This is a genomic window from Cupriavidus pauculus (assembly GCF_022179805.1).
In the GTDB taxonomy this organism is placed as follows: Bacteria; Pseudomonadota; Gammaproteobacteria; order Burkholderiales; family Burkholderiaceae; genus Cupriavidus; species Cupriavidus pauculus_E.
This window is the reverse complement of sequence record NZ_BPUO01000002.1, coordinates 109579-223442: the sequence shown is the minus strand read 5'-3', so window position 1 is coordinate 223442 and position 113864 is coordinate 109579. Positions and strand designations below refer to the sequence as shown.

The window sequence follows — 113864 nt, the reverse complement described above, 5'->3', positions numbered from 1 at the left end:
GCGCAGTGCCGCGCATGAATTTCGTATTTGCACTATGCTCCCCGGGTTCGCCGGGTGGGCAGGGACTTTTGGCGCCAATCGCCCGGCGGACATGCGAATAAACCGACTGGGCCAAGCACCCAAGGAGTCCCCCCAAAATGACGACCCTCACCCTCAACGGCAAGACCGTGGAGGTGGACGCCGATCCGTCCACGCCACTGCTGTGGGCCTTGCGCGACAACCTCGGCATGACCGGTACCAAGTTCGGCTGCGGCATGGCCGCATGCGGCGCGTGCACGGTCCATATCAACGGCCAGGCCACGCGTAGCTGCGTGATGCCGATCTCGGCCACGGCCGGCAGCAAGATCAACACCATCGAAAGCATGCCCGACGACAAGGTCGGCAAGGCTGTGCTCGCAGCCTGGCTCAAGCACGACGTGGCGCAGTGCGGCTACTGCCAGAACGGCCAGGTCATGAGCGCCGTGGGCCTGCTGCGCAGCAAGCCGCGTCCCACCGACGCCGACATCGACCAGGCCATGGCCGGCAACGTCTGCCGCTGTGGCACCTATCAACGGATTCGCGCGGCAATCAAGGACGCTGCGCGCGCCATCGCCGTCAAGGCCTGAGGGAGCCACACATGCGTATTCGAGGCATTGAAGCCCTGGCGGGCGGCAGCGGCGCGCCCGTGGCCGGGCAGGACACACCGGCCGCGCTGACGCGGCGTGGTTTCCTGAAGTTGTCGGGTCTGGCGGGCGGCGGGTTTGCGCTGGGCATCGTCGGCATGGAGGCCGCACAGGCGCAGCAGGGCGCGGCCAAGCCGGCCACGCCGCCGCAGGCGTTCCTGATGATCGCGCCGGACAACACCGTGACCATCGCCGTGAACCGGCTGGAATTTGGCCAGGGCGTGCATACGGCATTGCCGATGGCGCTGGCCGAGGAACTGGACGTCGACTGGAAGAACGTGCGCGCCGTGCTGGCACCGGCTGGCGACGCGTACAAGGACCCGATGTTCGGCATCCAGATGACCGGCGGCTCCACCGCGCTGAACCACTCGTTCGAGCAGTACCGCGAACTCGGGGCACGTGCGCGCGCCATGCTGGTAGAGGCGGCTGCACGCAAGTGGGAAGTCAATGCGGCAGCCTGCACGGCATCGATGGGTGTGGTGACGTCGGGCAACAACCGCGCCACCTACGGTGAGCTGGCCGAGGCGGCCATGCGCCTGCCGGTGCCGGCGCAGGTCAAGCTCAAGGACCCGGCCCAGTTCCGTATCGTCGGCAAGCCCACGCCGCGTCTGGACTCCGCGTCGAAGCTGCACGGCGATGCCGTGTTCGGCATGGACGTCCGGCTCAAGGACATGATGGTGGCCGTGGTGGCCCACCCGCCGCGCTTTGGCGGCAAGGTCAAGACCTTCAACGCCGACCGCGCGCGCAAGATCAAGGGCGTGGCCGACGTGATGATCGTCAACGTGGATCGTGGGGGCACGGGCGTGGCGGTGGTGGCCGATGGCTACTGGCCAGCCAAGACCGCGCGCGAGGCGCTGGAGATCGTCTGGGAAGACGCGGGCTCGACGGTCAGCACCGCCGCGCTGTTCGACCAGTTCAGCAAGCTGGCCACGCAGCCCGGCATCATGGCCCGCCCGCTTGAAGGCGCCAGCATCGACGCCGCGCTCTCCGGTGCGGCCAAGGTGATCGACGCCGAATACCGGGTGCCGTACCTGGCGCACGCGCCGATGGAGCCGCTCAACTGCACGCTGCAGCCCGAAGTGGCCGGCAAGAAGGTGACGTCGGTGAAGGTGTGGGTCGGTTCGCAGTTCCAGACCATCGACCAGGCCGCCATCGCGCGCACGCTGCAACTGACGCCCGAGAAGGTCACGCTGAACACGATGATGGCCGGTGGCGGCTTTGGCCGCCGCGCGGTGCCCACGTCGGACTACCTGGTGGAAGCGGCCAGCGTGCTGAACGCCTGGGTGGCCAGCGGCCACACGGCACCGCTGAAGATCATGTGGAGCCGCGAGGACGACATCAAGGGCGGCTACTACCGTCCGCTGCACGTGCATCGCGCGCGCATCGGCGTGGACGCCCAGGGCAAGGTGGTGGGCTGGCAGCACACCATCGTCGGCCAGTCGATCATCACCGGCACGCCGTTCGAACCGATGATGGTCAAGAACGGCGTCGACGCCACGATGACCGAAGGCATCGTCGAGAACGACTACGACCTGCCGCTGCAGGTGCAGGTACACCACCCCAAGGTGGACGTGCCCGTGCTGTGGTGGCGTTCGGTGGGCAACACGCACACCGCGTTCGTCAAGGAAACGCTGGCTGACGAAATGGCCACGGTCGCCAAGCAGGACCCGGTGGCCTGGCGCCTGTCTCGTCTGGACGAGAAGAAGCACGCACGGCACCGCGCCGCGCTGCAACTGGCCGTGGACAAATCAGGCTACGGCAAGAAGAAGCTGCCGAAGGGGCATGCCTGGGGCGTGGCCGTGCACGAGTCGTTTGGCTCGGTGGTGGCCTACGTGGTGGACGTATCGGTGGAAAAGGGCGAGCCGCGCGTGCATCGCGTGACGGCTGGCGTGCATGCGAACCGCGTGGTCAATCCGCTGACCGCCGAGGCGCAGATCCAGGGCGGCTGCGTGTTTGGGCTGGCGATGATCAAGCCGGGCTTTGCCATCGAGATGGAAAACGGCATGGTCAAGAACAGCAACTTCCCCGACTATCCGCCGCCGCGCATGCCCGATGCACCGGTAGTGGACGTGTTCTTCGTGCCGTCGAACGACAACCCGACCGGGCTCGGCGAGCCGGGCACGCCGGGTATTGCACCGGCCGTGGCCAATGCGCTGTTCCGCCTGACCGGCAAGCGTCAAAGGCAGTTGCCGTTCGTGGTGGCGTAAGGCTCGAAGCTACGCTCTGTTCTGGCTCCCCTCTCCCTCTGGGGGAGAGGGGCTGGGGGTGAGGGCAAGCGGTTCGACTACGAGATGCTCGTTTAGTACGCGACCGCAGACCCTCACCCCCAACCCCTCTCCGGCACGGCGGGAGAGGGGAGCGAAATCGTGGCAAGTTTTGGCGGGCAAGTTTCTACCGCTGTCCCCCATCCTCCGCATTCCTCCACGCCTGCACGAACTTGCGCAGGTCGCCGGCTGACGCGTCGGTGATGGCGTAGTAGCGCATGCTGCCGGCCGTCCAGCTTTCCAGCTGATATCCCTGCCGGATCCGCTCGCCCGTCCCGGGCCCTTCGCCGGGCATCACGAATACATCGATCGGGTGCTGGTTGCGGCGATATACGAGCACCGCCACGCGCCGGCCATCGACATAGTCGACACGGCCACCGATCAATGGAAAGCCCGCCGATGCCAGGTCGCGCACGTCGGGTGCGTAGTCGATGCGGCCGTTGAACCATGGCTTCACCGTGTGCTGGTCGGTGGACGCCACATCGGCGGCATGGTTCGAGATCAGCCCGCGCACGTGGCTGGCCACGATGGCGCCGGCCAGTACGTCGGCGGGCGCGGGCCGGACGCTGTACTGGAACATCCCCAGCCCCACGGCCGCCACCGTGACGGCGGCCAGCGCGGCATTGACCGGCGGCGACCACGCGAACCAGCGGCGCCAGCCTGACTGGGTGTCTGGCACGGGCGCCTCCGCAACGTCTGGCTCATCCGTCGCGGCGCCGGGCAGCGCGTCGAGAATACGGGCGCGCAACGCGGCCGGCGCGCGCTGGTAGGCGGCGCCTTGCCGCGTGGCGCGGCGCAATGCCTGCAGGTTGTTCAGCGCGTCCACGCACCCGTCGCAGTCTTCCAGATGCCGCTCCAGCCGGACGCTGTCGGCCGCGCCGACTTCGCCGTCGGCGGTAGCCTGCAGCAGGTGGCGAGCTTCATTGCAATCCATGGCGCGGGTCTCCTGCTGGTGGGATGGGATCGCTCGATGCCGGCACGCTGCCGGCGGCCGCTTGCTGCGCGCCGGCACGCAGCGCCACCACGGCGGCGGCCAGCATGCGGCGCCCACGCGCCAGCCGCGACATCACCGTGCCGACCGGAATGTCGGCAATCCGCGCAATGTCGCGATAGTGCAGCTCTTCGAGTTCACGCAGCACCAATACCTCCCGAAATGCCACCGGCAGCCGCTCCAGCGCGGCATGCACCAGCCGGATGTCTTCCTCGCGCAGCAGCCATTGCTCGGGGTCGCCCGGTGCGCCGTGCCAGTCCGGCAGGTCGGCATCGAGCAGGGATTCGTCATAGCCGGTTTCCGCCGCCGCCTTGCGCTTCTGCCACGTGGTGAACCATGTATTGCGCACGATGGCCAGCAGCCAGGGGCGCGGCTGGTCGCCCCGAAAACTGCCGAAGAGCCGGAATGCGCGCAGAAAGGCCTCCTGCACCACGTCGTCGGCGTCGCCGGGATTGCCGCATAGCCAGCGGGCAAGGTTGTAGGCGGCATCCAGGTGCGGCAGCACCAGGGCTTCGAATCGGCGGCGCGGATTGGCGGCGTCCAAGTCAGTCCTTCGGAGTCGGATCGGCAGGGCACTGCGGCATGGGGCGTCTTCCTTGTATTACCGGTGCTGCGCCGATTCTATTCCCGGCATCGGACGAAATCCAATGGTGTTATCCCGGGCGCACGGCCACGCGCTTCGGGGTATCCATCCGGCGGGAATAAACACGATGCCGCGCCGGTATGACAGGCACCCCCAACCCTGGAGACGGTCATGCATCGAAACTGGAACCGGCGCGACATCCTGCGCCTGGCGGGCGCCGCGGGCGGCGCCGTGTTTGCGTCGGCATTGCCTGGCTGGGCAGCCGGGCGCGACGAGGATTTTGTCTTTGTGCAGTTGTCCGACGCGCATTGGGGGTTCGAAGGCCCGCCCAATCCCGATGCGCGCGGCACCTTGCCCAAGGCCGTGGCGGCCGTCAATGCCTTGCCCAAGCCGCCCGACTTCGTGATGTTCACGGGCGACCTCACCCACACCACCGACGATGCGGAAGAGCGCCGCCGCCGCATGCGCGAATTCCGCGACATCATCGCTCCGCTGCGCGCGGGCGCCGTGCACCTGATGCCGGGCGAGCACGACGCCAGCCTGGACAATGGCGCGGCCTTCCAGGAGCTGTTCGGGCCGACGCACTACACGTTCGATCACAAGGGCCTGCATGCGATCGTGATCGACAACGTGTCGGACCCCGCCGGGCAGGTAGGCGAGGCCCAGCTCGCGTGGCTGGCCGCCGACCTGGCAAAACAACCGCGTGACGCCCGCATCGTCGTGTTCACGCACCGGCCGTTGTTCGATCTCTATCCACAGTGGGACTGGGCCACGCGCGACGGCGCCAAGGTAATCGACCAACTGATGCCCTATCGGAATGTCACGGTGTTCTACGGGCATATCCACCAGGAGCATCACCGCATGACCGGCCACATCGCCCACCACGCGGCGCGTTCGCTGATGTTTCCGCTGCCGGCGGCGGGGTCCCAGCCGCGCCGCCTGCCGGTGCCGTGGGACGCCGCGCACCCTTACCAGGGACTGGGTTGGCGCGAGGTGAAGGCCACCGCGCAGCCAGGCAAGGATGCCTTCGATCTGGCCGAGCAGCCGGTCATAGGGAGGGCCTGACCATGGCGCGCATCATGAACCGGCGCACGATGCTGGGGATGCTGATGGCCGCCGCGCTGGGGCCGGTGATCGGCGATGCCGCCACCCCGCGTGTCATATCGATGCGCGCGAGGCGCTTTGTGTTCATACCGGACCGCATCGCGCTCAAGCCCGGCGAAACGGTTGTGCTGGCGATCACGGCGGAGGACGTGATCATGGGCTTCTCGGCTCCGGACTTCGCCGTGCGCGCTGACCTGCCGCCCGGCAAGGCGGTGGAGGTGCGGCTGACGGCCCCGAAGCGGCAGGGCAGCTACGGCTTTCTGTGCGATATCTTCTGCGGCTCGGGGCACGAGAGCATGGGGGGCACCATCGACGTGGCGTAGGCTCACGCATCGTCGGCATACTCGGGCGGCCGCGTCTCCGAATGCGCGCGCGCGTCGCCCGCGTTCCCGGCGCGCGCCGCCTTGCGCCGCACATACCAATGGTGCGCCCGGTCCAGGTAGAGATAGACCACGGGCGTGCTGAACAGCGTGAGCATCTGCGACACCACCAGGCCGCCGACCATCGCCCAGCCCAGCGGCCGGCGCAGCTCCGAACCGGCGCCGTGTCCAAGCATCAGCGGCAGGCCGGCCAGCAGCGCGCACATCGTGGTCATCATGATCGGACGAAAGCGCAGCAGGCACGCCTCGTAGATGGCGTCGCGCGGCGCCATGCCGCGTTCGCGTTCGGCCACCAGCGCAAAGTCCACCATCATGATGCCGTTCTTCTTGACGATGCCGATCAGCAGGATGATGCCGATCAGCGCGATCACCGTGAAGTCGTAGCCGCCCAGCATCAGCACCGCCAGCGCGCCCACGCCGGCCGACGGCAGCGTCGACAGGATCGTCAGCGGGTGCACGTAGCTCTCGTAGAGCAGCCCCAGCACGATGTACACGGCAATCAGCGCGGCCGCGATCAGGTACGGCTGCGACGCCAGCGATGCGCCAAACGCCTGTGCCGTGCCCTGGAATGCGCCGGTCAACGTGCGTGGCTTGCCCATCTCGGCCAGCGCGCGGTCGATGGCGTTCACGGCTTCGCCCAGCGACGCATTCTGGGCCAGGTTGAACGAGATCGTGACGGCCGGAAACTGCCCCTGGTGGCCAATCGACAGATACGCGGTGCGGCTGGTGTCGATGCTGACGAACGACGACAGCGGCACCTGCTGCCCGGTGATGGGCGATGTAAGGTACAGCTTGTCGAACAGCCTCGGGTCCTGCTGCATGGCGGGCGTGACTTCCAGGATCACGTGATAGCTGTTGATCTGCGTGAAGTACTGCGCCACCTGACGCTGGCCCACGGCATCGTAGAGCGTGGCGTCGATTTGCGAGGGCGTGATGCCGAAGCTCGACGCGCGCGCCCGGTCGATGGTCAGCACCGCGGCCGCCGCCGCGTTCTGCTGGTCCGATGCCACGTCGGCCAGTTGCGGCAGTTGCCGGAACCGCTCCACGATGCGCGGCGCCCAGCGGTTCAGCTCGTCCAGGTTGGCATCGGTCAGCGTGAACTGGTATTGCGTGCGCGACAGGCGGCCGCCCACGTTGATGTCCTGCCCGGCCTGCAGGAACAGGTTGGCGCCCTGCACCTGCTGCAGCTTCGGGCGCAGCCGTGCGATGACCTGGTCAGCCGATGCAGTGCGTCCATCCTCCTTCGGACGCAGGCTGATAAAGAAGTTGCCGGTGTTGACCGTGTTCTGGCCACCCGTCATGCCCACTGCGGCCACGTCGGGGTCGTGGCGCACCACATCGGCCAGCGCCACCATGCGCGCGTTCATCGATTTGAACGACGCGTCCTGCGCCGACTCGGCGGTGCCAAACAGGAAGCCTGTGTCCTGCTGCGGAAAGAAGCCCTTGGGGATGATCACGAACAGCGCCACGGTGGTGGCTACCGTCAGCAGGAACACGCACAGCGTCAGGAACTGGTGGTCCAGCACGTGGTCGAGTCCGCGCCGGTACGCGCCCAGCATCGCGTCGAAGCCGCGTTCGAACAACTGGTAGAGCCGGCCATGTTGCTCGCCGTGGGCTGGATCGTGCGGCTTCAGGAAACGCGAACACAGCATCGGCGTGAGCGTCAGCGACACCATGACCGATACGGCGATGGTCAGCGTGACGGTCACCGCGAACTCGCGGAACAGCCGGCCCACGATGCCGCCCATCAGCAGCAGCGGGATGAACACGGCCACCAGCGACACCGAGATCGACACGATGGTGAACGCGATCTCGCCCGCGCCCTTCAGCGCGGCCTCCATTGGCGTCATGCCGGCTTCCACATGACGATAGATGTTCTCCAACATCACGATGGCGTCGTCCACCACGAAGCCCACCGCGATGGTCAGCGCCATCAGCGACAGGTTGTCGCGGCTGTAGCCCAGCAGGTACATGCCGCCGGCCGTGCCCAGCAGCGCAAGCGGCACGGTCACGCTCGGGATCAGCGTGGCCGGTACGTTGCGCAGGAACACGAAGATGATGCCCACCACGAGCACGATAGTCAGCACCAGCGTGAATTCCACGTCGGCCTCGGACGCGCGGATGTTCTGCGTGCGGTCGGCCAGCACGTTGACGCTGACCGACGCCGGAATCGACAGTTGCAGGCGGGGCAGGGCGGCCTTGATGCGGTCCACCGTGGCAATCACGTTGGCGCCGGGCTGCTTGGTCACGGCCAGGATGATCCCGCGGCCGTTGTGGAAGGTGCTGCCCGCCGGCGCCGCGGCGCCCCCGTAAGCCCAGCCGGCCAGCTTGGCGTTCTCGGGGCCGTCCACGGCCTGGCCCACGTCGCGCACGCGCACCGGCGCCCCGTTGCGGTAGGCCAGCACGATGTCGTTCCAGGCGCTGGCCTTGGTGATCTGGTCGTTGGTGTAGACGTTGAACGCCTTGTTGGCGCCGTCGGTGGCGCCGGTGGGCTGGTTGACCGTGGTCGACGCGATCACGCCCCGGATGTCTTCCAGGCTCATGCCCATCGCGGCCAGCTTGCCGGGGTCTACCTGGATGCGCACGGCCGGCTTCTGCTGGCCGCCGATGTTGACGAGCCCCACGCCCTCGATCTGCGAGATCTGCTGGGCCAGGATGTTGTCGGCAAAGTCGTTCACGGCGGTCAGCGGCAGCGCGTCGGACTGCACCGCCAGTACCAGGATCGGCGCGTCGGCCGGATTGATCTTGCGGAACGACGGCGGGCTGGGCAGGTTGGTCGGCAACTGGCCGCCGGCGGCGTTGATGGCAGCCTGCACGTCCACGGCAGCGGCGTCGATGCTGCGGTTCAGGTCGAACTGCAGCGTGATCTGCGTGGACCCCTGCGCGCTGGTCGACGTCATCTGCGTCAGGCCGGCAATCAGCGAGAACTGCCGCTCCAGCGGCTGCGCCACGTTCGACGCCATGGTCTCCGGATTGGCGCCGGGCAGGTTCACCGTGACCTGGATGGTCGGGAAATCGACTTGCGGCAGCGGTGCGATCGGCAGCAGCGGCCAGGCGGCCAGCCCGACCAGGAACAGCGCCAGGGCCAGCAGCGACGTACCGATGGGCCGCTTGATGAAGTTGGCGGAAACGCTCATGGGTGCGCGCCGGAAGACCTGGCAGCCCCGGCAGTCGCCACGGCGGGGGCGCTGGCCGGTGTCTCGGCTATCCGCACGCCGGGCTTGAGCTTGTACTGGCCATCGGCCACCACGCGGTCACCCGCCGCCACGCCGCCCGCCATCACGGCACGCGCGCCCTGGAGTTCGGCCACCTGCACCGGTTGCATCCTGACGGTCTGGTCCGCCTGCACCACATAGACATAGGTGCCCGCGTCGTTGCGCTGGATGGCCGACGCCGGTACCACCACGGCGTGGTCGCGCCGGCCCAGCACCAGCCGGGCGTTGACGTACTGGCCGGGCCACAGCGTGTGGCGCGGATTCGCAAAGCGGGCCTTGAGCTGGATGGTGCCGCTGGTCGTGTCGATCGTGTTGTTCAGCAGGATCAGCTTGCCCTGGCCCAGCGCGATGTCCGAGCCGCGCTCGTTGGCAAACACGGCCAGCGGCGTGGCGCTGGCGTCCATGGCGCGGTGGATGTTGCCAAAGGCGTCGTCGGGCAGCGTGAAGACCACGTCGATGGGGTCGATCTGCCGGATCACCACCAGTCCCGTGGTGTCGGTGGCGTGGACGATATTGCCGGGATCGATCAGCCGCGCGCCGACGCGCCCCGACAACGGCGCGGTAATGGTCGTGAAGTCGAGCTGCACCTGGGCCAGCGCGATCTGCGCCTCGTCGTTGCGAACCGTTGCCGCGAGCTGGTTCACCAGGGCGCGCTGCGTGTCGACCGTCTGCCGTGTGGTGGAATCGGACCGGATCAGGTCCTCGAAACGCTGCAGGTCCAGCCGGGCGTTGACCAGTTGCGCCTCGTCGCGCGCCTTGGTGGCCTGGGCCTGCTGTAGCGCGGCCTGGAACGTGCGCGGGTCGATCCGCGCCAGCACCTGGCCCGCCTTGACGTCCTGGCCCTCGACAAAGCCTACGCTTTCGAGCTGCCCGTCAATACGTGCCTTGACCGTCACGGTGGCCATGGCCTGCACGGTTCCCACGCCGGTCAGGCCGATGTCGACGTCCTCGGCGCGTGCCGTGGCGGTACTGACCATGACCGGCGGCACCGGGGCGGGGCCGGCATGCGGGCGTAGCAGCCGGTACGCCGCCCATGCGGCCAGCAGCACGGCAACGGCAACAATCAGCGCAATGGCCAATGGCCGCCGGCGAGACAGTAAAGTAGCGGACATGGCTTCGACATCCATCGCTTGACTCGACAAGGATAGGACGCGCACCGTAGCCGCGATACGACAGGAGTATTACTGTCTATTACGATGCGCTTGCAGTCGGGGCATCATCGGGCTTGCGGCCAACTCTTCATCAGGCGGACCACCATGGAAACCCAGGAAAGCACCCTGACCCTTGCATTGCTGACGGAGCCGGCCCGCGCGGCCATCTGCCGCGCGCTGCTGGAGGCGGGCGAGGATGGCCTGCCGGCCATCGCGCTGGCCCAGGTGGCTGGCGTGACGCTGCGCCGCGCGGCCCACCATTTCCAGGAAATGGTCCAGGCGGACGTGCTGGCACTGGTGATCCGCGATCACCAGGTCTGCTACCTGCTCAAGGCGCGCCGTGCCGTGCGCGAGGCACTCGGGTACGTGGACAGCAGCGGCCTGAACTAGACGCGCTGGCGGTTTTTCGTCACCCTCTGTATTTGTGGCGTTTAAGACGCCCGTCTGAACGCGCCAGTTGACGCATCCCGTCAACTGGCCGGCGCGGTCATTCGTTCATCCGGGGCGGCCCTGCGAAACGCATACGCCGCCTCGCATCAGGAATCCACTGTGAAACTCTCGAACCGGATCATGGCCCTGCCGCTATGGGCGATCCTGTACTTCATCTGCGGCTACGCCTCGCACAAGATCAACGGGCCGTTTGCCGCCACCGGCTATATCTGGCTGCCTGCCGGCGTGACCGTGGCCGCGTTCATGCTGGCCCCGGCCCGCCGCTGGGCGGGGCTGGCGCTGGCGTTCGTGGCCGCGCAGATGCTGCTGGGCGAGGTGGAAGGGCGCGACGCGTTTCGCATGCTGCTGTTCTCGGTCGACGAGATCGGCTTTGCGGCGCTGGCCGTGGCGCTGGTGCAGATGCGGCGTTTTTCGCTCGAAGGGCTGGCGTTCCTGCGCGGCGTGCTGCTGGCTGCAGTGGTCAGCAGCGTCGGCGGCGCGGTGCTTGGCGCCGGCTGGTTCTGGCTGTTCCTTGACGTGCCGTTCTGGGCCACGGCCAAGGTGTGGGCGACGGCCGATTTCGTGGGCGTGCTGATTGTCACGCCGGTGCTGGCCGGATGGGGCCGCTTCAGCGCGGCGCGGTCCGGCGGGCGGCGCCGCATTGAATTCCTGGCCGGCCTGGCCGCGCTGCTGGCCGTGCTGGTGACCTCGGCGGTCGTGTTCGACGGCACGCGGCTCGTGCAACTGTCGCTGGGCGTGGCGTATGCGCTGACCTATATCCCGCTGTTCTTCGTGGCCATCGTGGCGCTGTTGCTGGGCGGGCGGGGCGGCTCGGTGGCGGTGGCCGCGCTGTCGGCGCTGGTGCTGCTGAACACCGCGCAGGGCGATGGCCCGTTTGCCGATACCGCCGTGCACCACGGCTATTCGCTGCTGGTGGCGCAGCTCTACCTGGCGGTGGCGGCCCTGCTGACGCTGCTGATCAGCACGCTGCGCACCGCGCGCGAGCAATTGCACGAGGCCGCCGCACGCCGCCAGAACGACGTGGACCTGGCGCTGGCTGCCAGCGGGCAACTGGTCTACAACCTCGACCCGCATAGCGGCCGGCTGCGCTGGAGCGGCAGTGTCGAACAGGTGTTCGGCTTGTCCGAGGCGGCATTCGCCACGCTGGACGACGTGCTGGCCAGCGTGCATCCCGACGATCGGGCCGCCGTGCGCCGTCGCTGGCTGCGCGAAAGCGCGGGTGAGGTGGGTGGCGATTTGACCTTCCGGGTGCTGCTGCCGGCTGGCAGCAGCACGACCGTGGTCGACATGAGTGGCCCGCTAATGGACGGCGACGACTCCGTGGCACTGGTGGCCGGCGCCTGGCGCATCGTGGCGCGGCACGACACCGAGGGACGGCGCGCGGCATGACGACGGAACAGGCGCCACGCACTGGCGCCTTGCTGATCCACGGCCTGGGCGGTACCCAGTACGACCTCGGGCCGATGCACAAGGTGCTGCGGCGCGGCGGCGTGGAAACGCACGCCGTTACGCTGCCGGGCCACGGCGGCACGCCCGAGGACCTGCTGTCTGTACGCGCCGAGCAATGGATCGACGCGGTGACCGAGGCGTACGACGCGCTGGTGGACCAGTACGAAACCTTCCACGTGATCGGCATGTGCATGGGCGCGCTGCTGACCACCGTGCTGTGCGAGCGACGCCAGCATCGCAAGGGCCGCCTCGTGGTGCTGTCGGCGCCGGTCTTCATCGATGGCTGGTCGACGCCGCCCTACCGGTGGCTGCGCCATGTCGTCTACCGGCTGCCCGTGCTGCCCGCGCGGATCAAGGTGGAAGAAAACGAACCGTTCGGCATCAAGAACGACCTGGTGCGCGCCATCGTCAAGGCCAAGTTCGAACGTGGCGACAACTTCCACTATCGCTGGGTGCCGCTGACCTGCGTGCGCCAGGTGGACCGCCTGCGGCGCTGGGTGCTGGACGGCGCGCGGCGCGTGCCATGCGAGACGCTGGTGGTGCATGCGCGCGAGGACGAGCTGACGTCGGTGCGCTCGGCGGACTTCCTGCTGGCGAACGTGCCGAAGTCGCGCGGCGTGGTGGTCGAGAACAGCTACCACATGATCTGCGTGGACAACGACCGCGAACAGGTCATGGCCAGCGTGGTCGAGTTCCTGGGGCTCGAAGCCAGCGCCGGGCGGCTGCGCGCGCGCCGGGCCGTGGACGCGCCGGCGCTGCCTGGCACCCCGGTCATTCCCACCAGCCCGGACAGCCCGTCAGAACACGCGCCCCAGCTGTAGGTAGATGTTCCACACGCCGGCCGGCGCGGCTGCAAAGCCGAAGTAGAGCGGCCCGATCACGCTGTTGCCCCCGATGAACACGCTGGCGCTGGACTTGTACGGGCCGCTGCCGAAGTTGCGCCGCCTGAGCCAGACATCGCCCACTTCCAGACTGCTGCCGAACACCGTCGTGCGCAGGCCCGGCAGCGTGAATTCGCGCAATTCGTTCAGGTAGGTGAGCCGGCCGTATAGCAGGTAGTTGCCCGAGAACTGGTCCGGCGCATAGGCGGACAGCCGCTGGAATCCGCCCAGCGTGAAGCCCAGCCCGCCGCTGACGCTGTTGTCGGAGCGGTGGTCGTTGTAGGTCATGGCGCCCTCGGCTGCCAGGTTCAGCGTATGGCGGCCATGGCTGACCGCCCACAGGGCCTTGGCGTGCACGTCGTCGAAACTGTTGTCGACGCCGCCGAACGAAAGCTGGTTCACCGCATTGAAGTAGTAGCCCTTGCGCGGATACAGCGGATCGTCGAGTTGGTCGATGGTCAGCTCGGCGCGCACCACGGGTTGCCGCACCGACGCGCTGAAGCGGCCAACCAGCGGGCCGCCCACCAGATAGTCGGAGTAGTAGCGCACCTGCTGGTAGTTGGCGCCAAGCCGGAACTCGCCCAGACGGCCGATCGGCAGGCCGAAGTCCAGCCCCGCGATGGCCGTATCGACGCGCACGGCGGTCAGCGGCGTGGCGTTGCGGCTGGGCCCGTTGTCGGGATAGATATCCACGTGCTTGCGCCCGTACTCCAGGTACGGCGCGATATAGAAGCCCAGGCGGTCGAACACGGGCTGCCGCAGCTCGGTATGCCATTTGGCCTGGCTGCTGCCCAGCACCACGTCGTTGCGCCATTCGAGCCCGCCTTGGGTGAGCCACGGATAGCGGTGGCCGAGCTGCAGGTTGAACGCGCCCTTGCCGTCGAAGGTGGTGGACAGGCCAAAGCCAAACAGCAGGAACTGCGGACCCCACGATTTTTCCTGCGCATCGACCTTGAGCACCGAACGGCCATTCTCGGTGACCAGCTCCTGCGTGACGGTCTCGAAATCGCCGGTGGTCGACAGCTGGTTCAGGTCGTGGTTGATGGCGGCGGCGTCATAGCGCTCGCCTTCGCGCGTGCGCAGGTACTGGCGCACATACGAAGGCGGGATGCGGCCCGAGGTATGCACCTCGATCGCATCGACCCGGCGCGTCGCCACGGTGGCCACGCGCGCGGCACGGGCGGCCACGTAGTCGTCCCATGCATCACGGGGCAGGGCCAGCGCGGCCAGCCGGGGCGCGCTGGCCTGGGCGGCGGCTTCGCCGCGCTGCACGCCGTCGTGCGCGTGCGAGAAGTCCGAGAATGTCAGCGTGCCCAGGTCGGGCTCCAGCAGCACGTCGCGCGGGCCGAGCAGCGCTTTCTGCGCCACCACGTTCTGGTTGGTGAGGATGGTCACCATCTGCTGCGTGACGGCCGCCGGGGAATCGAGGTTCGAGGGATCGTCGAGCGGCGTGGCCACGTTGACCGCGATCACGATATCGGCGCCCATGTCGCGCGCCATCTGTACCGGCAGGTTGCTGACCAGCCCGCCGTCGACCAGCGTGCGGCCATCCACCGGAAACGGCGCGAACAGCCCCGGCACGGCGGCGCTGGCGCGGATCGCGCGCGGCAGCGACCCGTGGTCGAGCACCACGGGCGCGCCGGTGCCCAGGTCGGTGGCGATGGTGCGGAAGGGCACCGGCAGGCTGTTGAAATCCACATCGCCAGGCCAGGCGGCCGTCCAGTCCTGCAGCAGCGACAGCAGCCGGTTGCCCTGCACCAGCCCGACCGGCAGCTTGACGCCGTCCTTGCCCAGTCCGGCGGAAATGCCGATCGGATACCGGAAATCGTCCTCGCGTAGCGTCTGCGGCAGTTGCGCGCGTTCATTGCGGTCGAACACGATGTCGGCCAGGTTGACCTTGGCCAGCCGGGCGTCCAGCTCGTCAGCCCCCAGGCCGCTGGCGTACAGGCCACCCACCACCGCGCCCATGCTGGTGGCCGCAATGCAGTCCACCGGCACCCGCATCCGCTCCAACGCCTTGAGCACGCCAATGTGGGCATAGCCGCGCGCGCCACCGCCGGACAGCACCAGGCCGATGCGGGGGCGGGCGCCGGCGCTGTCACCGGGGCCGGCGGCCGGCTGGCGGGGCTGGCATTGCGCCAGGGCGGCCTGGCATGACAGCAGGCCGGTCAGGAACAGTCCGATCAGGACGATCCAGCCCGGCAGGGCGGTAGCAAGGGGTTGGCGAGACATGGCTGGTCTGGGCAAGGCGGAATACAGGGGTTGCATCAGGCAACGCGGCAGCGCGGCTTTTCGGGGACACGACCGGGCGGCGGGCAGCGGCTTTCCGGGCCTTTCCGGGCACATGTTGACGCGGCGCCAGGGGTTTCCGGGAGGATCCTGCCATGTGTACGGGTAAACACCCATTCAGGTCTCGTCTTGAAAACGAAATACCCCGTCCCTATAATTAGCACTCGCTGGGGGAGAGTGCTAACAGCCAGTTGGCCACTTCCCTGCGGTATCCCGAAAACCAGATGGCCGCGCCGAAACGATTCGGAAGCCGGCCATCTTGTGAACTGAAACTCACTTTTTTGTATTTAGGAGTCCGTATGAACCTGCGTCCTCTGCACGACCGTGTGATCGTGAAGCGTCTGGACAACGAAACCAAGACCGCGTCCGGCATCGTGATTCCCGACAATGCAGCCGAGAAGCCGGATCAAGGCGAAGTGCTCGCCATTGGCCCGGGCAAGAAGGATGACAAGGGCAACAACATCGCCCTCGACGTGAAGGTGGGTGACCGCGTGCTGTTCGGCAAGTATGCCGGCCAGGGCGTGAAGGTGGATGGCCAGGAACTGCTGGTCATGCGCGAAGAAGACATCATGGCTGTCGTCAACAAGTAAGACGACACCCGTCTCTCACCAGACATACACCAGATTCCGACCGTTCCGCTTTTTTAGCCTGGAACGGTCATTCCAGATTCGGAGATTCAGAACATGGCAGCAAAAGACGTAGTGTTCGGCGACGCCGCACGTGCCAAGATGGTTGAAGGCGTGAACATTCTCGCCAACGCAGTGAAGGTGACGCTGGGCCCGAAGGGTCGCAACGTTGTGCTGGAGCGCAGCTTCGGCGGCCCGACCGTGACCAAGGACGGCGTGTCCGTGGCCAAGGAAATCGAACTGAAGGACAAGCTGCAGAACATGGGCGCGCAGATGGTCAAGGAAGTGGCTTCCAAGACCAGCGACAACGCCGGTGACGGTACCACCACCGCAACCGTGCTGGCCCAGTCGATCGTTCGCGAAGGCATGAAGTTCGTGGCCGCCGGCATGAACCCGATGGACCTGAAGCGCGGCATCGACAAGGCCGTGGCCTCGGCCGTGGAAGAGCTGAAGAAGCTGAGCAAGCCGACCACCACCAGCAAGGAAATCGCCCAGGTTGGCGCGATCTCGGCCAACAGCGACGCCTCGATCGGCGAGCGCATTGCCGAAGCCATGGACAAGGTTGGCAAGGAAGGCGTGATCACCGTGGAAGACGGCAAGTCGCTGGCCGACGAGCTGGAAGTCGTGGAAGGCATGCAGTTCGACCGCGGCTACCTGTCGCCGTACTTCATCAACAACCCGGAAAAGCAGGTTGTTCAACTGGACAGCCCGTTCGTTCTGCTGTTCGACAAGAAGGTTTCGAACATTCGTGACCTGCTGCCGGTGCTGGAGCAAGTGGCCAAGGCTGGCCGCCCGCTGCTGATCATCGCTGAAGACGTGGAAGGCGAAGCCCTGGCCACGCTGGTGGTGAACAACATCCGTGGCATCCTGAAGACCGCCGCCGTCAAGGCTCCGGGCTTCGGCGACCGCCGCAAGGCCATGCTGGAAGACATCGCCATCCTGACGGGCGGCACGGTGATCGCCGAGGAAATCGGTCTGACGCTGGAAAAGGCCACGCTGCAGGACCTGGGCCAAGCCAAGCGCATCGAAATCGGCAAGGAAAACACCATCATCATCGACGGCGCTGGTGACGCATCGGCGATCGAAGGCCGCGTGAAGCAAATCCGCGCCCAGATCGAAGAAGCCACCTCGGACTACGACCGTGAAAAGCTGCAAGAGCGCGTGGCCAAGCTGGCCGGCGGTGTTGCCGTGATCAAGGTTGGCGCTGCCACCGAAGTCGAAATGAAGGAAAAGAAGGCCCGCGTGGAAGATGCACTGCACGCTACCCGCGCTGCCGTTGAAGAAGGCATCGTCCCCGGCGGTGGTGTGGCCCTGCTGCGCGCCCGCGCTGCCATCTCGGCCCTGACCGGCGAGAACCCCGACCAGAACGCCGGCATCAAGATCGTGCTGCGCGCCATGGAAGAGCCGCTGCGCCAGATCGTGCTGAACGCCGGTGAAGAGGCTTCGGTCGTGGTGGCCAAGGTCATCGAAGGCAAGGGTAACTACGGTTACAACGCGGCTTCGGGCGAGTACGGCGACCTGGTGGAAATGGGCGTGCTGGATCCGACCAAGGTGACCCGCACCGCGCTGCAGAACGCCGCTTCGGTGGCTTCGCTGATGCTGACGACCGACTGCGCCGTTGCCGAAACGCCGAAGGAAGAATCGGCTCCGGCAATGCCGGGCGGCATGGGTGGCATGGGCGGCATGGACGGCATGATGTAAATCACGCCTGACAGCCGGGCCATCGAGCCTGTCTGAAAAAACCCCCAAGGGTGAAAGCCCTTGGGGGTTTTTGTTTTTTGGGGTGGTGGCTTGGCAGAAATCACCTGGTGTTTTCTCCCCTCTCCCTCCGGGAGAGGGGCGGGGGAGAGGGCCAGCGGGTCAATTGCTGACGTGATTGGCAAGCAGAACCGCTTTGCCCTCACCCCCAACCCCTCTCCCGCCTTGCGGGAGAGGGGAGCAAACCGGACGCGGCGGCGGGTCAAGCTAAACCTCCACCACCTTCCCCCAATCGAACACCGGGTTCTCTGGCGTGCCATGGCGCCTTGAGATATAGCCGCGCGGGTTGCAGACCACGCGCGTGTCGTCGATCCAGTAGTCGAAGCTCGTGTGGGTATGGCCGTGAATCCACAGGTCGGCCTGGGCCACGAGGTCGGGGCGGCGCGAGATGAAGCCGGCGGACACGATGTCGTGTGCGTAGCGGGCGTCGAGGCTGCCCAGGTCGGGGCCGTGGTGGGTGACCACCACGGTCTTGCCGTCGAAGGGCTGGGCGAGCGTATCGGTCAGCCACGCCGTGGCGGCACGGTGGCGCGCCAGCGCGTCGGCGGGGGTGAACGGGCGCGGCTGGCCGTCGTCGCCGGCCGTAGCGATCAGCCGATGGTCCACCACCACCTTGGCGCAGGCGGCCATGGCCTCGTCGATGCGGTTCTCGCCATAGAGCGCGTAGTCGGTCCACCACGTGGCGCCGATCACACGCACCGGGCCGCCGTCGGCGTCCGGAAACTCCGCGACCGATCCGTTCAGCAGCGTCACGTTGGCGGTGTCGGCTGCGCCGTCGGCCATCAGGCGGTCCACCGGATCGAAGGCGCTCTCGTAGTACTCGTGGTTGCCCGGCACGTAGAGCACGCGCTGGCGGAAGGTGCGGGCGGCCCAGTCGATGCCGTCGCGGCCGTTGGCGATGTCGCCGGCCAGGATGACCACGTCGGCGGCGCAGTCGGGTATGGCGTCCGGCGTGTTGTGTTCCAGGTGGATGTCGCTGAGGATGCGTAGTTTCATGGGGACTCCCGCTGGCGGCAACGCTGGCCGCGATGCGCCGATTGTCCCATGATTGCCGCCCGTGCGACCCCTCCCCGGGAACAACCCGGAGAGGGCGCACGGTCCCCCGTCGGCAATCGCTGCCTGCGTGCTCGCGCCCCTTGGGCTATTGCGAGATGCGCAGGATCTCAGAGGCCAGCTTCGAGAAGCATGGCCGCAGGTCGTTGATGGTGGCCGCGTAGCAGTAGATGCCGGTCGGCTGGTTCTTGTTGTAGCCGGTGGCGTCGGCCGTGTTGGCCATCCGCTTTAGCAGGTCCGCATCGAGGGAGCCATTGCCGCCCAGCCCCAGCGTGAAGATATAGACCCCCTGCGTGCGCAGCGACGACGCCATGGCCAGCGGCACGTTGTACGACGCGTTGAAGATGTTCTGTGCAATCGATTTGCTATCCGCCGCCGCCGTCACGGTCTTGGGCTGGCTGCCTACCATCAGGAATTCGGTATCGGCCGGGTCGTGGGCGTTGTAGTACTGGGGAATCTGCTTGGGCAGTTCGTTGCTGGTCAGCGTGCCGTCGTCGCAACTGCTGTTGACCTCCGAGTCCTGCTTGTCGAAGGCAAAGTAGCCGTTGACGTCATCGTTGTTCTTGATGCCTTCGGACATGATGCCGCCCGTGCAGTTGGTGCCCCCCACTGTCTTGTAGGCCGCGGCAATCGTGTTCGGATTGCCGTCGGAGAAAAACACAATCACGCGCAGGCTGGAGCGGTTGGTGCTGGTAATGCTGTTGAGCTGGCTGCGTGCCTGCCACATGCCTTCGGCGTAGTTCGTGTAGCCGCCGTTCGACAGGTTCGTGATCTTTGTCTGCATCGCGGGCCGGTCAAAGCCGCGCGTGGTGGTGCGGATGGCCACGTCGGAGACAGCCCCCGACGAGAAATGCACCAGCCCGACCCGGTCCGTCGACGGACTGAACTGGTTCAGGAAGCTGTTGGCGTTGCTGCGCACGGTGCTCCATACGTCTTTCATCGATCCTGACGAATCGATCACGAAGACCATGTCCAGGTCCTTGCGGATGGTCGTGGACGTGGCCGCCACCGCCACGTTCTGGAAGCCCAGCACCTTCATCAGCGACAGCGGCATGGTGGCCGTGGCGGACACCGCGATCGTGACCTTGCCCTGGTCGAACGTGACGCTGGGCGTGTTCAGCTTCGGCGTGCCACGCAGGTAGCCGGCCGGGAAGTTGGCGTTGAAGAAGTCGGTGGCGGCCTGGCGTGCGGCGGCGGTCTGCTCGGACTGCGTGGTGCCGTTGGTGACGGCGCGCGCGGCGGCCACGGCCGCAGAGTCCACGGCGGCGTTCAGGCGTGCCTTGGTCATGTAGGCCATGCCGCCGTCGATGCCCAGGCCCGCCGCGCCCACCAGTCCAATCATCAGCACGGCGGCGATCAGCGTGATCTGGCCACGTTGCCGTGGCTTCTGTGCGTGCGGCCGTGCCGGAATGCGTCGAGCTGTCATGATGGTCTCCTTCGCGCGGCTCAGAACGTGGTGGACGAATAGAGATTGGGGCCCAGCGTCGGCATCTGCAGCACGCCCATGGTCAGGCCCTGGAAGAACATGTTGAAGCGGTACCAGCTTTCCACTACGTAGATGACTTGTCCGTCGGTCAGCTTGCCGGTCATGGCGTTGGCCGTGGGCGATCCGGTGCCCGCCGAGGGCAGGTTCTTGCACGAGCCGTCGCTGCTGTTGTAGCTGCCGCAGCCGTAGACCTTGCTGCCCGGCGCGCCGCCGCCGATGCCCCAGCCGTCCGTCCAGCGATATTGTTCCAGCACGATATTGCGCACGGTGCAGTTGGTGCCGCTCTTGTTGCAGTTCTCGGCATTGCCCATGACCTTGGTGATGTAGATCGTGCCGCGCTGCGCCATGTTCAGTGGTGGCGTGGTCTGGGCCAGCGAATCCATGATGGTCTGCGGCAACTGCGAACTGCGCGACGCCAGGCTGGCGCCTTCGCGTGTCAGGTTGGTCAGGATCAGGTTGGCCTGGATGGCGCGCGCGAAGTCGATCACGGGCAGCGTCAGGAAGATGAAGATCGGCAGCAGGATGCCGAACTCGATGGCCGCGATGCCGCGCATCTTCCCGCGCCGGGTCTGGCGCAGCGGGCGGCGCGCGCGTGGCTGCTGCGGTTGACGATGGAGCCTGGTGGTCATGGCGGTACTCCCTGAGGCCGGATGTCCGGTCAGAACGCTTCGTTGCGCATGGTGGCGGCCACGCTGAAGTGATACTTGCCGCCGTTGGCCTTGAAGTAGGCGGCCACCAGCGGCGTCATCAGCGGCCAGTCGCATGTCACCTGGATCACGATGATGTCGCCAGCGTTGCCGAACATGCCCGCGCCGTTCGGCGTCGACGAGCCGTTGACCCAGGTGGTGACCTTGGCCTGCGACATGTCGTAGACGCCCAGCGAGCTGTCCTGGATCTTCTCCAGCACGGCGCGGTAGCGCGCCGGACTCTGGCTGGCATCGAGGCCCGTCTGTCCGGTGACCGCGTAGCGGGCGCCTTCGCGCACCGCGTGCTGCATGGTCAGGTTGGCCCACATCATCGCGCCGAAGTCGACGATCGAGAACAGCAGCAGGAAGAACACTGGCGCCACCAGCGCAAACTCCACCGCGCTGGCGCCGCGCTGGCTGCGGGCACCGCGCAAGATCCTCAGGCGTCCTGGCATGATCAGTCTCCCTGTCCCATCATGAACGGCATCAGCGAGCGGTAGAACTGCAGCGCGGGCGGCCCAAGCAGCACTACCATCAGCGACGGCAGGATGAAGAAGATCAGCGGGAACAGCAGCTTGACCGCGATCTTGGCCGCGCGCTCCTCGGCGCGCTGCCGGCGCCGCGTGCGCAGCGTGTCGGCCTGCACGCGCAGCGACTCGCCGATGCTGGTGCCGAAGCGGTCGGCCTGGATCAGCATGCTGGCCAGCATGTCGACGTCTTCCACCGCCGTGCGCAGCGCCAGGTTGCGCAGCGCCTTCTCGCGCGACAACCCGGCGCGCAGTTCCAGCACCAGCAGCTCCAGCTCGTCGCACAGCGCCGTGCCGCTGCTGCGCAGTTCTTCCACTACCTTGAGCAGTGCGGCGTCCAGCGCCAGGCCCGCTTCCACGCACACCGTAATCAGGTCCAGCACATCGGGGAACGATTCGAAGATCTCCTGGCGGCGGCGCGCGATGCGGCGGCGCAGGACCAGGTCGGGCAGGTAGAAGCCGGCAATCGCTATCGCCAGCATGGCCGTGGGCAGCATGCGCGGGTTGTCCTCGACCAGCACCCCGCCCGTGGCGATGAACAGCACCGCCGGAAACACCAGGGCCAGCAGCGTCTTGGCGGCGAAGTAGACCGGAATCGCCGACGGATTGCGCCACCCCGCGTTCATGAAGCGGGTGCGCAGCGTGGAGTTGTCCCAGCCTTCCTTCGGCACCGCCAGCTTGGCCAGCGGGCGCGACACGCGCACCATGCGCTGCAGCCATTCTTCCTGCAGGTCCGGGGTGATGGCGTCTTCGGCCGGCGCCTGGGTGGCTTGCGTGATGCGCCGGCGGATGGTGTTGGGCTGCGCCAGCAGCATGGCGACCAGCACCGCGCCGAAGGTGAGCACGAAGGTCAGCACGAGTATCAGGATCTGTCCGGCTTTCATGGTCGGCTCCTTGGCTTCAGACGTGAATCCGTACGATGCGGCGCATCCAGACCAGCCCCATCGCCATCAGCGACAGCGCGTAGCCGACCACCCACGGGCCCGCAGGATCGTCGGCCAGCGGGTCCAGGAATTCCGGGTTCAGCACGTACATGGCGCCCGCCACCGCGAACGGCAGCAGCGCCAGGATGATCCCGGACAGCCGGCCTTCGGCCGACAGCACGCGCACCTGGCCCATCAGCTTCATGCGCTCGCGGATGATGTGGCTGACGTTGCCGAGGATCTCGGCCAGGTTGCCGCCCGATTCGCGCTGGATCAGCACGGCAATCACCAGGTAGCGCAAGTCGGGCAGCGGCACGCGGTCGGCCAGCGCGCTGAGCGCGTCGTGCATCGACGTGCCGAAGTTGATCTCGTCGAACGTGGCGCGGAACTCGGCGCCGATCGGATCCGGCAGTTCGTCGCCGGCCATGTCCAGTGCGCTGGAAAACGAATGGCCGGCACGCAGCGCGCGGCTGATCATGTCGGCGGCCTCGGGCAGTTGCTGCTCGATGCGCATCAGGCGCTTGTTGCGCGCGTGGCGCACGTAGGCGGCCGGCAGGCCCAGCCAGACCACCGCGCAGACCGCCACGGGCGCCTCGGGCACATCCAGCACGCGTCCGACGATCCACAGCGCAATCGGCGGCAGCAGCGTCATGGTGACCAGTGACGACACCGTCCAGTGCAGGCCCGACTGCATCAGCCAGCGGTCCAGTGCGTCGCTGTGCGGCAGCCGGCGCAGCAGTGCGGTCATGAACGGCGTCTGCGCCAGCGCGCGTGCCTTCATGATCGATGCGGTGGCCTCGTCCTGCCAGGGTGTGGCGGCCACGGCGCGCAGGCGGCGGCCAAAGCGGCGTGCCGCCTCGCTGTGCCGGCGCTGCCACCACTGGTACCCGACCGTGATCGCCACCACGATGGCCACGAACAGGCAGGCGCCAAAGGCGATGAGAGTGTTATCCATGGCGGGTCTCCGCGTGGCGGTGGACGATGGTCAGACGTCGAAGCGCACCGATGGCTCGTAGAGCCGGTCCGGTACCGACAGGCCAAACGATTGCAGCCGGTCAGAGAAATGCGGCCGCACGCCGGTAGCGCAGAAGTAGCCCTTGACGCGGCCTTCGGCATCCACGCCGGTGCGCTTGAACGTGAAGATCTCCTGCATGTTCACCACATCGCTTTCCATGCCGGTGACTTCCTGGATGCTCATCAGCTTGCGCCGGCCGTCGGTCAGGCGCGACACCTGCAGGATCACCGTGATGGCCGACGTGATCTGCTGGCGCATCGTGCGCGGCGGCAGCGACAGCCCGGCCATGCTGACCATGTTCTCCAGCCGCGTCAGCGCGTCGCGCGGGCTGTTGGCGTGGATGGTGGCCAGCGAACCTTCATGGCCCGTGTTCATCGCATGCAGCATGTCCAGCGCCTCGGCGCCGCGCACTTCGCCCAGGATGATCCGGTCGGGCCGCATCCGCAGTGCGTTGCGTACCAGCGAGCGCTGCGTGATCTCGCCCCGGCTCTCGATGTTGGGCGGGCGCGTTTCCAGCCGCAGCACGTGGTCCTGCCGCAATTGCAGTTCGGCCGCGTCCTCGATGGTCACGATGCGCTCGGTGTCGGGGATGAAGCCCGACAGGATGTTCAGCATCGTGGTCTTGCCGCTGCCGGTACCGCCCGAGATCAGGATGTTCAGCTTGGCCTTGACCATGGCCTCGATCAGCTGCGCCATCGGCGGCGTCAGCGTCTGCAGTTCCACCAGGTCCTTGACCATCAGCGGATTCACGGCAAAGCGGCGAATCGACAGCAGCGGGCCGTCCACGGCCGACGGCGGGATGATCGCGTTGATCCGCGAGCCATCGGGCAGGCGCGCATCGACCATCGGGCTCGATTCATCCACGCGCCGTCCCACGCGCGACACCATCTTGTCGATCACCTTCATCAGGTGGGCGTCGTCGTGGAACGTCACGTCGGTCAGTTCCAGCTTGCCGCGCCGTTCCACGTAGACCTTGCTGGCCGTGTTGACCAGGATGTCCGAGATGGTGGGGTCGGCCAGCAGCGGCTCCAGCGGGCCGTAGCCCAGCATCTCGTCGCGCACGTCGGACACCAGGCGGCGGCGCTCGGCCTCGTTGATCGGGATATTGCGTTCCTCGATGATCCGCTCCACCAGCATGGCCAGCTCGCGCTTGACCTGCTCGGGCGACAGGCGTTGCAGCTTTTCCAGTTCCACGCGCTCGATGATGGTGGCGTGGATGTCGAGCTTCAGTTGCTGGTAGGCCGCCGTGGCGGCGCTGCCGTTGGCGGGGCGATCGGCGGTGCGGTCGGGTCCGCGGTCCACCGTGCGCTCGTTGACGCGTTCGGGCACGGTTTCGCCGGCTTTCTCGAAGAGTTGGGCGCGCAGTGACATGTCGGTTCTCCTGATCTGTTATGCGTGCCGTCCCACGGGCAGCGGCTGGGTGGTGTCGCCGCGATGGCGAAGCCAGCGCGCGAGCAGCCCTTCGTCCTTCTTCGCCGTGGCAGGGAAGGCGGTGTCGACCATCTGCTGCAGCGCGCGGGACACCGCGCTGGTCGGCGCGAGCTGCGGCACCGGCACGCCCTGGTTGGCGGCTTCGCGGGCGGTCTTGGCGTCGGTAGGCAGCGTGTGCATGATGCGCGCGCCAAGCGTGTCTTCCATGGTGCGGATGGTGATGGCCGAGTGCTTCTCGAACTGGTTGGCCAGCACCTGCATGCGGTCCATCGGATAGCCGAGCGAATGGAAGATTTCCATCATGTGCCGGCCGGCGCGCACGTAGGGCAGCGTGAGCTGCACCACCGGATGGATCGTGTCGCTGTGGTCCAGCGCCATGATCGACGCCGGGTTGATGGCCTGGCCCAGGTCGAACACCAGCACGTCGTAGGCCGGGCGCGCCAGGTCGAGAATGCGTTCCAGGTGCGCGGCCTTGACGTCGGCCGACTTGACCGGATCGCCGGCGCCGGCAATCACGTCGAGGTTCGGATGCGCGTGCGTGACGCAGGCGTCCAGCAACGCGGCATCGAGGCGGTCGATCTGGTGGCAGATGTCGTGCAGCGTGGCCGGAGGCGTCTTGTCGGTGACCACGAAGGCCGCATCGCCGAACTGCTGGTCAAGGTCCACCAGCAGCACGCGCTTGCCGCGCTGGGCGGCCACGGCGAAGGCAAAGTTCGCGGCCGCGAACGTGGTGCCGCTGCCGCCCTTGCACGATGCGAACGCGAACGTGCGGGCCTGGGTAGTGGCCTCGGCCTGATCGCGGGTGTCCAGGCGCGCCAGTTCCTCGTTGAACTCGCGCGGGTCCAGCGGCCAGCGCAGCACGCTGCGCACGCCCATGCGCATTGCGCGCATCAGCAGTTCGGCCGACGGCTGGGGCGTCACCAGGATGCACGGCACGTCGCCGGGTTCCGGAAAGCGCTGGCGCAGGTGCTGCAGCACTTCCATATCGAACTCGTCGGCCTGCAGCACCACGAAGTCGGTGGAGTGCACCAGGCCCGGCATGCCCAGCGCCTTGGCGGGGTCCACGCAGACCAGCTGCGGCTGGCGCCGGGTGTCGGCCTGCTGGGCCAGTGCCAGCATCTGCCGCGCGCGCGTATCGTCGGCGGAGACCAGTATCAGCTTTGCCATGTCGGCTCTCCTCGGGTGGTCGTTGTGGTTGGCGCCGCGTAGGGCGGGGCAGCGTTAGTGAGTTCTGTCAGTGCAGTCGGTCAGTGCGATCCGTTGCCGTTGCCGATGCCGATCACGAACGTGTTGCCGTCCGTGGGCGGGTTGCTGAACGACTGGCCGTAGCGGTCCATCGCGAACGTGGCTGCGCGGCCATCGACGCCGGTGACCGGGTCGGTGTTGGTGTAGCTCGCGTTCGGGTTCAGCGTCTGCATCATGCGCACGGTGCGCACCGATTCGCCGAAGTGCGCGTCCCAGACGGGCGAGGTGCTCATGCAGCCGGTCAGGCCGGCACCGAGCAGGGCGCCGGCGGCAAGGGCAAGCAGTCGAGTGGTCGAGATCATGATGTTCCCCTGTCGAAGTCGGTTCACTGGGTGCTGCCCGAGGCCGCGATAGACGGCGACGCGGGCGGCAGCGCGGCGGTGGGCATGAAGCCACCGGTGGCGGGCGGCGCATCGGCGGGACGCGGGTCGAGCGGCCGTGCCTGGATGGGCTGCACGTTCACGGGCTGGGCGCTGGCCGTCGGCGCCGGGCCGATGTTCGTGGTCGGCGTGGCGGGGCTGGCGGGCGGCGTCGGTGCGGCGGGACCGGCCGGCATCGCGGGCGGCTGGCGGTTGTCGGGCAGGCGCTGCGGATGGCCTTCCATGTTGCCGTTGATGTAGACCTCGCCATTGATCGGAGGGCCGAACGAATCGGTCGGCAACGGGTAGTTCGGCGGCAGCGGCTTCACCAGGCGCGGCGTGACCACGAACAGCAGTTCGCTGCGGTCCTGCTGGAAGCTGGTGCTGCGGAACAGGTTGCCAAGCACCGGCAGCTCGCCGGCGCCGGGCAGGCCCTTGAGGCTGCCCGTGACGTTGCTCTTGATCAGGCCGCCGATGGCAAAGCTCTGGCCGTCCATCACCTGCAGCGTGGTGGCCGCACGCCGCGTGTTGATCAGCGGCAGGATGGTGGACCCCGAGGTGTTCGGCGCCGTCACGGCCACGCCCGTGGGCGACAGCTCGGACACTTCAGGCGCCACCTTGAGGTTGATGCGGCCGTTGGCCAGCACCGTGGGCGTGAACTTGAGCCCCACGCCGAACGTTTCTTCCTGCAGCACGATCGTGGTGACGCCGCCGAAGTTCGACTGCGGCACCGGGATGAACACCTTGCCGCCCGCCAGGAAACTGGCTTCCTGGCCGCTGATCGCCATCAGGTTCGGTTCGGCCAGGATCTTGACCAGGCTGTCACCCTTCTGTGCGTCGAGCTGCAGCGCCAGCGGCAGGTTGTTGTTCTTGATGGCGGTCAGCGCCGACGGGGCGCCGGACAGGAAGTTCGCCAGCAGGCCGAACTGCCAGCTGCCAAACGCGCCCTGGATGTTGGCGGCCGCGCCAAGCTGGTCGATCAGCGTCTTGGACACCTCGGCCACCTTGACTTCGAGCATCACCTGCTGCGGCGCGTCCACCGTCATCATGTTGATGAGCTTGTTGCTGCGCACCGGCATGCCGTTGTTGTTCTGCGTGGCGGTGATCGGCATCATGACGCCGCCCATCGGCATCATCATGTTCGGGTTGCCCGCCGCATTGGCCGGCGCGCCCAGCGCTTGCGGCGGCGCCTGCAGCGGGCTGCGGCTCTGGCGCATCACGAAGGCGTTGGCGATGTCCATCACCTGCTGCGCGGTGGACGAATCGGGCACGTTGCCGCTCAGCACCAGGCTGTCGGCGGCCGATGCCACCTGCACGTTGCGCGCGCCGGGCAGCAGCGAGCGCAGCGTGGACTGCAGGCCCGCCGGGTCGGCGCCCACCGTCACGTCGATCACGGTGCAGCGGCCGCTGCGGCCCTGCACGATCATGTTCGTGGTGCCGACATCCAGCCCCAGCAGGTACATGGTCTGCGGCGATACCAGCATGGCCTGCACCACGCTCGGGTTGCCCAGCGTGCGGGTCTTCACCGGCTCGGGCAGCGGCAGCATGCGCGACTTGCCCACCGGCACCGTCACCTGCTCGGGCTCGGCGGCCGCGCCCACGCAGCTCGGGCCGCGTCCGCCGCCGGTATCCGCGGCGGCGGGCGGGGGCGTGGTGGCGCCGATGGTGAGCTGGATGGGCCCGTTGGCGGCGATGCGCGTCGGTTGCGCGGCGGCGGCCTCTTCGGCGGCCTGCACCTGGGCGCTGGCCAGCCAGACGCTGGCGATGGCCAGTGCCGAGACTGCGCTCAGTTTCGCGGCGCCGCGTGCGTGCGGCTTGCGCGGGCGGCCTGACGATGTGTGGCTGGTCTTCATGATTTCCCCCGATTGGTGACTTCCGGCGTGCTGGCTCGCACGTTCAGAAGCACTCCTTGTCCTGGTTCATGCCGCTGATGACGCCTACGCAATTGGTATTGACCTTGCGTTCGGCAATGCGCTGGACCACCTGGATCACCTTGGCGATCGGCGTGGCCGGTGCCGCGGCCTGGACCACCGGTTCGTTGAGCAGGCTGCGCTTGGTGGCGCCGGCGGTGGCCACGGGCCGGGCCTCGATCTGGTTGCGCAGCACCAGCGAGAGCGACCCCACGCTGCGTGCCAGGTCGAGCTTCTCGGCTTCTTCGGGCGAGACTTCGAGCGTCACGGCGTTCACCACCTTCGGCTTGGTCTCGTCGCGGTTCACTTCCTGCGCCACGGCCAGCACCAGGATCTTCTCCAGCACGATCTTCGAGATCGACTGCTCGGTCTCGGAGCCGCCGCTGGGCTTGTTGTCCTTCTGGGTGTTGACGATGATGTCGACGAAGCTGCCCGGCAGTGCAAAGCCGGCCACGCCCACCACGTCGTTCACACGCACGGTGATGGCACGCTTGCCGTCGGCGATCACGGCGGAGAGTCCGCCCTTGGTGCCGGCCGGCGTGAGCTTGGATTCGATGATCGGCTCGCCGCGCATTACGCTGGCCTTGGTGACGCGGCCATCCACCGCCTTCAGTTCGTTGAGCGCGCCGGGCGGCAGGCTTTCACGCGGCCAGTCGACCAGCTTGACGAACTCGGGCGCCAGGCGCTGGCCGAGGTTGATGTCGGTGTTGGCCACGGCCACCTTGACCGTGGTGCCGGCGCTTTGCTCCACCATCCAGCGCGAGGCCAGCACAACGGCCGCCAGGCCAGCGAGGGCCGCGACCAGCAACATCAACAGGGTGCGTACGTTTCTCATTTGATGGTCCTCCCTCTTTCATGCGATGCCTGGTGGCCCGGCGCGGGCATGCAGGCGCCCCTGGCGGCACCGCGTGGGCGGTGCGCCATCCAGATCTGGTAGCAATGCGGCGATGCGGTGCTGCTGGCTGCTGCGGGTTGCTGGTGAGCGGCGGCTAGTGGTGGAACACCCAGCCGATGTGCTGGCGCACGGTGCGCGCGGCCTGCGCGGGCACCTCGGTGCGCGGCGCGCGGTTGTACTGGCGTGACGGGCAGCGACGCGGGTGCGCGGGGCCGACTGTGTTGCGAAGCTTCCTGGCCATGATGTTTCTCCCGTTCCTCGGCCCGTTGTGCCGGGCCTCTATCGTTCTGCCGGTGATGCGCGGGCCGCTAGAGCACGCCCGTCATCGCCAGTACCACACCCGCCGAGATGGCCACCGCGTAGGGCAGGCGTCTGACGGTTCGAATCCTCTGGGCACCGCTGTCGGTACTCGTTTGGGCGCCTGGTTCTGCTGACGGCGCGGCCGTGGCCGGTGCGTGGCCCGCGAATGGCATCCACAGCAGCGTGCCGAGCACCGAGTGCAGCGTGCGGCGAGCTTCGCGCCGGTACACCATCACGCCCAGCGCCAGCGCGCCGCCGGCCAGCAACGTGCCCACCACGATCTCGGGCACGGCGCCGGGGCCGGTCATCGCGCCGATGCAGGCCATCAGCTTGGCATCGCCCGCGCCCACGGCACGCACGAAGTACAAGACGACGAATGGCGCGAGCCCGGCGGCAAGTCCGGTGGCCCACTGCCAGGCGCCGTTACCGGCGCTGTGCAACCCCATCTGCAGTGCAAGCGCGGCAAGGGTGCCAGTCACGGTCAACCGGTTTGGAATCTTGTGGCTGCGCAGGTCGGTCACCACCGCCACGCCAAGCACGGCCAGCAAGCAGGCGGTGGTCAGCGGGTGGAAGACGGTGACGATGTCCATGTTGGGCATGGCAGCCTCTCATGCAAAAGAGAAAAAAAGCGCCAGGGCGTGGCCGCGGTCCGGTGCGTGGCGCGTCGCACCGGACCGCTCGGGGCTCACCCGGCGGCCGTCGTGAGCTTGGTCGAGATATCCGTCCAGATCTTGGTCACGGCGTCCTTCATCGCAGGGCCGGCAGCGACCATGCAAAGGGCCACGAAAGCCAGCAGCAGGGCGTACTCGATGCCTGCGGCGCCGTCTTCCTCCCGGGCGAAACGCTTGACGCCTTCGAACATGGCTTTCATGGCCTGTTCAGCCGGCGGCCGTCGTGAGCTTGGTCGAGATATCCGTCCAGATCTTGGTCACGGCGGTCTTCACGGCCGGGCCTGCGGCGACCATGCAGAGGGCCACGAAAGCCAGCAGCAGGGCGTATTCAATGCCTGCGGCGCCGTCTTCCTCCTGGGCGAAACGCTTGATGCCTTCGAACATGGTTTTCATGTCCTTCTCCTTGACGTCATGGTTAGTGGAAAAAAGCGCCCGCTGGAGGTCGGGCACAAGGTTCCGGCCGGAAACCGACCGAGGCCAAACCAGACAGCTGCCACTGTCCGTGGCGTCTGTGCCGGTCCCACCTGGCTCAGGGGAAAAGCCCCGCAGGCAATGCCTGACGACGCCTCGCCGATGCCCGATGCCGTGCGCCACTCCCGGTGGCATCTGGCACCCTGTTGGGCACTGCAGACCTGATCCAGAACTTCTCCAGGGATCAGACCCGCACCTGAATTTGCTGCAACCTGCTGACCCCTGCGACCTGGGTTCGCCTGGGGTCCGGTCGGCACTGCAGCGTGCCTGCCGCTTTTTGCTCCCTTCGGGTTCCGGCTGGTAGGCCATCGCCCGTTTTTCCCCGTCCTTCCTGCGCTGTGCTCTGTTTTCCTGGCCCTTGCAGCGGTGCCGTCTGTTGCGGTGTTCGCCGGTGACCCTGTGCCGGACATACAGCGACGATCGTGCCACTGACCCTAAGTGTTTGATTTATATGGAGGCGGGTTTTGGTACGTGCGTCGTTTGCGAGACTGTGTAACCAGATGTATCTGGATCTGTACGGGGACGAAGGCGCACTTCGAGAAATTCGTGTGTATCTATTGCAAGACTTTGTGATGCATTGTGCTCTTATAAAGTGTCGAATACGCCTTTTTCGATGTGGCGCATCCGGGTGGACACTCATCGGGCGTATCCGGTCAAAATCGTTGCATTTGTGAAGCGCCTGAACAGGCATTTGCTGCGGCGTACCTCGTGGGAGGGGCCTCGCGTGGCGGTTCGGCTCAGCCGATTGGATGTACGCGCGGCGACGCCTGGCGGCGTTGCGGTGTCCCCAATGCGCCCCGCAGAGCCGAGGGCGGGCTCATCCTTTTGTCCGGTGCAAAATTTGGCGGTGGCGTATCGGACATGAGGCCTCGTCCAGATGGTGGAGGCCAGGCCGAAAACCCTTCAGTTTCGGGTCATTGGCGAAATGGTTGCAGAGATGAAACCTCCGGCAATTTGTGATCCATCCTGTTACGGTCATGAAGCGTGCGTTGGGCCACATAGGGCCGCGCTAGCGCAGCGGTGTTTCAGTGCTGTGACGGAGGCAGTGAAGATTCTTCCACCTGGGCCCGCAGCCAGGCATGAAAGTGCTGGATGGCCTTTTCGCGCGGATTGCCTTCGCGCCAGGTTACCCAGTAAGGCAGGCTCGACGGGATACGCGTGGTGCCGATCTGCACAAGCTGGCCGCTGGCCAGGTAGTCGCGCGCCAGCTGCGTGCGCGCCGTGGCCACGCCCAGGCCGGCCACTGCCGATTGCAGCATCAGCCCGGCGTCCTGGAAGATCGGGCCGCGCACGGGTTCCTCGGGCGGCAGACCGGCCTGCAGCAGCCAGTCGCGCCACGGGCGCAGCGCGAACCGCAGCATCGGCAGCTTCGGCAGGTCTGCCTCGGTGAAGCCCGGGTATTTGGCCAGCAACGCCGGGCTGGCCACCGCGATCACGTAGTCGTCGATCAGGTTGTGGCATTCAAAGCCGGGCAGGTCCACGCGCTGGTGCCAGATGCCGACGTCGACCGAATAGGGGTCGGGCGGCGAGATCTCGGCGTGCAGGCGCAGATGCAGATCCAGTTCGGGCGCCAGCGCATGCAGGCTGGGCAGCCGCTGGATCAGCCAGGCATTGGCCAGGTCGGCCATCACGCTGACCTGCAGCCGCACCACGGGCGGACCGGCCACGTCGCTGGCCTCGCGTAGCGCCACTTCCAGCTGGTCCAGCGCGCCGCGTACCTGTTCGGCCAGCCGTGCGCCGGCGCTGGTGGGCGTCATGGTCAGGCCGGTACGCTGGAACAGCTTGGTGCCGAGGTTGTCCTCCAGGGCCCGGATGTGGTGGCTGATGGCGCTATGGGTAAGCGCCAGCTCTTCGGCGGCGCGCGAGAAACTGCGATGCCGCGCGGCGGCTTCAAGCGCACGCAGGGCCTGGAGAGGGGGCAGGTGGGGGCGGCTGTTGACCATGTCGGGGGGCGAGAAAGTCGTCAAATTCTACTCACAATTGCCGCAGGTATCTTTCGCTGGTCTTGCACCACGGTGGTGATCACAATGCAGGACATGACTGCTTCCGCTGCCAATTCCGCCCAGCCGGCCGCCCCGGCCGCATCCCCGAACCACGCCTCGCCGGCACGCTGGCGTGTGTTGGCGTTCTTCTCGCTCGGCTTCCTGGTGTCGTACATCTTCCGTGGCGTGAACCTGGGCTTCGCGCCGTATCTGACGCGCGAACTGGGCCTGACCGCCGGCGACCTGGGCCTGCTCACCAGCTTCTATTTCCTGGGATTCGCCTGCGCGCAGCTACCAGCCGGCATCCTGCTGGACCGCTTCGGCCCGCGCCGTACCGAGGCCGCGCTGCTGATGCTGGCCGTGGCCGGGTCGCTGGTGTTTGCCTGGGCGCCGGGCATGGTGGGCCTGGCCGTGGGCCGGGCGCTGATTGGCGTAGGCGTGTCGGTGTGCCTGGGCGCGGCCATTCAGGCGTTGTCGATGTGGTTTGCGCTGTCGCGCATGCCGCTGCTGAATGGACTGGTCATGGCCATCGGCGGCCTGGGTGCCGTGGTGGTGGGCGCGCCGCTGTCGTGGCTGCTGTCGTGGACCGACTGGCGCACGCTCAGTGCCGGGCTCGCCGCCATCTCGTTCGGCATGGCCGTGCTGCTGTGGTTCGGCGTGCCCGACGTGCCGCGCGAGGGCAAGGAAAGCTTTGCCGAGCAGATGCGTGGCACGCGGCTGATCCTGAGCAGCGAACGGTTCTGGCGCGTGGTGCCGCTGACGCTGCTGAACCAGGGCATCTTCCTGGCGGTGCAGACGCTGTGGGTCAGCGCGTTCATGCGCGATGTGCAGGGCCTGGATGCAGCCGAGGGCGCGCGCCTGGTGTCGGTGATCGGCGTGGCGATGATGGCGGGCTGCGTCGGCGCCGGCTGGGCCGCGCGGCATCTGGAACGGCGCGGCATCAGCCTGTACGCGTTTGCCGGCTTCGGCATGATGTCGTTCATCGTCGTCCAGGGGCTGCTGATGGCGCACCTGCCGTTTATCCCGCTGGGACTGCTGTGGGGTGCCTACGGCGTGTTCGGCTCCAGCGGCATCCTGACCTACGCGCTGCTGGCGCGGCGCTTTCCCGATGCGCTGATCGGCCGTGCCACCACGGCCATGACGCTGACCGTGTTCCTGGCCACGTTCGTGTTCCAGGTGGGTATCGGCTTCGTGCTCGATTTCTTCCCGGTGACCAACGGCCACTATCCGCTGACCGCGCACCTGTGGGTGTGGGGCGGACTGGTAGCCGTGCAGGTGCTGGCCGCGATCTGGTACCTGCTGGAGAAAAAGCCGTAACGGCGCGGCCGGTCAGAGAATGATCGGCCGGTCGTCGAGTTCGTTGGGATTGTGGCCGTTGCTGGTTGGAAAGTGCTGCGTCAGCAGCGCGTGGATCTTGCCGATGGCGTCGAGCACGGGTTTGACGGACAGGTCGTGCGCCAGGCCCTGCGTCAGTTCCACGCAGATCTGCTGCCACGCCTCGGGGCGCACGCGGGCGTCGATGCCGCGATCGGCCAGCAGCTCCACGGCGTGATCGGCCAGGTTGATATAGAGCAGCACGCCGGAATGGTCCTCGGTATTCCAGACCTCCAGCGCGCCGAACAGCGCGCGGGCGCGGTCGCGCGGTGAGGTGCCGCGCCACGCCAGCCCCACCGGCAGGCTGGCTTCGATCACCACGCGCACTTCGCCTCGATGATGCTGTTCGCCCTTGTGCACGGCCACCTGCAACTGGTGCCGCGCCTCGTCGGGAAACGCCTTGCGTGCCGTGCCCCGTCCGGTGCCCAGATGGCGCAGCGCGCGCTTGAGCGACTGGTTGAATGGCGGGCGCGCAGCCTTGTGCTTTTGCATCGGCGTCTCCTTTACCAGTTGCCCGACGCGCCGCCGCCGTCGAAGCCACCACCGCCTCCGCCGCCGAATCCGCCGCCACCACCACCGCCACCAAATCCGCCGCCGCCTGATCCCCAGTGGCGGCCGACCTCATAGCCGGTCATGCCGCCCAGCCCGCCGGCAGCACCGGTGGGCCAGCCGCGGCGGCCGGTCACCACGTGCGGCTGGCCGCCGCGCCGCAGCATGGCCGACAGGAAGAAGAACACGATGATCGCCAGCGGAAACAGCACGGGCAGCCAGTCGGCCATGTCGACATTGCCTTGCCGCGCACGGCGGTCTGGCGCGGCCAGCCCTTCCTTGTCGATGGTGGCCTGGATGGCCGAGATGCCGGCGGCGAGCCCGCCGTAGAAATCGTTCTGCCGGAAGTGCGGCGCCATGACATCGCGCAGGATGCGCCCCGACATGGCATCGGTCAGCGACCCCTGCACGCCGCGCCCCACCTCAATACGCATCTTGCGCAGGCCGACCGGGTTGTCCTTGGCCACGATCACGATCACGCCATCGTCCACGCCCTTGCGTCCCGCGCGCCAGGCATCGGCCACGCGGATGCTGTAGGCGTCGATGGTCTCCGGCTCGGTGGTCGGCAGCATCAGCACGAATATCTGGCTGCCGCGCTGCTGCTCGTACTCGGTCAGCACGTTTTCCAGCGCGCTGCGCTGCGCGTCGCTCAGCGTGCCGGTCAGGTCGGTCACGCGCGCATTGAGCGGCGGCACGGGCACGAAGCCGTCGGCGGCCCAGGCCGGCAGGGCCAGCACGATGGCCAGGAACCACAGCGTGACCAGCTTGCGCATGATGGCGATCCGTTCGACGGCGCTCAGAACTTCACGGCCGGCGGTGTGGAAATGGCTTTCTCGTTTTCCACTGTGAACGAGGGCTTGACCGGGTACTTGAAGACCATCGCCGTCAGGTTGGTCGGGAAGCTGCGGGCCAGCACGTTGTAGTCCTGCACGGCGGCAATGTAGCGCTGGCGCGCCACGGTGATGCGGTTCTCGGTGCCTTCGAGCTGCGACTGCAGGTCGCGGAACGCGGCATCGGCCTTCAGGTTCGGATAGTTCTCGGCCACCGCCAGCAGCCGCGACAGCGCGCCGGTCAACTGGCCCTGCGCCTGCTGGAATTTAGCGAATGCCTCGGGATCGTTCAGCGTCTCGGGCGTGACCTGGATGCTGGTGGCCTGCGCCCGGGCCTTGGTCACGGCCTCCAGCGTCTCGCGCTCGTGGCTGGCGTAACCCTTCACGGTAGCCACCAGGTTCGGAATCAGGTCCGCGCGGCGCTGGTACTGGTTGACCACCTCGCCCCACGCGGCTTTCACCGACTCATCTTTCTTCTGGAAATCGTTATAGCCGCAGGCGGAAAGCAGGCTGGCCAGCAGGCCAAGCACGAGCCAGCGGAACAGGGCAGGGGTGGAAGCAGTGCGCATCGGGGCTCCTTCGGTGTACCGGGACGGGCAATTCTGGAGTGTAGCGCAGCGTGGACTTTTTTCTGACCGGTGGACTTTCTCCCCTCTCCCTCCGGGAGAGGGGCGGGGGTGAGGGCCGGCGAGTCAAATTGCGACGGGGGTCGGCCAGCAGAGCCGCTTGCCCTCACCCCCAACCCCTCTCCCGCAATGCGGGAGAGGGGAGCCGGGTTTTCGTCGGCCGTGGCGCTTGACGGGTATCGAGCCAGCCCGGTAGATTCATGCCCATGCCGCGCCACGCCATTCAGTTCGTTGTCCCGTCCGTTCCCGTCCTGGGCACGTCGGGCCTGGTCGCGCGCGCCAAAGCCAAAAAACAGTCGCTCGTCTGACCGGAGCGCGCTGTTCCGTCAGATGGGCGACGGAACAGCACCTTGGCTGGAGGGGCGGTCCCGCCTCTTTCTATCTTCCCAGTGTGTCCTGCAACGTTGCGCATCGACGGTTTCCTGAACCGGTCGATCTGGAGACGTATCGATGCATGCTTCACGAATTGGTATCCACGGCATCTGGCTGCCGCTGGTCACGCCCTTCCTGGATAACGGCGCGTTCGACCATGCCGCGCTTCGGCGCCTGGTTGCGCGCTACTGCGTCAGCGGGCTGGCCGGGTTTGTGGTGTGTGGCAGCACGGGCGAAGCCGCGGCCCTGGAAGACACCGAGCAACTGGCGGTGCTGGCCGGCAATCATCTCGGCCATGTCATGACCCGGCTGGATTGGCTTGGCAACCGGCCGCTTGCCGGCGTGCTGGCCCCCGCGCCGTATTACATCCGTCCGGTTTGCGCGACTGGTTCGAGCGTCTGGCCGATGCCTCGCGCGCACCGCTCGTGCTCTATGACATTCCGTATCGCACGGGTGCCACGTTGACGCTGGAAACGTTGCTGGCATTGGCCGGGCACGGCAATGTCGTCGCCATCAAGGATTGCGGCGGCAACAGCCAGACCACGCAGGCGCTGATTGCAGATGGCAGGTTGTCAGTGCTGGCCGGGGAGGATCACCAGCTGCTGGGCACGCTGGCGTTGGGCGGGCAGGGCGCGATCATCGCCTCGGCGCATTTCCGGCCTGAGTTGTTCGTGGCCATCTGGCGGGCCGTGAGCGATGGGCGGATGGACGAGGCAAGACGCCAGTTTCATGCGCTGATACCGCTGATCCAGAAGCTGTTCGCGGAGCCGAACCCGGCGCCGGTCAAGGCGCTGCTGGCGCGGATGGGGGCTCTGCGTGAGGTATTGCGCGCGCCGATGACGCAGGCGTCTGCCGAACTGGGGGACCAGCTCGTGGCGCTGCATCAGGCGTTGGAGATTTTCTCAGAGGGGCGGGGGTGAGGGCTGGCGTGTCAAATTTCGACGACGTCGGCAAGTAGAGCCTCGTTGCCCTCACCCCCAACCCCTCTCCCGCGCTGCGGGAGAGGGGAGCGAAACACTGCTAGACGCAATTAACCGGCCTTGAACGCCTTTTCCGCTGCCTCGATCGTCCGCGCGATGATCGCGTCGTCGTGCTTTGCCGACACGAAGCCGGCTTCGAATGCCGACGGGGCCAGATAGACGCCTTCGTTCAGCATGGCGTGGAAGAAGCGGTTGAAGCGGCCGACGTCGGCCTTGGTTACTTCGGCGAAGCTGGCCGGCACGTCGTTGGTGAAGTACAGGCCGAACATGCCGCCGATGGCGTCGGCCGAGAACGGCACGCCGGCGGCGCGGGCGGCGGCGGTCAGGCCGTCGGCCAGCTTGCGGGTCTGGGTGGCCAGGCGGTCGTAGAAGCCCGGGGCCTGGATCAGCTTCAGCGTGGCCAGGCCGGCCGCCACGGCCAGCGGGTTGCCGGACAGCGTGCCGGCCTGGTAGACGCCGCCCAGCGGGGCCAGCTTGGCCATGATGTCGCGCCGGCCGCCGAACGCCGCCGCCGGCATGCCGCCGCCGATCACCTTGCCCAGGCAGGTCATGTCGGGGGTGATGCCGTAGTGCGCCTGCGCGCCGCCCAGCGCCACGCGGAAGCCAGTCATTACTTCGTCAAAGATCAGGACGCTGCCATGTTCGCTGCACAGGTTGCGCATGGCCTTCTGGAAGGCGTCGGTGGCGCGCACCAGGTTCATGTTGCCGGCCACGGGCTCGACGATCACGGCCGCGATCTCGCCCTTGTGGCGCGCGAACGCTTCTTCCAACTGCGCCACGTTGTTGTATTCCAGCACCATCGTGTGGCGCGTCACGTCGGCGGGTACGCCGGCCGACGACGGCGCGTTCTGCGTGGTGTCGGCAAACGTCAGCAGGCCCGATCCGGCCTTGACCAGCAGGCTGTCGGCATGGCCGTGGTAGCAGCCCTCGAACTTGATGATCAGGTCACGGCCCGTGAAGCCGCGCGCCAGACGCAGCGCGCTCATGGTGGCCTCGGTGCCCGACGACACCAGCCGCACCTGCTCGATCGACGGCACCAGCTTGCAGATTTCCTCGGCCATCACGATCTCGGCCTCGGTGGGGGCGCCGAACGAAAAGCTCTGTGCGGCGATATCCGTCACGGCGCGCACCACGTCCGGGTGGGCGTGGCCGACGATCATCGGTCCCCAGGAGCCGATGTAGTCGATGTACTGCTGGCCGTCGGCGTCCCACATGTGCGCGCCTTCGGCCCGGGTAATGAAGCGCGGCGTGCCGCCGACGGAACGGAAGGCGCGGACGGGCGAATTGACGCCGCCAGGAATGGTCTGCTGGGCGCGGTCGAAGAGCTGCTGGTTACGGGACATGAGAATCTGGCCAAAAGTGAGACTGGAATAGACAGGCGTCCGGCCGGGGGGCGGGCGGTTTGGGTGCCTTGCGGCCGGTTACCCCGAAATACGGGCAACCGTGTCCGAAAGGGTGCCGTTCAGACGGCATCTGCACGCCAAATTGCACGAACGCGGCGATATTGGGCCGTTTGCATCAGCCCATGGGTGGCGTCGTCGGCGCCGATTGGGTACCATCATGCGCTGGATTTTAATGGAGACTGGCAAGAGCCTGCATATGGAATACAAGACTTGGATGTGCCTGATTTGTGGCTGGATCTACGACGAGGCCACCGGCGCGCCGGAAGACGGCATCGCTCCGGGTACCAAATGGGAAGACGTGCCCATCAACTGGACCTGCCCGGAATGCGGAGCACGCAAGGAAGATTTCGAGATGGTGGCCATCTGAGGCCAGCGTCGGGAAATGGCCGCGCGTCGCGCCAAAGCGACAGAACGGCCGGTGGCGCCGGGGTGTCCGGATTGACGGCCCCCCCACGAGTTGTCACACTCTGCGGCAAAACTGAACATCCGTCCGGCCGCGCCGCCTTCTAGGCGAGCGGATCGAAGGCGGAGTGCCGCGGCACAAGAACATGCAGTAACCAGGCAGGCGCGGACAAGAATCGCGCCGCCACCGGCAGGGTAGCCGGGCTTTTTTGACTGGGAATTCGGAAATCGGGGGCCGCCGGCCAGCCATGCTTGGCGCCGTGCGGAAGTTCTCAAGTGAATGCCTACGCCTGTGTGTCATGCAGGACGTGGGTCGCGGGAACATGATGCGGGTCACTCAAACAGAACAAGACACGTCTGTCGATGGGGTCAACGCCGGCGGCAATGCCGGTGCCAGCGAGGCACCCACAGCGCGCAAGCCGGCTGTGAAGGTGCTCGTCATCGACGACTCCAGCACTATCCGCCGGACGGCGGAAATCTTCCTGACGCAGGCAGGCTTCCAGGTCATGCTCGCCGAGGATGGCTTCGAGGCGCTCGCCAAGGTTGGCGACCTGCATCCGGACGTCATCTTCTGCGACATCCTTATGCCGCGCCTCGACGGCTACCAGACCTGCTCCCTGATCAAGAAAAGCCCGCGCTTCCACGCCATTCCCGTGATCATGCTGTCGTCGCGCGACGGCGTGTTCGACCGGTCGCGCGGCAAGCTCGTCGGCGCCCATAACCATCTGGCCAAGCCGTTTTCGCGCGAAGCCCTGCTGGAGGCCGTGCAGGCTTGCCTGGCGGGCTGCGTGCCGGAAGAGGGCACGGCCGTGGCGGCATGACCGTTGCCGCCCGAAAGTATCCAGGAACAACACAATGACCATCAGCAAAATCCTTATCGTCGACGATTCGCCCACCGAAGCCCTGTTCATGTCCGACCTGCTCGGCAAGAAGGGTTTCAAGGTGTCCGTGGCCGGCAACAGCGAACAGGCCATGACGCGCCTGGAGGCGGAAGCCTTCGACCTGATCCTGATGGATGTGGTGATGCCGGGCCAGAACGGCTACCAGGCCACCCGCGCGATCAAGCGCGACGACCGCTTCAAGGACATCCCCGTGATCATGTGCACCAGCAAGGGCCTGGAGACGGACCGGATCTGGGGCATTCGCCAGGGCGCGTCCGACTACATCGTCAAGCCGGTGGACGGCGACGAACTGCTGAACAAGATCGCCGCGCTGGCGCACTGAGCGCCGCGGCAGCCCAGGGGGCGATGCGTGGGGCGCGGGCGTGCCATGAGGGCGCCGGCGATGCCCGCGCGCGGCCCTGCCACTGGTTACATCACCGGTTTCACGGTTTCACTGGTATCCGCCCATGAATGCCCCGCGCCAAGACATCCGCACCCGCCAGACCCGCCTGCATGACTATCAGGCCATGCTGGCCCGACGCCTGCGCGAGGCCCGCAACCTGCCCGCCGTAGACAGCTACCTGGGCGTGCTGGTGGGCCAGCGCAACTGGCTGCTGCCGCTGATGGACACCGGCGAGGTACTGGAAATGCGTGCACCAGCCCCGGTGCCGCTGACGCAGCCGTGGTATCGCGGCCTGGTCAACGCGCGGGGCAACCTGGTCGGCGTGGTGGATTTCGGCATGTTCTGCGGCGAAGCGCCGACGCCGGTGCAGCCGGGCAGCAAGATCGTGGTGCTGTCGCGCCATGTGGAACGGGCCTGCGGGATCATCGCTACGCGCGTGGTGGGCCTGCGCCATGCGGTGGACCTGACGCCGGCCGGCGGCGCCGAGCCGGAAGGCTGGCGCGGCGCGGCCTTTGCCGACCGGGACGGACGCGACTGGCAGGTGCTGGACATCCGCCAGTTGCTGGAAGCGCCGGCATTCCTGCAAGCCGGCCGCGGCGTGGCCTGATTGCCGCCGAGCACCAACGAGCCAAACAAAAAACAAACGAACAGAGGGTTGCTATGGGAATCAAGAAGATCAGCCTGGGCCGCCGTACGGCTGCTGCCGAGGCCGCTTCACCGCGCGCATCGGTGTTCGCTCGCGGCGGCGCGGGCAAGGGTGGTGCGGGTCAGACCCCCGGGGGGCTGATGTCGGGCTGGCTCTCGGGCATCCCGTTTGCTTCCCAGCAACGTGCGCTGACGGGCGGCGTGGTGGTGTCGCTGCTGGCACTGCTGGCGTCGGTCTATCTTGATAACCGCCAGGCCAACAACGGCGCGGCACAGATCGAGATCGCGGGTGACATGCTGATGCACTCGCAGCGTCTGGGCAAGGCGGTGCCGGTGGCGCTGCTGGGCAACGCGCAGGCGTTCACGCAGCTGCGCCAGTCCAAGGAACAGCTGACGGCCGACTTGCTGGCGCTGCAGAACGGCAGCGACGAGAAGCACGTGAGCGCCACGTCGGGCCCGGCCGAGCCGCTGCTCGAAAAGGCCTTTGGCTCGTGGAAGCGTTCGGAAAAGAGCGCGGCCGACGTGCTGGCCCAGCAGCCCATTCTGACCACCATCGGCCAGACGCTGCAGATCTTCAACGCCTCGAACCCCGAATTGCTCGAAGCGGCCGAACAGGTGGCCGCGATCAAGCTGCAGGCCGGCTCGAATACCCGCGAGGTGGCTGCCTCCGCGCAGCTGGTGATGCTGACGCAGCGCCTGGGCAAGAACCTGAACGAGTTCCTGTCTGGCGAAGGCGTCAACCCGGAAACCGCGTTCCTGCTGGGCAAGGACACGAATACGTTCCGCGAAACGCTGGACGGCCTGACCAACGGATCGGAAGCGCTGCGCCTGTCGCCGGCCAACGATGCCGAGACGCGCAACTACCTGCAGCAGCTCTCGCAGCGTTTCGAGGCGGTGCAGAAGACCACGCAGACCATTCTGCAGAACCTGCCTGGCCTGATTGCCGCCAAGCGCGCGCAGCAGCAGATCTTCAACGACAACGAGGCACTGCGCGGCGAGCTGGGCGAGCTGCAGAAGTCCTACGTGGATGGCGCACGCTTCCGCCCGTGGACGTTCGGTGCCATGGTGATCTCGGCAGTGGCCACGCTGCTGTGCCTGGCCGGCCTGGCTGCGCTGTACCTGCGCGATTCGCGCGTGCGTACGCTGGAAGCCGAAGCGCGCGAGCGTGAGGCCGAATCGCGCCGCCTGGACGAAAAGCGCAACAACGACGCCACGCAGAAGGCCATTCTGCAGCTGATGAACGAGCTGCAGGACATCGCTGACGGCGACCTGACGCGTCAGGCTACCGTGACCGAAGACATCACCGGCGCCATCGCCGACTCGGTGAACTACACGGTGGAAGAACTGAAGGAACTGGTGGGCCGCGTGCAGCAGACCGCCGGACAGGTGCAGAACGCTTCGTCGCAGGTGCAGGACACCTCGGTGCAGCTTGCTGCCACGACCGAGGAACAGTCGCGCCAGATTCGCCAGACCGGCGAGTCGGTGGTGGAGATGGCGGATCGCATCACGCAGGTGTCGCGCGGCGCCGCCGAATCGGCCAACGTGGCGCGTGCGTCGCTGTCGGCGGCCGAGCAGGGCCAGCAGGCGGTGCAGAACGCCATCGCGGGCATGAACGACATTCGCGACCAGATTCAGGAAACGTCCAAGCGGATCAAGCGCCTGGGCGAGTCGTCGCAGGAGATCGGTGAAATCGTCGAGCTGATCTCGGACATTACCGAGCAGACCAACGTGCTGGCACTGAACGCCGCCATCCAGGCGGCATCGGCCGGCGAGGCAGGCCGCGGCTTCTCGGTGGTGGCGGAAGAAGTGCAGCGCCTGGCCGAACGCTCGGGCGAGGCAACCAAGCAGATCGGCGCGCTGATCCGCACGATTCAGACCGATACCCAGGACGCGGTGCACGCCATGGAGCAGAGCACGGCGGGCGTGGTGGAAGGGGCGCGGCTGTCGGACAACGCCGGTTCCGCACTGGTGGAGATTGGCCGCGTGTCGCGCCAACTGGCCGAGCTGATCGAACAGATCGCACAGACCACGTCGCACGAGGCGGGCCTGGCCACCAACGTGGCACACCACATCGAAGGCATCCTGCAGGTGACCGCGCAGACCACCGCCGGTACGCGTCATACGGCCACGTCGGTGCGCCAGCTGACCGCGCTGACCGAGGAACTGCGTAACTCCGTGTCGCGATTCAAGATCGCCTGACGCCTGCCTGTACGTTGACGGCCGCACCGGAACTGGTCATGTCCCTGAATTCGATCCTCACCAGCGACGAGGCCGGCCCGGCCGCGTCGCAAACGCATGCCACGCCGGAGGCGCCCGCAATCGCGGCGCCGGCCGCCCCGCAGCGCGACCTGTCGGTACTGGCCTGGCTGGCGCCAAGCCTGCGTACCGCGCTGGACGACGCCGCCACGGAACTTGGCCACTATGTCGACGAGATCCGGCAGACGCCGGAAGCGCTGGGCGCGCGCGACACCACGTCGCTGCGGCTGGCGGGCCAGCACCTGCACCAAGCCGCCGGCGCGGTGCATATCGTGGGCCTGCGCGGCGTGGATGCCTATTGCCAGAGCCTGCGCCGGCTGCTCGAAGCCATCGATGCCGGCACCGTCGCCGCCGATACCGCCGTGCTGGCGGTGTTCCGCACCGGCGTGCAGGCGCTGGCCGAGTACGTCGATGACCTGATGACCGGCGACGCGGAAGATCCGCTGCGCCTGTTCCAGCCCTACGCCGCCACGCTCACGCTGATGAAGGAAGAGCGCGTGCATCCGGCGGACCTGTGGCTGGAGGAATTGCAACTGCTGCCCGGCATCGTGCTGCCTACGCGTTCGACGTCGGCCGTCACGCGGGCGCGCCAGCGTTTCGAGGCCGCGCTGCTGAAGGCGCTGCGCCTGCCCACGCCCTGCACCGAGACTTCGCTGCTGCGCGAGGCGTGGCTGCCGCTGCAGTCGGCGCTGGACGACGTGCGCAATCACGAGCAGGATGCGCGCCGCACTACCGACACACCCGATCGCGGCATCTGGCACACGCTGGCCATGGTGTTCCGCGCGCAGGCCCACGGCCTGCTGCCGTCCGATTTGCTGGCCAAGCGCTTTGCCGCGCGTACCCACCTGCTGGTGCGCCAGTACCTGCAGGGGCAGGTGCGCGTGCCGCAGGCGCTGCTGAACGACGCCATCTTCCTGCTGGTCAGTACCGGCCTGACGCCGGATGGCCCCGAGGACACCACGCCGCCGGTGGTCCAGGCTGCCGTGCAGGTGCTGCGCATGGATATCGCGCGCAGCCTGCAGGCATACCGCGTGGACGCCGCGCATATCGTGGCGCGCGCCGATTACCGGCAGCGCTACTACGGCTGGCTCGATCCGATCGACACGCGCAATCTGCAGCACGCGGCCACCGCCATCGAGCGTGCGGCCACCGACGACCAGTCGGGCTGGGAACTGGCGCTGGCGTCGCTGGCCGAGGCCGCGATGCCGCTGGCGCAGCCGGCGCTGCAGCAATGCCTGACGGCCGTGGCGGCCTATGCCGGCCAGCGGCCGGTCGGCGATGCGCTGGGCCGTGGCGGCGTGGCGCTGTTCCTGTCGCGCGCGCTGGCCATGCCGTGGCGCGTGCACGGCAAGTCGGGCCATGCATCGGCGGCGGAATTCGCCGCGCGCTGCGAGACCCTGGCCGCTTGCATTGCAGACCCCAACGCCGAAGCGCCGGCCTGGCTGGCCGAGATGGTGCAGACCGCCGGCGCCCAGGCGCAGCGTGCTGAAGCCGTTGCCCAGGTGCGCGCGCAACTGGACAGCGGGGAGTCGTGGCTCGATACCTATGACCGCAATGCCGCGCGTCCCGACGCCGGCAACGCGCTGGACGATGCCGCGCAGGCATTCGGTGGGCTGCTGGCCACGATCGAACGCATCCACGGCAGCGCCGCGCTGCCCGAGGGCATCGACGCAGAGAGCGAAGCGGCCCTGGCGGCCGTGCGCTCGGTGCTGGAACGGCTGGGCGTGCTGCGCGAGACGGCCGATCACACGGCCCGTATCGACCAGCTTTCCGATATCGCCGCCGAGCTTGGCGCGGTGCATGCGTTTGCCGACCTGCTCGAATTCGGCCGCAAGCAGAACGATGCCGCTGGCGATGATCCGTTCGCCCCGCATGCGCAAAAGCGGGACTCCGCGCCGCAAGGCGTGCTGGGCGCGGCGCGCGTAGCTGCGATGGATGCCATTCGCGTGGCGGCGCATGCCGACTCGCCCGAGATCCAGCGCCTGCGTACCGCGCTGCAGGCCGTGTCCGACCAGGCCGCCATCGACGACGATGCCGCGCTGCGCCGCCAGGCCAGCGAGGCCACCACGCAACTGCACGCCTGGCTGGCCGGCAGCGAATCGGCCGCCGAGCGCATGGTCGTGGCCCTGGCCGACCCGCTGCCGGCGGTTGCCGCGCCGGCTGCCACCGCGCCGTCGGCTGCGCCGATGCCGTCGGACGCTGCCGCGATCGACGCCGAACTGCTTGAGATCTTCCTGTCCGAAGCCGAAGAGGTGCTGGGCAATATCGCCGCCGACGTGTCCGGCGGGCTGGACACCTTGCGCGATGCCGACGTGCTGAGCCGCATGCGTCGCGGCTTCCATACGCTCAAGGGATCGAGCCGCATGGTCGGCCTGAATCGCTACGGCGAGGCCGCGTGGGCTATCGAACAGGTGATGAACCTGTGGATTGCCGAGGCGCGCGAGCCGGTGCCCGAATTGCCGGCACTGCTGCTGCAAGCGCACGACCTGCTGCGTGAATGGGCGCTGGCCCTGCGCGACGATCCGCTGACGCTGCGCGAGATCGCGCCGCTGGTCGAGGCCGCGCATGCGCTGCGCGAACCGGGCGGCGTGTCGACTGCCGGCGAGCCGGATTCGCTCGACGCGCTGCTGGCGCAGATGTCGGCGCCGCGGGCGCCGGTGGACACCATCAGCACCACGTCGGTCGAACCGGTCTCGCTGCCGGAAGCGGCCGATACCGATGCCGAGGTGGCCGCCGAGGGCAACGTGCTGCCGTTCCGCCTGTCCGGCGGGCTGGCCGACGAGGACGAGGGCTACAAGGTCATTGGCCCGGTCCGTATCGGGCTGGCGCTGTACAACGTCTACCTGCAGGAAGCCGACGACCTGCTGCGGCAGTTCGCCACGGACCTGTCGGAGTGGAAGCACGAGAATCACCCGTGCCCGAGCGAGCTGGCGCTGCGCGTGGCCCATACGCTGCAGGGCAGTGCGTCGACGGTGGGCCTGGAGCCCGTGCGCGACATCGCCGAGGCGCTGGAGCACCTGCTGCTGTTGCTGGGGCGCCATCCCGTGGTCATGCATCCGGCGGATTTCCGCCTGCTGGACATGGCTGTCGAGCGCCTGCGCGGCATGTTGCACCAGTTCGCGGCCGGTATCTGGCCGGATGCCGATCCGTCGCTGTGCCGCGACCTGAACGACTTTGGCGAACGCGCGCTGGTACGTCCGCGCGCCGCGCTTCCGGCTGCGCAGTCGACCGGCCAGGAAGGCTCGGTCTCGCAACTGTTCGGCCAGACCCAGCCGCTGCCGGAGATCGACGCGGACGCCCAGGCGCCGCAGGCGGAACTGCCGCCGGTGAAGCTCACGCCGATCACGTCGCTGCCGCCGGTATCGGTGCCGACCACGCCAGTGCTGACGCCGGTCACACCGATGCACGACGCGGTGGTGATCTCGCTGCCGACGGCATCGCGCCACGATTCGATCGCGGTGGCGCACGTCACGCCCGATTCGCCTGACACGCTGTCGCAGGAAGAGACGTCGACCGACGCGTCGTCGCTGGACCCGGCACTGGTCGAGATCTTCCTGGAAGAAGCCCATGGCGCGTTGCCCGATCTTGGCAAGCAGCTTCGCACCTGGGAATCCGCGCCCGACGATGCGCAGCATGGCGGCCTGATCCTGCGCGGCCTGCACACGCTGAAGGGTAGCGCACGCATGGCCGGCGCGATGGCGCTGGGCCAAGCGGCGCACGAAATGGAAACGCTGCTGGAAGCCAGCGTGCGCGGCCAGCGCGTATCGCCGGACCTGTTCGGCAAGCTGTACGCGTGGTACGACCGCATCCTGGCGCACGTGGACGCGCTGCAGAACGGCCGCCTGCTGCCAGTGGACGATGCCGACGTGGTGAACGGCCGCGTGGCGGCGCCCGCTGCGCAGGAAGTAGCAGTAGTGGTGCCGACGACGGCCGTGGCGGCTGTGGCGCCGGTCACGCCGGTGGCGCTGCCGACCGACGCCGAACGCCAGCGCGCACTGGTGCGCGTGCAGGCGCGTACGCTGGACACGCTGATCAACGACGCGGGCGAAGTCAGTGCCACGCGCGCGCGGCTGGACAGCGAGCTTGAGGCGCTACGCAGCTACCTGGGCGAACTGAACGACAACGTCGCGCGTCTGCGCATGCAGCTGCGCGAGATCGAAATCCAGGCCGAAACGCAGATGGCGTCGCGTATCGCCGATCAGCAGCACAACCAGGAATTCGATCCGCTGGAATTCGACCGCTTCACGCGATTCCAGGAACTGACGCGCATGATGGCCGAGTCGGTGAACGACGTGGCCACCGTGGAGCAGAACCTGCAGCGCGGCTTCGACCGCGCGTCGGGTGACCTGGCGGCGCAGGCGCGGCTGACGCGTGGCCTGCAGCGCGGCCTGATGCAGGCGCGCATGGTGCAGTTCGATGCGTTGGCCGAGCGGCTGTATCGCGTGGCACGCCAGTCGGCCACGGAGACCGGCAAGGAAGTGCGCCTGCTGATCAAGGGCGGTACCGTGGAAATCGACCGCTCGGTGCTGGACCGCATGGCCGGCCCGATCGAGCACTTGATCCGCAATGCCGTGGTGCACGGCATCGAATCGGCCGACGCACGCCGTGCGGCCGGCAAGTCGACGACCGGCGCGCTGACGCTGGAAGTGCAGCAGGAAGGCAACGAGGTAGTGCTGACGTTCTTCGACGACGGCGGCGGCCTGAACCTGCAGCGCATCCGCGAACGCGCGGTGGCGCGCCAGCTCATGGCGCCCGACGAGGATGCCAACGAGGCACGCCTGACCGAGATGATCTTCGCGCCGGGCTTCTCGACGGCCGATGCAGTGTCCGAACTGGCGGGCCGTGGCGTGGGCATGGACGTGGTGCGCGCAGAGACGGTGGCGCTGGGCGGCCGCATCACGCTGTCGACAGAAACGGGCCGGGGCACCAGCTTCACGGTGCACCTGCCGCTGACCACGGCCATCACGCAGGTGCTGCTGGTATCGCTGGGCGGCCGCCTGTTCGCCATGCCGAGTGGCATGATCGACCAGGTGCACCAGCTCCGCGAGAAGCCCCTGCTGGAGACCTACAACACCGGACGCTTCAGCGCGGCCGGCCTGGAGGTGCCGTTCTACTACTTCGGCGCGCTGCTGGAAGAGAGCGCCGCCATGGCATCGGGACGCAAGTATTCGCCGGTGGTGGTGGTGCGCTCGGGTGCCGAGCGCGTGGCCGTGCACGTCGACGACGTGCTGGGCAACCGCGAAGTGGTGGTGAAGCACATCGGTCCGCACCTGGCCCGTATGGAAGGCATTGCCGGCGCGACCACGCTGGGCGATGGCGAGATCGTGCTGATCTACAACCCCGTGGTGCTGGCACAGCGCTGGGTCCGCGAACGCGGCGCTCATGCGCCGGCGCTGCCCGCGCCTGGGCAGGCGGCTGGCGCGGTGGCGGAGTTCATCGATGCCGGCGCGACCGTGCCGGTGCCGGGCCTGATGACCCAGCCGACCGTGATGGTGGTGGACGACTCGCTGACCGTACGCAAGGCCAGCCAGCGCCTGCTGACGCGTGCCGGCTACCAGGTCGTACTGGCGCGCGACGGCGTGGACGCGCTGCGGCAACTGCAGGAAGTGATGCCCGATGCGATGCTCGTCGACATCGAAATGCCGAACATGGACGGCTTCGACCTGACGCGCAACGTACGCGCCGATTCGCGCACCAACCACATGCCGGTGGTCATGATCACGTCGCGCACGGCGGAAAAGCATCGCCGCTACGCAGCCGAGATCGGCGTGAACGTCTACCTGGGCAAGCCCTTCAACGAAGACGAACTGCTGCGCACGCTGCAGCAACTGGTCGGGGAAAAGGCGGCTGGCACGGCGGGGTCGGTTGCGCAGATGCTGGGTGAGGCTTGATGCCTTAACGCACCCTCGGTTTGCTCCCCTCTCCCGCATGGCGGGAGAGGGGTTGGGGGTGAGGGCGCGGCATGTCAATTCGCGACGCGTCGCAATTTGAACCTCCGGCCCTCACCCCCCGCCCCTCTCCCATTTCATGGGAGAGGGGAGCCAAACCCCCCAACACCTAAAACTCAATCCCCCCGCTGATTCACCATCCGCGCTGGCACCGACAGCGCCAGCACTGCCCCCAGCACCATGCACACGGCCAGCAGATACATGCCCGAGTCCGTGCTCTTGGTCAGGTCCTTGAGCCAACCCACCGCATAGGGGCTGATAAAGCCAGCGAGATTCCCCAGCGAGTTGATCAGCGCGATGCCGGCGGCGGCGCCCGTGCCGGCCAGGAAGGCGGTCGGCAGGCTCCAGAACAGCGGCAGCGTGGTCAGGATGCCGATCGTGGCCAGCGTCAGGGCCACCATGGCCATGGTGGTGTCGCTGTGCCACTGCACCGACAGCACCAATCCGACGGCGCCCAGCAGCGCGGGGATGGCGATGTGCCAGCGGCGTTCGCCCCGGCGGTCGGCGCTATGGGCAAACAGGATCATGCCGACTACCGCGCAGCCATACGGAATGGCGGTCAGCAGGCCCACGTCGAATGCGCCCTTGACGCCGGTCTGCTTGATGATCGTCGGCAGCCAGAAGCTCACGCCATACAGGCCCATCACGAAGCAGAAATAGATCGCGCTCATCAGCCAGACGCGCGGGCTGGAGAGCACCTGGCTGATCGGCGGGTCCTCCTTGTGCTGGTCCTCGGCCGCGATATTGCGTTCGAGCAGCGCGCGTTCGTCGGCGGTGAGCCACTTGGCGTGCGCGATGCGGTCGTCCAGGTACAGCAGCACCCAGATGCCCACCAGGATCGATGGGATGCCTTCCACCAGGAACATCCACTGCCAGCCGGCCCAGCCGTTGTGGCCGTCGAACGACTGCATGATCCAGCCGGACAGCGGCCCGCCGATCACGCCCGACAGCGCGATGGCCGTCATGAAGAACGTGGTGGTGCGCCCACGGCGGCTGGCCGGGTACCAGTAGGTCAGGTAGAGGATGATGCCCGGAAAGAAGCCGGCCTCGGCGATACCAAGCAGGAAGCGCAGCACGTAGAACATCGTCGGCGTGGTGACGAACATCATCGCCCCCGAGATCAGCCCCCACGTGATCATGATCCGCGCGATCCAGATCCGCGCACCTACCTTATGCAGGATCACGTTGCTGGGCACCTCGAACATGAAGTAGCCGATGAAGAAGATGCCGGCACCCAGGCCGTAGATGGTCTCGCTGAACTGCAGGTCGTTGAGCATCTGCAGCTTGGCAAAGCCCACGTTGACGCGGTCCAGGTAGGCCACGACGTAGCAGAGCAGCAGGAACGGGACCAGGCGCCAGGTGACCTTGCGATACGTGGCGTCTTCGAAGCCGGCGTCGTGCGCGCCGGTATTGACCGCGGTTGTCATGCGTGTCTCCTCATTGGGATGTGTTTCTTATTGTTTTGGCAAAAAAATCCAGGGGTCAGACGCAGCGCCCGCCATCCACCTCGATGCAGGTGCCGGTAATGAAGTTGGCCTCGTCCGATGCCAGGTACAGGCAGGCATTGGCCACGTCTTGCGGCGTGGACATGCGGCCCAGCGGAATCGTGGCCAGGAATTTGGCGCGGTTCTCGGGCGTGTCGGGCAGGCCCATGAACTGCTCCAGCAGGCCGGTGGCCCCGATCACCGGGTTCACGCAGTTCACGCGGATCTTGTCGGGGCCCAGTTCGGCGGCCATGGCCTTGCTGGCCACGATGACCGCGCCCTTGCTGCCGTTGTACCAGACCAGGCCGGGGCGTGGGCGGATGCCCGCCGTGGAGGCCACGTTGACGAAGTTGCCGCCGCCGCGCTGGCGGAAGTGCGGAATGAAGTGATGGGCCGACCAGTAGATGCTCTTGACGTTGACCGCGTAGACGCGGTCGAACTCTTCCTCGGTGACTTCGAGGATCGGCTTGTTGCGGTGGGTGGTACCGGCGTTGTTGACCACGCAGTGGACGTCGCCGAACGCGGCCAGCGTGGCGTCGCGCATCGCGGCCACATCGTCGCCTTGCGACACGTCGGCACGTACCGCGCCCGCCTTGCCGCCGGCGTCACGGATGGCCGAGGCCACGCGCTCGGCCGCGTCGAGGTTCAGGTCGGCCACCATCACGCTGGCGCCTTCGCGCGCAAACGTGTGTGCGATGCCTTCACCGAACCCCGAGCCGCCGCCCGTGACAACCGCTACCTTGCCAGCCAGTCTGGTCATTGCCTGTCTCCTTGGTGGAAGCCCGGCGCGGTCGCGTGCCGCACTACGGGCGGAACATCGGAAAGCTGCTTAGTGGAAGGGGCCCCTGCCGCGCAGCGCGTTGGCCACCATCATGATCGCCAGCAGGAAGGGCAGGGCGACGTAGAGGCACCAGTGGATGCGGTCGCCCAGCGTATCGCCCCATTTGCGCTTGAACACCTGCAGGCGGGGCATGCCGGACGGGTTGGTGGCGCGCTTGTGCCTGACGTGCCACGACATCCAGAAGAAGAAGATCGCGAACGCGACTGAAAGAAAGTTGATGCTACCCATGTTGAATCGCGATGGTTTTCAGAGTGGTAAATCCGTACAGGGCCTCGAAGCCCTTCTCGCGGCCATAGCCCGACTGGCCAGTGCCGCCGAATGGCAGCTCCACGCCGCCGCCGGCGCCGTAGTTGTTGATAAAGACCTGGCCCGCGCGCAGCTTGCGCGCCAGGCGCATCTGCCGGCCGCCGTCGCGCGTCCAGACGCCGGCCACCAGGCCGTACGCCGTGCCGTTGGCCAGCCGGATCGCTTCGTCCTCGCTGTCGAACGGCATCGCGGCCAGCAGCGGGCCGAATACTTCCTCCTGGGCCAGCCGGTGCGTGGGCGGCACGTCGCGGAACAGCATCGGCACCTGGTAGAAGCCTGATTCAGGCGCCTCGCCCACGATCTGGCCCTGGGCCATGACCGAGATGCCGGCGTGCTGCGCATCGGACACGAAGTCCCACACGCGCTGCTGCTGCTTGCGGCTGATCAGCGGGCCGCATTCGAGATCGAGTTCCGACGGGCCCACGCGCAGCGCCTCGAACACGCCGGACAGGCGGTCGAGCAGGGCCTCGTAGACCGGCCGCTCCACCAGCAGGCGGCTGCCCGCCGAGCAGGTCTGGCCCGCATTCTGCACGATGCCGTTGACCACCACGGGCAGCAGCGCGTCCAGGTCGGCATCGGCAAACACCACCTGGGGCGATTTGCCGCCCAGTTCCAGCGTCACCGGCACGTGGTTTTCAGAGGCCAGTTGCGACACGAGCTTGCCGGTCTGCGGCGACCCGGTGAACGAGATGTGGTTGATGCCCGGATGGCGCGCCAGCGCGGCGCCGGCCTCGTGGCCATAACCGGTGACGATGTTCAGCGCGCCTTCGGGCAGACCGGCCTCGGCCGCCAGTTCGGCCACGCGCAGGATCGACAGGCAGGCGTCCTCGGCCGGCTTGACCACGCAGGCGTTGCCGGTGGCCAGCGCCGCGCCGACGCTGCGGCCGAAGATCTGCAGCGGGTAGTTCCACGGGATGATGTGACCGGTCACGCCATGCGGCTCGCGCACGGTCAGGACCGTGTAGCCAGCCTGGTAGGGAATGGTCTCGCCGTGCAGCTTGTCGGCGGCGCCGGCGTAGAACTCGAAGTAGCGGGCCACGGCGCGCGCGTCGGCACGGGCCTGGCGCAGCGGCTTGCCGGTGTCGCGGGCTTCCAGCGCGGCCAGTTCGTCCTCGTGGTCGATCAGCTTCACGGCCAGCCGGTTCAGCAGGCGCACGCGGTCGGCCGGGTTCATCGCGCCCCATTCGCCCTCGAACGCCTGGCGGGCGGCGCGCACGGCCACGCTGATATCGGTGGTGTTGCCGCGTGCGATCTCGGCAAACGGCTGGCCGTTGGACGGGTCGAAGACCTTGATGCGCAGGCCGGAATCCGGGGCGATCAGGCGGTTGGCAACGAAATGCTGGGCATGCATGCAGGTCTCCACGGCTCCGGTTATGGAGCAAATGCTGAAATCGGGAATGCCGCATTATCGCGCACCGGGCCGGGCGCGCAAGGCATTGCGCGCCACATGGCGGTGCGGAAGTTGTCAGGCAGCGGTCAGGGCCGACCCGCTATAATGCCGGCCATCCCATTCCACAGGTATTCGGAGAACTCGCATGAGCTTCAACCTCGTCTCCCCGGGCAAGGACCTTCCCAACGATTTCAACGTCATCATCGAGATCTCCGCCCAGAGCGATCCGGTGAAGTACGAGGCCGACAAGGAAACCGGCCTGCTGTTCGTGGACCGTTTCATTGGTACCGGCATGCGCTATCCGGCCAACTACGGCTTCATTCCGCAGACGCTGTCGGGCGACGGCGACCCCGTGGACGTGCTGGTGATCACGCCGTTCCCGATCCTGGCCGGTGCCGTGGTGCGCTGCCGTGCACTGGGCATGCTGAAGATGACCGACGAGTCGGGCGTGGACGCCAAGCTCGTGGCCGTGCCGATGGACAAGCTGAGCCCCGCCACCGCCCACATCAAGGGCCTATCGGACGTGCCGCAAAACACGCTCGACCAGATCAAGCACTTCTTTGAGAACTACAAGGCACTCGAAGCAGGCAAGTGGGTCAAGGTGGAAGGCTGGGCTGGTATCGAAGAAGCCCACAAGGAAATCACCGACGGCGTGGCGAACTTCAACAAGTAAGCACGCCCCTGCCTCTGGCAGCGCGCAAGGCCCCGCCACCCCGGCGGGGTTTTTTGTTGGTGGCTTTCCAAAAATGAGTTCTGGAGGACCGATGCCTGTTCAGCAAGGCAGAGCCGTTATTCGGCCGGCCGCGTCCGCGCGCTACGACGCGCTGGCCATCGCATTTCACTGGCTGATGTTCGTGCTGGTGGCCGTGGCGTACGCGTCGATCGAACTGCGCGGTTTCGCCGACAAGGGCACGGCGGCGCGCATGGTCGTCATGGAACTGCACAAGTGGTCTGGCGCGCTGGTGCTGGTGCTGGCCGTGCCATGGCTGCTGTGGCGCCTGATGCGAGGCGCGCCGGCGCAGCAGGGGTATTCGAGGCTGGGCCGGCTGCCCGGCGCCATCATGAACGGGCTGCTCTACGTGTTCCTGTTCGCGCAGCCGATCCTCGGCATCCTGATGATGAACGCGGACGGACGGCTGCTGGAGGTGCCCGGGCTTGGCGTGAGCCTGCCGGCCTTGATCGCGCCCGACGCGGCGCTCAAGGACCTGCTGGGCGGCATCCATGAAACGGTGGGCAAGGCGTTTTACCTGATCATCGGCCTGCACGCGATGGCCGCGCTGTTCCACCACTACATGCTCAGCGACGACTCGCTGCGGCGCATCCTGCCGCGTAAGTAATCGCGCAAGCAGGTAGGCGGGTAGGTCGGGCTGCTCAGTCCGCCGTCCGCGCGAACGGGTTGCGTTCGTTCAGTTCGTCGAGATAGGCATCCATGCCCTGGCGCTCGCGCGCCAGAAAGCGCTCCACGGCATCGGCGAACGACGGATGGGCCAGCCAGTGCGCGGAGCGGGTGGCCACCGGCAGGAAGCCGCGCGCCATCTTGTGCTCGCCCTGGGCACCGCCTTCGAAGGTGCCGATGCCCTCGGCGATGCAGAATTCCAGCGGCTGGTAGTAGGCCGTCTCGAAATGCAGGCACGCGTGGTGCTCCAGTGCACCCCAGTAGCGGCCATAGAGCGTACTGACCGCCGGATCGGCATCGTAGACCAGCAGCGAGCTGGCGATGTCGCGGCCATCGCGCGTGGCAATCACGAGCATCAGGTTTTCCGGCATCGCTGCGCCAATCCGCTGGAAGAAATCCAGGTTCAGGTAGGGCGTGGAATGATGCTCGCGGTAGGTCTGCCGATAGCAGCGATTGAAAAACTTCCACGCCGCGTCGTCGATCTCCGCGCATTTGAGGCGGCGGAACGTGATGCCGGCATCGGCCACCCGCCGGCGCTCGGCGCGGATGTTCTTGCGCTTCTTCTGCGACAGCGTGGCCAGGAACGCTTCGAAGTGTTCGTAACCCGGGTTGGTCCAGTGAAACTGCACGCCGTGGCGCATCATCATGCCCGCTTCCTGCATCAGGTCGGCTTCGTGGTCCGACGGAAACAGGATGTGCAGCGACGACAACTGGCTTTCCTCGGCCAGCGCCAGCGCAAATCGCAGCAGCACCCGGCGGGCCAGTTCGTCCTCGGCCAGCAGCCGCGCGCCGCGCACGGGCGTGAACGGCACGGCAGAGAGCCACTTTGGGTAGTACTCGAGATTGTGCTGGCGATAGGCGTCGGCCCAGGCCCAGTCGAACACGTACTCGCCATACGAGTGCGACTTGGCATAGAGCGGCATGGCGGCCGCCAGGCGGTCGCGGCCCGGCCCGTTGCCGTCGGGCACCCAGAGCGTCAGGAAGCGCGGCGACCAGCCGGTGTCGTCGGTGGCGCTGCCGCTGGCATGCATGGCGTGCAGGAAGGCGTGGCGCAGGAACGGCGTGGGTTCGGCCTGCGCGGCCAGTAACGCGTCCCAGTCGGCGGCGTCGATCTCGGCGAGGTCCAGCACGATGTCCGTGCGGTAGTTGGGGCGCGATTCACTCATGGAACGGGTTGGCGTGGGTGCGGGGCGAGTCTACCGGAATTGAAATTGTGCCGCAGGCGCTGTCGCGAGGGTGGGCGCCAGTCTGCGGCAGGGCGTCGTAGAATGCGCATATCCGTTTCCCGATGCCCCTCCGTCCTCGCGGGTCCAGACATGACGCACCCTTTCCACAACCTGTATTCCCACGGCTTTGCGCGCGTGGCCGTTGGCGTGCCCGAGTGCCGCGTGGCCGATCCCGCCCACAATGCCGAACAGACCATTGCCCTGGCGCGCCAGGCCGCCGACGGCGGCGCGGTGTTGGTGGCATTTCCGGAGCTTGGCCTGCCGGCCTATACCTGCGATGACCTGTTCCACCAGCGCGCGCTGCTGCGCGAATGCGAACTGGCGCTGCAGTCCATCGTCGAGGCTTCGGCCGGCATTCGCGCCGCGCTGATTGTCGGCATGCCGGTGCTGGTGGAACACCAGTTGTTCAACTGCGCGGTGGTGGTGGCCAATGGCGTGGTACAGGGCGTGGTGCCCAAGACCTACCTGCCGAACTACTGGGAGTTCTACGAAGCACGCCAGTTCAGCGGCGGCGATTGCGCGGTGGTGGACACGGTGTCGCTGCTGGGCGCCGAGGTGCCGTTTGGCGCCAACCTGCTGTTCGAAATCGAGAACATCCCGTTCTTCCGCTTCCATGCCGAAATCTGCGAGGACGTGTGGGTGCCCATTCCGCCGTCGTCGTTCGCGGCGCTGGCCGGCGCCACGGTGCTGGTGAACCTGTCGGCATCGAATATCGTGGTCGGCAAGTCGGGCTACCGGCACCAGCTGGTGTCGCAGCAGTCGGCGCGCTGCCTGGCAGCCTACCTGTACACCTCGGCCGGCAAGGGCGAATCGACGACCGACCTGGCCTGGGACGGCCAGGCGCTGATCTATGAAAACGGCGAACTGCTGGGGGAATCGGAGCGGTTTGCCGATACCTCGCACCTGCTGTTCGCCGATGTCGACCTGGAGCGCCTGTCGCGGGAACGCATGCACCAGACGTCGTTCGGCCAGTCGGTGAGCCGCCATCGTGACGAAGTGGAGAAATTCGACGTGGTCTCGTTCCGCATGGAACTGCCCACGTCGCAGGCGCTGCCGCTGGACCGCAAGGTCGAGCGCTTTCCGTACGTGCCGGCCGACCCGCGCCGCCGCGACGAACGCTGCATGGAGGTCTACAACATCCAGGTGCAGGCGCTGGTGCAGCGGCTGTCGTCGAGCCGGATCCAGAAGGTGGTGATCGGCGTGTCGGGCGGGCTCGATTCCACCCACGCGCTGCTGGTGTGCGCCAAGGCCATGGATCGCCTGGGCCTGCCGCGCGCGAATATCCTGGCCTACACCATGCCGGGCTTTGCCACCAGCGACCGCACGCTGAAGCAGGCGCGCGAGCTGATGCAGTCCGTGGGTTGCACGGCGCGCGAGATCGACATCCGGCCGAGCTGCATGGCGATGCTCAAGGACCTGGATCACCCGTACTCGCGCGGCGAGCCGGTCTATGACGTGACTTTCGAGAACGTGCAGGCCGGCGAGCGCACCAACCACCTGTTCCGGCTGGCCAACCACAACGCCGCGATCGTGATTGGCACCGGCGATCTGAGCGAACTGGCGCTGGGCTGGTGCACCTACGGGGTGGGCGACCACATGTCGCACTACAACGTCAACGCCAGCGTGCCCAAGACACTGATCAGCCACCTGGTGCGCTGGGTGGCCGAAACTTCCCAGATCGGCCAGGGCGGCGAGGATGTGCTGATGGCGGTGCTGGATACCGATATCAGCCCCGAACTGGTGCCAAGCGGCGGCGCCGGCGACGCCCAGGACCAGGCGCCGGGCCAGAAGACCGAGCAGGTCATCGGGCCGTACGAACTGCAGGATTTCAATCTGTACTACACGCTGCGGTATGGCTACGCGCCGTCCAAGGTGGCATTCCTGGCGCTGCACGCCTGGGGCGACGTGGCGCGTGGCGCCTGGCCGAACGGCCCGCATGTGGCCCGCAACAGCTATCAACTGCCGGAAATCAAGCGGATCCTCGGCATATTCGTCGACCGGTTCTTCCGCACGAGCCAGTTCAAGCGGTCGTGCGTGCCGAATGCGCCAAAGGTGGGCTCGGGCGGGTCGCTGTCGCCGCGTGGCGACTGGCGCGCGCCCAGCGATGGGGAGTCGGCAGTCTGGGTGCGCGACTTGGCCCGGATTCCCGACGAAGCGGGCTGATTGGCACGCCGATTGCTGGCAATGTGGGCATTGCCGCAATCGGCATGTGGTGTTTCGGGCTAGAATCTGTCATCTTCCGACACCTTTAGAGACAGAGGCCAACCATGAAGCAGATTACCGCCATCATCAAACCGTTCAAGCTCGACGAAGTGCGCGAAGCACTGGCCGACGTAGGCGTGACCGGTCTGACGGTGACCGAGGTGAAGGGGTTTGGCCGCCAGAAGGGTCATACCGAGCTGTACCGCGGCGCCGAGTATGTGGTCGACTTCCTGCCGAAGATCAAGATCGAGGTGGTAGTGGCCGAGAACCAACTGGACACCGTGCTTGATTCCATCGTCAAGGCCGCCCACACGGGCAAGATCGGCGATGGCAAGATCTTCGTGACCGAGATCGAACGCGTGATCCGCATTCGTACCGGCGAGCAGGACGAAGCGGCGGTTTGATTGAATTTGCAGAAACAAGAAAGGCCGGCATTTGCCGGCCTTTCTTGTTTCTGGCGGGGGGGCTCCCGCTCTCGGTTTGCACCCCTCTCCCGCACGGCGGGAGAGGGGTGCGCATAACCAACGATTTCGCTTCGGGTTTCGCTTGGTTTTTCTAACTCGGCAACTTCCACCCATACCGCACCGACAGCAACCGCATCGCAATCGTCACCAGCGCGCCCGACAATAATGCCACCTCCTGGTCCGCGCGCAGCCACGTCAGCCCCACGTACACCCAGCAGCCCACGAACGAGCACGTCGCATAGGGCGACCTGTCCCGCAGGATCATCGGCACTTCATTGCAGAGCACGTCGCGCAGCACGCCGCCGAACACGGCGGAGATGATGCCCATCATCACGGCCACGGTCGGGGTCATCTGGGCCACCAGGGCCAGCGAGGTGCCGGTGACCGAGAACAGGCCAAGGCCAATGGCGTCGGCCACCAGCATGGTGCGGTTCGAGGCCACGGAGCTGACCACGCGGAACACGATGGCCGCGCCAATCGACATCGCAAAGATCAGCAGCACGTAGTACTCGTGCTCGACCCAGTAGAACGGCCGGCGGTCCAGCAGCACGTCGCGCACAGTGCCGCCGCCGAACGCGGTGGCGAAGGCGACGACGAACGTGCCCACGGCGTCCAGGCGCTGCTTGCGGGCATCGACCACGCCCGACACGGCAAACGCCAGTACCCCGGTGATCTCCATGACATGGAGGATCAGGGGCAGCCGCCCCATCAGCAGATCGAACGGCAGGTGAATGTGCATAGGGGGCGTCAGGGGCGGGGCTGGCGCAACAGGACCATCAGGGCGCCCGCGCCGCCTTGCGACTCGCGGGCCTGGACGAAAGCGATCACTTCCTCTTTCTGCACGAGCCAGCTGCGGACCTTGCCCTTGAGGACGGGCAGCTTGTCCGGCGAGCCGATGCCCTTGCCGTGGATCACGCGCACGCAGCGCACGCCGTTGCGCACCGAGCGGCGCAGGAAGTTGGCCAGTGCCTCGCGCGCTTCGTCGCTGCGCAAGCCGTGCAGGTCCACCTTGTCCTGCGGCACCCATTCGCCCCGGCGCAGTTTCTTGATCACATCCTCGCCAATGCCAGGCCGCCGGAACGACATGGTTTCGTCGATGTCGAGCAGGTTTTCCACGTCGAACTCGTCGGACAGGGATGCCTCAAGCACCGCCTTGTCGTTGAGCTGGGATTGCACCGGGATCGGCTCGGGTGTCTTGACGGGATGCTGCACGCGGTTGCGGTCGCGCAGGGAACTGACCGTGCCGATACTGGACCGGAAGACATTGGCTTCTTCCTCGGCGCGCTTTGCGGCGGCCTCGGCGGCCACACGCTCGGCTTCGCGCCGTTCGGCATCGGCTTTCAGGTCGTTGCGCAGCCCGGCCAGATCGTGCAGGCCGAATCGCTTGGGTGGGGTTTTGGCGCCGTCCGGCATGGCAGAAGTCTCAAATAACACTCGGCACCGATTATAAGGAAATCGGGGACGGCCGCTGCAAGGCGGGCGTCCCCGAAGGTCTGGTGCCAGTGCCGGCCCTTGGCCGGCTCAAGGTGCGATTACTTCAGCGCCTCGACGTAGCGCTGCGCGTCGAGCGCGGCCATGCAGCCCGTGCCGGCGCTGGTGATGGCCTGGCGGTAGACGTGGTCCTGCACGTCGCCGGCGGCGAACACGCCCGGGATGTTGGTGGCCGTGGCGTCGCCCGACAGGCCGCTCTTGGTGACGATATAGCCGTTCTTCATCTCGAGCTGGTCGACGAACAGGTCGGTGTTCGGCTTGTGGCCGATAGCCACGAACAGGCCGGAAACCTTCAGGTCCTCGGTCTTCGACGTATCCTTGGTGCTACGCACGCGCAGGCCGGTCACGCCGGACTGGTCGCCCAGCACTTCATCGAGCGTATGGTCGTAGCGCAGTTCGATGCGGCCTTCCTTGACGCGCTGGAGCAGGCGGTCCACCAGGATCGGCTCGGCGCGGAACTTGTCGCGGCGATGGATCACGGTCACCTTGCTGGCGATATGCGAAAGGTACAGCGCTTCTTCCACGGCCGTGTTGCCGCCGCCGATCACGGCCACTTCCTGGTTCTTGTAGAAGAAGCCGTCGCACGTGGCGCAGGCCGATACGCCGCGGCCCATGAAGCTTTCTTCCGACGGCAGGCCCAGGTACTGGGCCGAGGCGCCGGTGGCGATGATCAGCGCGTCGCAGGTGTACTCGCCGCTGTCGCCGATCAGGCGGATCGGCTTTTCGGTCAGCTTGGCCGTATGGATGTGATCGAAGATGATTTCGGTGTTGAAACGCTCGGCGTGCGCCAGGAAACGCTGCATCAAGTCCGGGCCCTGGACGCCGTTAGCGTCAGCGGGCCAGTTTTCCACGTCGGTCGTGGTCATCAGCTGGCCGCCCTGGGCCAGGCCGGTGATCAGCACCGGGTTCAGGTTGGCGCGGGCCGCGTAGACGGCGGCGGTGTAGCCGGCCGGGCCGGAACCGAGAATCAGCACTTTTGCGTGTTTTGCGGACATGATGCGTTCCTGTAGACAGCAAGTGAGCCGGTGCGGCAGTCGCCCCGGTGTCACTCGAAACCAGCATTATATGTGGCACGGCGTTTGCCGACTGTTGCAAATTCCAATGGAGGCGATAGGGCCGGCCAAGGTTAAAATGGCCGCCATCGTCCACTTCGCACGATCGAACAGACCCTGACGCATGGCTCGCGCAACCACGACTACCCGGACCGACCCGTCGGCACTTCCATCGCGCATCGGCAAGCTGCTTGGCGAGGTGCGCTGGTTCCTGCTGCTTGCCGTGACGCTCGGCTTCCTGTGCGTGCTGGCCAGCTACAGCAAGGCCGACCCCGGCTGGTCGCATGCCAGCCAGGTGTCCGATATCCGCAACCTCGGGGGCCGCGTGGGCGCCTGGGTGGCGGACATCCTGTTCTTCATCTTCGGTTTCTCGGCCTACTGGTGGAGCGTGCTGCTGCTGCGCCGCTGCTGGCGCGGCTGGCGGGTGCTGACCGCCGAACTGCCCGAGCGCTTGCCCGAGGCCCAGCACGGCACCGTGGTGAGCTGGATCGGCTTTGCGCTGACGCTGGTGTCGAGCATGGGCCTGGAGGCCATCCGCATGTACCCGCTGCGCGCCGCGTTGCCGCGCGCCCCCGGCGGGGTGCTGGGCGACCTGCTGGGCGGCTGGCTGCAACTGGCGCTGGGTTTCTCGGGCGCCACGCTGCTGCTGTTGCTGATGTTCGCCATCGGCCTTTCGCTGTTCTTCCATTTCTCGTGGCTGTCCGTGGCCGAGCACGTGGGCGGCTTCGTCGAGACGCTGTTCGCCGGGTTCAAGGCGCGCCGCGAAAAGAAGCAGGACCGCATCATCGGCGCGGCCGCCAAGGTGGAGCGCACCGAAACCGTCGAAGTGCAGCGCGTGAAGCAGGAAGAGGCGGCGCCGGTACAGATCGTGCGCCCGCAGGCCGTGCCCAAGCATGAGCGCGTGGAGCGCGAGAAGCAGCAGCCGCTGTTTGCCGATATCCAGGATTCAGACCTCCCGCCGCTGTCGCTGCTCGACGCCGTGCCGGCCCACCAGGAAACCGTCAGCGCCGAAACGCTGGAATACACGTCGCGCCTGATCGAGAAGAAGCTCAAGGACTTTGGCGTGGAGGTCAAGGTGGTGGCCGCCTATCCGGGCCCCGTGATCACGCGCTACGAGATCGAGCCGGCCACGGGCGTGAAGGGCAGCCAGGTGGTGAACCTGGCACGCGACCTGGCGCGCAGCCTGTCGCTGGTGTCGATCCGCGTGGTGGAGACGATTCCGGGCAAGAACTACATGGGCTTGGAACTGCCGAATCCGAAGCGCCAGACCGTGCGTCTGGCCGAGATCCTGGGTTCGCACGTCTACAACGAGAGCGCGTCGAGCCTGACCATGGCGCTGGGCAAGGACATTGCCGGCAAGCCGATGGTGGCCGACCTGGCCAAGATGCCGCACTGCATGGTGGCCGGTACCACGGGTTCGGGCAAGTCGGTGGGCATCAACGCGATGATCCTGTCGCTGCTGTACAAGGCCAAGGCAGACCAGGTACGCCTGATCCTGATCGATCCGAAGATGCTGGAAATGAGCGTCTACGAGGGCATTCCGCACCTGCTGTGCCCCGTGGTGACCGACATGCGCCAGGCCGGCAACGCGCTGAACTGGGCCGTGGGCGAGATGGAACGCCGCTACAAGCTCATGAGCAAGGTGGGCGTGCGTAACCTGGCCGGCTACAACAAGAAGATCGACGAGGCGGCGGCCAGGGAAGAGAAGATTCCGAACCCGTTCAGCCTGACGCCCGACGCGCCCGAGCCGCTGGAAAGGCTGCCGGTGATCGTGATCGTGATCGACGAACTGGCCGACCTGATGATGGTGGTGGGCAAGAAGGTCGAGGAACTGATAGCCCGGATCGCCCAGAAGGCGCGCGCCGCCGGCCTGCACCTGGTGCTGGCCACGCAGCGGCCGTCGGTCGACGTGATCACCGGGCTGATCAAGGCCAACGTGCCCACGCGCATCGCGTTCCAGGTCAGCAGCAAGATCGATTCGCGGACCATCCTGGACCAGCAGGGTGCCGAGGCGCTGCTGGGCATGGGCGACATGCTCTACCTGGCGCCCGGTACCGGCATGCCGGTGCGGGTGCACGGCGCCTTCGTCTCTGACGACGAAGTGCATCGCGTAGTCGAAAAGCTCAAGGAAAGCGGCGGGGCCAACTACATCGAGGGCATTCTCGAAGGTGGCCTGGTCGATGGCGATGGCGCGGGCGACAGCCTGGGCGGTGGCGCGGGCATTGGCGGGGGCGGCGGCGAGGCCGATCCGCTGTACGACCAGGCCGTGGAAGTGGTGATCAAGAACCGCCGCGCATCGATCTCGCTCGTGCAGCGCCATCTGCGCATCGGCTACAACCGCGCTGCGCGGCTGCTGGAGGACATGGAGAAGGCCGGCCTGGTCTCCGCCATGTCGGGCAACGGCAACCGCGACATCCTGGTGCCGGCCGGCAGCAGCGCCACCAGCGACGACTGAGCCGCGCGCCGGGTTTGCCATCCGCAACGGCCAAAGTGACGCGTAATATACTGTTACGCCGGTCACAGCCTGTCGCGGAATTCGGCCAGACCGGGCGCGCTCTAACCGGACACTAGTCAATTCGTGAGGATGGAATCCATGCGACACCGCATTCTCGCGCCGTTGTGCGCGACGCTGGCGCTACTGGCCGCCATGCCCGCCGCGCACGCCGCGGCCACCGACCAGCTGCAGAGCTTTGTCACCAGCGTGAAGAGCGCGCGCGGCGAGTTCACGCAGAAGCAGATCAAGGGGCAGGGCGCCGACGCCAAGACGGCCGGCACGTCGAGCGGCATCTTTGCGTTCTCGCGCCCCGGCAAATTCACGTGGCGCTATACCAAGCCGTACGACCAGCTGCTGCAGGCCGACGGCCAGACGCTGTACATCTACGACAAGGACCTGAACCAGGTGACCGAGCGCAAGCTCGACAACGCACTGGGTTCGAGCCCGGCCGCCATCCTGTTCGGTAGCAACGACCTGTCGAAGAATTTCGACGTGAAGAACGGCGCCACGCGCGATGGGGTGGAATGGCTGGAGCTGACGCCGAAATCAAAGGATACGCAGTTCGAACGTATCGGCATCGGCTTCAAGAGCGGTAACCTGGAGGCGATGGAATTGCGCGACGCGTTCGGCAACACCACGATGCTGACGTTCACGGGCATCCAGAAGAACCCGTCGCTGCCGGCGGACGCCTTCCGGTTCACGGTGCCCAAGGGCGCCGACGTGATGAAGCAATGAGGAAGCAGTAAGACAAAGCCGCTCAAGGACAGCCATGAAAGACGCCCCCGCCTTGCTTCATCTCGCTGGCCTGCGCCAGGTTTCCCGGCTCGCCGCTCCCGGCGGCGCGCTGGTCGCGGCGCTGGTGCTGTCTGCCTGCGCGAGCACCCATGCCAGCAAATTCGATGTCGACGCTTTCCTGCGCGGCTCGGACACGGCACTGCCCGAGGTGCTGGGCAACACGGACTTCCTGAAGGCCACGCGTATCGCGCAGAACGATTGCGCCGCGCTGCTGCAGTCGCCGCACAGCGGCGTGCTGGAAGACCTGCCAGCCAGCAATACGGCGCGCGGCCCGGCCTGGGTGCTGCATCCCAAGGCCACGCCGGACAAGGTCTGGCTGATCATCGGCCAGGCCGGCGGCGAGCGTAGCTGCCACGGTCCACTGCCCGCTGACGCGATGAAGGCGCTGACGGATCGAGCCAAAGGCTGACGAAATCCCATAAAAAAACCCCGCGTAATGCGGGGTTTTTTGCAAGCGGCTACGAAGTGGCCAGGGATTCGCGCGCGTAGCGCTGGCGCGGCTTGGGCAGCGCCTGCAGTTTCTCGCGACGGATGCGGATCGCTTCCTCGTCGCCACGCTTGATGGCGGAGCGCAGTTTCAACACCGCCTTCTTGTACTGCTTTTTCTTGCGCATGCGGGTGGTGATGGCCATGGCAGTCGTGTCCTCCAGGAGACTCCGGCAGGGTCGCCGGCTGCCAGCCATGGTACGGCGCACGCCGCGTCACGGCGCCCGCATTCGAAAGAATTCAGATCGGCGCGCAAAGCCGCTCATTGTGGCGGCGCAGCATCATGCCGCAGCCTGGGTGGCCTCAGAGCAGGAAGCGCCGGTTGTCGTTTTCCTCGTAGCGCGGCTCTACCTTGCGGAACTTGAGCTTGGTGCTGCTCTTGAGCTTGCGCCCGGCCAGCTTGCGCTGCAACTGGCGGTGCACGGCGCCGATATGGCCGACCGAATCCTGCGCGTAGGGCTTGCCATCGGTGGCGCCGGGCAATCCGCCGCCTGCCGCCAGTGCCGCGTTATGGGCGGCCGCCGAGCGCGCGATCAGCACATCGAGGTACTGGCGCGCGCGCACGGCCGCATGCAGCATACCGTCGGTCGGGTTCTGCTTGGCGCGCACCGCGTCTTGCGGCAGGCGCACGTTGGCGGCGACGCGGCGCAGCGCGGCACGCAGTTCGGCGCCGTCGAGATCGGCTTCCTGGATGATCCAGATCGCGTCGTGGCGGATCCAGCCTTCCACGTCGATCATCCGGCGCAGCAGCGCCGGCAGCAGCAACTTGCCGCCGTAGCGGCGCGTGCGGCGGATGGCGGCCAGGCCGATGCGGCGCACGTGCGGGTTTTCATGCTCGAACAGGTCGGTGACGACCTGGTCGGCGGTTTCCTGCGACTCGATCAATTCGGCAAACTGGCCGGCCAGCGAGATTTCCTCCACGCCGTTGAGCTTGTTCTTGCTCGCCAGCCGGTTCAGCTTGAACATCAGCATGCGGTATCGCAGCATACATATCCCCGAAATTCGCAAACAGTGGTTCTGAAGTGAGCCGCCGGTCGTGTATGCCGGCGTCGATCTTCCCGCGGGCATGAAACGCGGGCCATTGGACGTTATCGGCCAATCCTCAGCCGACTTTAGGGCAGGCCCCGAATTTTTTCGCGCGGCGCCGATGGTCTACACTGTGGCGTTCCGCGCCGCCTGCGGCGGCCGCTATCCGACAGAAAAGGCTCCAGTACCGTGGCGGATTCGCTGTTCTCCGACCCTCCCGACCGTTCCCGGCAACCGCTGGCCGAACGCCTGCGTCCGCGCAATATCGACGAAGTCATTGGCCAGCAGCACCTGCTGGGCGCCGGCAAGCCGCTGCGCGTGGCTTTCGAATCGGGCGAACCGCATTCGATGATCCTGTGGGGCCCGCCCGGCGTGGGCAAGACCACGCTGGCGCGGCTCATGGCCGATGCGTTCGACGCCGAATTCATCGCACTCTCGGCCGTGCTGTCCGGCGTCAAGGACATCCGCGAGGCCGTGGAGCGCGCCGAGCAGTTCCGTGCGCACGGACGCCGCACGCTGGTGTTCGTCGACGAGGTGCACCGCTTCAACAAGAGCCAGCAGGATGCCTTCCTGCCCCATGTGGAAAGCGGGCTGTTCGTCTTCATCGGCGCCACCACCGAAAATCCGTCGTTCGAGGTCAACGGCGCATTGCTGTCGCGCGCGGCCGTCTATGTGCTCAAGAGCCTGGACGAGGCCGAGTTGAAGCAGCTCGTGCTGCGTGCCAGCGAGGAACTGGGCGGCCTGCAGTGGGATGACGAGGCCATGGGGCTGATCATCGGTTCGGCCGATGGCGACGGTCGCAAGCTGCTCAACAACGTGGAGATCGTGGTGCGCGCCGCGCGCAATGCCGGGTCGCAGACCATCGACACGGCGCTGCTGGGCAGCGCGCTGTCCGAGAACCTGCGCCGCTTCGACAAGGGCGGCGACGCGTTCTACGACCAGATCAGCGCGTTGCACAAGTCGGTGCGCGGGTCGGACCCAGACGGCGCGCTCTACTGGTTCTGCCGCATGCTCGACGGCGGCGCCGATCCGCGCTACCTGGCGCGCCGCATCGTGCGGATGGCCTGGGAAGATATCGGCCTGGCCGATCCGCGCGCGGGCCGCATCACGCTCGATGCCGCCGAGACATACGAGCGGCTGGGCTCGCCCGAGGGCGAACTGGCGCTGGCGCAGGCGCTGATCTACCTGGCCGTGGCGCCCAAGTCCAACGCCGGCTACAACGCCTACAACGCGGTGCGCGCGTTCGTGGCCAAGGACAAGTCGCGCCCGGTGCCCGTGCACCTGCGCAATGCGCCCACCCGGCTCATGAAGGAACTGGGCTACGGCCACGCCTATCGCTATGCCCACGACGAGCCGGAAGCCTATGCGGCCGGCGAGCACTACCTGCCCGACGACCTGCGGCGCCAGGACTGGTACCAGCCCACGCCACGGGGGCTGGAGGGCAAGATCGGCGACAAACTGCGCCATCTGCGCGATCTCGACGCCGCCTGGCACCGCGAGAACCGGGGCGCCAAGGACGGTAGCAAGGACGGCGGGAAAGACGGCGGAAAGGGCTGATCCGCCGCCGAACGCCCGAACAGCGCGGGAATTCCGCGCAGATTCGGCGCCGTCCGGTCATCGGGGTGCAGTAAAATGTCGCGTTCGCCGGCATGTCGCCGGCACTGCACACCGACCAAGCAACATGCTCGACATCCAGCTGTTCCGCAAAGACATCGACGCCGTGGCCCAACGCCTGGCCACGCGCGGTTATCAACTCGACGTTGCCGCGTTCCAGGCCCTGGAGGCCGAACGCAAGCAACTGCAGACCCAGACCGAGGACCTGCAGGCCCGCCGCAACGCGCTGTCCAAGCAGATCGGCATGCTCAAGGGCAAGGGCGAGGACGCCGCGGCGCCCATGGCCGAAGTGGCCGGCATTGGCGACACGCTCAAGGCGTCGGCCGAGCGCCTGGCCCAGATCCAGAGCCAGCTTGCCGATGCCATGATGTCGATCCCGAACCTGCCGCACGACAGCGTGCCGGTGGGCAAGGACGAAACCCAGAATGTGGAAGTGCGCCGCGTGGGCACCCCGCGTACGTTCGACTTCGAGGTCAAGGACCACGTGGACGTGGGCGCCCGGCTGGGCCTGGACTTCGAGACCGCGTCGAAGGTGACGGGCTCGCGCTTCGCATTCCTGCGCGGCGGCGTGGCGCGCATGCACCGCGCGCTGGTGCAGCTCATGGTCGATACCCACACGCTGGATCACGGCTACACCGAGATGTACGTGCCGTACATCGTCAACGCTGCGTCGATGCGCGGTACCGGGCAGCTGCCGAAGTTCGAGGACGACCTGTTCAAGGTGCCGCGCAAGGTAGGCGGCGAGGACGGCCAGGACACGATCGAGAATTTCTACCTTATTCCCACGGCCGAAGTGCCGCTGACCAACATGGTCCGCGACGCGATCGTCGCCGCCGAAAAGCTGCCGCTGCGCTTCGTGGCCCATACGCCTTGCTTCCGTTCGGAAGCCGGCTCGTACGGCAAGGACACGCGCGGCATGATTCGCCAGCATCAGTTCGACAAGGTCGAGATGGTGCAGGTGGTGCCGGCCGACCAGTCGATGGACGCGCTGGAGCAGATGACCGGCCACGCCGAGGCCATCCTGAAGAAGCTCGACCTGCCGTTCCGCACGGTGGTGCTGTGCACGGGCGACATGGGCTTTGGCAGCACCAAGACCTATGACATCGAGGTGTGGATCCCGGCGCAGAACACGTACCGCGAAATCAGCTCGTGCTCGAATATGGGCGACTTCCAGGCGCGCCGCATGCAGGCCCGCTCGCGTGCCGGGCAGGGCAAGCCGGAGCTGGTGCACACGCTGAACGGCTCGGGCCTGGCCGTGGGCCGCACGCTGGTAGCCATTCTGGAGAACTACCAGAACGCCGACGGCTCGCTGACCGTGCCCAAGGCGCTGCAGCCGTATATGGGCGGTGTCGAGCGTCTGGAACCGGAAGCGTAAAAAATGTTGGAAAAGGGGCTTGCGTAGTTGATAGCAATGTCCCTATAATCTCGGCTTCGCTGCTTACGCAACGACCCAGTTACCGGAGAGGTGGCAGAGTGGTCGAATGTACCTGACTCGAAATCAGGCGTACCGGCAACGGTACCGTGGGTTCGAATCCCACCCTCTCCGCCAAAACAAAAAGCTGCCGACTGTTTCGACCACCGGCAGACAAGAAACACAGTAGTAAAACTCAGACCGACCTCGGCGCAAGCTCAGGTCGGTTTTGTTTTTGGGCGTTCGCCGCTGTTGTTCGCTCGTTGTTGTTCGCCATTACTCGGCCGCCGGCAGGCGCGACACCAGCAACTGGTCGATCTTGTGATGGTCGATGTCCAGCACCTCGAAGCGGAAGCCGGCCACGGTGATCGATTCCGACTTCTTCGGAATCCGCTTCAGCGCATAGATGACCAGCCCGGCCGCGGTGTCGACATAGTCATCGCCGGGGATCGTATCGAGTTCCAACGCTTTCTTCAGGTCGACCAGCGGGGTCAGGCCGTCGACCAGCCACGATGTGGCGTCGCGGCGCACGATCTGCTCGTCTTCGTTCGAAAACAGGATGTCGCCCATCAGCGCGCCGACAATGTCGTCCAGCGTGACGATACCCACCACCAGGCCGTACTCGTTCATCACCACGGCAAAGTTCTCGTGCATCTCGCGGAACCGCGTCAGCGATTCGGACAGCGTCAGCGTGTCCGGAATCACGAGCACGTTCTTGTCGTAGTGCTTGCCGATGTCGTCCAGCACTGACGCATTCTCGTTGGCCAGCAGCAACTGCAGGATGTCCTTCGAATCCATGTAGCCCAGCACGTCGTCCACGCTCTTGCCGCACACCGGGTACTGCGCATGCGGCTGCTTGACCAGCTTGCGGCGCACGCTGTCGGCCGATTCATCGAGCGTCAGGAAAACCACGTCGTCGCGCGGCGTCATGATCGCGGTAATCGGCTTGGAGTCGAGTTCGAACACGTTCTCGATCAGATGCAGCTCGTGCTTGTGCAGCACGCCGGCCTCGGCGCCCGCATCGACCATGGCAGCGATGTCCTCGGTCGTAATCTGGTCGACGGGCTTCGTGGGGATGCCCAGCAGCTTCAGCATCGCGTCGGCCGCCGCGTTGAACACCCAGACCACGGGTTTGAAGACCCGCAGCAAGGTCAGCATCGGACCGATCACGTTGAGCGCGCAGGCTTCGGGGAAGGTCATCGCCACGCGTTTCGGGATCAGATCGGCAAACTGGATGAACACCAGCGTCACGACCAGGAACGAGCCGATATTGGCCACGCGCTGTGCGGTGTCGGGGTTCAGCCAGGGCAGCAGCGCGTCGAAGAGCAGGTCGGAGACGTGCTTCTCGCCAAGGATACCGGCCAAGATCGCCACGCTGTTCACGCCGATCTGCACGACGGTGAAGAAGTTGCCGGGCTCTTCCTTGAGCAGCAATACCTTGGTGGCGCGGTGGTCGCCGCGTTCGGAGAGAACTTGAAGCTTGGTGCGCCGGGCTGCGGTCAGGGCGATCTCTGAGATCGAGAAGAACGCGCTCGCCAGCACCAGGAGGATAAGGGTCAGGACGAACATAGAAGGCTCACGCACCGGTCGGTGCGTGTTGATGATGGTGCACGGCGTGGTGGGCTGTCAATTGTCGACTCAATGCGGCGGGCTCGATCGGGCGCGTGGATCAGCGGGGGACGGCGTCGAACTGTGCCACCGGCGTTTCGAGGCGCTCGTCGAGCGTCGCCGCCATGGCGTCCGCCGCCGCGGTGAAGTGGGCCTGCATGTCATCGACCAGGCTTGATGCGCCGCGATGGCTGGCGCGCAGCATATGGATTTCGAAACCGAGTTCGGGCTGCACGTCGTGCAGCGCCACGTTGGCAGCGTTGGCGCTCAGCGCCGTGTACTCGTCGAGCAGCGTCAGGCCCAGGCCGGCGTCGACCAGCGCCAAGGCCAGCGAATAGGTTTGCACCTCCAGCGTCGAATGTGGTTCCAGCGCATGGCGCGCCAGCGTCTGGCGCACCAACAGCCCCAGCGAACTGTCGTCGTCGTAGCCGATGAACGGCCGCTCCATGATCTTGCGCATCGGCACCATGCCACGCCGCCCACCCGTGGGCAGCGGCTGTGCGCGGGGCACGGCCAGCAGCATGCGTCCCGTGGCCACGGTGACGCTGGTGATGGCCTCATGGCGCGGCGGCGAGAACGCAAAGCCCACGTCGATCTGGTTGGCCAGCAGCGCCGCGACGATTTCATTGGTGTGGTGGGTCAGCACCTGTACCTGGGTGTCGGGGTGCCGCGCGCAGAAACGGCGCACGGCCGGTACCAGCAGCGGGTTGGCCAGGCTGGGCGTGGCGGCCACGCGCAGGCGCCCCGCGCCCTTGTGGCGCAGGCTTTCCGACACGCGCCGCACGCGCTCGATCTCGCCATATAGCCTTTCGACATCGCCATACAGGGCCAGCGCCTCGGGCGTGGGCTGCAGGCGGCCGCGCTGGCGGTCGAACAGGCGAAAGCCCAGCGACGCCTCGGCGTGCTGCAGCACGCGTGTGACGACGGGTTGCGAGACATGCAGCAGGCGCGCGGCCTCGCTGACGGTGCCGGTCAGCATGACGGCACGGAATACTTCGATCTGACGCAGACGCATCGTTGTGGTGCGGCAAGAATGCCGTTTCGGTGCGGAAAAATGGTGCTTTGCACTACGGGAAGACCCGAGTGGCGGCATCCATAGCCTGAAGACATATTCTGGCACGTATTGGCATTAGGCAACCCGCGCGCGGTGCTCTACGCTCTGGCCCATCGTTTGAATCGGCAAGAGAAGGCAAGTCAGATGCGCGTAGCGATTGTGGGTGCCGGTGTGGTTGGCATGACAACCGCCTGGCGGTTGGCCAACGATGGTCATGAAGTGACCGTGGTGGAACGCCACGACGGGCCGGGCGAGGAAACCAGCTTCGCCAATGGCGGGCAGCTCAGCTACAGCTACGTGGCGCCGCTGGCCGGGCCGGGCGTGCTGTCCAAGGTGCCGGGCTGGCTGCTGGACCGCGATTCGCCGATGCGCTTCCGGCCGTCTATGGATGCGGGCCAGTGGCGCTGGCTGCTGGCCTTTGTGCAGGCGTGCAATGCATCGACCAGCGAAGCCACCACGCGCAAGCTGCTGCGGCTCGCCTTTTATTCGCGCGACCTCATGCAGGCGTTCGTCAACCGGCCCGAGGCACGCGAGGAGGGCGGCGGTTTCGATTTTGCACGGCGCGGCAAACTTGTGGTGCACCGCGATGCGGCGGCGTATGTATCGGCCTGCCGCCTGCTGGATTACCAGGCCAGCCTGGGCTGCGAGCAGCAGGCGCTGGACCGCGCCGCGACGGTGGCGCTGGAGCCGGCGCTGGCGGGCATCCGCGACGACATCGCCGGTGCGATCTACACGCCCAGCGAGGAAGTGGGCGATTGTCATCTGTTCTGCGTGTCGCTGGCCCATCTGTTGCAAGGGAATCCAGCCGTGACGCTGAAGTTCGGGACCAAGGTGACCGAACTGGTGCGCAACGGCGACCGCGTGACGGGTTTGCGCACCGACCGTGGCGACATCGCGGCCGATGTGGTGATCGTGTCCGGGGGCATCGGCAGCGTGCCGTTGCTGCGCCCCACGGGCGTCCGGCCGATGCTGTGGCCGCTCAAGGGGTACAGCATCACCGTACCGATTGCCGAGGGCGCGCAAGCACCGCATATCAGCGTGACGGACTTCGCGAACAAGATCGTCTACGCGCGCATTGGCAACACGCTGCGCGTGGCGGGGATGGCCGATATCGTGCGGGGCGGGGCCGTGATCGACCGCGAGCGGGCGCAGACGCTGGTCACGCAGACGCGCGCGGTGTTCGGCAACGTGACCGATGGCGCCGACCTGGACGCGCTGCAGCCCTGGGCGGGCCTGCGTCCGGCCACGCCGACCGGCTTGCCGATGATCGGCGAGTCGCGGCTGCGCGGGCTCTGGCTGAACCTGGGGCATGGCGCGCTGGGTTTTACGCTGGCCATGGGCAGCGCCGGCCTGCTGGCCGACCGGCTTGCCGGGCGCGCGCCGGCCATCGACATGGAAGATTTCAGTGCAGCTTCCGCCTGAGTTTCAACGCCCGGGTGGGGGCAAATACGGGTTGTGCTGGAAGCAGTTGGAAGTAACTTGGTAGTACGTTGGAAATACGTTGGTAGTGGGATTGCCTCGAGTCGTCTGTCTATTAAACCAAGCCCCTTGAAGGAGCGAACCATGAAGTCACTGTCCGTCCGTTCGGCCACCCAAATTCGTCGCCTGGCTGCCGCCGCGCTGCTGGCCACCGTCGCCGCCGGCGCCCAGGCCGCCGATGGCGACACGCTCAAGAAGATCAAGGACAGCGGCGTGATTTCGCTGGGCTACCGCGAATCGTCGATTCCGTTCTCGTATTCGGACGGCAACCAGGTCATGGGCTATTCCCACGACTACCTGCTGGCCATCGTCGACAAGGTCAAGTCGACGCTGAACATGCCGAACCTGCAGGTCAAGATGACGCCGATCACGTCGCAGAACCGCATTCCGCTGATGCAGAACGGCACGCTCGACATCGAATGCGGCAGCACGACCAACAACACCGAGCGCCAGAAGCAGGTGGCCTTCTCGAACAGCCTGTTCATCTACGGCATCCGCATGCTGACGAAGAAGGACTCGGGCGTGACCGACTTCCCGCAGCTCAAGGGCAAGAACGTGGTGACCACCGCCGGCACTACCGGCGAGCGCCTGCTGGTGAAGATGAATGGCGAAGGCATGAACATGAACCTGACCAGCGCCAAGGACCACGGCCAGGCCTTCCTGATCCTGGAATCGGGCCGTGCCGTGGCGTTCGTGATGGACGAGCCGCTGCTCTACGGCGAGCGCACCAAGGCCAAGAACGCCGGCGAGTGGGTGGTGGCCGGCACGCCGCTGCAGACCGAAAACTACGCCTGCATGTTCCGCAAGGACGATGCCTCGTTCAAGAAGCTCGTGGACGACGTGGTGGCCGACATCCAGAAGAGCGGCCGCGCCGAGAAGCTCTACACGAAGTGGTTCCTGCAGCCGATTCCGCCGCGCAACATCAACATGAACTACGCGCTGTCGCCGGAAATGAAGCAGCTGTTTGCAGAGCCGAACGACAAGGCGTTCCAGTAAGACCCTCCAAGGGTTTTTCTCCCCCGGCCCCTCTCCCTCCGGGAGAGGGGCCGGGGGAGAGGGCAAGCGGTTCAAATTGCGATCTGTCGGCAAGCAGAACCTCCAGCCCCCACCCCCAACCCCTCTCCCGCCTTGCGGGAGAGGGGAGCAAACAAACAGAGCGCCGTGCGGGAGAGGGGAGCCGCGCAACTTAGGTGGCCTACCGGTTATATAACCATATCCAATCGTTATTTCGCCTCCGATAGCATTTGCGGTACCTTTGAGCCCGTTATAGGCTCATAGGGCCGTCGGATTTCCCCCAAAAGGGGCATCCGACACGCAAAACCGCATCCCACTGGAGAACATATGCGAACGATTCGATCGGGTTGGTTCAAATCCCTGCTGGCTACCGCGCTGGTGGCAGGCGCCACGGGCCTTGCCGCGACGGCGGCCCATGCCGCGGATCTGCTGGACACGGTCAAGCAGGCCGGCGTGCTCAAGATCGGCCTGGAAGGAACCTATCCGCCGTTCGGATATCGCGGCGCCAACAACGAGCTGGACGGATTCGATGTCGACGTGGCGCGCGCCGTGGCCGGCAAGCTGGGCGTCAAGCCCGAGTTCGTGACCACCGAATGGAGCGCGATCATCGCCGGCCTGCAGGCTGGCAAGTTCGACATCATCGTCAACCAGGTCTCGGTGACGCCGCAGCGCAAGCAGGTGCTCGATTTCTCGACGCCGTACGTCTACTCGGCCGCCCAACTGATCCAGCGCAAGGACGACAAGCGCGAATTTGCCTCGCTCGACGCGCTGAAGGGCCACAAGCTGGGCGTGAGCCTGGGCAGCAACTACAACGACCTGGCCAAGTCGGTGCCGGGCATCGACGTGAAGACCTATCCGGGCGCGCCTGAATACCTGCGTGACCTGGCGTCGCAACGCGTGGACGCGGCGCTCAATGACCGCCTGATGGTCAACTACCTGATCAAGCAGGCCAACCTGCCGCTGCGCCCGGGCGCGGTGCTGCCGGGTGCCAACAGCGAAGTCGCGATCCCGTTCCGCAAGGACAATCCGAAGTTTGCCGCTGCCGTGAACAAGGCGCTGGACGACCTGCGCCATGACGGCACGCTGGCCAAGCTGTCGAACAAGTGGTTCGGCTCGGACGTGACCAAGCCGCTCAAGTAAGTACAAGGTCCCCCAGGACCCACGCGAGGCCGGCGCATGTTCCCATGCCCGGCCTCGTTTGCATTAGCGGCCATCGCCACGCGGGTCGACCGGGACAAACGCCAATCACGTATGATCGCGGCATTCCGGCCCTTGTCCGACTGATCCACGTTGCCCATGTCCGCGCTCCAGCTCGTCATTGATTCGCTTCCCGTATTGCTGCAGGGCACGCTGCTCACGCTGAAGTTCGCCGTGCTGTCGATGGCGTTCGGCCTGGTGGTCGGAATCGTGGTGGCGCTGATGGGCATTGGCCATCAGCCCGTGCTCAAGGCTATCGCGCGGGTCTACGTCAGCATCATGCGGGGCACGCCGCTGCTGGTGCAGATCTTCGTCGTCTATTACGGGTTGCCGAGCATCGGCATCGCGCTGGAGCCCACGCCGGCCGGCGTGCTGACGCTGAGCCTCAATGTGGGCGCGTACCTGTCGGAGAGCATGCGTGGCGCCATCCTCGGCGTGCCGCGCGGGCAATGGCTGGCCGCGTACAGCCTGGGCATGACCCCGATCCAGACGCTGCGCCATGTGGTGGGGCCGCAGGCATTGCGGCTGGCGGTGCCCAGCCTGTCGAACAGCCTGATCAGCCTCATCAAGGACACGTCGCTGGTGTCGGTGATCACCGTCACCGAACTGCTGCGTACGTCGCAGGAAATCATCGCCGCGACCTACCAGCCGCTGCCGCTGTATCTGGCGGCCGCCGCGATCTACTGGATTTTGAGTACGGCGTTATCGGCGTGCCAGCATGTGCTGGAGCGGCGGTTGGCGCTGCCTACGCGGCACTAGGTCACTGCGGGATTGTTGACGGGAAAGGCTTAGAGCCGGTGGCACCTTGAGGCGCTTGCCCTCACCCCCGGCCCCTCTCCCGGAGGGAGAGGGGAGCACGGCAAGGGGGAGAGGGGAGCGAGGCGGGCAGGGGCGAAGCTGTGACTACGCTTCGTTGATGCGCTTGGCGATGTGGTCCAGTGCTTCCTCGACCTGGTCGATCAGGATCAGGCACAGGTCGCCGGGTTGCAGGCGTGCCAGGGCCGTGTCGATGGCCACGAACTCGCCGCGGATTTCCTCGGTATGGCTGGTGCGTTGCGCACCGACCAGACCTTCCTGCAGCAGCGCCAGCACTTCGCCGTCTTCACGGCCGCGCTGGCACTGGTCCTGATACAGCAGCACGTCGTCGAACACGCCGCCCAGGATCTGGGTCTGCTTGCGGATATCCTCGTCGCGGCGGTCGCCAGCACCGCTGATCACCACCGAGCGCTTCTTCGACGGCATCGTCTCCACGGCGTTGCACAGCGCCTGGATGGCATCGGGGTTGTGCCCGTAGTCGGCAATCAGCGTGGCGCCCTTGTAGTCGAACACGTTGAAGCGGCCCGGCGCCGTGGCGGCGTCGTTGACGAACGTGGTCAGCGCGCGGCGGATCACGTTCCAGTCGATGCCCAGCGCCCAAGCGGCGGCAATCGACGACATCGCGTTCTCCACCTGGAAGCCAATCGAACCATTGCGCGTCAGCGGGATGTCGGCCAGCGCAAAACGCACGCTGGTGTCGCCTTCCGTTGCCACGATCTCGGCGCCTTCCACAAACACCACACGCTTGCCCTGGGCGCGATGCAGCGCCATGGTGGGCAGGCCGGGGTCATGCGCGAAGAACGTGACCAGGCCCGGGCAGGCGTCGGCCATGCGCGCCACCATCGGGTCGGCGGCGTTCAGCACGGCCATGCCATGCGGTGCCACGTTCTGCACGATCACGCTCTTGAGCACGGCCAGGTCTTCCACGGTGCTGATGTACGACAGCCCCAGGTGGTCGCCTTCGCCCACATTGGTCACCACGGCCACGTCGCAGCGGTCGAAGGCCAGGCCCTCGCGCAGCAGGCCGCCGCGTGCGGTCTCGAACACGGCCGCGTCCACGTCAGGGTGCAGCAGCACGTTGCGCGCGCTGCGCGGGCCGCTGCAGTCGCCGGTGTCGATACGCTGGCCCTGGATGTACACGCCGTCGGTGCCGGTCATGCCCATGCGCAGGCCATTCGAGGCCAGGATATGGGTGATCAGGCGTACCGTGGTGGTCTTGCCATTGGTGCCCGAAACGGCCACCACGGGAATGCGCCCGTCGTCGCCATCGGTGAACATGGTCGAGATGATCGCTTCGCCAACTGCGCGGCCCTTGCCGTACGACGGCTGCAGGTGCATGCGCAGGCCCGGCGCGGCGTTGACCTCGACGATGCCGCCAGCCTGTTCCTCGAACGGCTTGAGCATCGTTTCGCACACGGCATCCACGCCGCAGATGTCGAGCCCGACCATCTGTGCGGCGGCTACCGCGCGGGCGGCGATATCCGGATGCACATCGTCGGTCACGTCGGTGGCGCTGCCGCCTGTGGACAGGTTCGCGTTGTTGCGCAGAACCACGCGCACGCCCTTGGACGGCACGGCGTCGGCAGACAGGCCCTGCTTGGCCAGCGTGGCCAGGGCGATGTCGTCGAAGCGGATCTTGGTCAGCGAGGTGGCATGGCCTTCGCCACGGCGCGGGTCGCGGTTCACTTCCTCGACGAGCTGGCGCACCGTGTGCGATCCGTCGCCAATCACCTGCGGCGGATCGCGGCGTGCCGCGGCCACCAGGTGCTTGCCCACCACCAGCAGGCGGAAGTCGTGACCGGGGATGTAGCGTTCGACGAGCACATCGGTGGAAATGTCGGCGGCCACTTCGTAGGCCGTCATCACTTCCTCGCGCGTGCGGATGCGCACGGCCACGCCCTTGCCCTGGTTGCCGTCGCGCGGCTTCACCACGACCGGCCCGTTGATTTCCTGAGCGGCGGCCCAGGCTTCTTCAGCGCTGGTCACCGAACGGCCCAGCGGCACGGGCACGCCGGCCGCATGCAGCAGGGCCTTGGTCAGTTCCTTGTCCTGCGCGATCGATTCGGACACGGCGCTCGTCATGTCGGTCTCGGCGGCCTGGATGCGGCGTTGCTTGCTGCCCCAGCCAAACTGCACCATCGAGCCTTGCGTCAGACGGCGATACGGAATGCCGCGTGCTACAGCCGCGTAGACGATCGAGCCCGTGCTGGGGCCCAGGCGCACGTCCTCATCGAGTTCGCGCAGGCGGTGCAGCGCGTCGTCGAGGTCGAACGGGGCGTCGTCGCGGGCGGCCAGGCACAGTTGCTCGGCCAGTTCGAAGGCCAGGCGGCCCACTTCTTCCTCGCTGTACTGCACCACCACCTGGTAGGTGCCCGGTTCCAGCGTGGGCGCGGCATGGCTGAACGTCACCGGGCAGCCGGCCGCGGCCTGCAGGCCCAGTGCGGCGGCTTCCAGCGCGTGCGCCATCGAAGGCGAGCCGGCTTCGTCGTCGGGCCGCATCGGGCCGATGCCCGGAAAACGCGCGCGCAGGCGGTCTTCAAAGCCAGGTAATTCGGCCAGCAGGTGCGATTGGTTCGAGCAGGCCACGATGGCTTCGATGGCGGTATGCCGGCACCAGAGATTCGGGCCACGCAGAGCCCGGATACGAGAGACTTCCATAGAATCGATTGTCCGTTGTTCTTGCGGCCCGAATTACGCGCGGCGTCCGCTGCGGCCCATCCACTGGTGTACCTGCTCGACGGTGCTCTCGGTCGAGCCCTCGTCGCATTGCAGGACCAGCAGGTCACCGGCCACCAGCTGCGACAGCGCGGCTTCCACCGCGTCGCGGCGCACGCCTTCGTCGATGATCTTGGTCACGCGGCGGCCTTCGTAGAGGCCCTTCTTCAGCAGGGCGCGCGCCTCGGTTTCAGCCAGGTCGCGGCGCACGCTGAGGTCTTCGCACAGGAACACGCGGTCGAACGACTTGCCGATCACCTTGCCTTGCTGCACCAGGTCTTCGTCGCGACGCTGCACGCCCGCGCCAAACACGATCATGCGGCGTTCGGCCGGGAAGCGGTCGAGCGCGCTGGCCAGCGCCTGCAACGCCGTGGCGTTGTGCGCATCGTCGACGATCACGGTGGCGCCCTGGCGCTCGAACATCGTGAAGCGGCCCGGCACGTCCACCTGGCCCACGTCGAACGTGACGATGCCCGCGCGGATCAGGTCGTTGGAGATGCCCAGCGCCCAGCCCGTGGCCACGGCGGCCAGCACGTTCTCGATCTGGAACGCGACACGGCCCGCGTAGGTCAGCGGAATGGCGGAGACGTCGGTCAGCGCGGTCTCGCTGCCGCCGGTGGCCATCACGACCTTGCCGTCGCGGACGAACACCGCGCGCTTGCCGGCGACGCGATGCTCGACGATGGCCGGCAGGTCGGCAGAGAGGCCGAAGAACACCACGTCGCCATCGCACAGCTCGGCCATTTCAACGAGGCGCGGATCGGCGGCATTGAGCACCGCCGCACCGGTCTTGAGCACCACGTCAACCTGGGTGCGCAGCACGTTGTACATGCGGTCCTCGTCCTCGACGTAGTAGTCGCCGAGGTGGTCGGGCTGGCCAAAGTTCGTGACCACGCCGACCTGGCAGCGGTCGTAGGGCAGGCCCTGCGACAGGATCATGCCGCTGTCGTTCTCGAACACGGCGGCTTCCACCGCGCGGTTCATCAGGATGCGGTGGCCGGCGTCCCAGGCAGCCTTCTCGCCACGGTCGCCCTTTTCCACCAGGCGGCGGTCCAGGAACAGGCCATCGCTGCAAGCCAGGCCCGTGTGCTTGCCCGACAACTGCAGCAGGCGCGCCACGAGCTTGGCCACCACGGTCTTGCCGTTGGTGCCGGTGATGCCGACGACCGGAATGCGGCCGTCGTCTTCCACGCCGTTGCGGCTCGGGAACAGGTGATCGACGATGGCACGGCCCACGGGGCGCGGTTCGCCATCGGCGGGCTTGATGTGCATCAGCAGGCCGGGGCCGGCGTTGACCTCGACGATCGCGCCGCGCTGGTCAGGCAGCGGACGCGAGATGTCCTCGGCCACCAGGTCCACGCCGGCGATGTCCAGGCCGACGATGCGCGCGGCCAGCGCGGCATGTGCGGCCACGCTCGGGTGCACGCGGTCGGTGACGTCGAACGCCACGTTGCCGTTGCGCTGGATCAACACAGTGCGGCCTTCCGGCGGCACGGCGCTGCCATCGGCATAGCCCTGGCGCTTCAGTTCCAGACGGGCGGCGGAATCCAGGCGCACGCGGTTCAGCGGGTGGTCCTCGGTGCTGCCGCGACGCGGATCCGAGTTGATCTGCGATTCGATCAGTTCGTCGATGGTCTGCTTGCCGTCGCCCACCACCGATGCGGTCTCGCCCATGGCACAGGCGACCATGCGTCCGCCCACGATCAGCAGGCGGTGCTCGTTGCCGAGCACGAAGCGCTCGACGATCACGCCGCTACCTTCCTCGATGGCCACCGCGTAGGCGGTTTCCACTTCCTCGCGCGTCATCAGGTTGGTGAACACGCCACGGCCGTGGTTGCCGTCGTACGGCTTGACCACCACGGGCAGGCCGATGCTCTCGGCGGCGTCCCAGGCGTCTTCGGCGCTCTCGACCATGCGGCCTTCGGGCACCGGCACGCCGCACGACTCCAGCAGCGTCTTGGTCAGGTCCTTGTCGCGCGAGATCGATTCGGCGATGGCGCTGGTGCGGTCGGTCTCAGCCGTCCAGATGCGGCGCTGGCGCGCACCATGGCCAAGCTGCACGAGGTTGCCGTCGGACAGGCGGATCGACGGGATGTCGCGGTCGTCGGCGGCATCGACGATGCAGGCCGTGCTCGGGCCCAGGCAGTGCTCGTCGACGAGGTCGCGCAGCGCCTCGACGGCGGCGGGCACGTCGAACGGACGATCCTCGATGGCAGCCATGACCAGGTCACGCGCGGTGAAAAGCGCGGCGCGCGTCACCTGTTCGTGCCAGGCGCGTACGATGACCTTGTAGACCCCGCGCACCGGCGTCTCGCGTGCCTTGCCGAAACCGCCGGGCATGCCCGCCAGGTTCTGCAGTTCAAGCGTGACGTGTTCCAGGATGTGTCCCGGCCAGGTGCCTTCCTTGAGGCGCATCAGGAATCCGCCTCGCACGCCCGGGCTGCAGCGGTGCTCGATCAGCGTCGGCAGCCACGCGGACAGGCGCTCGTAGAACCCCGGAATCTTGTTGGAGGGAAAGTCCTCCAGTTCGCCGATATCAACCCATGCCTCCAGCACTGGCCGATATGTCCACATATTCGGGCCGCGCAGCGACATGACATCGAAAATCTCAATGTCCTTCTTTTTCATTGAATTTGCTTGAGGCAGATGGGCGAGTGCCCGGGAAATGGAAAGCCTAACCTTTCAGTAACGTTACTGTAGCCTCAGGGTTGACCCTCGGTAACCCCTTTTGAGACTGGTAACGCGTTGTGCAGCGCATCAAGTCGCCCGTTTGTTTGCGTTATGTATACTTGCGGGCAAAATTGCGGGCCGCCAGCCTGGTGACCCGCTTAAATTGTTTCAAGTTATGTCCGTTTTAGATCCGTTTTTGGGCCTGCGGACGCGCTTTTATCGCATTTTGCGCTGACAATGACCCAGTCCTCCCCGTCTGCTTCCACTCCCCCCGGCCCGCAAGGCCCCTGGATTGCCGAACTCGGCAATTCCCTGCTGTCGGGGGAAACCGTCCTGGCCGGGCTGATGCTGGACCTGGACGCAAGGCTGCATTTTACCCAAGGGTGGCTGGTTGTGACGGATCGTCGTCTGATCTCTCGCGCCCCGGGTGAAAAAGACCTGCGTAGCTGGGATATCAGCCCCGCGCTGACCCTGACGCACGGCGACCATGCCGGCGTTGGCACGCTGGAACTGGCCGACGGCCAGCGCCGCCTGGCGAGCTGGCGCTATACGCTTGGTTACAATCCCGACGCACTGCGGCTGGCTGACCAGTTCGACGCGCGCCGCGACGTGCTGGTAACCGGCCACGCCAGCGAGCCGGACGCCGACATCTGCCCGACCTGCAAGGCCCCCATTCCGCCGGGCGAGGAACAATGCCCGCAATGCAGCCGCGAGCTGGAGACGCCGCCGTCCACCTGGGCGCTGCTGCGCCTGTGGCGCTTTGCGCGGCCGTACCGCTGGGAGCTGCTGGGCGGCTTCATGCTGCTGCTGTTCGGCACTGCCGCCACGCTGGTGCCGCCGTACCTGACCATGCCGCTGATGGATAAGGTTCTGATTCCGTATCAGAACGGCGTGCCGATCGACTACGACCTGGTGAAGATGTACCTGGCCGGCCTGCTGGGTGCCGCGCTGGTGGCGTGGGCCCTGGGCTGGGCGCGTACCTATCTGCTGGCACGGGTGTCCGAGCGCATCAGCGCGGACCTGCGTACCACCACCTACGAGCACCTGCTCAAGCTGTCGCTGGAATACTTCGGCGGCAAGCGCACCGGCGACCTGATGGCGCGGATCGGGTCGGAGAGCGACCGTATCAGCGTGTTCCTGTCGCTGCATCTGCTCGATTTCGCCACCGATGTGCTGATGATCGCGATGACGTCGATCATCCTGATCTCCATCAACCCGTGGCTGGCGCTGGTGACGCTGGTGCCGCTGCCGTTCATCGCGTGGATGATCCACCTGGTGCGCGACCGCCTGCGCCATGGCTTCGAGAAGATCGACCGGATCTGGTCGGAAATCACGAACGTGCTGGCCGATACGATTCCGGGCATCCGCGTGGTCAAGGCGTTCGCGCAGGAAAAGCGCGAGGTGGTGCGCTTTCGCGAAGCCAACCGGCACAACCTGGCCATCAACGACCGCGTGAACGCCGTGTGGTCGCTGTTCACGCCTACCGTGACGTTGCTGACCGAAGTTGGCCTGCTGGTGGTGTGGATCTTCGGCATCTGGCAGGTCAGCCACGACGCCATCACGGTCGGCGTGCTGGTCGCCTTCCTGACCTATATCAGCCGTTTCTACACGCGACTCGATTCGATGAGCCGCATCGTGTCGGTCACGCAAAAGGCGGCGGCCGGCGCCAAGCGGATCTTCGACATCCTCGACCATGTGTCGAGCGTGCCCGAGCCGCAAAAGCCGGTGCACATCGACAACGTGCAGGGCGCCATCGAAATGCGCGACCTCGGTTTCCGCTACGGCAACCGCGCGGTGATCCGTGGCCTGAACCTGACCATCCGCCCCGGCGAGATGATCGGCCTGGTGGGCCACAGCGGCTCGGGCAAGAGCACGCTGGTGAACCTGATCTGCCGTTTCTACGATGTTTCCGAAGGCGCGATCCGCGTGGATGGCGTGGATATCCGCTCGCTGCCCGTATCGGAATTCCGCCGCAATATCGGCCTGGTGCTGCAGGAGCCGTTCCTGTTCTTCGGCACCATCGCAGACAACATCGCCTACGGCAAGCCCGACGCCACGCGCGAGGAGATCATCGCCGCCGCACGTGCGGCGCATGCGCACGAGTTCATCCTGCGCCTGCCGCACGGATACGACTCGCTGGTGGGCGAGCGCGGCCAGGCGCTGTCTGGCGGCGAGCGCCAACGGATTTCGATTGCACGCGCGCTGCTGATCGATCCGCGCATCCTGATCATGGACGAGGCGACGTCGTCGGTGGACACCACGACCGAGAAGGAAATCCAGAAGGCGCTGGACAACCTGGTGCAGGGTCGCACCACGATTGCCATCGCGCACCGCTTGTCCACACTGCGCAAGGCCGACCGGCTGGTGGTGATGGATCGCGGCCAGATCGTCGAAGTGGGCAGCCACGACGAACTGCTGGCGCGCGAAGGCGCCTACTACAAGCTGTACCAGGCGCAGGCGCGCAATGTCGACACCGAGGCGGACGAAACCAGCGAACGCAGCGAAGCGGAGGCGGTCAGTGCCCAGTAATCCTTCATTTGAGCAAACGGCCATGCAGACGCCCGAATTCACCCTGACCCGCAACAGCCTGGGCAAGCTCGTGCTGACCACCCCGGACGGCACGCAGCACGAAGGCGTGGTGCCCGTGCGCGCCTTTCCGATTTCCGCGTCCGACGAGGGTGTGGGCATGATGAGCACCGACGGTCATGAGTTGGCCTGGCTGCCGCGTCTGGAAGGCTTGCCGGCACCGACGCGCGAGCTGATCGAGGCCGAACTGGCATCGCGCGAATTCATGCCAGAGATCCAGAAGATTCTTGGCGTGTCGACCTATGCGACGCCGAGCGTATGGACCGTGAAGACCGATCGCGGACAGACCGACCTCGTACTGCGCGGCGAGGAGGACATTCGCCGCCTCACGGGCACGACGCTGCTGATCTCGGACAGCCACGGCATCCAGTTCCTGATTCGGGACCAGATGGCGCTGGACAAGCCGAGTCGGAAAATTCTGGACCGGTTTCTCTGACCGGCTCCCCTGCACGAACAAAAACGGCACGCCTTGGCGTGCCGTTTTTGTTTCAAGCCGCGATGGCTTCAGTGCAGGACGGACGGCGCATCGTCGTCTTCGTCGCCATCCCAGTCCTCGTAGTCGATCGGGGTGTCCGGCGCCATGTCCCACACCATCGAATGGAAGCGGATGCTGAACCATTCGCGGAACATGGCCAGCGTCAGGGTTTCTGGCCAGACCGAGTCGTCAAACCATTCGCCGAGCATGAATTCGAAGAAGTACTGCCAGCGCTTTTCCACCCAGCGCAGGGCGTTCTCCGTGGTGTCGGCCACTTCGTCCGGCAGCAGGAACACGCTGGCGTCGTCGCGCACGTCGTCAAGCGTCAACGTGGGTACGGGCTCGGGGTCCACGGCCTGGATCCAGTCCAGGAACGGTTGCTCCGGCAGGAGCATGACGATGGACCGGTTGACGGTGAAGCGGGGGCGTTCGGACATGAAGGCGGGCTGAAAGAGGCGACGCAACTATTGTAGCGCCGACCCGCCGGCGGACAGCGATGGATCCGGAATGTCTTGTGCTTGACGACGCGTAAAGCACAAGAGGGTTTCGGAAATGTCCGATTCCTTGTGCATGGTGCAGCGGTTGAAATCGCGCAGCTTCGCTGATCGGGGGCGATGACAACAGCAATTTTTAGGAAAAACACCATGCATTTCAGGAAGTCAGTATTGGCGGGGCTGGCGACGGCCGCTGCTGTAGCCGCGCCGTTACCGGTGCTTGCGCACGGCACGATGGAATTACCGGCCAGCCGCGTGCTGACCTGCTACAACGAAGGCGCCGAGCAGCCGAAGTCCGGCGCATGCCGTGCCGCCAGGGCCGTCGGGCGCGCGCAGCAGTTCTACGACTGGAATGGCGTTCGCCAGGGCAGTGCGGCGGGCAATCACAAGGCATTCATCGCCGACGGCGAACTGTGCTCGGGCGGATCGGCCAGTTTCCGGGGACTGGATCTTGCGCGGCTCGACTGGCCGCAGACGTCGATCGTGCCAACCGTCTCGGGCGAATACACCTTCGTCTGGCGCGCCTCGGCGCGGCACGCCACGGAATACTTCAAGTACTACATCACGCGCGATGACTGGGACCCCGGCGTGCCGCTGCGCTGGAGCGATCTGGAAGAGTTTGCCAGCGTGCCGGGCGCGCAGGCCACCAACGACGGCGGACGCTATCGCATGAACGTGCAGTTGCCCAAAAACAAGAAGGGCAGCCACATGATCTACAGCATCTGGCAGCGCGCCGACAATCCTGAAGCGTTCTATGCCTGCGCCGACGTGAAGTTCCCCGGTGACGGGCTGGCAGTGCGTGAGATCGGCTGGGAAGACCAGGGCGCACTAACCGCGATGGGCAATCTCGTCGTGGGGACCAAGCTGACGTTCCGGGCCATGGACAGTGCAGGCCGCGACGCCGGCAAGCATGTGCTGACCATCACGGCGGCCAACGCCAAGGCAGCTACCTGGGCCTATCAACTGGCACAGAAGCTCAACACCGAGTCGCAGATATTCCGCATTGGCGAGCTGCAGGCGCGCAATGGGGCATCGAACATCGTGCCGCTGAACTCCGCCACAGCCAATCGCGTCTACCTGGGCAAGACGTACGCGGGCTATCGCTATGAAATCGACAAGGAAGCACCCAGCGCCAGCGGCAGATCGGGCAGTGGCCGGGGCGCCGCATCGATCGGGCAGTCAGACGGGAGCACGCTTGATACGTGGCGGGAAGGCCCTGCCTATGAAATGGGTCAGAGTGTGACTTACCAAGGCAAGCGCTAGGTCTGCCTGCAACGTCATATGGTATGGCGCGGTGCAGGATGGACCCCTGCAGTGACGCCCGCGCTGTGGCGTCTGATTCGCTAAGTGTTGTATTTCGCCGAAAGCTGTTCGAATTTGTTCCGATCGCTTCAGTTTTCGGCGAAATTTGCCGTCATTGTTCGGATACGGGGATAGGAGCCGTCTGATGAGCCTTACCTTTCTCCCGCCCGGCGATGCGTTCATGCCGACCATGACGGAACGGTTTGCCGAAGCGGAAAAAATTGAAGATCGCGCCCAGCGCTGGACTGCGCAGGCAGAAATCGCGTTGGATACGGGCGACATGTACCTGGTGGGTCTTGTGCTGTTCAAGGCCATCCAGGAATTTGGGGTCGATGCCTACGCGGCACATTCTGGCGAGTCGCACGCGCGACTGCAGCGGCTATGGATGCCGGGTATGGTCGGCTCGGTCGATCATGCAAAGCGCATGTATGTGCCGCTGGGCGTCAGCTTGCCTGTGGATCGCTACTACGCCGCCCGGCTGGAAAGCATGCCGGTGGATGGTGCCGTCCACTGATCGCGTCCAACGATCACACCGACTGATCCTGCCTACCACCGCACTCGGACACCGGCATTGCCGGTGACGATGCTGCGCGTGGCACCGCCAACGTTGGCGGTATAGCTCACATTGACGAACGCGCTGCCGCAGGCACTGAACGTGGTGGCCAGGCCGAGCGCGAACTCGGCGGCCGTCGCCGATGCGCTGGCCGCGATCACCGTGGTTGCCGCATACGTCTGACTGTCTGTGCCGCCGAAATAACGCCACAGATTGGCCCGGAAGTAGGGCCGCCAGAGCGCGCCCGCGCGCTCGAACTTCCCTTGCATGCGTGCGCCAATGCGGCCGATCAGGCTGCCGTCTGAATGGGATGAGACCGTCGAGATGCCGTCGTTCAGGTCGTTGATACGCGTGCGCTGCCAGATCAGTTGCGCCTGCGGCTCGATATCGATCGTTGGTGTCAGCGGAAAGAGCGCGCCGCCCTCCAGCGACGTGTAGAAGGCGTTGCCGTGCGTGGTCGGGCCGATGCCATCGCCCGACGTCGGATCGATCACCAGCGAACTGCCCATGACTACTGCGTCGGTATACCAGTCAGTGGGACCGACGTGCGTCCAGTACGCGCCCAGGTTGTACGCGTTGACGGCGAGGTGTCCCACCGCGAATCCTTGAAAGCCGAGTGCGAAGCCGTCCACGTCGCCACTCGCGCGTGCGAAGCCCGCGAATGCGCCGAAATGGTCGCGATGGCCACTGCTGCGCGCCTAGGCATAGATGTCGTGCCCGATCTGCAGACCCTCGATTCCTCCGCTGAACACCGAGCCCGCCCGCCAGCAGCGCGCTGGCGGTATCGATATTCAGCGTCCCGGTGCCGGTGCCTGCGTTGCGGAGCACGAGCCCGGGTTTGTCGAGCGTGAGCCGGCTACCGTTGGTCAGATTGACGATTGTCCAGTTCGTGAAGCGGCTCGCGTTGCCAGCCGTCGTCGCGTCAAAGGTGAGGGTGCCCGTGCCGGCGCCGCTCTGGAGCGCAGTGAGCTCAGCGAGATTGGCGTCGGTCAATCGGCGAAGCGTGGCCTGGTTGTCATCGCCATTCAGCGTGACAGGGCCGGTGATGATGCCACCGTCCTGCCACAGCAGCGTGTTAGCTGGGCCAGCACTAGTGCGCAGGCCCGAACCAATCGTGCCGCCAGTCAGCGTGATGGAATTCGAGCCGCCCGCCAGGTCGACGATGCCGTTGGTCGAGCCCGCCGACATGGTGAAGCTGTCGTTGCCCGCGTCGGTCAGCACGGCGGAATTGGCCCCGGCCAGGTTGCCGGAGTTGGTGATACGGATATCCGCCGAACCGGCCGACTGGATGGCGATGAATCCGGTGCTGGCAATCGTGCCGCTGTTGTCGACGACGGCCGCGCTGCCGAGAAAGAGGCCATGCCTGGGGCGCTGATCGTGCCCGCGTTGCGGACTGTGCCGCCGCCATTCGCAATCACGCCGTCACCAAGCGGTGCGGAGATGCTGGCGCCCGCGCCGTTGACGAATGTCGTCGGCCCGTTGAGGAATGCGCCGCCCGATTCCGGTCCCCTGGAAACGATCGTGCCGTTGTTCGTGACTGGCGTGAGCGCCGTGTTCAGGACGACGATGCCGATGCCGATGCCGCCGCGTCCGTCCGTTTGAATCGCGCCGTTGTTGATCAGGGTGGCCGTGCCGCTGCCATTCGGCGCCTGCCCCGAGATATCGCCGGCCGAGAACATTCCAGCCGAACCCAGACCGCCGGTGGTGAGGGTGCCATTATTGACGACCGAGCCGGTGGGCGCCGCGATGGCCATGGCGTGCGAACCGGGCCCAGCAGTTTCGATCCTGCCATTGTTGACCAGCGTGTTGCCGCCGGGGCTCTTGAAGTCCACCATGCCCGCCGAGTGCGGCCCGAGCGTGCGGATGGTGCCAGTCACGTCGTTGAGCAGTGACGTCGCCCGCGTGCTCGAGAACATGCCTTCCGAGCCGTCACCGTTCGTCGTGATGGATCCGCGATTGATCAGCGCATTGCCTTGCGCCCCAGCGCTCTGCGCCGAGATGCCATCGAACGTGTCGCCCGTCACGCTGAGCGAGCCTTCGTTGGTCACGCGGCTGCGATCGTGCACGAGGATGGCATTGCCGTTGTTCACGTCGATGGCGGCCCCCTGGAGCACGTTGATCGTGACGCCGCTACTGCCACCCATGGCGGCTATCGGAATCGTGCTGGGGTTGGGCGCCGAGTTGTTGCAGGTGGTGGTCTGCCCGCTGCCGAGCGTGGGATTGTCGCAGGTGGCCAGGGATGGTGCGCTGTGCAACAGGCAACCGACCACGGCCAGGGTCTTCGCGAATAAAGGTGTTCCATGGTTCCTGCGCATGTCTCTTCCATTGACGATCGATGGCTGAGGGATGCAGCTTCAATGGCGGATCGCCAGCAACTGCTGATGCGACGGGTCCCAGGCAGTGGACGCGGCTCTTGACCACCATAGGCGGCTTTTTGTGGCGGCGCTGAACCTTGAACTTGCGATGGCAGTATTTGCAGCGCGCCGGGGCGGCCTGGATCCGCTGGGGATCGGCCTGGAGCAGGCAAGAAAAACCCCCGAGGACGTTGCCGTCGACGGGGTTCTTGAATTTGGTGGAGCCGGCGGGAATCGAACCCGCGTCCGCAAGCCCTCCACAGAGAGTTCTACATACTTAGTTCTGTCATTTGATTTAACCGTGCCATCGCGGACGAACACGCTCTGTCACGGCGAGTCACTTGGTTTTCGTCCCCGCAGTCGTGACACCGACGGGGCTTATCTGACGTAAATGACCTCGCTGGTTCTTGCGAACCCTAGCCCGTCAGCGAGCCAGTGCGAGGACGGCGGCCCTTAGGCTGCCAGTGCGTAACGTTCGTCGTTAGCAGTTATTACATTCCCATTGATTAACGAGGTGACGGGTCCTCGGTATGCCCTCCACTGCTTTGCAACCCACGTCGAAACCAGGTCGGCCCCAATGTGCGTAGTAAAACGCGAAAGAAAACGGATTGTACCCGGTTTCGACTGCCATGGCGCGTCACCGGTTCCGTACCGGTACGTGGGGCTTCAGCGCAGCAATTCAAGCAGTTCGGACGGGTGATTGATGAGGTAGTCGGCACCCCAGGTGTCTGGCGGCTCGTCTTCGCCGCAGTAGCCGTACGCGGCCGACACGGTGGCCATGCCGGCGGCCTTCCCGGCCTGGATGTCGCGCAGGTCATCGCCGACGTACAGGCACTGGGCAGGCGCCACACCGCTCAGTTCGGCCGCGTGGAGCAGCGGGGCAGGGTGGGGCTTGGCATGGGGCGTGGTGTCGCCGCTGACCACCGCCACCGCGCGTGGCGCGAGGCCGATGGCCCGGACCAGCGGTACCGTGAAGCGTGCGATCTTGTTGGTGACGATGCCCCAGGGCACGCCATCGGCTTCGAGTTGGGCCAGCACCGCATCCATGCCGTCGAACAGCCGCGTATGTACCGCGATATCGGCCTCGTAGTACTCGAGGAAGGTGTCGCGCAGCGATGGGAACTCGGGGTCCTCCGGCCGCTTGCCAAACGCGGCGCCGATCAGCCCGCGCGCGCCGTGCGAAGCCACGGGCCGAAGCTTGTCGTAGGCGACCGGTGCCATGCCGTGTTCCACCACGAGCCGGTTGGCCGCGGCAGCGAGGTCAGGGGCCGTATCGGCAAGCGTACCGTCGAGGTCGAAGAAAACCGCGTGAAATTTCGCCATGGCTCAGCCCACCTTCCGGAACGCCATCATGTAGTTGACGTCGGTGTCGCGGCCGAGCGAATAGATCTGGGTCAACGGGTTGTACGTCATGCCGCGCATCTCCACCAGGTCCAGGCGGGCGTTGCGGGCAAAGCGCGCCATCTCGGACGGCGTGATGAACTTCTTGAAGTCGTGCGTGCCGCGCGGCAGCATGTTCAACACGTATTCCGCGCCCACCACGGCCAGCAGGTAGGCCTTCAGGTTGCGGTTGATGGTCGAGAAGAAAACGTAGCCACCGGGTTTGACCAGCGTCGTACAGGCGCGCACGATCGACTGCGGATCGGGCACGTGCTCCAGCATCTCCATGCAGGTCACCACGTCGACGCTGGCGGGCGCGCGCGCCGCCAGGTCTTCCACGGCGATTTCCTCGTAGGTGACCGCGACACCCGATTCCAGGCTGTGCAGGTCCGCTACCTTCAGGGCCTTGGTCGACAGGTCAATGCCCCGGACCGTGGCGCCGATGCGTGCCATGCTTTCCGACAGAATCCCGCCGCCACAGCCCACGTCGATGACCTGCTTGCCCGACAGGTGCGCGATACCGTCGATCCAGCCCAGCCGCAGCGGGTTCAGGTCGTGTAGCGGCTTGAATTCACTGTTCGGGTCCCACCAGCGGTGCGCCAGTTCGCTGAACTTGTCGATCTCTTTGGGATCGGCGTTGCGGCCGGATTGGGTGGGAGGGGTAAGGGTAGTCGAATGCGACATCATCGGTGCCGCGCGACGTGGCGCGGCCGGTCTATGAGAAGGCTGCGGCAACTTTACCAAAAAAACGAAGCCGCGCCGAATGCCGATGGCGCGGCTGGACAGGGCGAAAAAAAAGCCCAGCAGATGCTGGGCTTTTCATCATCGGAGAGGATCCGATTAACGTGCGCTGCGGGTGCCGACCACTTCGACTTCCACGCGGCGGTTCGGCTGCTGGCAGGCGATCTGAGCGGTGCGGTTGCCCTTGCACGACTTCGGATCAACCTTCAGCTGACGCTTGCCCTTGCCTTCGGTGTACACGCGGTTGGCTTCAACGCCCTTGCTCACCAGGTAAGCCTTGACCGATTCAGCACGACGGATCGACAGGCGATCGTTGTACTTGTCCGAACCGAACGAGTCGGTGTGGCCCACGGCGATGATGACTTCCAGGGTGATGCCTTGCAGCTTCGAGACCAGGTCGTCCAGCTTTGCCTTGCCTTCGGGCTTCAGAACAGCCTTGTCGAAGTCGAACAGGGTGTCAGCAGCGAAAGTGACCTTCTCGCTCGACACAACCGGAGGAGCAACCGGGGTCGGGGCCGGAGCCGGAGCAGCAGCCGGAGCCAGTGCGCCATCGCACAGGGCATTAGCCGTTGCCGGGGTCCAGGAACTGTCGCGCCAGCAGAGCTCGTTCGTGCCATTCTTCCACACGTACTCGCTCGTACCGTTGCCCCAGTTATCGTTCACGGCCTTCTTTTCGTAGGGGACGGACTGGGCTTGAGCGGATGCAGCCATTACTGCGGTAGCTGCAACGAGCGCGAGCTTGGCAAATTTTTTCATATTTCTCCTCTCAGGATGAGATCACCGCAGGGTTACTGCGAGCAAATGGACGAAAACAAGTCATACATTCTTCGGAGTATAACATTCTCGACGTGGCGGATGCTCCACTTCGAACAATGTCTGGCTCTTCGCTGGGGAATTGTGCCACAAGGCTCGTTTCCTAAGAAGTAAATATATTCGATTCAACCACGTGGTTTTAGGCCTGTGGTGTTTGTGCAACATCGCTCTTGCGGCGCCTGCAAACCCTTGTCCTGTATGGGTTGCAGGGGATCGGGGTTGGGCGCTCGGCGCGTGCGGGAGGGCCGGACGGGGGGTGTTCCGGCAGGGGCGGGAAGGGGTTCCGCGCGTGATAGAATGTCATGTTCGCCCGTCGCCGGCAGGGTCACTCCATGCCGTCGGATTCGTGGGCTTCATTTGCTTAAACCCGCCGCATTAACCACGACGCAATGGATCAATTCGCCAAAGAAACCCTTCCGGTCTCGCTGGAAGAGGAAATGCGCCGCTCATACCTGGATTACGCGATGAGCGTTATCGTGGGGCGCGCGCTTCCCGATGTCCGGGACGGCCTGAAACCGGTACACCGGCGCGTGCTCTTTGCGATGCATGAGCTCAATAACGACTGGAATCGTGCCTACAAGAAGTCGGCGCGTATCGTCGGCGACGTGATTGGTAAGTATCACCCGCACGGTGACACGGCCGTGTACGACACGATCGTCCGTATGGCCCAGAATTTCTCTCTGCGCTATATGCTGGTCGACGGCCAGGGTAACTTCGGTTCGGTGGACGGTGATAACGCCGCGGCGATGCGTTATACCGAAATCCGCCTGGCGAAGATTGCCCATGAAATGCTTCACGATATCGACAAGGAAACTGTCGATTTCGAACCGAACTATGACGGTTCGGAGAAAGAGCCCGGTATTTTGCCGGCTCGTATTCCGAATTTGCTGATCAATGGTTCGTCGGGTATTGCCGTGGGTATGGCCACCAATATCCCGCCGCATAACCTCAATGAAGTCGTCGACGCCTGTCTGCATCTCCTGCGTAATGCCGATGCGACGGTCGATGAACTGATTGAACTGGTTCCCGCTCCCGATTTTCCGACCGCCGGTATTATCTATGGCATCCAGGGTGTGCGAGAGGGCTACCGTACCGGCCGCGGCCGGGTGGTCATGCGCGCGCGCACGCACTTTGAGGACATTGATCGCGGCCAGCGCCAGGCGATCATCGTCGACGAGCTGCCGTACCAGGTGAACAAGCGGACGCTTCTTGAGCGCATCGCCGAACTGGTCACCGAGAAGAAGATCGAGGGCATTTCCGACATCCGCGACGAGTCTGACAAGTCAGGCATGCGCGTGGTGATCGAGCTCAAGCGCAATGAAGTGCCCGAGGTTGTGCTGAACAACCTATATAAGAACACCCAGCTGCAGGACACGTTCGGCATGAACATGGTAGCGCTGGTCGACGGCCAGCCTCGCCTGCTGAACCTGAAGCAGATGCTGGCCGCCTTCCTGTCGCATCGCCGCGAAGTGGTGACGCGCCGCACCGTGTTCGAACTGCGCAAGGCGCGCGAGCGCGGGCACGTGCTGGAAGGCCTGGCCGTGGCACTGGCCAACATCGACGAGTTCATCGCGATCATCAAGGCAGCCCCGACGCCGCCGCTGGCCAAGGCCGAGCTGATGGCCAAGGCGTGGGATTCCGGCCTGGTGCGCGAAATGCTCGCACGTGCCGAAACCGACACGTCCGGTGGCCGTGCCTCGTATCGCCCGGATGGCCTGCCGGCCGTGTTCGGCATGCAGCCCGACGGCCTGTACCGGTTGTCCGACGGTCAGGCGCAGGAAATCCTGCAGATGCGACTGCAACGCCTTACGGGCCTGGAGCAGGACAAGATCGTCCAGGAATACCGCGAAGTGATGGGCCTGATTGCCGACCTGCTCGACATCCTGGCCCGGCCGGAACGCATCACGACGATCATCACCGAGGAACTGGGTGCCATCCGCGCCGAGTTCGGCGACGAGCGCCGTTCGCAGATCGAGCACAACGCGACCGAGCTGGATACCGAGGACCTGATCACGCCGCAGGACATGGTGGTCACGCTGTCGCACTCGGGCTACATGAAGAGCCAGCCGATTTCCGAGTACCGCGCGCAGAAGCGTGGCGGCCGGGGCAAGCTGGCCACGGCAACGAAGGAAGACGACTGGATCGACACGCTGTTCGTGGCCAACACGCACGACTACATCCTGTGCTTCTCGAACCGTGGCCGCCTGTACTGGCTCAAGGTCTACGAGGTGCCGCAGGGTTCGCGCAACTCGCGCGGCCGTCCGATCGTGAACATGTTCCCGCTGGCCGACGGCGAGAAGATCAATGTGATTCTGCCGGTGCGGCAGTTCGACGCCGAGCATTTCATCTTCATGGCCACCGCGCGCGGCACGGTCAAGAAGACGGTGCTCACCGATTTCTCGAACCCGCGCAAGGCCGGCATCATCGCGGTCGACCTCGATGAGGGCGACTTCCTGATCGGCGCTGCCATCACCGACGGCCAGCACGACGTGATGCTGTTCTCCGACGCCGGCAAGGCCGTGCGGTTCGACGAGAACGACGTGCGTCCGATGGGCCGGCAGGCGCGCGGCGTGCGCGGCATGAACCTCGACGAGGGCCAGGCCGTGATCGCCATGCTGGTTGCGCCGGCAGAAACTGCCGAGGGCGAATCGGCCGAGGGCGCAATTCCGGCGGCTGGCAGCGTGCTGACCGCGACCGAGAATGGCTACGGCAAGCGTACGCCTATCTCCGAGTACACTCGACACGGCCGTGGCACCAAGGGCATGATTGCGATCCAGACGAGCGAGCGCAACGGCCGTGTGGTGGCCGCCGCGCTGGTTTCGCCGGAAGACGAAATCATGCTGATCACCACCGGTGGCGTGCTGATCCGCACCCGCGTGGCCGAGATCCGCGAGATGGGCCGCGCCACCCAGGGCGTGACGCTCATCAACGTCGATGAAGGCACCAAGCTGTCGGGCCTGCAGCGCATTGTCGAATCGGATGCCGATAGCAGCGCCAACGGCGACGACGACAATGTGGATGAGGATGCCGCTGGCGACACCGGTGCTGACGGCGGCGCCGGCAGCGATGCAGGTGCAGGTGCCAACGACGCCGACGCAAATTCGTAATTTGTTGCAACAACGGGACGACGGCCGGAACTCGCCAGACGGCCGCTCGGACTAATCCGGACGTATTTACCAGGGAGTCATAATGCTCAAAACCTATCGACGTATCGCTGTTCTGGCTGCTTTCGCTCCGATGATGATGCTGGCGCAAGGCGCGCACGCTCAGGAAGACAAGGACAAGACCGCGGCCATCAAGGAACTGCTGACCGTCATGCAGGCCGACCAGGCTGTCAAGGGTCAGGCCGAAAACTGGCAACAGGGTGCCAAGCAGGAAGCACCGCTGGTGCTGGAACAGGTTCTGGTCGAGAACAAGACGCTGAACGACAAGCAGAAGCAGGCCGCTGTCGACAAGCTCAAGAAGAACGGCGCCGTGCAGCGCATGGTGGACGGCGCCGGTACGGCGTTCAACACCGACGGCTTCCGCCAAGACGCCATCAAGGCGCACTACGACGCATTCGGCAAGTACTACTCGACGCAGGAAATCAAGGACCTGACCACGTTCCTGAAGTCGCCGACGGGCCAGAAGTTCATGGCCAACCAGGGCAAGGCCACCCAGGAAATCTGGGGCTCGATGATGCAGAAGTACGGCCCGCAGGTTGGCAAGTCGATGCGTGACTCGGCCGAGAAGGAAATCGCCGCCGCATCGAAGTGATCGACGGCTGGCGTCTCCGGGCTTTCGGGCCCGGGAGGCCGCTGGCCCTGGCTCGCCCCGGATACCCATGGTGTCCAAGGGTCGCGGGTTTTGGGCGATAATGGCTGCCTGGTTCAATCCGGCAGCCATTTTTCTTTTTTCCCCTCCATGAACGATCCCCAGAACCCCGCCCTCGCCGGCCTGCAACGTTCCCTGGCCGAGCGCGTCTTCAATTTCTCGCCCGGCCCCGCCGCGTTGCCGACCGAAGTCCTGCAGCAGGCCGCCGAGGAGATGCTGTCGTGGCGCGGTACCGGCGTATCGGTCATGGAGATGAGCCATCGCAGCAAGGAATTCGAAAGCATCCACCAGCAGGCGCTGGCGGACCTGCGCGAACTGCTGCATGTGCCCAAGAATTTCCGCATCCTGTTCCTGCAGGGCGGCGCCATTGGCGAAAACGGCATCGTGCCGCTGAACCTGGCCAATCGCGTCAATGCGGCCAAGCCGAAGACCGATTTCGTGATGACCGGCACGTGGTCGGTCAAGACCGAGCAGGAAGCACGACGCTATGGCGACGTGAACATTGCGGCTTCGAGCAAGGACCAGAAGTGGCACAAGATTCCCGACGCCAACAGCTGGAAGCTGTCTGACGATGCGGCCTACGTGCACCTGTGCACGAACGAGACGATCGTCGGCGTTGAGTTCCAGGAAGTCCCGGACATCGGCCAGACCGGCACGCACGACAAGGGCCGTATCGTCGTGGCCGATGCCTCCAGCCATATCCTGTCGCGTGCGATCGACTGGTCGCGCGTGCAGGTGGTGTATGGCGGCGCGCAGAAGAACATCGGCCCGGCCGGCGTGACGATCGTGATCGTGCGCGAAGACCTGATCGGTTTCGCGCATCCGCTGTGCCCCTCGGCGTTCAACTGGCGCCTGGTGGACGAGCACGACTCGATGTACAACACGCCGCCCACCTATTCGATCTATATCGCCGGGCTCGTGTTCAAGTGGCTCAAGGCCCAGGGTGGCCTGGCCGGCATCGAGCAGCGCAATATCGCCAAGGCGCACGCGCTGTACACGTTCCTGGACCAGAGCGACTTTTACCGTAACGAAATCGATCCCAGCTGCCGCTCGCGCATGAACGTTCCGTTCCTGTTGCGCGACGAATCGCGCAACGAAGCGTTCCTCACCCAGGCGCGCGCGAATGGTCTGGTTCAGCTCAAGGGCCACAAGTCCGTGGGCGGCATGCGTGCCAGCATCTACAACGCGATGCCTCTCGAAGGTGTGACCGCGCTGGTGGAATTCATGCGCGAATTCGAGCGCACCGCCGCCTGACGGCGGTGCTTTCTGTCGCGGCTTCCGCAGTGCGGGGCCGCGGCATCAGCCCAGACTTTCCGCGGCCGCTCGACGGGCGGCCTACAGGCCTATGACACAGCAAGACAAGCCTGGGGTGGCAGCCCCCGGCAATGACAATGCGGCACCGAGCCCCCAGGAGCAGGCGCTGTCCGCCGACCTGGCGCCGCTGCGCAACCAGATCGACACGGTTGACCGCGAACTGCTGGCCCTGCTGAACCGTCGCGCGCAGTTGGCGCTTGACGTGGGCGAGGTCAAGAAGAAGTACGGCGCGCCGGTGTTCAGACCCGAGCGCGAATTGCAGGTGATCCGCAAGGTGCAGGGCGCCAATCCGGGTCCGCTGCTGGACGAGAGCGTGGCGTCGATCTGGCGCGAGGTGATGTCCGCCTGCCGTGGCCTGGAAAAGCCGCTGGAAATCGCATTCCTCGGGCCGGCCGGCACGTTCTCGGAGCAGGCGCTGTACGCGCACTTCGGCCATGAAGTGTCGGGAGTGCCGTGCACGAGCATCGACGAAGTGTTTCGTGCGGTGGAAGCGGGCACGGTGGAGTACGGCGTGGTGCCGGTCGAAAATTCGACCGAGGGCGCGGTGTCGCGCACGCTCGACCTGTTCCTGCAGACGTCGCTGAAGATCAGCGGCGAGATCGCACTGAAGGTGCATCACAACCTGATGGCGTCGGCGCCGGACATGAAGGGTGTGACCGTGGTGCGCGCGCACGCGCAGGCGCTGGCACAGTGCCAGCACTGGCTCACCGCGAACTATCCGCACCTGGAGCGCCAGGCCGTGTCGAGCAATGCCGAGGCGGCGCGCATGGCCAGCGAAGACCCGACCGTCGCCGCAATCGCGGGCGAGACGGCCGCCAATCGCTATCACCTGCACATCATCCGCTCGCATATCCAGGACGATCCGCACAACCGCACGCGCTTTGCCGTGATTGGCCGCTACGAGACCGAGCCGTCGGGCAGCGACCAGACGTCGATGATCCTGTCGGTGCCGAACAAAGCCGGTGCGGTGTACCAGTTGCTGGCTCCGCTTGCCGAGAACGGTGTCTCGATGTGCCGCTTCGAATCGCGTCCCGCGCGCAGCGGCGCGTGGGAGTACTACTTCTACGTCGACGTGGAAGGCCATCAGCATGAGCCTGCGGTGGCGAAGGCCATCGGCACGCTGCGTGCCAACGCCGCGTACCTAAAAGTGCTCGGGTCCTATCCGTCGAGCAAGTAACACGCAGCCAGGAGGCAGGCATGGTTGATCAGAACAAGCTGGCTGCGAATGCGGCTGCGGGGAATGCCGCGGAATATTTCGGGCCGACCTATGTGCGCAAGATATCGCCCTACATCGCCGGCAAGCCGATTGCCGAGGTGGCGCGCGAGTTCGGGCTCGACGAAGCCCGCATCGTCAAGCTGGCCTCGAACGAGAATCCGCTTGGCATGCCGGCATCGGCCAAGGCGGCGATTGCCGCCGCGACGGAAGACCTGGGGCGTTATCCGGACAGCAACGGCTTCGAGCTGAAGGCACGGCTTTCGGAAAAGTACGATGTGCCGGCCGAATGGCTGACGCTGGGCAACGGCAGTAACGACATCCTGGAACTGGCAGCGCATGCGCTGGTGCGCGCGGGCGAGTCGATCGTCTATGCCGAGTACTCGTTCGCGGTCTACGCGCTGGCCACGCAGGAAGTGGGCGCGCGCGCCATCGAGGTCAAGTCGCGCCAGTATGGCCATGACCTCGACGCGATGGCGGCGGCGATTGCCCCGGACACCAAGCTTGTCTTTGTCGCCAATCCGAACAATCCGACGGGCACCTTCGTGACTGCCGCCGAGATCGAGGCGTTCCTGGCCAAGGTGCCGCCGCACGTGGTGGTGGTGCTCGACGAGGCGTACAACGAATACCTCGACGCCGACCAGCAGTACGAGTCCACTGGCTGGGTGCGCAAGTATCCGAACCTGATGGTGTCGCGCACGTTCTCGAAGGCCTATGGCCTGGCGGGCCTGCGCGTCGGTTATGGCGTGGCACAGCCGCAGTTGACCGACCTGCTGAACCGCGTGCGGCAGCCGTTCAACGTCAACAGCCTCGCCCAGGCGGCCGCTGTGGCGGCGCTGGGCGATGCTACGTTCCTGCAGCGCAGCGCCGAACTCAATCGCGCCGGCAAGGCGCAACTGGTGGCGGCGTTCGAGCGCATGGGCCTGGAGTACGTGAAGTCGTCCGGCAACTTCGTCATGGTCCGTGTGGGCACCGACGACGGTGCGGGTGCCCGCGTGAACCTGGCGATGCTCAAGCAAGGGGTGATCGTGCGCCCGGTGGCGAACTATGGTTTGCCCCAGTGGCTGCGCATCACCATTGGTCTGCCCGAAGAGAACGCGGCATGCATCGCGGCCCTCGAGCAGGCATTGAAGTGAATCCAGAACAAGCTGAAACCGTGAGCGCCCTGCATTTTTCCCGTGTTGTGATTGTCGGCGTCGGCCTGATTGGCGGATCGCTGGCGTTGTCGCTCAAGCGTGCCGGCGTGGTCGGTACCGTGGTGGGCGTGGGCCGTTCGAAGGCGTCGCTGGAAAAGGCGAAGTCGCTGGGCGTGATCGACGAAATCGCCGAATCGGTGGCCGATGCCGCGCAAGGTGCCAGCCTGATCGTGCTGTGCGCGCCGGTGGCGCAGAACTTTGCGTTGCTGCACGCGTTGGAGCCGCATCTGCAGCCCGGCACGATCGTGACCGACGCCGGCAGCACCAAATCCGACGTGATCATGGCCGCCAAGACCGCGCTCGGCGACAAGGTGGCGCAATTCGTGCCCGCGCACCCGATTGCCGGACGCGAGCTCCACGGCGTGGAAGCCGCGCTGAACGACCTGTACCTGGACAAGAAGGTGGTGATGTGTCCGCTTCAGGAAAACAGCCGCGCTGATGTGGCGGCGGTGCGGGCCATGTGGGAATCGGCCGGGGCCAATGTGCACGTCATGTCGGCCGTGCAGCACGATGCCGTGTTCGCGTCGGTCAGCCATCTGCCGCATGTGCTCTCGTACGCGCTGGTCGCACAGGTGGCCAATGCCGAGGACGCAGCGCTGAAGCTCGATTTTGCGGGCGGCGGCTTTCGCGATTTCACGCGGATTGCCGGGTCGTCCCCCGAGATGTGGCGCGATATCTGTATCGCCAACAAGGAAGCGCTGCTACGCGAGATCAGCACGTATGAAGCTGTGCTCGGCCATCTGAAGGCGCAGATCAAGGTCGGTGACGGTGCCGCGCTGGAACGCGTGTTCGCGCGCGCCAGCGATACGCGCCTCAAGTGGGGCGCGGCCCGCGCCTCCGCCCATAACGTAGAACCCTGAAGTCGTGGCGCCCGGGCTTCGGCAGGGCGCTGCACTGACGCTGCATAGACCATGGAACATCTGACCCTCGGCCCCCTGACCCGCGCATCGGGCACGGTGCGCCTGCCCGGCTCGAAAAGCATCTCCAACCGCGTGCTGCTGTTGTCCGCGCTGGCCACCGGCGAAACGCGCGTGCGCGATCTGCTCGATTCCGACGATACGCGCGTCATGCTCGAAGCGCTGAAGGTGCTGGGCGTGACCTGGCGCCGTGACGGCGGCGATTGCATCGTCACCGGCGTGGGCGGCAATTTCCCGAACAAGTCGGCGGACCTGTTCATGGGCAACGCCGGCACGGCGATTCGGCCGCTGACGGCGGCGCTGGCGCTGCAGGGTGGTGCCTACAAGGTCAGCGGTGTGCCGCGTATGCATGAACGGCCGATCGGCGATCTGGTCGATGGCCTGGTGCAGGTGGGCGCCGCGATCGAATACCTGGGTACGCCGGGCTATCCGCCGCTGCAGATCAACCCGGCACAGATCCGCATCGATGCGCCGATCCGCGTGCGCGGCGACGTGTCGAGCCAGTTCCTCACGGCGTTGCTGATGACGCTGCCGATGGCGCAAGCGCCGTCGGGCCGCATCGAGATCGAAGTGATTGGCGAGTTGATCTCGAAGCCGTATATCGAAATCACGCTGAACCTGCTGGCGCGCTTCGGCATCGAGGTGGAACGCCAGGGCTGGGAACGCTTCATCCTGCCGGCCGGCGCGCAGTACCGCTCGCCGGGCGAGATCTACGTTGAAGGCGACGCCTCGACGGCATCGTATTTTCTTGCAGCCGGCGCCATTGGTGGCGGGCCGGTGCGGGTGGAAGGCGTGGGACTGTCGAGCATCCAGGGAGACGTGCGGTTTGCCGATGCGTTGAACCGCATGGGTGCCAACGTGATGGCCGGCGACAACTGGGTCGAGGTGCGGGGCACCGAGCGCGACGACGGCCGCTTGAACGGCATCGAACTTGACTGCAACCATATTCCCGACGCCGCGATGACGCTGGCCGTGGCCGCGCTGTTTGCCGAGGGCACGACCACGCTGACCAATATCGCGAGCTGGCGAGTCAAGGAAACCGACCGCATCGCCGCCATGGCGACGGAACTGCGCAAGCTGGGTGCGACGGTGGAAGAGGGCGCGGACTATCTGAAGGTGACGCCGCCGGTATCGGAGGCGGCGTGGCAAACCCCGGCGGATGGCATCGGCACCTATGATGATCACCGGATGGCCATGTGTTTCTCATTGGCCGCATTTGGCCCGTTGCCGGTGCGGATCAATGATCCGGGCTGCGTGGCCAAGACGTTCCCGGAGTATTTCTCGGTGTTTGCCGGGGTAGCGCGGTAAGCGCCGACTCCGGTTCAATGGCAGGTGTCAGGCGGCGGCCAGGCGACGCGCCGCTGGCGTTTCGGACTTTGCCGCGCCGCTGGTGCGGCGTTCGCGGCGCTCCCAGTACTTGTCGAAGAAGTAGTGGGCCACGGTGTTCACTGCCGGTTCGATGAACGTAATGGCTCCGCTGATGGCCAGGCTGCCGGTCAGCGCATAGGTCACGCTGAAAGCGATGCCCAGGTGCATGATGCCGAAGGTCAGGGTTTTGGCCATGATGGTTTGCCTCGCGTCTACATAACAGAATGGTTGCGCAGCGTCTTTTGTGGGATCGGCAGCGCCGCCGCCGCGCAACCATGGTTCGAATGATAACGACTCACAATTACGGTCGGAAATCAATAGTTTCAAACTAATTAATTAAGAATGACTATCATCGACGTCATCACCATAGATGGACCAACCGCGTCCGGCAAAGGCACGGTAGCCCACAAGGTGGCCGATGCACTCGGATTCCATCTGCTCGACAGCGGCGCGCTCTACCGGTTGGTGGCGCTGGCCAGCGACCGTGCCGGCGTGGATGTCGGCGACGTCGATACCCTTGCAAAGATTGCCCTGCGCCTCGATGTGAAGTTCGGCCCGGACCGGGTCTGGCTGGAAGGGGAAGAGGTCAGCCAGACGATCCGCCAGGAAGCCATCGGCAACCGGGCCTCGGCACTGGCCGTGCACCAGCCCGTTCGTGATGCCCTGACAGCACTTCAGCGGGGGTTTCGCAAACTCCCGGGGCTGGTGGCGGACGGCCGCGACATGGGCACCGTGATCTTTCCGGAGGCCCGTCTCAAGGTGTTCCTGACCGCGAGCGTCGAGGCACGCGCTCGCAGACGCTATAAACAATTGATTGATAAGGGAATTTCTGCTAATATCGAAGACCTTTTGCGTGACCTCGAGGCGCGCGACGCGCGGGATCGCTCCCGTACCGCCGCGCCCCTGCGTCCCGCTGAAGACGCGCAACGCCTGGACACCTCTGAAATGACGGTGGACGAGGCGGTGGCGCAGGTGCTGGAGTGGTTCGCCGCTGTGCGGTGATTAAAACCACGAGGCGCCGACCTGGGCCTGTGCCGGAACACAACCCGTCCGGTACAGGTGATCAACCTGACCCCGCTGCGTCAAGGCAGACTGAGCGCGATAACCGTGCCGGCCTACGTACTGCGGATTGCAAACCTACGTTTATGTCCGACCTGCAAACTAACGAATCCTTTGCCGCACTGTTCGAGGAATCGATCGCCCGCTCCAATATGAAGGCTGGCGAAGTGATTTCCGCTGAAGTCGTGCGCATCGACCACAATTTCGTGGTCGTCAACGCCGGCCTCAAGTCCGAGGCATTCGTGCCGGTGGAGGAGTTCCTGAACGACCAGGGCGAACTCGAAGTGCAGGCCGGCGACTACGTGTCCGTGGCCATCGACGCGCTCGAGAACGGCTATGGCGACACCATCCTCTCCCGCGACAAGGCCAAGCGCCTGGCATCGTGGCTGAACCTCGAGAAGGCGCTGGAAGACGGCGAAATCATCTCGGGTACCGTGACCGGCAAGGTCAAGGGCGGCCTGACCGTCATGGTCAACGGCATCCGTGCCTTCCTGCCCGGTTCGCTCGTCGACGTGCGTCCGATCAAGGACACCACGCCGTACGAAGGCAAGACCCTCGAATTCAAGGTCATCAAGCTCGACCGCAAGCGTAACAACGTCGTGCTGTCGCGTCGCGCCGTGGTGGAAGCCACGCTGGGCGAAGAGCGTCAGAAGCTGATGGAAACGCTGAAGGAAGGCGCGATCGTCAACGGTATCGTCAAGAACATCACCGACTACGGCGCGTTTGTGGACCTGGGTGGTATCGACGGCCTGCTGCACATCACCGACCTGGCATGGCGCCGTGTCCGTCACCCGAGCGAAGTGCTGTCGGTTGGCCAGGAAATCACCGCCAAGATCCTGAAGTTCGACCAGGAAAAGAACCGCGTCTCGCTGGGCGTGAAGCAACTGGGCGAAGATCCGTGGGTGGGCATCTCGCGCCGCTACCCGCAAGGCACGCGTCTGTTCGGCAAGGTGACCAACCTGACCGACTACGGCGCATTCGTGGAAATCGAAGCCGGTATCGAAGGTCTGGTGCACGTGTCCGAAATGGACTGGACCAACAAGAACGTGGCCCCGTCGAAGGTTGTCCAGCTGGGCGACGAAGTGGAAGTCATGGTTCTGGATATCGACGAAGACAAGCGTCGTATCAGCCTGGGCATGAAGCAGTGCAAGGCCAATCCGTGGGACGATTTCAGCCGCAACCACAAGAAGGGCGACAAGCTGACGGGCCAGATCAAGTCGATCACCGACTTCGGCGTGTTCATCGGTCTGCCTGGCGGCATCGACGGCCTGGTGCACCTGTCGGACCTGTCGTGGCAAGAGACGGGCGAAGAAGCCGTGCGCAAGTACAAGAAGGGCGACGAAGTGGAAGCTGTCGTCCTGGGCATCGACGTCGACAAGGAACGCATCTCGCTGGGCATCAAGCAACTGTCGGGCGATCCGTTCAACAACTTCATCTCGGCCAACGACAAGGGTTCGCTGGTGAACGGCACGATCAAGGCCGTTGACGCCAAGGGCGCCGTTGTTCAACTGGCTGACGACGTTGAAGGCTACCTGCGCGCTTCGGAAATCTCCGCTGACCGCGTGGAAGATGCCCGCAACGTGCTGAAGGAAGGCGAGCAGATCACCGCCCTGGTGGTGAACGTCGACCGCAAGTCGCGCAACATCAACCTGTCGATCAAGGCCAAGGATTCCGCAGAGCAGCAAGAAGCGATGCAGAAGTTCTCGGCTGACACCGGCACGGCTGGCACGACCAACCTGGGCGCGCTGCTGAAGGCCAAGCTGGGCCAGGACAACCAGTAATCCAGAGCGCCGCTTCGGCCGAGACCGCCCATGACCAAGTCCGAGCTCGTCGAAAAACTGGCTGCCCGCTTTCCGCAGTTGCTGCTGCGGGATGCGGACATCTCGGTGAAAACGATTCTCGACGCGATGTCCGAAGCGCTGGCCGATGGCCATCGCATCGAGATTCGCGGTTTTGGCAGCTTCGGTCTGAACCGGCGGCCGCCTCGCGTGGGCCGCAACCCCAAGTCCGGCGAACGAGTGCTGGTGCCCGAAAAGCGGGTGCCACATTTCAAGGCGGGCAAGGAGTTGCGGGAACGGGTGGATCGCCCGGCAACGCCAAGTGGTGTCGCGACCGTCAATGGTCAGGCGCCGCACGGCAAATCCGGGCAGTCACTGGTTTCGTCGCAACCCTCGCAACAAGCGGCATCGGCCGGCTTGCATGAGGATGGCCAGCTCAATCTGGTTCGTTCCTGATGCTTGTCTGCCTTACTGGCAAGTCAGTTTTGGAAAGCGCTCCCCCGGGAGCGCTTTTTGTTTGTGCATGGCCGATGATGGGGCGCGTTACTGGCACATACCGGCGCGCGCATCGCCGTGCGACCAATCGTTACCGTTTCGAAGAAGTGATTCCGCTACAATGCCGGGAATCTTTGGCCGGGTGCGCCCGAACGCAATTGCGTGACCGGTTGTGCACTCACGTTCCGATGGCATCCACCGCATGAAACTCGTCACCTGGATCTTCCGCATCGTCCTGTTCGTGCTGTTGTTCGTGCTGGCGCTGCGCAATACCGGCGATGCCGACCTGCAGCTCTTCTTTGGCGCCGTCTGGCATGCCCCGCTGATCCTGATACTGCTGGCGGCCTTCGGGCTGGGTATCGTGGCCGCATTGGCTGCGGTGGCGCCGGGGCTGATGCGGCAACGCATGGAAGCGGCGCGCCTGCGCCGCGCGCTTGGCGAGGCGCGTACGGCGACGACGGTGGATACCGTGCCGCCCGAGGCCAAGCCGGGCGTACCTTATAACGTAGTCGGTCCGAAAGTCTGACCCATGATGTTTGAAACCTGGTGGCTGCTGGCGCTGCCACTTGTCTTTGGCCTTGGCTGGATGGCGGCGCGCTTTGACCTGCGCCAGCTGATGAGCGAACAGGGCGCATTGCCGCGCTCCTATTTCAAGGGCCTCAATTTCCTGCTCAACGAGCAACCCGACAAGGCTATCGACGCCTTTGTCGAGGTGGCACGCCTGGACCCCGAAACCACCGAGCTGCATTTCGCGCTGGGCGCGTTGTTCCGCCGCCGTGGCGAAACCGAGCGCGCGATCCGCGTGCACCAGAACCTGGCAACCCGCCCCGACATTCCAGATCCGGAACGTGAGCACGCACTCTACGAACTGGGCCAGGACTTCCTGCGCGCGGGTCTGCTGGACCGCGCGGAAGAGTCGCTGCGCCGGCTGATGTCCGGTCCCTACGCGGCGTCGGCCAAGCGCGTGCTGCTGGAACTGTACGAAGTCGAGAAGGAGTGGTCGAAGGCCATCGACGCCGCGCGTGAATTGCAGACGCTGGACCAGAAGGACTATCGCGTGCAGATCGCCCAGTTCTGCTGCGAACTGGCCCAGGATGCGCTGCAAAAGAAGAAGCCCGAGGAAGCGATCGAATGGCTGCGCCGGGCGCGGGAAGAAAACCCGGCCAACGTGCGCGCGCCGATCCTGCTGGGCGACGTGGCCGCGGCGGCCGCCGATCTGCCGGGCGCGCTGCAACACTGGCTCGGTATCGAAAGCCAGGACGCCGCCTACCTGCCGCTGGTGGCGGACCGCGTGGTCAAGGCCTATGCGACGCTTGGCGAGCAGGGCAAGGCGCTGCAATGGCTGCACGAATTGCTCAAGGGCAAATTGGCGCCGGAATTGCTCGATACCGCCTATCGTACAGAACTGGAAGTGAACGGGCCGGAGGCCGCCACGAGGCTGATGCGTGAGCAACTGCGCCGTCAGCCGACGCTGCTGGCACTGACCCGGTATTTCGAGGCGCAGGCGGCCGAAGGCCAGGCGCAAGCGCCGGCCGGCACGGAAACCGCCCCCGACGACAAGTCGCAGGAAACCGCCGCGATCCGCGATCTGCTGCAACTTCGCACCCGCAACCTGGCGCGCTACACCTGTCGCGAATGCGGCTTCCGCGCCCGCTTGTTCTATTGGCAGTGCCCCGGCTGCAACCGCTGGGAAACGTATGCGCCGCGCCGCTCCGAAGCGCTTGGCTAAGTCATTTCAAGCGAACCGAATTCCCTGGAGCTTCACGCAATGAAAGTTACGATTATTGGCAGCGGCTATGTTGGCCTCGTGACCGGTGCCTGCCTGGCCGAACTCGGCAATTCGGTGTTCTGCCTCGACGTCGACGAACGAAAGATCGCGATGCTGAACGCCGGCGGCGTGCCGATCTACGAACCGGGCCTGAAGGAACTGATCGACCGCAACCGCGCGGCAGGCCGGCTGACGTTCTCGACCGATGTCGCTGCCAGCGTCGAACATGCCGACGTGCAGTTCATCGCCGTGGGCACGCCTCCCGACGAGGACGGCTCGGCCGACCTGCAGTACGTGCTGGCCGCCGCGCGCAACATCGGCCGGCACATGACCGGCTTCAAGGTGGTGGTGGACAAGTCGACCGTGCCCGTGGGCACCGGCGACCGCGTGACGGCGGCGATCCGCGAGGAACTGACCGCGCGCGGGCTCGAGGACCTGCAGTTCTCGGTGGTGTCCAACCCCGAATTCCTGAAGGAAGGCGCGGCCGTGGAAGACTTCATGCGCCCGGACCGCATCGTGCTGGGCTGTGCGCCGGACGTGGCGGGCCGTCACGCGCAGGCCATCATGCGCCAGCTCTACGCGCCGTTCAATCGCAACCACGAGCGCACGTTCTATATGGATGTCCGTTCGGCCGAGTTCACGAAGTACGCGGCCAACTCGATGCTGGCCACGCGTATCTCGTTCATGAACGAACTGGCCAACCTGGCCGACGAAGTCGGCGCTGACATCGAACTGGTGCGCATGGGCATTGGCTCGGACCCGCGCATCGGCTACAGCTTCCTGTATGCGGGCGCTGGCTATGGCGGTTCGTGCTTTCCGAAGGACGTGCAGGCGCTGATGCGTACCGCCAGCGCCTATGGCAAGCCGATGCGCGTGCTGGAAGCCGTGGAATCGGTCAACGACGCCCAGAAGCAGGTGCTGGGCAGCAAGGTGATCAAGCGTTTCGGCGAAGACCTGGCCGGCAAGACCTTCGGCATGTGGGGCCTGGCGTTCAAGCCCAATACCGACGACATGCGTGAAGCGCCGTCGCGCGTGCTGGCCCGCGAGCTGGTGTCGCGCGGCGCATCGCTGCGCGTGCACGATCCGGTGGCGATGGAAGAAGCTCGCCGCGTGCTGGAGATTGATCTGGCCGATATCCCGGGCGGCATGGACCGCGTGACGTTCTGCGGCGCCCAGATGGACGTGCTGAAGGACGCCGACGCACTAGTCATCGTGACCGAGTGGAAGGTGTTCCGCAGCCCCGACTTTGCCCAGATCCGAGCGCTGCTGAAGACGCCGGTCATCATCGACGGCCGCAACCTCTACGAACCGGATGCAATGGCCCAGGCCGGCATCGAATATCACGCGATCGGGCGCTCCACCGTAACGCACTGATCATTCCAACCGCGTATCCACGTCGAGCCGCCGCGCAGTGCCGGCGGGTCGGTGGCGCAAAGGAAAGTCCATGAGCAAGAACACGATTCCGCAAGACCAGATCCGCCAGTCCAAGGTACTCGTGGTGGGTGACATGATGCTGGACCGCTACTGGTTTGGCGACGTCGACCGCATTTCGCCGGAAGCGCCGGTGCCCGTGGTGCAGATCAAGCGCAGCGACGAGCGCCTGGGTGGCGCCGCCAACGTGGCGCGCAACGCGGCGGCGCTGGGCGCCAACGTGGGCATGCTTGGCGTGGTGGGCGACGACGAACCCGGCCACACGCTGGAAGCCCTGCTGAACGCGAGCCACGTGGCACCGTACCTGCATCGCGACGCCAACCTGAACACGACGATCAAGCTGCGCGTCATGGCGCACCAGCAGCAACTGCTGCGCGTCGATTTCGAGAACGCACCGGCCAACGAAGTGCTGGCCGCGGTACAAGACCGCTACCAGGCCCTGGTGGCCGACTACGAGGTGCTGGTGCTGTCCGACTACGGCAAGGGCGGCCTGACGCATGTGGCGCGCATGGTGGAGGCGGGCCGCGCGGCCGGCCGCGCCGTGCTGATCGATCCCAAGGGCGACGACTACTCGCGCTACCGTGGCGCCACGCTGATCACGCCCAACCGCGCCGAAATGCGCGCCGTGGTGGGCGCCTGGAAGACCGAGGCCGACCTGACCATCCGCGCCCAGAACCTGCGCCGGGAGCTGCAGCTCGATGCGCTGCTGCTGACGCGTTCGGAAGAGGGCATGACGCTCTATACGGAAGCCGAGGTGCTGCATGTCTCCGCCCAGGCGCGCGAAGTCTATGATGTATCGGGGGCCGGCGACACGGTGATCGCCACGCTGGCCACCATGCTTGGCGCCGGTGTGCCGCTCAAGGAAGCCGTGCAGCATGCGAACCGCGCAGGCGGTATCGTCGTCGGCAAGCTGGGTACCGCCGTTGTCACTTATCCCGAACTGTTTGGCGCCTCCTGAAGGCGCGCCCCCCAAACCAGAATTCGCCATGACCATCATCGTGACCGGCGCTGCCGGCTTTATCGGCAGCAATATCGTCAAGGGCCTGAACGAGCGCGGCGAGACCAATATCGTTGCGGTCGACAACCTGACGCGCGCCGAAAAATTCAACAATCTCGTGGACTGCGAGATTGCCGACTACCTGGACAAGGGCGAATTCGTCGAGCGCTTCCGGCGCGGCGACTTTGGCAATGTTCGCGCGGTATTCCATGAAGGCGCCTGCTCCGACACCATGGAGACCGACGGCCGCTACATGATGGAGAACAACTACCGCTACACGCTGGCATTGCTGGAAGCCTGCCTGGAGCAGGGTACGCAGTTCCTCTATGCGTCGTCGGCTGCCACCTATGGCGCTTCGACGATGTTCCGCGAAGACCGCGAGTATGAAAAGCCGCTGAACGTCTACGGCTATTCGAAGTTCCTGTTCGACCAGGTCGTGCGTCGCCGGCTGTCGTCGGCGCATTCGCAGATCGTCGGCTTCCGCTACTTCAACGTCTACGGTCCGCGCGAGTACCACAAGGGCCGCATGGCGTCGGTGGCGTTCCACCATTTCAACCAGTTCCGCGCCGAGGGCTCGGTCAAGCTGTTCGGCGAGTACAACGGCTACGCGCCGGGTACGCAGAGCCGCGACTTCGTGTCGGTGGAAGACGTGGTGAAGGTCAATCTTTACTTCCTCGACCATCCGGAAAAGTCCGGCATCTTCAACCTGGGCACCGGTCGCTCGCAGCCGTTCAACGATATCGCGGTGTCGGTGGTGAACGCGCTGCGCGAGTCGGAGGACAAGCCGCCACTGTCGCTGGAAGACATGGTGCAGGAAGGTCTGGTCGAGTATGTGAAGTTTCCGGACGCGCTGCGCGGCAAGTACCAGTGTTTCACGCAGTCCGACGTCTCGCGCCTGCGCTCTGCCGGCTACGAGGCACCGTTCCTGACCGTGCAGGAAGGCGTTGGCCGCTACTGCAAGTGGCTGCTGGAACGTAACTAAGCGGCGAGCCACCCCCGGCCGTGTCGCGCCCGCGCCACGGCCTGCGTCTGTCGGACTCGTAGAAGTCCGGCATTGCAACGCGAATATTTTGCTTGGACACACAAACGCGCGGATGTTGTGAACTTGTGTGTCCAGCCATTTCTGACGTCCGATCGGACTCCTATCCTGAGCGCTCCCGTTGCCATCCGGTGGCGGGCGTTCATCCAACAGGAAAGGAGTTTCATCGATGCACAAGACGTACAACGCCCGGGAAGCCGGCGAGACTCGCGAATCGATTCCGACAACCGGCAGGTCCCTGTCCGACCTGTCACGCGGCGCGCTGCGTGCGTGGCGACGCGCGGGCCTGGCCTTTGCGTTTTCGCTGGCGATGGCGGGCATGAGCCCGGCGCACGCCGATGTCGACGTGAACAGCGCCGACGAGGCGGGGTTGACCTCGGTCAAGGGCATTGGCCCGGCCACGGCCAAGCGCATCCTGGCGGAGCGTGACAAGAATGGTGCGTTCAAGGATGCCGTCGACCTGGCCGACCGTGTGCCAGGCGTGGGGGCCAAATCCGCCACCAACCTGCAGGAAGCCGGCCTGACGTTTGGCACGCCGAAGGCGGCCGCCCCTGCTGCCGCGCGCAAGGACGCCAAGGCGCCGAAGTCCACGGCATCGCGCTGATGAATTGAGGTGTCGAGCGCGGCCCGCATCCCGGGGCGGCAACCCCGGGGCGGTGTCCCGGGTCAACAGGTCGGGGCTGGTATGCGTTGTGCTTCGCTGGCATGGCGCGAGGAGCGGCTTCCCCGATTTGCACCGTCCGGGGTGCGGGGTATCATGCGCATCGCCATTGCCGGCGGGGGCACCGCGCGGCAAAACGAAAATCCACACGAAAAATCAACCGGCAACGCAGCCGTACCGCTGACAGGGAGAGAACAACATGGCGAATAGCCAGGACAGCATCGACGACGGGAGTTTCCTGCCCAAGTGGCGCCTCAAGACCGAGGGCGTGATCGCGCCCGACGAGCGGCTGCCGGCAGGGCAGACCGTGCTCGCGGGCATCCAGCACGTGGTGGCGATGTTCGGCTCCACGGCCATCGCCCCGATCCTGATGGGATTCCCGCCCAATATCGCCATCCTGTTTTCGGGTATCGGCACCTTGCTGTTCTTCCTGTGCGTGCGCGGCCGCGTGCCGAGCTACCTGGGATCGAGCTTCGCATTTATCGCGGTGGTAATCGCCGCCACCGGATACAGCGGCAGTGGTCCGAACACGAATATCCCCTTGGCGCTGGGCGGCATCATCGCTGCCGGCGCGCTGTACACCGTGATCGGCCTGATCGTGCAGTCGGTGGGCTACGCGTGGGTGGAAAAACTGATGCCGCCCGTGGTGACGGGCGCCATCGTCGCGGCCATCGGCCTGAACCTGGCGCCGGTCGCCGTCAAGGCAGTCAGCGGTGCGCCGCTGGATACCTGGATCGGCCTGCTGACGGTGCTGGCTGTTGGCCTCATTGCGGTGCGTGCACCGGGCATGCTGGGCCGCCTGCCGGTGCTGCTTGGCGGTTTGGGCGGCTACCTGGCGTACTTCGTAGCCACCAATGTGATGGGCATGGGCAAGGCGATCGATTTCTCGGGCGTGATGGCGGCCAACTGGTTCGGCATGCCGGCGTTCACGACGCCGGTGTTCGAGTTGAATGCCATGCTGCTGATCGCCCCGGTGGCGATCGTGCTGGTGGCCGAGAACCTGGGCCATATCAAGGCCATTGGCGTGATGACGGGCCGCAATCTCGATCCGTACATCGGCCGTGCGTTCATCGGCGACGGCGTGGCCACAATGCTGTCGGCCTCTGGCGGCGGTACGGGCGTGACCACCTACGCCGAGAACATGGGCGTGATGGCGGTGACCCGCATCTACTCGACGCTGATCTTCGTGGTGGCCGCGGCGGTGGCCATCCTGCTGGGCTTCTCGCCGAAGTTCGGCGCGCTGATCCTGACGATTCCCGGCCCGGTGATCGGTGGGCTGACGATCGTCGTGTTCGGGCTGATCTCGGCCACGGCCGGCCGGATCTGGGTGCAGAACAACGTCGATTTCTCCAGCTCGCGCAACCTGATCACGGTGGGCGCCACGCTGACCGTGGCGGCGGGCGACCTGACGCTCAAGTTCGGCGGTATGACGCTTGGCGGTATCGGTACCGCCACGTTTGGCGCCATCCTGCTGTATCACCTGCTGGGTAGCCGGCATCCGGAAGACCAGGGCCTGACGCACTGAGGCCCGGGCCAGCGCGGCGGGGCCGAATGGCCCGGCCGCCGGTGCGGGTAAGGTTGGTGCATTACAATGGCCGACGGAAAACCGACACCCCCCCGCACCATGGCCTACAAAACGATTGAAGACACCATCGGCAATACGCCGCTGGTACGACTGCAGCGCATTCCCGGTGCCGCCATCGAAGCGCGCGGCAACGTGATCCTCGGCAAGCTCGAGGGCAACAACCCGGCGGGGTCTGTCAAGGACCGTCCGGCGCTGTCGATGATCCGCCGTGCGGAAGAGCGTGGCCGCATCAAGCCGGGCGACACGCTGATCGAAGCCACGTCGGGCAACACCGGCATTGCGCTGGCCATGACGGCCGCGATCCGCGGCTACCGCATGGTGCTGATCATGCCCGAGGACCTGAGCCTGGAGCGGCGCCAGAGCATGGCCGCGTACGGTGCGGAAATCATCCTGACACCAGTCAAGGGCGGCATGGAATATGCGCGTGACCTGGCCGACGCGATGGAACGCGAAGGCAAGGGCGTGATCCTCGACCAGTTCGCCAATCCCGACAATCCGTTGTCTCACTACGAGACGACCGGACCGGAACTCTGGCGCGACACGGAAGGCCGCATCACCCATTTCGTGTCGGCAATGGGTACCACCGGCACGATTACCGGGGTGTCGCGATTCCTGAAGGAAAAGAACGCAGGCATCCAGATCATCGGCGCCCAGCCGGCCGAGGGTTCGCGCATTCCGGGCATCCGCAAGTGGCCGGAAGCGTACCTGCCGAAGATCTACGATTCGAAGTATGTCGATCGCCAGGAGCCGGTGACGCAGGCCGATGCCGAGCACATGGCACGACGCATGGCGCGCGAGGAAGGTATTTTCTGCGGCATTTCGGCGGCTGGCGCACTGTGCGTGGCACTGCGGATTGCCGAAGAGGTGGAGAACGC

Annotated in this window: 98 protein-coding genes, 1 tRNA gene, 1 other RNA gene and 1 pseudogene (1 of these 101 running past the window's edge); 53 read left to right on the top strand and 48 right to left on the bottom strand. The window is 65.9% G+C overall.

What is annotated here, in order from left to right:
* Positions 1 to 137 precede the first annotated feature (137 nt).
* Together MFF62_RS04645 and MFF62_RS04640 are read left to right on the top strand one after the other, a co-directional pair.
* Complete coding sequence (locus MFF62_RS04645; RefSeq protein WP_238260675.1) at positions 138 to 605, top strand: (2Fe-2S)-binding protein; 468 nt, start codon at positions 138 to 140, stop codon at positions 603 to 605.
* Between the two features lie 11 nt (positions 606 to 616).
* Entirely contained in the window at positions 617 to 2869 is a 2253-nt protein-coding gene (locus MFF62_RS04640; RefSeq protein WP_238260673.1) for a xanthine dehydrogenase family protein molybdopterin-binding subunit, read from the top strand.
* A gap of 184 nt (positions 2870 to 3053) precedes the next feature.
* Here MFF62_RS04640 and MFF62_RS04635 read toward each other — a convergent pair whose 3' ends face one another.
* On the bottom strand, positions 3054 to 3860 hold the full coding sequence (locus MFF62_RS04635; protein ID WP_238260671.1) for an anti-sigma factor family protein: 807 nt from the start codon (positions 3858 to 3860) through the stop codon (positions 3054 to 3056).
* Positions 3847 to 4461, bottom strand: a complete 615-nt coding sequence (locus MFF62_RS04630) for an RNA polymerase sigma factor (RefSeq protein ID WP_238260669.1) — start codon at positions 4459 to 4461, stop codon at positions 3847 to 3849. The genes MFF62_RS04635 and MFF62_RS04630 overlap by 14 nt, the downstream gene beginning before the upstream one ends.
* A 210-nt stretch (positions 4462 to 4671) precedes the next feature.
* Here MFF62_RS04630 and MFF62_RS04625 point away from each other — a divergent pair, with 210 nt between their 5' ends.
* Positions 4672 to 5565 (top strand): metallophosphoesterase family protein, encoded by an 894-nt coding sequence (locus tag MFF62_RS04625; RefSeq protein WP_238260667.1) that lies wholly within the window; start codon positions 4672 to 4674, stop codon positions 5563 to 5565.
* 2 nt (positions 5566 to 5567) lie between these two features.
* Complete coding sequence (locus MFF62_RS04620) at positions 5568 to 5927, top strand: cupredoxin domain-containing protein (RefSeq protein WP_238260665.1); 360 nt, start codon at positions 5568 to 5570, stop codon at positions 5925 to 5927.
* A 2-nt stretch (positions 5928 to 5929) separates the two neighbouring features.
* Here MFF62_RS04620 and MFF62_RS04615 read toward each other — a convergent pair whose 3' ends face one another.
* Both MFF62_RS04615 and MFF62_RS04610 read right to left on the bottom strand, forming a co-directional pair.
* Positions 5930 to 9121 carry an efflux RND transporter permease subunit gene (locus MFF62_RS04615; protein WP_238260663.1) on the bottom strand — a complete coding sequence of 1064 codons (3192 nt, stop codon included), beginning with the start codon at positions 9119 to 9121 and terminating at the stop codon, positions 5930 to 5932.
* A complete protein-coding gene (locus MFF62_RS04610) occupies positions 9118 to 10311 on the bottom strand; it encodes an efflux RND transporter periplasmic adaptor subunit (protein ID WP_238260661.1) in 1194 nt (397 codons plus the stop codon). The genes MFF62_RS04615 and MFF62_RS04610 overlap by 4 nt, the downstream gene beginning before the upstream one ends.
* 144 nt (positions 10312 to 10455) lie before the next feature.
* Between MFF62_RS04610 and MFF62_RS04605 the strand changes: the two genes are divergently transcribed.
* The 3 genes from MFF62_RS04605 (at position 10456) to MFF62_RS04595 (ending at position 13070) form a co-directional block, all read left to right on the top strand.
* Complete coding sequence (locus tag MFF62_RS04605) at positions 10456 to 10740, top strand: helix-turn-helix domain-containing protein (RefSeq protein ID WP_238260659.1); 285 nt, start codon at positions 10456 to 10458, stop codon at positions 10738 to 10740.
* Between the two features lie 180 nt (positions 10741 to 10920).
* Positions 10921 to 12189 carry an MASE1 domain-containing protein gene (locus MFF62_RS04600; protein WP_238261208.1) on the top strand — a complete coding sequence of 423 codons (1269 nt, stop codon included), beginning with the start codon at positions 10921 to 10923 and terminating at the stop codon, positions 12187 to 12189.
* Positions 12186 to 13070: an alpha/beta hydrolase gene (locus MFF62_RS04595; RefSeq protein WP_238260657.1), complete on the top strand. Its 885-nt coding sequence runs from the start codon at positions 12186 to 12188 to the stop codon at positions 13068 to 13070. Before MFF62_RS04600 ends, MFF62_RS04595 begins: the two co-directional genes overlap by 4 nt.
* Here MFF62_RS04595 and MFF62_RS04590 read toward each other — a convergent pair.
* Complete coding sequence (locus MFF62_RS04590) at positions 13047 to 15362, bottom strand: patatin-like phospholipase family protein (RefSeq protein ID WP_238260655.1); 2316 nt, start codon at positions 15360 to 15362, stop codon at positions 13047 to 13049. The two genes, MFF62_RS04595 and MFF62_RS04590, sit on opposite strands and share 24 nt — an antisense overlap.
* A gap of 356 nt (positions 15363 to 15718) precedes the next feature.
* Between MFF62_RS04590 and groES the strand changes: the two genes are divergently transcribed.
* Together groES and groL are read left to right on the top strand one after the other, a co-directional pair.
* The gene (gene groES, locus MFF62_RS04585; protein WP_008644494.1) at positions 15719 to 16009 is read left to right on the top strand and encodes a co-chaperone GroES; all 291 of its coding nucleotides are present in this window, start codon (positions 15719 to 15721) and stop codon (positions 16007 to 16009) included.
* 93 nt (positions 16010 to 16102) lie between these two features.
* Positions 16103 to 17746: a chaperonin GroEL gene (groL, locus tag MFF62_RS04580; protein ID WP_238260654.1), complete on the top strand. Its 1644-nt coding sequence runs from the start codon at positions 16103 to 16105 to the stop codon at positions 17744 to 17746.
* Positions 17747 to 18010: 264 nt separating this feature from the next.
* Here the strand turns inward: groL and MFF62_RS04575 are convergent, their stop codons facing one another.
* The 16 genes from MFF62_RS04575 to MFF62_RS04500 all read right to left on the bottom strand — a co-directional run bounded on the left by MFF62_RS04575 (position 18011) and on the right by MFF62_RS04500 (position 32718).
* Positions 18011 to 18799 (bottom strand): metallophosphoesterase, encoded by a 789-nt coding sequence (locus MFF62_RS04575; RefSeq protein ID WP_238260652.1) that lies wholly within the window; start codon positions 18797 to 18799, stop codon positions 18011 to 18013.
* Positions 18800 to 18944: 145 nt separating this feature from the next.
* Positions 18945 to 20282 (bottom strand): vWA domain-containing protein, encoded by a 1338-nt coding sequence (locus MFF62_RS04570; RefSeq protein WP_238260650.1) that lies wholly within the window; start codon positions 20280 to 20282, stop codon positions 18945 to 18947.
* Between the two features lie 20 nt (positions 20283 to 20302).
* Complete coding sequence (locus MFF62_RS04565) at positions 20303 to 20971, bottom strand: TadE family protein (RefSeq protein ID WP_238260648.1); 669 nt, start codon at positions 20969 to 20971, stop codon at positions 20303 to 20305.
* Positions 20972 to 21000: 29 nt separating this feature from the next.
* Positions 21001 to 21483, bottom strand: coding sequence for a TadE/TadG family type IV pilus assembly protein (locus tag MFF62_RS04560; protein ID WP_238260646.1), 483 nt, complete (start codon positions 21481 to 21483; stop codon positions 21001 to 21003).
* Between the two features lie 2 nt (positions 21484 to 21485).
* Positions 21486 to 22439: a type II secretion system F family protein gene (locus MFF62_RS04555; protein ID WP_238260644.1), complete on the bottom strand. Its 954-nt coding sequence runs from the start codon at positions 22437 to 22439 to the stop codon at positions 21486 to 21488.
* 16 nt (positions 22440 to 22455) lie between these two features.
* Positions 22456 to 23433, bottom strand: coding sequence for a type II secretion system F family protein (locus tag MFF62_RS04550; protein ID WP_238260642.1), 978 nt, complete (start codon positions 23431 to 23433; stop codon positions 22456 to 22458).
* Between the two features lie 30 nt (positions 23434 to 23463).
* Positions 23464 to 24864, bottom strand: coding sequence for a TadA family conjugal transfer-associated ATPase (locus MFF62_RS04545; protein ID WP_238260641.1), 1401 nt, complete (start codon positions 24862 to 24864; stop codon positions 23464 to 23466).
* An 18-nt stretch (positions 24865 to 24882) separates the two neighbouring features.
* A complete protein-coding gene (locus MFF62_RS04540) occupies positions 24883 to 26091 on the bottom strand; it encodes a CpaE/TadZ family protein (protein WP_238260639.1) in 1209 nt (402 codons plus the stop codon).
* Positions 26092 to 26171: 80 nt separating this feature from the next.
* Complete coding sequence (locus tag MFF62_RS04535; protein WP_238260637.1) at positions 26172 to 26471, bottom strand: hypothetical protein; 300 nt, start codon at positions 26469 to 26471, stop codon at positions 26172 to 26174.
* Positions 26472 to 26494: 23 nt separating this feature from the next.
* A complete protein-coding gene (locus MFF62_RS04530; protein ID WP_238260635.1) occupies positions 26495 to 28381 on the bottom strand; it encodes a type II and III secretion system protein family protein in 1887 nt (628 codons plus the stop codon).
* A gap of 43 nt (positions 28382 to 28424) precedes the next feature.
* Entirely contained in the window at positions 28425 to 29273 is an 849-nt protein-coding gene (gene cpaB / locus MFF62_RS04525; protein ID WP_238260633.1) for a Flp pilus assembly protein CpaB, read from the bottom strand.
* A gap of 154 nt (positions 29274 to 29427) precedes the next feature.
* Complete coding sequence (locus MFF62_RS04520; protein ID WP_238260632.1) at positions 29428 to 29574, bottom strand: hypothetical protein; 147 nt, start codon at positions 29572 to 29574, stop codon at positions 29428 to 29430.
* Positions 29575 to 29641: 67 nt separating this feature from the next.
* The gene (locus MFF62_RS04515; protein ID WP_238260630.1) at positions 29642 to 30232 is read right to left on the bottom strand and encodes an A24 family peptidase; all 591 of its coding nucleotides are present in this window, start codon (positions 30230 to 30232) and stop codon (positions 29642 to 29644) included.
* 86 nt (positions 30233 to 30318) lie between these two features.
* Positions 30319 to 30504, bottom strand: coding sequence for a Flp family type IVb pilin (locus MFF62_RS04510; RefSeq protein WP_238260628.1), 186 nt, complete (start codon positions 30502 to 30504; stop codon positions 30319 to 30321).
* 7 nt (positions 30505 to 30511) lie between these two features.
* On the bottom strand, positions 30512 to 30697 hold the full coding sequence (locus MFF62_RS04505) for a Flp family type IVb pilin (protein WP_238260626.1): 186 nt from the start codon (positions 30695 to 30697) through the stop codon (positions 30512 to 30514).
* Positions 30698 to 31800: 1103 nt separating this feature from the next.
* Entirely contained in the window at positions 31801 to 32718 is a 918-nt protein-coding gene (locus MFF62_RS04500) for a LysR substrate-binding domain-containing protein (RefSeq protein ID WP_238261206.1), read from the bottom strand.
* 84 nt (positions 32719 to 32802) lie between these two features.
* Here MFF62_RS04500 and MFF62_RS04495 point away from each other — a divergent pair, with 84 nt between their 5' ends.
* Complete coding sequence (locus tag MFF62_RS04495; protein WP_404990614.1) at positions 32803 to 34074, top strand: MFS transporter; 1272 nt, start codon at positions 32803 to 32805, stop codon at positions 34072 to 34074.
* 12 nt (positions 34075 to 34086) lie between these two features.
* Here MFF62_RS04495 and MFF62_RS04490 read toward each other — a convergent pair whose 3' ends face one another.
* Genes MFF62_RS04490 through MFF62_RS04480 form a run of 3 tightly spaced genes read right to left on the bottom strand, consistent with a single transcriptional unit; the run spans position 34087 to position 36079 of the window.
* A complete protein-coding gene (locus MFF62_RS04490) occupies positions 34087 to 34623 on the bottom strand; it encodes a TPM domain-containing protein (RefSeq protein WP_238260623.1) in 537 nt (178 codons plus the stop codon).
* Between the two features lie 11 nt (positions 34624 to 34634).
* Positions 34635 to 35453, bottom strand: coding sequence for a TPM domain-containing protein (locus MFF62_RS04485; protein ID WP_238260621.1), 819 nt, complete (start codon positions 35451 to 35453; stop codon positions 34635 to 34637).
* Between the two features lie 23 nt (positions 35454 to 35476).
* Positions 35477 to 36079 carry a LemA family protein gene (locus MFF62_RS04480; protein WP_238260619.1) on the bottom strand — a complete coding sequence of 201 codons (603 nt, stop codon included), beginning with the start codon at positions 36077 to 36079 and terminating at the stop codon, positions 35477 to 35479.
* Between the two features lie 507 nt (positions 36080 to 36586).
* On the opposite strand from MFF62_RS04480, the pseudogene MFF62_RS04475 reads away from it, so the two are divergent.
* A pseudogene (locus MFF62_RS04475) lies at positions 36587 to 37428 on the top strand (dihydrodipicolinate synthase family protein).
* A 110-nt stretch (positions 37429 to 37538) separates the two neighbouring features.
* Here the strand turns inward: MFF62_RS04475 and hemL are convergent.
* Positions 37539 to 38831, bottom strand: coding sequence for a glutamate-1-semialdehyde 2,1-aminomutase (hemL, locus tag MFF62_RS04470; protein WP_238260617.1), 1293 nt, complete (start codon positions 38829 to 38831; stop codon positions 37539 to 37541).
* Positions 38832 to 39087: 256 nt separating this feature from the next.
* Here hemL and MFF62_RS04465 point away from each other — a divergent pair, with 256 nt between their 5' ends.
* The 6 genes from MFF62_RS04465 to MFF62_RS04440 all read left to right on the top strand — a co-directional run bounded on the left by MFF62_RS04465 (position 39088) and on the right by MFF62_RS04440 (position 49369).
* The gene (locus tag MFF62_RS04465; protein WP_011298773.1) at positions 39088 to 39258 is read left to right on the top strand and encodes a rubredoxin; all 171 of its coding nucleotides are present in this window, start codon (positions 39088 to 39090) and stop codon (positions 39256 to 39258) included.
* 361 nt (positions 39259 to 39619) lie between these two features.
* Positions 39620 to 40114 (top strand): response regulator, encoded by a 495-nt coding sequence (locus MFF62_RS04460; RefSeq protein WP_238261204.1) that lies wholly within the window; start codon positions 39620 to 39622, stop codon positions 40112 to 40114.
* A 34-nt stretch (positions 40115 to 40148) separates the two neighbouring features.
* Positions 40149 to 40517 (top strand): response regulator, encoded by a 369-nt coding sequence (locus MFF62_RS04455; RefSeq protein ID WP_238260615.1) that lies wholly within the window; start codon positions 40149 to 40151, stop codon positions 40515 to 40517.
* A gap of 124 nt (positions 40518 to 40641) precedes the next feature.
* Positions 40642 to 41184 carry a chemotaxis protein CheW gene (locus MFF62_RS04450; protein WP_238260613.1) on the top strand — a complete coding sequence of 181 codons (543 nt, stop codon included), beginning with the start codon at positions 40642 to 40644 and terminating at the stop codon, positions 41182 to 41184.
* Positions 41185 to 41237: 53 nt separating this feature from the next.
* A complete protein-coding gene (locus tag MFF62_RS04445) occupies positions 41238 to 43421 on the top strand; it encodes a methyl-accepting chemotaxis protein (protein ID WP_238260611.1) in 2184 nt (727 codons plus the stop codon).
* A 38-nt stretch (positions 43422 to 43459) separates the two neighbouring features.
* Complete coding sequence (locus tag MFF62_RS04440; RefSeq protein ID WP_238260609.1) at positions 43460 to 49369, top strand: Hpt domain-containing protein; 5910 nt, start codon at positions 43460 to 43462, stop codon at positions 49367 to 49369.
* 173 nt (positions 49370 to 49542) lie between these two features.
* On the opposite strand, the gene MFF62_RS04435 is transcribed toward MFF62_RS04440, so the two are convergent.
* The 4 genes from MFF62_RS04435 to MFF62_RS04420 form a co-directional block, all read right to left on the bottom strand.
* Complete coding sequence (locus MFF62_RS04435; RefSeq protein ID WP_238260608.1) at positions 49543 to 50853, bottom strand: MFS transporter; 1311 nt, start codon at positions 50851 to 50853, stop codon at positions 49543 to 49545.
* Between the two features lie 55 nt (positions 50854 to 50908).
* Positions 50909 to 51670: an SDR family oxidoreductase gene (locus MFF62_RS04430; RefSeq protein WP_238260606.1), complete on the bottom strand. Its 762-nt coding sequence runs from the start codon at positions 51668 to 51670 to the stop codon at positions 50909 to 50911.
* Between the two features lie 69 nt (positions 51671 to 51739).
* Positions 51740 to 51979, bottom strand: a complete 240-nt coding sequence (locus MFF62_RS04425) for a hypothetical protein (RefSeq protein WP_238260605.1) — start codon at positions 51977 to 51979, stop codon at positions 51740 to 51742.
* Positions 51972 to 53408: an aldehyde dehydrogenase family protein gene (locus MFF62_RS04420; RefSeq protein ID WP_238260604.1), complete on the bottom strand. Its 1437-nt coding sequence runs from the start codon at positions 53406 to 53408 to the stop codon at positions 51972 to 51974. The genes MFF62_RS04425 and MFF62_RS04420 overlap by 8 nt, the downstream gene beginning before the upstream one ends.
* 184 nt (positions 53409 to 53592) lie before the next feature.
* Here MFF62_RS04420 and ppa point away from each other — a divergent pair, with 184 nt between their 5' ends.
* A complete protein-coding gene (gene ppa / locus MFF62_RS04415) occupies positions 53593 to 54120 on the top strand; it encodes an inorganic diphosphatase (RefSeq protein ID WP_238260603.1) in 528 nt (175 codons plus the stop codon).
* A 91-nt stretch (positions 54121 to 54211) separates the two neighbouring features.
* Complete coding sequence (locus tag MFF62_RS04410) at positions 54212 to 54784, top strand: cytochrome b (protein ID WP_238260601.1); 573 nt, start codon at positions 54212 to 54214, stop codon at positions 54782 to 54784.
* 34 nt (positions 54785 to 54818) lie between these two features.
* Here the strand turns inward: MFF62_RS04410 and MFF62_RS04405 are convergent, their stop codons facing one another.
* Entirely contained in the window at positions 54819 to 56009 is a 1191-nt protein-coding gene (locus tag MFF62_RS04405; RefSeq protein ID WP_238260599.1) for a GNAT family N-acetyltransferase, read from the bottom strand.
* 150 nt (positions 56010 to 56159) lie between these two features.
* On the opposite strand from MFF62_RS04405, the gene MFF62_RS04400 reads away from it, so the two are divergent.
* Together MFF62_RS04400 and glnK are read left to right on the top strand one after the other, a co-directional pair.
* Positions 56160 to 58232, top strand: a complete 2073-nt coding sequence (locus tag MFF62_RS04400) for an NAD(+) synthase (RefSeq protein ID WP_238260597.1) — start codon at positions 56160 to 56162, stop codon at positions 58230 to 58232.
* A 104-nt stretch (positions 58233 to 58336) separates the two neighbouring features.
* Positions 58337 to 58675, top strand: a complete 339-nt coding sequence (gene glnK / locus MFF62_RS04395; protein WP_061957551.1) for a P-II family nitrogen regulator — start codon at positions 58337 to 58339, stop codon at positions 58673 to 58675.
* Between the two features lie 151 nt (positions 58676 to 58826).
* Here glnK and MFF62_RS04390 read toward each other — a convergent pair whose 3' ends face one another.
* From MFF62_RS04390 to trxB, 3 genes are all read right to left on the bottom strand, one after another.
* A complete protein-coding gene (locus tag MFF62_RS04390; protein ID WP_404990613.1) occupies positions 58827 to 59474 on the bottom strand; it encodes a trimeric intracellular cation channel family protein in 648 nt (215 codons plus the stop codon).
* Positions 59475 to 59482: 8 nt separating this feature from the next.
* Positions 59483 to 60148, bottom strand: a complete 666-nt coding sequence (locus tag MFF62_RS04385) for a Smr/MutS family protein (RefSeq protein WP_238260595.1) — start codon at positions 60146 to 60148, stop codon at positions 59483 to 59485.
* A 119-nt stretch (positions 60149 to 60267) separates the two neighbouring features.
* A complete protein-coding gene (gene trxB, locus MFF62_RS04380) occupies positions 60268 to 61221 on the bottom strand; it encodes a thioredoxin-disulfide reductase (RefSeq protein ID WP_238260593.1) in 954 nt (317 codons plus the stop codon).
* 181 nt (positions 61222 to 61402) lie between these two features.
* Between trxB and MFF62_RS04375 the strand changes: the two genes are divergently transcribed.
* The 3 genes from MFF62_RS04375 to MFF62_RS04365 all read left to right on the top strand — a co-directional run bounded on the left by MFF62_RS04375 (position 61403) and on the right by MFF62_RS04365 (position 64976).
* Positions 61403 to 63733 carry a DNA translocase FtsK gene (locus tag MFF62_RS04375; protein WP_238260591.1) on the top strand — a complete coding sequence of 777 codons (2331 nt, stop codon included), beginning with the start codon at positions 61403 to 61405 and terminating at the stop codon, positions 63731 to 63733.
* Between the two features lie 138 nt (positions 63734 to 63871).
* Positions 63872 to 64507, top strand: a complete 636-nt coding sequence (lolA, locus tag MFF62_RS04370; protein WP_238260589.1) for an outer membrane lipoprotein chaperone LolA — start codon at positions 63872 to 63874, stop codon at positions 64505 to 64507.
* 34 nt (positions 64508 to 64541) lie between these two features.
* Complete coding sequence (locus tag MFF62_RS04365) at positions 64542 to 64976, top strand: hypothetical protein (RefSeq protein WP_238260587.1); 435 nt, start codon at positions 64542 to 64544, stop codon at positions 64974 to 64976.
* 49 nt (positions 64977 to 65025) lie between these two features.
* Here MFF62_RS04365 and MFF62_RS04360 read toward each other — a convergent pair whose 3' ends face one another.
* Positions 65026 to 65199, bottom strand: coding sequence for a hypothetical protein (locus tag MFF62_RS04360; protein WP_238260585.1), 174 nt, complete (start codon positions 65197 to 65199; stop codon positions 65026 to 65028).
* Positions 65200 to 65356: 157 nt separating this feature from the next.
* Complete coding sequence (locus MFF62_RS04355; protein WP_238260584.1) at positions 65357 to 66040, bottom strand: hypothetical protein; 684 nt, start codon at positions 66038 to 66040, stop codon at positions 65357 to 65359.
* A gap of 228 nt (positions 66041 to 66268) precedes the next feature.
* Here MFF62_RS04355 and MFF62_RS04350 point away from each other — a divergent pair, with 228 nt between their 5' ends.
* From MFF62_RS04350 to MFF62_RS04340, 3 genes are all read left to right on the top strand, one after another.
* Positions 66269 to 67636 carry a replication-associated recombination protein A gene (locus MFF62_RS04350; protein ID WP_238260582.1) on the top strand — a complete coding sequence of 456 codons (1368 nt, stop codon included), beginning with the start codon at positions 66269 to 66271 and terminating at the stop codon, positions 67634 to 67636.
* 124 nt (positions 67637 to 67760) lie between these two features.
* Positions 67761 to 69068: a serine--tRNA ligase gene (gene serS / locus MFF62_RS04345; RefSeq protein ID WP_238260580.1), complete on the top strand. Its 1308-nt coding sequence runs from the start codon at positions 67761 to 67763 to the stop codon at positions 69066 to 69068.
* A gap of 84 nt (positions 69069 to 69152) precedes the next feature.
* Positions 69153 to 69242 (top strand) — tRNA-Ser (locus MFF62_RS04340).
* A 138-nt stretch (positions 69243 to 69380) separates the two neighbouring features.
* On the opposite strand, the gene paeA is transcribed toward MFF62_RS04340, so the two are convergent.
* Positions 69381 to 70673 (bottom strand): polyamine export protein PaeA, encoded by a 1293-nt coding sequence (gene paeA / locus MFF62_RS04335; RefSeq protein ID WP_238260578.1) that lies wholly within the window; start codon positions 70671 to 70673, stop codon positions 69381 to 69383.
* A 100-nt stretch (positions 70674 to 70773) separates the two neighbouring features.
* The gene (locus MFF62_RS04330; protein ID WP_238260577.1) at positions 70774 to 71727 is read right to left on the bottom strand and encodes a LysR family transcriptional regulator; all 954 of its coding nucleotides are present in this window, start codon (positions 71725 to 71727) and stop codon (positions 70774 to 70776) included.
* Positions 71728 to 71883: 156 nt separating this feature from the next.
* Here MFF62_RS04330 and MFF62_RS04325 point away from each other — a divergent pair, with 156 nt between their 5' ends.
* The 4 genes from MFF62_RS04325 (at position 71884) to MFF62_RS04310 (ending at position 76215) form a co-directional block, all read left to right on the top strand.
* Positions 71884 to 73188: a D-amino acid dehydrogenase gene (locus tag MFF62_RS04325; RefSeq protein WP_404990612.1), complete on the top strand. Its 1305-nt coding sequence runs from the start codon at positions 71884 to 71886 to the stop codon at positions 73186 to 73188.
* A 141-nt stretch (positions 73189 to 73329) separates the two neighbouring features.
* On the top strand, positions 73330 to 74241 hold the full coding sequence (locus MFF62_RS04320) for a glutamate/aspartate ABC transporter substrate-binding protein (protein WP_238260574.1): 912 nt from the start codon (positions 73330 to 73332) through the stop codon (positions 74239 to 74241).
* Between the two features lie 345 nt (positions 74242 to 74586).
* Complete coding sequence (locus MFF62_RS04315) at positions 74587 to 75399, top strand: transporter substrate-binding domain-containing protein (RefSeq protein WP_238260573.1); 813 nt, start codon at positions 74587 to 74589, stop codon at positions 75397 to 75399.
* Positions 75400 to 75555: 156 nt separating this feature from the next.
* The gene (locus MFF62_RS04310; protein ID WP_238260572.1) at positions 75556 to 76215 is read left to right on the top strand and encodes an amino acid ABC transporter permease; all 660 of its coding nucleotides are present in this window, start codon (positions 75556 to 75558) and stop codon (positions 76213 to 76215) included.
* A gap of 144 nt (positions 76216 to 76359) precedes the next feature.
* On the opposite strand, the gene cphA (MFF62_RS04305) is transcribed toward MFF62_RS04310, so the two are convergent.
* Both cphA (MFF62_RS04305) and cphA (MFF62_RS04300) read right to left on the bottom strand, forming a co-directional pair.
* Entirely contained in the window at positions 76360 to 78930 is a 2571-nt protein-coding gene (gene cphA, locus MFF62_RS04305) for a cyanophycin synthetase (protein WP_238260570.1), read from the bottom strand.
* Between the two features lie 33 nt (positions 78931 to 78963).
* Positions 78964 to 81615 carry a cyanophycin synthetase gene (gene cphA, locus MFF62_RS04300; RefSeq protein ID WP_238260568.1) on the bottom strand — a complete coding sequence of 884 codons (2652 nt, stop codon included), beginning with the start codon at positions 81613 to 81615 and terminating at the stop codon, positions 78964 to 78966.
* Positions 81616 to 81894: 279 nt separating this feature from the next.
* Between cphA (MFF62_RS04300) and MFF62_RS04295 the strand changes: the two genes are divergently transcribed.
* Positions 81895 to 84186, top strand: coding sequence for a cyanophycin metabolism-associated ABC transporter (locus MFF62_RS04295; RefSeq protein ID WP_238260540.1), 2292 nt, complete (start codon positions 81895 to 81897; stop codon positions 84184 to 84186).
* Positions 84187 to 84208: 22 nt separating this feature from the next.
* Positions 84209 to 84679 (top strand): cyanophycin metabolism-associated DUF1854 family protein, encoded by a 471-nt coding sequence (locus MFF62_RS04290; RefSeq protein WP_238260538.1) that lies wholly within the window; start codon positions 84209 to 84211, stop codon positions 84677 to 84679.
* Positions 84680 to 84747: 68 nt separating this feature from the next.
* Here MFF62_RS04290 and MFF62_RS04285 read toward each other — a convergent pair whose 3' ends face one another.
* Positions 84748 to 85155 carry a hypothetical protein gene (locus MFF62_RS04285; protein ID WP_238260536.1) on the bottom strand — a complete coding sequence of 136 codons (408 nt, stop codon included), beginning with the start codon at positions 85153 to 85155 and terminating at the stop codon, positions 84748 to 84750.
* A 207-nt stretch (positions 85156 to 85362) separates the two neighbouring features.
* On the opposite strand from MFF62_RS04285, the gene MFF62_RS04280 reads away from it, so the two are divergent.
* Together MFF62_RS04280 and MFF62_RS04275 are read left to right on the top strand one after the other, a co-directional pair.
* A complete protein-coding gene (locus MFF62_RS04280; protein ID WP_238260535.1) occupies positions 85363 to 86475 on the top strand; it encodes a lytic polysaccharide monooxygenase in 1113 nt (370 codons plus the stop codon).
* Positions 86476 to 86659: 184 nt separating this feature from the next.
* Positions 86660 to 87028: a hypothetical protein gene (locus MFF62_RS04275; protein ID WP_238260533.1), complete on the top strand. Its 369-nt coding sequence runs from the start codon at positions 86660 to 86662 to the stop codon at positions 87026 to 87028.
* A 32-nt stretch (positions 87029 to 87060) separates the two neighbouring features.
* Here MFF62_RS04275 and MFF62_RS04270 read toward each other — a convergent pair whose 3' ends face one another.
* The 7 genes from MFF62_RS04270 to ompA all read right to left on the bottom strand — a co-directional run bounded on the left by MFF62_RS04270 (position 87061) and on the right by ompA (position 92298).
* The gene (locus tag MFF62_RS04270; protein WP_238260531.1) at positions 87061 to 87699 is read right to left on the bottom strand and encodes an autotransporter domain-containing protein; all 639 of its coding nucleotides are present in this window, start codon (positions 87697 to 87699) and stop codon (positions 87061 to 87063) included.
* Positions 87599 to 88288 (bottom strand): hypothetical protein, encoded by a 690-nt coding sequence (locus MFF62_RS04265; protein WP_238260529.1) that lies wholly within the window; start codon positions 88286 to 88288, stop codon positions 87599 to 87601. Before MFF62_RS04265 ends, MFF62_RS04270 begins: the two co-directional genes overlap by 101 nt.
* Positions 88282 to 89382: a hypothetical protein gene (locus tag MFF62_RS04260; RefSeq protein ID WP_238260527.1), complete on the bottom strand. Its 1101-nt coding sequence runs from the start codon at positions 89380 to 89382 to the stop codon at positions 88282 to 88284. The genes MFF62_RS04265 and MFF62_RS04260 overlap by 7 nt, the downstream gene beginning before the upstream one ends.
* Before the next feature lie 255 nt (positions 89383 to 89637).
* Positions 89638 to 89997: a transfer-messenger RNA gene (ssrA, locus tag MFF62_RS04255) on the bottom strand.
* Positions 89998 to 90087: 90 nt separating this feature from the next.
* Positions 90088 to 90744: a phosphoglycolate phosphatase gene (gene gph / locus MFF62_RS04250; RefSeq protein WP_238260525.1), complete on the bottom strand. Its 657-nt coding sequence runs from the start codon at positions 90742 to 90744 to the stop codon at positions 90088 to 90090.
* Positions 90745 to 90747: 3 nt separating this feature from the next.
* Positions 90748 to 91488 (bottom strand): bifunctional 2-polyprenyl-6-hydroxyphenol methylase/3-demethylubiquinol 3-O-methyltransferase UbiG, encoded by a 741-nt coding sequence (ubiG, locus tag MFF62_RS04245; RefSeq protein ID WP_238260523.1) that lies wholly within the window; start codon positions 91486 to 91488, stop codon positions 90748 to 90750.
* Positions 91489 to 91641: 153 nt separating this feature from the next.
* The gene (gene ompA / locus MFF62_RS04240; protein ID WP_066739225.1) at positions 91642 to 92298 is read right to left on the bottom strand and encodes an outer membrane protein OmpA; all 657 of its coding nucleotides are present in this window, start codon (positions 92296 to 92298) and stop codon (positions 91642 to 91644) included.
* Positions 92299 to 92744: 446 nt separating this feature from the next.
* Between ompA and gyrA the strand changes: the two genes are divergently transcribed.
* From gyrA to aroA, 7 genes are all read left to right on the top strand, one after another.
* Positions 92745 to 95462, top strand: coding sequence for a DNA gyrase subunit A (gene gyrA / locus MFF62_RS04235; protein ID WP_238260521.1), 2718 nt, complete (start codon positions 92745 to 92747; stop codon positions 95460 to 95462).
* A gap of 82 nt (positions 95463 to 95544) precedes the next feature.
* On the top strand, positions 95545 to 96111 hold the full coding sequence (locus MFF62_RS04230; RefSeq protein WP_238260519.1) for a DUF2059 domain-containing protein: 567 nt from the start codon (positions 95545 to 95547) through the stop codon (positions 96109 to 96111).
* Positions 96112 to 96258: 147 nt separating this feature from the next.
* Positions 96259 to 97422 carry a 3-phosphoserine/phosphohydroxythreonine transaminase gene (serC, locus tag MFF62_RS04225; RefSeq protein ID WP_238260517.1) on the top strand — a complete coding sequence of 388 codons (1164 nt, stop codon included), beginning with the start codon at positions 96259 to 96261 and terminating at the stop codon, positions 97420 to 97422.
* 91 nt (positions 97423 to 97513) lie between these two features.
* Entirely contained in the window at positions 97514 to 98659 is a 1146-nt protein-coding gene (gene pheA / locus MFF62_RS04220) for a prephenate dehydratase (RefSeq protein WP_238260515.1), read from the top strand.
* Positions 98660 to 98679: 20 nt separating this feature from the next.
* Entirely contained in the window at positions 98680 to 99831 is a 1152-nt protein-coding gene (hisC, locus tag MFF62_RS04215) for a histidinol-phosphate transaminase (RefSeq protein ID WP_238260513.1), read from the top strand.
* Complete coding sequence (locus MFF62_RS04210) at positions 99798 to 100751, top strand: prephenate dehydrogenase (protein WP_404990611.1); 954 nt, start codon at positions 99798 to 99800, stop codon at positions 100749 to 100751. The genes hisC and MFF62_RS04210 overlap by 34 nt, the downstream gene beginning before the upstream one ends.
* Positions 100752 to 100802: 51 nt before the next feature.
* Positions 100803 to 102116, top strand: coding sequence for a 3-phosphoshikimate 1-carboxyvinyltransferase (gene aroA, locus MFF62_RS04205; RefSeq protein WP_238260509.1), 1314 nt, complete (start codon positions 100803 to 100805; stop codon positions 102114 to 102116).
* Positions 102117 to 102143: 27 nt separating this feature from the next.
* On the opposite strand, the gene MFF62_RS04200 is transcribed toward aroA, so the two are convergent.
* Entirely contained in the window at positions 102144 to 102371 is a 228-nt protein-coding gene (locus MFF62_RS04200) for a DUF2061 domain-containing protein (RefSeq protein WP_238260507.1), read from the bottom strand.
* 147 nt (positions 102372 to 102518) lie between these two features.
* Here MFF62_RS04200 and cmk point away from each other — a divergent pair, with 147 nt between their 5' ends.
* From cmk to cysM, 11 genes are all read left to right on the top strand, one after another.
* The gene (cmk, locus tag MFF62_RS04195; RefSeq protein ID WP_238260505.1) at positions 102519 to 103178 is read left to right on the top strand and encodes a (d)CMP kinase; all 660 of its coding nucleotides are present in this window, start codon (positions 102519 to 102521) and stop codon (positions 103176 to 103178) included.
* 29 nt (positions 103179 to 103207) lie between these two features.
* The gene (rpsA, locus tag MFF62_RS04190; protein ID WP_404990610.1) at positions 103208 to 105016 is read left to right on the top strand and encodes a 30S ribosomal protein S1; all 1809 of its coding nucleotides are present in this window, start codon (positions 103208 to 103210) and stop codon (positions 105014 to 105016) included.
* A 30-nt stretch (positions 105017 to 105046) separates the two neighbouring features.
* Entirely contained in the window at positions 105047 to 105469 is a 423-nt protein-coding gene (locus tag MFF62_RS04185; RefSeq protein WP_238260501.1) for an integration host factor subunit beta, read from the top strand.
* Between the two features lie 241 nt (positions 105470 to 105710).
* A complete protein-coding gene (locus MFF62_RS04180) occupies positions 105711 to 106034 on the top strand; it encodes a LapA family protein (protein ID WP_238260499.1) in 324 nt (107 codons plus the stop codon).
* 3 nt (positions 106035 to 106037) lie between these two features.
* On the top strand, positions 106038 to 107237 hold the full coding sequence (gene lapB, locus MFF62_RS04175; RefSeq protein WP_238260497.1) for a lipopolysaccharide assembly protein LapB: 1200 nt from the start codon (positions 106038 to 106040) through the stop codon (positions 107235 to 107237).
* A 39-nt stretch (positions 107238 to 107276) separates the two neighbouring features.
* A complete protein-coding gene (locus MFF62_RS04170) occupies positions 107277 to 108650 on the top strand; it encodes a UDP-glucose dehydrogenase family protein (RefSeq protein WP_238260495.1) in 1374 nt (457 codons plus the stop codon).
* 70 nt (positions 108651 to 108720) lie between these two features.
* Complete coding sequence (gene rfaE1, locus MFF62_RS04165) at positions 108721 to 109665, top strand: D-glycero-beta-D-manno-heptose-7-phosphate kinase (protein ID WP_238260494.1); 945 nt, start codon at positions 108721 to 108723, stop codon at positions 109663 to 109665.
* Positions 109666 to 109693: 28 nt separating this feature from the next.
* Entirely contained in the window at positions 109694 to 110686 is a 993-nt protein-coding gene (rfaD, locus tag MFF62_RS04160; protein WP_238260492.1) for an ADP-glyceromanno-heptose 6-epimerase, read from the top strand.
* Between the two features lie 226 nt (positions 110687 to 110912).
* Complete coding sequence (locus MFF62_RS04155; protein WP_309295898.1) at positions 110913 to 111347, top strand: ComEA family DNA-binding protein; 435 nt, start codon at positions 110913 to 110915, stop codon at positions 111345 to 111347.
* Between the two features lie 256 nt (positions 111348 to 111603).
* Positions 111604 to 112929, top strand: coding sequence for a solute carrier family 23 protein (locus tag MFF62_RS04150; protein ID WP_238260490.1), 1326 nt, complete (start codon positions 111604 to 111606; stop codon positions 112927 to 112929).
* 99 nt (positions 112930 to 113028) lie between these two features.
* Positions 113029 to 113864: the 5' portion of a cysteine synthase CysM gene (cysM, locus tag MFF62_RS04145; protein ID WP_238260489.1), read on the top strand. 67 nt of this gene lie beyond the right edge of the window; 836 of the gene's 903 nt are visible here — the first part of the coding sequence; the start codon lies at positions 113029 to 113031; the stop codon falls past the right edge of the window.

Bases quoted from the DNA above. Each gene is read 5' to 3' on its own strand.
- MFF62_RS04645 (WP_238260675.1), top strand. From the start codon at position 138: ATGACGACCCTCACCCTCAACGGCAAGACCGTGGAGGTGGACGCCGAT.
- MFF62_RS04640 (WP_238260673.1), top strand. From the start codon at position 617: ATGCGTATTCGAGGCATTGAAGCCCTGGCGGGCGGCAGCGGCGCGCCC.
- MFF62_RS04635 (WP_238260671.1), bottom strand. From the start codon at position 3,860: ATGGATTGCAATGAAGCTCGCCACCTGCTGCAGGCTACCGCCGACGGC.
- MFF62_RS04625 (WP_238260667.1), top strand. From the start codon at position 4,672: ATGCATCGAAACTGGAACCGGCGCGACATCCTGCGCCTGGCGGGCGCC.
- MFF62_RS04620 (WP_238260665.1), top strand. From the start codon at position 5,568: ATGGCGCGCATCATGAACCGGCGCACGATGCTGGGGATGCTGATGGCC.
- MFF62_RS04615 (WP_238260663.1), bottom strand. From the start codon at position 9,121: ATGAGCGTTTCCGCCAACTTCATCAAGCGGCCCATCGGTACGTCGCTG.
- MFF62_RS04610 (WP_238260661.1), bottom strand. From the start codon at position 10,311: ATGTCCGCTACTTTACTGTCTCGCCGGCGGCCATTGGCCATTGCGCTG.
- MFF62_RS04605 (WP_238260659.1), top strand. From the start codon at position 10,456: ATGGAAACCCAGGAAAGCACCCTGACCCTTGCATTGCTGACGGAGCCG.
- MFF62_RS04600 (WP_238261208.1), top strand. From the start codon at position 10,921: ATGGCCCTGCCGCTATGGGCGATCCTGTACTTCATCTGCGGCTACGCC.
- MFF62_RS04595 (WP_238260657.1), top strand. From the start codon at position 12,186: ATGACGACGGAACAGGCGCCACGCACTGGCGCCTTGCTGATCCACGGC.
- MFF62_RS04590 (WP_238260655.1), bottom strand. From the start codon at position 15,362: ATGTCTCGCCAACCCCTTGCTACCGCCCTGCCGGGCTGGATCGTCCTG.
- groES (WP_008644494.1), top strand. From the start codon at position 15,719: ATGAACCTGCGTCCTCTGCACGACCGTGTGATCGTGAAGCGTCTGGAC.
- groL (WP_238260654.1), top strand. From the start codon at position 16,103: ATGGCAGCAAAAGACGTAGTGTTCGGCGACGCCGCACGTGCCAAGATG.
- MFF62_RS04575 (WP_238260652.1), bottom strand. From the start codon at position 18,799: ATGAAACTACGCATCCTCAGCGACATCCACCTGGAACACAACACGCCG.
- MFF62_RS04570 (WP_238260650.1), bottom strand. From the start codon at position 20,282: ATGACAGCTCGACGCATTCCGGCACGGCCGCACGCACAGAAGCCACGG.
- MFF62_RS04565 (WP_238260648.1), bottom strand. From the start codon at position 20,971: ATGACCACCAGGCTCCATCGTCAACCGCAGCAGCCACGCGCGCGCCGC.
- MFF62_RS04560 (WP_238260646.1), bottom strand. From the start codon at position 21,483: ATGCCAGGACGCCTGAGGATCTTGCGCGGTGCCCGCAGCCAGCGCGGC.
- MFF62_RS04555 (WP_238260644.1), bottom strand. From the start codon at position 22,439: ATGAAAGCCGGACAGATCCTGATACTCGTGCTGACCTTCGTGCTCACC.
- MFF62_RS04550 (WP_238260642.1), bottom strand. From the start codon at position 23,433: ATGGATAACACTCTCATCGCCTTTGGCGCCTGCCTGTTCGTGGCCATC.
- MFF62_RS04545 (WP_238260641.1), bottom strand. From the start codon at position 24,864: ATGTCACTGCGCGCCCAACTCTTCGAGAAAGCCGGCGAAACCGTGCCC.
- MFF62_RS04540 (WP_238260639.1), bottom strand. From the start codon at position 26,091: ATGGCAAAGCTGATACTGGTCTCCGCCGACGATACGCGCGCGCGGCAG.
- MFF62_RS04535 (WP_238260637.1), bottom strand. From the start codon at position 26,471: ATGATCTCGACCACTCGACTGCTTGCCCTTGCCGCCGGCGCCCTGCTC.
- MFF62_RS04530 (WP_238260635.1), bottom strand. From the start codon at position 28,381: ATGAAGACCAGCCACACATCGTCAGGCCGCCCGCGCAAGCCGCACGCA.
- cpaB (WP_238260633.1), bottom strand. From the start codon at position 29,273: ATGAGAAACGTACGCACCCTGTTGATGTTGCTGGTCGCGGCCCTCGCT.
- MFF62_RS04520 (WP_238260632.1), bottom strand. From the start codon at position 29,574: ATGGCCAGGAAGCTTCGCAACACAGTCGGCCCCGCGCACCCGCGTCGC.
- MFF62_RS04515 (WP_238260630.1), bottom strand. From the start codon at position 30,232: ATGCCCAACATGGACATCGTCACCGTCTTCCACCCGCTGACCACCGCC.
- MFF62_RS04510 (WP_238260628.1), bottom strand. From the start codon at position 30,504: ATGAAAGCCATGTTCGAAGGCGTCAAGCGTTTCGCCCGGGAGGAAGAC.
- MFF62_RS04505 (WP_238260626.1), bottom strand. From the start codon at position 30,697: ATGAAAACCATGTTCGAAGGCATCAAGCGTTTCGCCCAGGAGGAAGAC.
- MFF62_RS04500 (WP_238261206.1), bottom strand. From the start codon at position 32,718: ATGGTCAACAGCCGCCCCCACCTGCCCCCTCTCCAGGCCCTGCGTGCG.
- MFF62_RS04495 (WP_404990614.1), top strand. From the start codon at position 32,803: ATGCAGGACATGACTGCTTCCGCTGCCAATTCCGCCCAGCCGGCCGCC.
- MFF62_RS04490 (WP_238260623.1), bottom strand. From the start codon at position 34,623: ATGCAAAAGCACAAGGCTGCGCGCCCGCCATTCAACCAGTCGCTCAAG.
- MFF62_RS04485 (WP_238260621.1), bottom strand. From the start codon at position 35,453: ATGCGCAAGCTGGTCACGCTGTGGTTCCTGGCCATCGTGCTGGCCCTG.
- MFF62_RS04480 (WP_238260619.1), bottom strand. From the start codon at position 36,079: ATGCGCACTGCTTCCACCCCTGCCCTGTTCCGCTGGCTCGTGCTTGGC.
- hemL (WP_238260617.1), bottom strand. From the start codon at position 38,831: ATGTCCCGTAACCAGCAGCTCTTCGACCGCGCCCAGCAGACCATTCCT.
- MFF62_RS04465 (WP_011298773.1), top strand. From the start codon at position 39,088: ATGGAATACAAGACTTGGATGTGCCTGATTTGTGGCTGGATCTACGAC.
- MFF62_RS04460 (WP_238261204.1), top strand. From the start codon at position 39,620: ATGCGGGTCACTCAAACAGAACAAGACACGTCTGTCGATGGGGTCAAC.
- MFF62_RS04455 (WP_238260615.1), top strand. From the start codon at position 40,149: ATGACCATCAGCAAAATCCTTATCGTCGACGATTCGCCCACCGAAGCC.
- MFF62_RS04450 (WP_238260613.1), top strand. From the start codon at position 40,642: ATGAATGCCCCGCGCCAAGACATCCGCACCCGCCAGACCCGCCTGCAT.
- MFF62_RS04445 (WP_238260611.1), top strand. From the start codon at position 41,238: ATGGGAATCAAGAAGATCAGCCTGGGCCGCCGTACGGCTGCTGCCGAG.
- MFF62_RS04440 (WP_238260609.1), top strand. From the start codon at position 43,460: ATGTCCCTGAATTCGATCCTCACCAGCGACGAGGCCGGCCCGGCCGCG.
- MFF62_RS04435 (WP_238260608.1), bottom strand. From the start codon at position 50,853: ATGACAACCGCGGTCAATACCGGCGCGCACGACGCCGGCTTCGAAGAC.
- MFF62_RS04430 (WP_238260606.1), bottom strand. From the start codon at position 51,670: ATGACCAGACTGGCTGGCAAGGTAGCGGTTGTCACGGGCGGCGGCTCG.
- MFF62_RS04425 (WP_238260605.1), bottom strand. From the start codon at position 51,979: ATGGGTAGCATCAACTTTCTTTCAGTCGCGTTCGCGATCTTCTTCTTC.
- MFF62_RS04420 (WP_238260604.1), bottom strand. From the start codon at position 53,408: ATGCATGCCCAGCATTTCGTTGCCAACCGCCTGATCGCCCCGGATTCC.
- ppa (WP_238260603.1), top strand. From the start codon at position 53,593: ATGAGCTTCAACCTCGTCTCCCCGGGCAAGGACCTTCCCAACGATTTC.
- MFF62_RS04410 (WP_238260601.1), top strand. From the start codon at position 54,212: ATGCCTGTTCAGCAAGGCAGAGCCGTTATTCGGCCGGCCGCGTCCGCG.
- MFF62_RS04405 (WP_238260599.1), bottom strand. From the start codon at position 56,009: ATGAGTGAATCGCGCCCCAACTACCGCACGGACATCGTGCTGGACCTC.
- MFF62_RS04400 (WP_238260597.1), top strand. From the start codon at position 56,160: ATGACGCACCCTTTCCACAACCTGTATTCCCACGGCTTTGCGCGCGTG.
- glnK (WP_061957551.1), top strand. From the start codon at position 58,337: ATGAAGCAGATTACCGCCATCATCAAACCGTTCAAGCTCGACGAAGTG.
- MFF62_RS04390 (WP_404990613.1), bottom strand. From the start codon at position 59,474: ATGCACATTCACCTGCCGTTCGATCTGCTGATGGGGCGGCTGCCCCTG.
- MFF62_RS04385 (WP_238260595.1), bottom strand. From the start codon at position 60,148: ATGCCGGACGGCGCCAAAACCCCACCCAAGCGATTCGGCCTGCACGAT.
- trxB (WP_238260593.1), bottom strand. From the start codon at position 61,221: ATGTCCGCAAAACACGCAAAAGTGCTGATTCTCGGTTCCGGCCCGGCC.
- MFF62_RS04375 (WP_238260591.1), top strand. From the start codon at position 61,403: ATGGCTCGCGCAACCACGACTACCCGGACCGACCCGTCGGCACTTCCA.
- lolA (WP_238260589.1), top strand. From the start codon at position 63,872: ATGCGACACCGCATTCTCGCGCCGTTGTGCGCGACGCTGGCGCTACTG.
- MFF62_RS04365 (WP_238260587.1), top strand. From the start codon at position 64,542: ATGAAAGACGCCCCCGCCTTGCTTCATCTCGCTGGCCTGCGCCAGGTT.
- MFF62_RS04360 (WP_238260585.1), bottom strand. From the start codon at position 65,199: ATGGCCATCACCACCCGCATGCGCAAGAAAAAGCAGTACAAGAAGGCG.
- MFF62_RS04355 (WP_238260584.1), bottom strand. From the start codon at position 66,040: ATGCTGCGATACCGCATGCTGATGTTCAAGCTGAACCGGCTGGCGAGC.
- serS (WP_238260580.1), top strand. From the start codon at position 67,761: ATGCTCGACATCCAGCTGTTCCGCAAAGACATCGACGCCGTGGCCCAA.
- paeA (WP_238260578.1), bottom strand. From the start codon at position 70,673: ATGTTCGTCCTGACCCTTATCCTCCTGGTGCTGGCGAGCGCGTTCTTC.
- MFF62_RS04330 (WP_238260577.1), bottom strand. From the start codon at position 71,727: ATGCGTCTGCGTCAGATCGAAGTATTCCGTGCCGTCATGCTGACCGGC.
- MFF62_RS04320 (WP_238260574.1), top strand. From the start codon at position 73,330: ATGAAGTCACTGTCCGTCCGTTCGGCCACCCAAATTCGTCGCCTGGCT.
- MFF62_RS04315 (WP_238260573.1), top strand. From the start codon at position 74,587: ATGCGAACGATTCGATCGGGTTGGTTCAAATCCCTGCTGGCTACCGCG.
- MFF62_RS04310 (WP_238260572.1), top strand. From the start codon at position 75,556: ATGTCCGCGCTCCAGCTCGTCATTGATTCGCTTCCCGTATTGCTGCAG.
- cphA (WP_238260570.1), bottom strand. From the start codon at position 78,930: ATGGAAGTCTCTCGTATCCGGGCTCTGCGTGGCCCGAATCTCTGGTGC.
- cphA (WP_238260568.1), bottom strand. From the start codon at position 81,615: ATGAAAAAGAAGGACATTGAGATTTTCGATGTCATGTCGCTGCGCGGC.
- MFF62_RS04295 (WP_238260540.1), top strand. From the start codon at position 81,895: ATGACCCAGTCCTCCCCGTCTGCTTCCACTCCCCCCGGCCCGCAAGGC.
- MFF62_RS04290 (WP_238260538.1), top strand. From the start codon at position 84,209: ATGCAGACGCCCGAATTCACCCTGACCCGCAACAGCCTGGGCAAGCTC.
- MFF62_RS04285 (WP_238260536.1), bottom strand. From the start codon at position 85,155: ATGTCCGAACGCCCCCGCTTCACCGTCAACCGGTCCATCGTCATGCTC.
- MFF62_RS04280 (WP_238260535.1), top strand. From the start codon at position 85,363: ATGCATTTCAGGAAGTCAGTATTGGCGGGGCTGGCGACGGCCGCTGCT.
- MFF62_RS04275 (WP_238260533.1), top strand. From the start codon at position 86,660: ATGAGCCTTACCTTTCTCCCGCCCGGCGATGCGTTCATGCCGACCATG.
- MFF62_RS04260 (WP_238260527.1), bottom strand. From the start codon at position 89,382: ATGCGCAGGAACCATGGAACACCTTTATTCGCGAAGACCCTGGCCGTG.
- gph (WP_238260525.1), bottom strand. From the start codon at position 90,744: ATGGCGAAATTTCACGCGGTTTTCTTCGACCTCGACGGTACGCTTGCC.
- ubiG (WP_238260523.1), bottom strand. From the start codon at position 91,488: ATGATGTCGCATTCGACTACCCTTACCCCTCCCACCCAATCCGGCCGC.
- ompA (WP_066739225.1), bottom strand. From the start codon at position 92,298: ATGAAAAAATTTGCCAAGCTCGCGCTCGTTGCAGCTACCGCAGTAATG.
- gyrA (WP_238260521.1), top strand. From the start codon at position 92,745: ATGGATCAATTCGCCAAAGAAACCCTTCCGGTCTCGCTGGAAGAGGAA.
- MFF62_RS04230 (WP_238260519.1), top strand. From the start codon at position 95,545: ATGCTCAAAACCTATCGACGTATCGCTGTTCTGGCTGCTTTCGCTCCG.
- serC (WP_238260517.1), top strand. From the start codon at position 96,259: ATGAACGATCCCCAGAACCCCGCCCTCGCCGGCCTGCAACGTTCCCTG.
- pheA (WP_238260515.1), top strand. From the start codon at position 97,514: ATGACACAGCAAGACAAGCCTGGGGTGGCAGCCCCCGGCAATGACAAT.
- hisC (WP_238260513.1), top strand. From the start codon at position 98,680: ATGGTTGATCAGAACAAGCTGGCTGCGAATGCGGCTGCGGGGAATGCC.
- MFF62_RS04210 (WP_404990611.1), top strand. From the start codon at position 99,798: ATGCATCGCGGCCCTCGAGCAGGCATTGAAGTGAATCCAGAACAAGCT.
- aroA (WP_238260509.1), top strand. From the start codon at position 100,803: ATGGAACATCTGACCCTCGGCCCCCTGACCCGCGCATCGGGCACGGTG.
- MFF62_RS04200 (WP_238260507.1), bottom strand. From the start codon at position 102,371: ATGGCCAAAACCCTGACCTTCGGCATCATGCACCTGGGCATCGCTTTC.
- cmk (WP_238260505.1), top strand. From the start codon at position 102,519: ATGACTATCATCGACGTCATCACCATAGATGGACCAACCGCGTCCGGC.
- MFF62_RS04185 (WP_238260501.1), top strand. From the start codon at position 105,047: ATGACCAAGTCCGAGCTCGTCGAAAAACTGGCTGCCCGCTTTCCGCAG.
- MFF62_RS04180 (WP_238260499.1), top strand. From the start codon at position 105,711: ATGAAACTCGTCACCTGGATCTTCCGCATCGTCCTGTTCGTGCTGTTG.
- lapB (WP_238260497.1), top strand. From the start codon at position 106,038: ATGATGTTTGAAACCTGGTGGCTGCTGGCGCTGCCACTTGTCTTTGGC.
- MFF62_RS04170 (WP_238260495.1), top strand. From the start codon at position 107,277: ATGAAAGTTACGATTATTGGCAGCGGCTATGTTGGCCTCGTGACCGGT.
- rfaE1 (WP_238260494.1), top strand. From the start codon at position 108,721: ATGAGCAAGAACACGATTCCGCAAGACCAGATCCGCCAGTCCAAGGTA.
- rfaD (WP_238260492.1), top strand. From the start codon at position 109,694: ATGACCATCATCGTGACCGGCGCTGCCGGCTTTATCGGCAGCAATATC.
- MFF62_RS04155 (WP_309295898.1), top strand. From the start codon at position 110,913: ATGCACAAGACGTACAACGCCCGGGAAGCCGGCGAGACTCGCGAATCG.
- MFF62_RS04150 (WP_238260490.1), top strand. From the start codon at position 111,604: ATGGCGAATAGCCAGGACAGCATCGACGACGGGAGTTTCCTGCCCAAG.